The organism is Streptomyces sp. NPDC056061 (genome assembly GCF_042266885.1).
Lineage (GTDB): Bacteria > Actinomycetota > Actinomycetes > Streptomycetales > Streptomycetaceae > Streptomyces.
This window is the reverse complement of sequence record NZ_JBHJWQ010000025.1, coordinates 1-115343: the sequence shown is the minus strand read 5'-3', so window position 1 is coordinate 115343 and position 115343 is coordinate 1. Positions and strand designations below refer to the sequence as shown.

Below are 115343 nucleotides of genomic sequence, written 5' to 3'. Positions count from 1 at the left end.
GCGGGTACGTGGCCGCGTACATGCACCGCACCATGCCCGACCTCCCGCCGCAGGTCGGCGTCCTGGTCGAGCTGGACAAGGAGAACGCCGAGGTCGCCAAGGACGTCGCGCAGCACATCGCCGCCTTCGCCCCGAAGTACCTCAGCCGCGAGGACGTCCCGGCCGAGACGGTCGAGAACGAGCGTCGCGTCGCCGAGGCCACCTCGCGCGAGGAGGGCAAGCCCGAGGCCGCTCTCCCGAAGATCGTCGAGGGGCGGGTCAACGGCTTCTTCAAGGAGGTCGTCGCCCTGGAGCAGGCGTTCGCCAAGGACAACAAGAAGTCGGTCCAGAAGGTTCTGGACGAGGCCGGTGTCACCCTGAAGCGCTTCGCGCGCATCAAGGTCGGCATCTGAGTCCGTCCGCGAACAACGGTGGCCCCCGAACGGGGTCCGGTGCAGTCGTCGGCCGCACCCATGCCGTACGACCGCAGAACTGACGAGGAGGCCATTGCCGCGGAGGGACACCAGACCCACCGGCAATGGCCTTCTTCGTATGTGCACGAGGAGAATCCCCATGAACAAGGGCGCGGATGCCGCCAAAGGTGACCACAAGCACGACGACGGCAAGGTGCCCGGACGCTTCATGCTGAAGCTGTCCGGAGAGGCGTTCGCCGGCGGCGGGGGACTCGGTGTCGACCCCGACGTCGTCCACGCCATCGCCCGGGAGATCGCGGCGGTCGTCCGCGACGGCGCGGAGATCGCGGTCGTCATCGGCGGCGGCAACTTCTTCCGCGGTGCCGAGCTCCAGCAGCGCGGCATGGACCGGGCCCGGTCCGACTACATGGGCATGCTCGGCACGGTCATGAACTGCCTGGCGCTCCAGGACTTCCTGGAGAAGGAGGGCATCGACTCCCGCGTCCAGACCGCCATCACCATGGGGCAGGTCGCCGAGCCGTACATCCCGCTGCGCGCCGTGCGCCACCTGGAGAAGGGGCGCGTCGTCATCTTCGGTGCCGGCATGGGGATGCCGTACTTCTCCACCGACACCACGGCCGCCCAGCGCGCCCTGGAGATCGACGCCCAGGCGCTGCTGATGGGCAAGAACGGGGTGGACGGGGTCTACGACTCCGACCCGAAGGCCAACCCGGACGCGGTGAAGTTCGACGCGCTCGAATACGGCGAGGTGCTCGCCCGCGATCTCAAGGTCGCCGATGCCACCGCCATCACGCTCTGCCGCGACAACGACCTGCCGATCCTCGTCTTCGAACTGACCGCCACCGGCAATATCGCCCGCGCGGTCAAGGGTGAGAAGATCGGCACGCTCGTGAGCGACCGGAGCACCCGGGCCTGAAGAAACCGGGGAGCCTTTCCCGGGAAGCCGCGGGGAAGGTTCGGGGCCTGCGGGGAACACCCACTACGCCCCCCGAAGGATGGACAACGGCCTGCCGGTCGGACACCGTGCAGGTGAGGACGCGACGCAGACCCGCGGGCCCGAGCACGCCGGGCCCACTCAAGACACGCAGGAGCACGTGGTGATCGAAGAAACCCTCCTCGAGGCCGAGGAGAAGATGGAGAAGGCCGTCGTCGTCGCGAAAGAGGACTTCGCCGCGATCCGCACCGGCCGCGCGCACCCGGCGATGTTCAACAAGATCGTCGCCGACTACTACGGCGCGCTGACCCCGATCAACCAGCTGGCCTCGTTCTCGGTGCCCGAGCCCCGCATGGCGGTCGTGACGCCGTTCGACAAGAGTGCGCTGCGCAACATCGAGCAGGCCATCCGCGACTCGGACCTCGGCGTCAACCCGAGCAACGACGGCAATATCATCCGGGTGACCTTCCCGGAGCTCACCGAGGAGCGCCGCCGCGACTACATCAAGGTCGCCAAGGGGAAGGCGGAGGACTCCAAGATCTCCATCCGGGCCGTGCGCCGCAAGGCCAAGGAGGCCCTCGACAAGCTGGTCAAGGACAAGGAGACCGGTGAGGACGAGGTGCGTCGCGCGGAGAAGGAGCTCGACGACACCACCGCGAAGTACGTCGCACAGGTCGACGAGCTGCTCAAGCACAAGGAAGCCGAGCTGCTCGAAGTCTGATGAACGACTCTTCCTGGGGCGCCCCGCAGGGAGCCGGCCACTGGGGTGCGCCCGAGACGCGGGTCGCCCCGGCGGGTCCTGCCCACGATGTGCAGGGCGCCCAGCAGACTCGGCCCATGCCCATCGTGCCGGACATGCCCGACGCAGGCAGAGACGACGCAGGCAGAGACGCAGACGACCGTGAAGACCGGGACCGGGGGGCCGCGCGCCTGAGCGGCGGCCCCCTGTTCCGCGACGAGAAGCCGCAGGAGCCCATGTCCACCGCGCCCCCGTCCCCGCAGAAGAAACGTGCGGGTCGTGATCTGCGAGCCGCCATAGGGGTCGGCGTGGGGCTCGGTGCCGTCATCGTCGCCTCCCTCTTCGTCGTGAAGGCCGTCTTCGTCGGCGTGATCGTCGTCGCCGTCGTGGTCGGCCTGTGGGAGCTCACCTCCCGGCTGTCGGAACGCAAGGACATCAACGCGCCGCTCGTGCCGCTGGCGGTCGGCGGCGCGGCGATGGTGGTGGCCGGATACCTGAAGGGTGCCGAGGGTGCCTGGGCGACCATGGCGCTGACCGCGCTCGCGGTCCTCGTCTGGCGGATGGCGCAGCCCCCGGAGGGCTACCTCAAGGACGTCACGGCCGGTGTGTTCGCCGCCTTCTACGTGCCGTTCCTCGCCACCTTCGTCGCCATGCTCCTGACCGCGGACGACGGACCGCAGCGGGTTCTCACCTTCCTGTTGCTGACGGTGGTCAGCGACACGGGGGCCTACGCCGTCGGCTGGCGCTTCGGGAAGCACAAGCTCGCGCCGCGCATCAGCCCGGGGAAGACCCGCGAGGGACTGTTCGGGGCCATCGCCTTCGCGATGGTCGCGGGAGCGCTGTGCATGGAGTTCCTGATCGACGGCGGCGCCTGGTGGCAGGGGCTGCTGCTCGGACTCGCGGTGGCCGCCAGCGCCACCCTCGGCGACCTGGGCGAGTCGATGATCAAGCGGGACCTCGGCATCAAGGACATGGGCACGCTGCTGCCGGGGCACGGCGGGATCATGGACCGGCTGGACTCGCTGCTGCCGACCGCCCCGGTGGTCTGGCTGCTGCTGGTGCTGTTCGTGGGTTCCGGCTGAGCCGTACGGGACGGTTCGCCGTCCCGGCCCGGGCATTCACGCGTGGGGCCCGCCGCTCCGAGGACGTTGTCCACAGGGCGGCGGGCCCCTGTCGTTCGGTCTGCGACACTGGATGGACCATGCCTAAGCCCGGAGAACTGGCAGTGATCCGACAGCAACCGGCCCTCTACCTGCGCGTTTGGCGCTGGTAGAGGGCCGGTTCCGTACTACTGGGCCGTCTCTGGGCCGTCGGACCCGCCGGGCGTGGGCAGGAAGACCCGGTCAACGGCCTTCCGCGTGCGCTCCTGACTCGATGGCATCAGGTGTGCGTACACCCGCAGCGTCAGAGCCGGGTCCGTATGCCCCAGGTACTGGCTCACGGCCTTGATGCTCTCCCCGGCGTCCAGCAGCACCGAAGCGTAGAAGTGCCTCAAAGCATGCATGCCGTGCTCCCGAGCCGACTCGAACTTGCCGTCGTCGTCGGCACCCGGGATCAGGCCAGCGACCGCCAGCGCGGGCTTCCACTCCTGGATGTTGAAGTTGCTGCGCCACACGACCCCGCTCGCGGTGTTCGTGAACAGGAGTCGCGCCGACACCTTAGGACCGTCCGGCTTCCGCCACGGCAGCGTGATCCCCACCGGCTTGAAGGCGTCGACGTGGGCGCGGAGGGCTTCCGCTACCGAGGGCGGCAGAGGTACGTCTCGCTCCTTGCCGCACTTGGGCGGGGCGAACACTGCCTTCCCTCGGATGAGCTTCACCTGCCGGACCACTCGCAGGATTCCGCCCTCGAAGTCGACCGCGTCCTCGGCGAGCCCCACGATTTCACCCTGTCGGAGTCCGCACCCTGCCCCGGTGTCGACCATGGTCTGGTACCGCTCAGGTAGCGCCGCGCGAACAGCGCGCACCTGGGTGGGTAGCCATGGCACAACGCGGCGTCGCTCGACTGCTGGCGGGCGGACGGACTTCACGGAGCACGGGTTGCGTGACAACAGCCCGTCGTCCACGGCCGCGCTGAGCACCGCTCGTACGTCGCCGTAGATGTTGCGCGCGTACGCGCCGCTTACAGCAGGGTTCGCTTCCAGGATGCTGACGAGTCCGCGGACGTGCTCGGGGCGGAATGAGTCGAGCGGACGAGTGCCGAGGACGGGGAACGCGTGCAACCGCAACCGCTGTTCCGTCACGATCTGGCTGGACAGGTCGGCGGTATGAGCCGTGAGCCATTTCTGAGCGTAGGTCTGGAAGGTGATTCGGGCCGCACGGGGGTCGATGTACTGACCGCGTGACATGTCGGACGCGATGTTGGTGAGCCACTTCTCAGCGAGGCGCTTTTGCCTGTCGGGGAAGCTCTTGGACTGCTCACTGCCATCCGGCCCGATGTACCGGGCGCGGTAGCGGAGGCCGGTGCCGTAGCGGTCGGTTCTGACCCGGCGTTCCTTGCCGTCGGCGTCGGTCTCGGTCTTGTACCAGCGGTCCTGGACGTGGCCGGCCAAGGATGTGCTCCTTCAGATGCAGAGCAGGGGCGCGACCGGTGATGGTCGCGCCCCTGGGGGTGGTGGGCGGTCAGGCAGCGTGGTGTTCGGTCAGCGCGTCGATCCATGCGTGTACGGCGCTGGGGGCGTAACGGAGGTGCTTGCCAACGCGGAATCCGGGCGGGCCAGTGCGCTTCTTCCGCCAGGCGTAGACCGTCTCCAGCGGAACGGACAGAAGTGCTGCGAGGTCGTCGGGGGTGAGGTAGCGGGTGGGGAGTTCGGCGGCGGGCTGGGGCGGTTTGGCGGTTGCCATCGGGCTCCTTCAGCTCGGCCCGGGGTTCGGAAACCCCGGAATGTACTGACAGAACTGACAGAACCTCGCCGTATGCCCTCTGACCTGCGGAGTTGGCCGCTTTCGGCTGCGTGACAAAACCTCAAAAAACTCTGACAGAACCTTGAAAACCTAGGTTCTGTCCGCGTTGGCGGTCCGTGACGGGCTGAGGTTTTTTGAGTTCTGTCAGAGTTTCCGGAGGTTTTGTCACAGCTCCGAAAAAGCTTGTTTGCGCAGGTCACGTGGCTGGTCGGGAGGTTCTGTCAGTTCTGTCAGAGGTTTCGGGGGTTTTCAGGCGGCGCAGGTGATGCGGGGGTGGGTCTCGTAGCGGGGGGAGGGCGGCCGGCCGCCACGGGTGGTGCGGGGCGGCGGGGGCTGCTGGCGGACCCAGCCGTGGTCTTCCAGGAGGTTGAGGGCGGGGTCGAGGTCGCCCATGGCGGGGAACTCGCTGCGGGGCACCGCGCGGAAGAGGTCGCGTTTGGTGAAGGTGGCGGTGCGGGTCTCGGTCAGGTGGGTCAGGAGGGTGTGGGCGGGGCCCTGGGCGGGGTCGGCCTTCATGGCGTTGAAGACGTCGAGGGCGTGGGCGGTGAAGTAGTCCCCGATCTCGGTCGCGGCGGCCATCGTGGCGGCCTCGATCGGCCGGGTCCAGGCGTCCTCGGGATGGGCGGCGAGGTGGAGGAGCCCGGCGATGCGGGCGACGGCCCCGTCGCGCTTGCTGGCCCAGTTCACGATCGGGCGGAGTGGCCCGTCCTCTCGCAGGCGGGATTCGGAAACGCGCTGGTAGGCCAACAGGACCGCGTCAGCCTCGGGGGTGAGGGTCAGTGCGGCGGTCTCGGTCCAGCTCGCGAGGGTCAACGCGAGGCCGCCGAGCTTCTTCGCGTAGATGTCGGCGGTGTCGGGGTTCAGCAGCTCCGGAGTGAGGTTGCGGTAGCCGACGAGGGACTTGGGCTTGGAGTAGAGGAACCGGGCGAGCAGCCCGCGGCCGTCGGCGCCCTTGATCTGCCCGATGGCGTCAAGGACTTCGGGCTGTACGGCGAGGCCCATGGTGATGGCGGGGTTCTCGATGTACTGGGCGTCTCTGGCCTGGCGATTGACGCGGGCCATGTCGCCCGCGTGGCCCTTGAGGAAGATTCCCATGTTCGGGACGCCGGAGTAGCGTCCGGCGATGATCTCGAAGATCTCCCCTTCGGGGGACAGGATGGCGATCCGCCCGTCCTGCTGGGCGAGCAGGGTGGTCAAGCTCTCGGCGGTGACGTCGTCGGCGACGAGCTGGGGCTCGGCCGGGACAGCGGCCCGCTCGGCGGCCTCGGACAGGGAGATGGCCTGGGCGGTCAGGTCGGCCAGCTTGTCGGCCTCGGCGTTGGCGGCCATCTTCTCAGCCTTCTCCGCCGCCGCCTTCGCGATCCGAGCGGAGGCGGCGGCCTCGGCCCGCTGCGGCGCCGTGAGCTCGATCAGGGCCTTCTCGGCGGCGAGGAGCGGCTTGGTCATGAGCCCGAACACGGCTGACTTGCGGTTGCCGGGCGGGAGCGCGACGGCGGTGTAGAGGGTGGCGGGCTCGCTCCACTGCCCGCGCACGGTCACGGTCAGGCGCCCGCCGGCGGCGGTGCCGATGGCGGCCAGCGCGAGGCACCCGGCGAGGTCGACGGGCGTCTGTGTCTCCTCGGCGACACCGGCCGTCATGGCCGCGAGCCAGTCGGGCAGCGCATCGACGGGGAAGACCGGGAGCTGGCCACGCGGGTTGAGCGGCACGGGCTCGTCCCACACGGGTCCGGCGACATCCTCAGGGGTCATCTCCTCGAACCCGGCCCACAGCTCGGGGTCGTGCGGCGGGGTCATGCGGCGTTCCTTTCCTCGGTGGCGTGGAGCGGGCAGAGGTCGCGGTGGCGGGCGTGGTCGTCGATCAGGGCCAAGACCTTGCGGTGCCCTGCGGCGAAGAAGTTCCGGCCGCAGTCACAGGTGCTGGTTGCGGTGGGGGTGGCGCCGCGGGGCGCGGTGATGGTGAGCCAGGCGATCGGGCGGCGCCCGTCCCCGACCTGCGGGGCAGAGCCAGAAGGGACGCCTTCGGCGACGGCCTTTCGGGCGCCCACGGCCCTGGTGGGCCGGGGCGACCGGGCGGCGGTCACGCGGCCGTTCCCAGAGCTGCGGCCAGGCCGTTGGTAACGCAGCGCTCGGCGTACGGGGCGGGCACCCCGACCGCGACGGCGGCGGCGACCAGCTCGGCGGCGAGGCCGTCGAGCCCGCACGGGCCGGGGCACGCGGTGTGCCGCGAGGCGAGGAACCGGGCGGCCCCGTAGGCGGCGGTACCGGCGCCCTGCTCCGGGTGGCCCTTGATACGGCCGATCCCGGTCTCCAGACCGGTCCGGACGAAGGCGGGGGTGTGGCGGCAGCCGGTGGCGACGGTGCGGTCCCATCGGGTGGAAGAGTCCACGGCCGCGCGGGCGGGGGTGGACTCTTCTCTCTCGACGAGCGCGAGGACGGCCGCCGGGAGCGGGACGAGTGTGCCGGTGCCGGGGCCGAGCCACCGGGCGTAGGCCAGCCGGGACTTGATGTCGACCCCGGCCCGGACACCGTTGGCCGACTGCATGGCGCCCCGGTAGATCCAGTGCTCCCCCCGGGTGGTGGGCACGATCCGGGCCGGAGGCAGCGCCCGGCGGGCCCAGGCGACCGCATCGGCGTTGTCGAGGTCGACGACGGTGACCCCTGCCCCGCCGGGGTGGTACCCGACGACGCCTGCGGCACGCCAGGCAGGGGCCCATGTGGGCGAGGTGAGGACGTGGGGGTCGGTGGTGGCGGCTGCCCAGGCGTGGCACGGCCACGGGCAGGCACAGGGGCCGGGGACTTTCATGTTCGGCCGGCCACCGCACCGGGGCGGCCGACCGACGCAGGCCGGACAGTTGCCGACCGGGCCCTTACCGGCCCGCAGGGGCAGCACGGGCACGCCCGCCGTCGCCAGGTCGAGGGCGGTGTCCAGGAGACGCTGCCGACTGGCGCGGTCTCGCCGGATGGGGGTGGGTTGGGTCATGCTGGGTGTCTCCAGTTCTGTAGATGGTGCTGGTGGACAAGGGCGGCCCCGGACTTTGGCGAGACGGGGGCCGCCCTTGGCGCATCTAGAAGGGCGGTTCGGTGTCGGCCCACGGGTCGACGGCCGGGCGGTTGCGGCGTAGCCACCGGGGTCGGTGCGGGAGGCGGACCAGGGTCCAGGCGCAGGTCTCGTCCCAGCAGGTGCAGGGCTCCCATTCGGTGCCCGCGTACTCGCCGGTCTCGTAGTCGCCGTAGTCGTGGTGGTGTCCGCCCTCGCCGCCGCAGGCGGGGCAGTCGGGGCGGGGGGTGTCGGTGAGGACCAGCGTGGGCCGGGGCCAGGTGGAGCGCTGGACGCGGAGCCGTACGGCCCGCCCTTTCGGTTCGGGGCCGTGAAGCATGTGGTTGGTGGCGAGGTGGATTAGGTCGTGTGCGTCGCCGGGGGTGAGGGCCCGGTAGCGGATGCGGACGGTGCATTCCGGGGCGGGGCAGCGCGCGGTGCGCATGCCAGTGAGGCTGGCGACGGCGTCGTTGAAGCGGTGGGCGAGAGGGCGGCTGTCCGGCATCCCGGATGTCCTTTCGGGCTTGGCGGTCAGCAGTCGCAGTTGGCGGTCTTCTGGAGGCAGTCCCAGCAGCGGGGGCAGTCACAGCCGCACGCGCACTGCTCGTGTTCGGGGCCGAAGCCGTCGCAGTAGCAGCCGGACTCGCCGCAGGGCATCGGCTCGGGCTCAGGGCTGTAGGGCATGGGCTTCCTTCTGGGATGTTGGTGCTGAATTCCGGCCTATGGAGGGCAGGTGGTGGCCCGCGTCAGGACGCGGTGGGGCGCGGTCGGCGGGGGACGCGGACGGGCTGGGTGGAGGGACGACTGCCGCTCTCGTCGTTCCAGCGGCCGGGGCCGCTGCCGGAGGGGTTCACGGGCGCCGGGTAGGAGGGCCTGCGCGGGGAGTTCGCCATGGGGTTCCTCTTCACTGGTTGGTGGTTTTGGCCCAGAGGCCGCAGGTGGTGGTGTGGGTGGTGTGGTGGTCCTGGGTGACGGGACCCTGGTAGTGGTGGTGGTGCTCGGTGTGGGCGTCGGCTCGGGCGCGGCCGAGGGAGCGCAGGAGCGATCCGGCGGCGAGGACGAGGACGACGGGTCCGGCCGCGCCCACGGCGAGGGTGACCGGGTCGACCTGGCCGAGCGTGTAGAGCACGAGCGAGGTGGCGCCGCCGACGGAGAGGGCGGCGACGCTGCCGGTCAGCATCAGGGCGCTGGCGTCCGTGGCCTTCTGGGACATGGGCGGGCGGCCGGGCTGGGGGACGGGGGGTGTCGGCCCGTAGGCGGGGAGCGGGGTGGTGTCGCGGTGGGCGGTGGGCCCGTAGGTGTTGGTGATGATCCGTTCGGCTTCGGCGGCGGCTTCGGCGTCGGTCATCGGAAGGGGGACGGGGTGGTTGTCGGGGGGGATGTGTCGGGGGCGGGGAGGGGTGTCCATGGGTGCCTCGCGGGTGTGTGAGGGCCGCCCCTGGGGGTGCGGAGCGGCCCTGTGCGGCGGGGTGTGAATCGGGTGTGCGGGGCGGTGTGCGGGCCGATTCACACGCCGTGTGACGTGGGGATTCGCGCTGTGCGGGTGTGCGGGGTGTGCGGGGCCCTGTCAGGCAGCGGCGAGGGCCGGGAGGAGGCGGTAGACGCCTGCCTCGCCGGTCGCGGCCAGGCGCCCCTCCTCCGCCATCCGCTTCATCTCCTTGGAGACCCAGGAGCGGTCGCGGCCGATCTGCTCCAGGTAGGGGGTCAGGTTCTTCACCGCGACGGTGCCGGGGCCGACGGAGGCGAGCATCCGCACCATTTCGTCGAGGAGTTCGCGGGCTTCCTCGGGCGACGGTTTCGCGGCGGGGAGCGCGGCCGATCCGGCAGCGGCCGGGATTTCGGCGGTCGCGTCGTGCTCGGCGTCCTCGGTGTCGACGAGCGCGGCGACCTCTTGGGCGGACGCCTCCTCCTCGGACCCCGCCAGGGCAGGGGCAGCGGGGAGCGGGGCGCCGGCCGCGCGCTCGCGGCGGCTGGTGAACATCTGGCCCGCGACCTTCTCGGCGGCGGTAGCCGTCACGGTGTCCAGCTCGGGGCGCACGGCCGCGAACTCGCTGACGATCCAGGCGGCGGCCTTCTCGTACTCGCCCGACGGGCCGGTCCAGAACGTGCGGGCGGGGTTGGCGTACAGGTCCTCGTCGACCCCGGCGGAGACCAGGTACACGTACCCCTTGCGCTTGTTGCCCCAGGCGGCGGGGTTGGCGCCCGCGTCCAGGACTTCCTCGGGGAGGGCGAATCCGGCGTCGTCGCCCCGGACTCCGAAGCACATGGCGGCGGGAAGGCTTGCCCGGGTGTCGGTGGAGAGCTGGTAGCCGGACGCGCGCTGCATGGAGATGACCAGGGTGACGCCCGCCGACCGGGCCTCCTGTGCGATGCCGGTGAAGGTGTCCTCGCCCATCTCCCGCAGGAGTTTGGCCGCTTCCTCGAACCAGGCGACCAGGTACTGCAGGCCGTAACAGCCGCACGCCGTGCCGTCCTTGCGGCAGGAGTGGGCGGGGTCGGTCTGCTTTTCCGCGGCTGCGGGCTCCCACGCCCGGTACGCGTGGTCGCGCAGCCAGGCGGCCCGGATCGGGATGATGGCCTGGACGGTGGCGGCCATCGCGGCGGCGGACGCGCTGTCGAGAGCGGCCCAGTCCATCGCCGGGACCAGCGGCATGAAGTCCTGTCCGCCCTTGGCCGCGTCGGCGAGCCAGACCGCAACGTCCTTGCGGGTCAGCAGCTCGAACATGACGTCGAGGGCGCCTTCGGTCTTGCCGGAGCCGGTCATCCCCATGACGAGCATGTGGATCGCGTCGAGCAACGGCAGCACCAGGTCCGAGCCGTCGTCGTACACGCCGACCCGCAGCGGCACGGCGACGGACTGTCCCGGAGCGAACGGGCCGGGCCACCGGGTGGCGTCCTTGAGCATGTCCTCGGGCACGATGACGAACTGGCCCTTCCTGGCGCTGTCGGGGTCGTGCTGGACGCGGATCGCGGTGGTCGGCACGTCGAGCGCGGACGCGATCCGGGGGATGGCCTTGGCCACGTCGTCGTTGGTGAGTTCGCCGGCGGGCAGTTCGTACGGCACGGTCACCCGGTTCGGCTCCACCTTCACGTCCCGGAGCTTGGTGCGGGCGAGCCCGACCTTCTCCAGCAGGCCCTTGTCCGCCTCCGCCCCCGACCCCTCGGGAGCCGAAGTCCGCATGACCTGGCGGATGTTCCACGACAGGGCCAGGGCGGCGCCGCCCATCAGATACAGGTCGGGCAGCGGACCCGTCAGCGGCCCGGACAGGGCGGCGGCGGTCACCCACCCCGTCCCGGCCGCCACCGTGATCGCCGAGTGCAGACGGCGCTGCGGCCCCGACGAACGCCCCGCCCACCACGTCGCGGCCGTCAGTCCCACTGACGCGAGGGTGAGTCCGACGCCCGCCCACGGAGCCCCCTCCCACTGGAGGTTGGCCCCGGTGCCGGCGGCGAACACACCACCGGTCACGATCCATGGCGGGGTGTAGGGCTTGGTCCGGTGCCACAGCCACGACGACATCTTCGACGTGCCGGAACCCGAGTTCAGACGCTCCTCATGCTGCTGAGCCACGTCCTTCTGCTTGCTGCTCATGGCTGGACCCCTCTCAGAACTTGAACGGGTTGCTGGTCGACGGGCGCTGGGGGCGCGGACGCATCAGGTCGGCGTACTCCCGGGTGAACGCGGCGTGCGCGCCGACCGCGCTCTTCGCGGCGGCGGTCGCCCCGTCGGCGGCCTTCTTGAGCTTCCGGCCGACCTTCAACGCCCTCATCCGGGTCTGCACCGGGTTGTCACCCGGCAGCGCCTGTGCCTGGGCGAGGCGGGCCTCCAGGATCTTCGCGGCGATCGCCAGCTCGATCGACGCCTGCAGCATCAGGGCACGGACGTGGTTGCAGTAGGACCGCACGTCGTCGGTGTTGTCGAAGGTCGGCTCACCCAGCAGGAAGTGCGACCCGCCCTGGCCCGGCACCCCCTGCCCCCCAGGCGCCGCCGTGGGGGCGGCGGCCGGGGCGGGGCCCTGCTGCACGTTGAAGTTCAGCCCGAAGGACGGAGCGAAGCCCGTCCAGTTCTTCGTGTTGGTGTTCTTGGTCTGCGGTCCGGCCGCCCCGGCCTGCGGGGGAACGTTGGTCTGGGCAGATGCCATGGTGAGTGCTCCTTTTCAGGCGGAGAGGCAGAGGGCCGCGACGACGAGCGCGGCGATGTGGGCGGTCTGGTCGACGTGGACGGCACCACCGGAGGTGGCCCAGGACTCCTGACGGGCCAGGCGCATCCAGGCCGCTACCGGCCAGCGCCGGTCGATGAACGCGTGCGTGGCACCGATCCACAGGAGCGCGGCCAGGGCGGGCAGCAGCGGAAGCCGCCAGCCCAGGACCGCCGCACCGAGCGCGAGTAGGAGACCGTAGACCGCGACATGGGTGGCGGCGTGGCCGAGGTTCGCCCGCCACCCGGCCGCGCTCGGAAGAGTCTTGTGCTCGGCCTGGTGGTCGGTCTGCAGCGGGTAGTCGGCGATCAGGTGGCCGAGGTAGAGCAGGAACGCGATGTCAGCGAACACGGCTTCTCCTTCAAGGGTCATCAGGCGGCCCCTGCCCGCCATGAGTCGGATTCCTGGCGGGCGACCAACTGCCGTAGCGCGGCGGTGGCCTGCTGCGGGACGACGCCGTTGCCCAGGGCCTTGAGCTGGGCGGTGCGGGAGAGCCCGGGCACGGCGGTGACGTGCCCGGCGGGCAGGCCCATCAGCCACTCGACGAGCGGCGGGTTCAGCCGTCCCAGATCGTCAACTGGCCAGGGGGCGGGGCGGCCGATGACCGCTTCCCACCTTTCGATCGCGGGACCGTAAGCGCCCCATGCAACGTCGGGTTTCCCCGCCCGTAAGTCGCGCTCTGCCGCTCGCCGTCCGCCGACGTCGGGGTCGGCAGCAGTGACCGCGTCGCATCGAGGAGCGTCGGCCCGTACCCCTGGCCGTAGGGAGTTCCGTCCGGCCTGAAGTTCGCCGTGTCCCGCGCGTCCGCCACGACCGGTGTGGGCAGCAGCGAGACGACGTGCCGCAGGTTCATCCCACCCTGTGCCGCGTGCCCGGCCCCGGTCGCCTCCGATGTCGAGGGTGTCGGCAGCAGGGAGGAGACGGCGGTGGGGAGTTGTCCGTTCTGCCCACCGCCGCGCCAGTCCCTGGCTGCCGGTGTCGGCAGGCCAGGCGAGGAGGAAGAGGCGGTTGCGCTGGTGGGCGGCGCCGATGTCCGACGCGCGAAGAGTGCACCAGTCCGCATCGAACCCGAGGGCGGCAAGGTCGGCGAGGACGGTGTCGAATCCGAGTGAAAGGTGCCCTGCGACGTTCTCAAAGACCGCGAGTCGGGGTCGTAGAACGCGAAGGGAACGGGCGATGTGGGGCCAGATGTGACGGGCATCCATGGTTCCCTTCCGTCGGCCGGCGGTGCTGAACGGCTGGCACGGGTAGCCGCCGCAGTAGATGTCGACCGGCTCCACGCCGGTCCAGTCGACCTTGGTGATGTCGCCCAGGTTCGGGACCCGGGGAAGGTGGTGGGCCAGGATGCGGGAGGCGCCCGGGTCGTTGTCCGCGACCCATGCCGGACTGCCGCCGAAGACGGCTTCCACGGCCATGTCCAGGCCCCGGTAGCCGCTGCAGACCGAGCCGATCCGCAGCCCGCTCATGACGCGGCCCCTTCGAGGACGAGCCCGGTGCCGCCGCGGTGTTCCTGGTAGCGGGCGGAGACCCAGCCGACCGACCAGCCGGTCAGCTCGGCAGCGGTACGTACGGGCTGACCGGTCTCGAAAGCGGCCCGTATGACCTTGCGGGCCCGGTCCTCGGAGAGCTTGTCCGCCGGGACGCCGGCCGCGAGGAGCTCGGCACGTTCACGCTCCCACTCGCGCTGTTCACGCTCGGCGCGCTGCTGTTCACGAGCGGCCTGCTCGGCGGCCTGGCGCTGACGCTGTTCGGCCGCCTGACGATCGCGCTGTTCACGCTCGCGTTCACGGCGTTCACGCTCGGCCCGCTGATGTTCACGGGCGGTCTGTTCCTGGGCCAGACGGGCCTCCTCGCGTTCGGCGGCCTCGCGCGCCAGATGGGCCTCGTGCTCGCGCTCGCGTTCGCGTTCGCGTTCCAGGCGTGCCTGCTCTGCCTGTTCACGCTCCCACTCACGCTGTTCACGCCCCGCCAGGTCGGCCGCCTCGCGCTCGCGTTCCCTGGCCCGCTCGGCCTCCTGCCGGGCCTGTTCACGCGCGGCCTGTTCCTGGGCGGCGGCGTCGGCCAGGGCGCCGCCCATGGCCCGCCGCCACGCGGGTCCGGCCTCGGCGACCAGCAGCAGGAGCAGCGGGGGGATGAGGTGGACGACAACGCCGACCAGGTCCAGGCTCAGGGCCGCGTGGCCGATGTTGAGCCAGACCGTGGACAGGCCCGTCACCCACCGGAACGCTGTTGCCCAGGCGCCCGCCGCCACCCCGAACCGGGCCAGCGTCGAGTCGGACTGGAGCCCGAGGATGAAGCAGCCATCGACCGCCACGGCGAGCAGCGGGCCGGTGGCGTAGCCCTCGGAATGAGCATCGATGAACGGTGCGGCTGTCGACATGCTGACCGCGACGACCGCCGCCGTCAGCAGCCACGTGACCACCGTGATGACCCGTCCGGTCCGGACGACCTCACGGGCGTTCGGGGCACCGGTGAACACCCGTGAACGCCCCGTGAACACTTCCCTGCCTGCGCTCACGACCGGCCCCCGTCCACGTCGCGACGCACCCAGCGCCACGGGTCCTCAGTGGCCGTCTGGTCGCTGCTGCGGGGTCCCCAGTGCCCCGGTGCGGCGCCGTTGTCCTCGGCGGTCTGCTCGGCGGCGCGGGCGGTGAGGTGGATGCTGTGGATCTCGCCGTAGTGCAGGAGCACGTACAGCGACCGGGCCGACAGCTCGGCCACCCGCTCACTGAGCGCGGTCACCTCGATGGCGTGGTCGGCGGCGAGGGCGGCCATAGCCCTGTGGGCGTCGTCCAGCTCGGCGCGCAGGATGACGTCGACCGTCTCGGCGGCTTCGGCACGGGCGGTGAGCGCCAGCGCCGACCGGGTGTGACCGGCGAACGCGGCGTCGGCCCGCTCCTGGACCTGAACCGCCCTGCGCCGGGCGTCGTCGCGCGCCGTCTCCAGCGCGCGCAGGCGGCTCGTCGTGATGAAGCGGATCACGCGGCACCTTCGCCTTCCTGCGCCGGGGCGAGGCGCATGTACGAGGTGAGGTCGAGGCGGACGCCGTCGATCTCGTGCCGGACGATCAGCCAGCACAGAGAGCTGTCGGCGCTGACGTGGGACTCGGCGCCCTTGGCGGTGATGCCGAGGGCGTCCAGCCACAGGTAGAGAGAGCCAGGCGCGTCGTGGAACCCGAGGTGGATCGCGCTCGGCTCGGTGCCGGAGATCTGCATGGTGGGGGCGGGCAGGTCCGGGTGGGCCGCGGCGAGGCCGGTCAGCACCCGCAGCGCGGCCGTGGTGTCAATGAGGGCGCTCACGCGGCCACCGCCGAACCGGCCGTGCGGCCCTTCACCAGGCGGACCGCACGGCGCGGGCGCCGACCGTCCGACCGTCGCGTCTGCAGCGGCAGCGGCAGCGTCCGCAACAGCGACTCGGCGTAGGCCGCGGTCTCCGGGTCACTCACCCGAAGCTCGGCCAGCACCGCGCGCGCCACGTCCAGCCGCGCCGCCCGCTCCACGGCGGACTCGACAGCCGGACCGGTGAACAGCTCCAGGTCGATACCGAGAGCCAACTCAACGAACTCGGTCGGGGTAACAGGCTCGCGACCAGCAACGATGTACCTCATGGGTCGTTTTCTCCTTGCGGTAGGACGGCCCGAAACAGCGGCCCCGGTGGTAGGACACCGGGGCCGCGCGCCGTCTAGGGGTGAAGCGGGAAGGAAGTTCTCCAGCTCCCCTCGGCCCCGCCCGTACAGCCGCAGAAACGGCCGGACAGGCGGAGGAGGCAACCGGCCCGCGATAGCCGCGGGAAGTTCGGTCGAACTGGCGGCCCGTACTGCTCGGCCACCGACGCGGAGGGCGTCGTCACTCGCGCAGGTCCAGTGCGGGTGACGCCTTGGTATGTCGTCGGCTCATGCCGACCTCCCAGCGAGGCGGGGACAGGGTTCGGTTCTCTTCGCACGGCGCTGCTCGATCCGGGGAGTACCGAGGTCCCGGACGTCTGAGGTGGCAGCGTCAATGTGTGCCGTGCGGTTCTTTCGAGTCGGTGGCGTAGCTCCCATTTGGGTTGTCGGGCCCCGGTGTGACGGGAGCCCTTTCTCTGCCGACTGGTCTCCACTCGCCTCGGCCGGTGCTTTCACGGCCGTCGTGCTGCGGTGGATCACGCTATGGAGTTGCTGAGCAAGGTCCGCCCACGACGAAGAAGCCCTCGTGGGCTTAGGTTCGCGTGAACCTCCCTAGGGATATTTAAAACAGATCTCCCTAGGGAGGTCAAGCGGGCATGGAAAAAGGACCCGCGACAACGGGTCCTTCGGGGGTTGTGTGCAAGTTGCGTCAGCCGGTGATGTGGTACTCCATGACGTATGCCCCGGCGTCCAGCAGCATCCGGTTCACCTCGACCGGTCTGTCCTGGGCTGTGAGTGCTGTCCGGTAGATCTCGACTACGGGAGTTCCGTCAGCCAGCCGCAGCCGCTCAGATTCTTCCCGGCTGGGCATGCGCGACCGCAGCTCCTCGATGAACCGAACCGGCTTGGCTCCGAGCTCGGCCAAGCGCGCGTACGTCCCGCCTGGTCCGGTGTCCTCTCGGGCGATGGGTGACTCGCGAACGAGGTCGGCCGGCAGGTAGGAGACGGCCGCCTGTACCGGCTCGCCCTCCACCGTGAACAAGCGGTCTCGCACGATGACGGGAGTTTCGTCGGCCAAGCCCAGGACGCGCGCCACGTCAGCCGGGGCCGGGGCCTCGTATACACGAAGGTCCGTGACCTGCATGGGGCGCTCGCCCACGTCGGAACTCCAGATCGATCGTCCCGATCCCCAACCTTCCTGCGCGAGTCGACGGTTCGCGACCCGACGGATCGGCTGAAACTCCCGGACGTACGTGCCGCTTCCCTTGCGGCGCACTGCGAGCCCTTCGCTGACCAGCAGCATCAGGGCCCGACGTGCTGTCTCCTTGGCTACTCCGTACGACTTCACTAGGGCGGGCTCGCCGGGCAGTCGCACGCCGGGAGCCAGATCGCCGGAGCGAATGCGTTTACGCAGTACGTCGGCGATGTCCCTGGCGTTTTCCGCCATTACTCCTCACTTCCCTAGGGTGGTCATTACAGCTTGGCACACCAACCCCCGCCTGCCTGTCGGAGGGGCGGCGCGGGTGATCCCGAGCGTGCTTCCGTGCCCCGCGGATACGCCTCCTCCGGCGCAGCACTCAGTGGAAGCCTGCCCCTGGTCCAGAACTCGTAGATTCATGGAGGGCAGGCAATGGCATCACAGTCCAAGTGCGGCGCTCGAACCAATGCCGGTACGGCGTGCCGAAATCTTGCAGTAGTAGGCACCTCTCGTTGCGCGAAGCATCAGGGGCCCTGGTCCGCCTATGGGGTCGCGCAGCGCAAGGAGAAAGAAGCCAAGGCGAAGAAGCGCAGCATCCGCAAGAAGCGGTAAGAGCTGCTGGGAAGCGCACCGATGGTGGCACGCCTTGCGGGCGCGCGGTTCCCCACCTGGGGCTTTTACCTGCGGTAGAGCCATGACGCCGGGCCGTCTGTGGGCCGTCGAAGGGTCGCCAGTGACAACCGGTGACGACCAATGACGACCGGCTCCGCGTAGCCGTCGCCTGGCCTGAGCTGGGCGACGGCCCGGAGGACCACGGCGTGTCTGCGACACTGGATGGACCATGCCTAAGCCCGGAGAACTCACTTTCGTCGCGCCCCGCGGAGCCAAGAAGCCGCCGCGGCACCTCGCCGACCTCACGCCCGCCGAGCGCAAGGAGGCCGTTGCCGCGATCGGCGAGAAGCCGTTCCGCGCCCAGCAGCTCTCGCAGCACTACTTCGCGCGCTATGCGCACGACCCGGCGGAATGGACCAACATCCCCGCCGGCTCGCGGGACAAGCTCGCCGAGGCGATGTTCCCGGAGCTGATGTCGGTGGTGCGGCACATCAGCTGCGACGACGACACCACGCGCAAGACGCTGTGGAAGCTGCACGACGGGACGCTCGTCGAATCGGTCCTGATGCGCTACCCGGAGCGGGTGACGATGTGCATCTCGTCACAGGCGGGGTGCGGGATGAACTGCCCGTTCTGCGCCACGGGGCAGGCCGGTCTCGACCGCAATCTGTCGACGGCGGAGATCGTCCACCAGATCGTGGACGGCATGCGGGCGCTGCGCGACGGGGAGGTTCCCGGCGGCCCGGCGCGGCTCTCCAACATCGTCTTCATGGGCATGGGCGAGCCGCTGGCCAACTACAACCGGGTGGTCGGCGCGATCCGCCGGCTGACCGACCCGGAGCCGGACGGGCTGGGGCTCTCGCAGCGCGGCATCACCGTATCCACGGTGGGACTGGTGCCCGCGATGCTCCGTTTCGCCGACGAGGGCTTCAAGTGCCGTCTCGCCGTTTCGCTGCACGCCCCGGACGACGAGCTGCGCGACACGCTCGTCCCGGTGAACACGCGGTGGAAGGTGCGCGAGGTGCTGGACGCCGCCTGGGAGTACGCGGAGAAGTCGGGCCGCCGCGTCTCCATCGAGTACGCGCTGATCCGGGACATCAACGACCAGGCATGGCGCGGTGACCTGCTCGGCCGGCTGCTCAAGGGCAAGCGGGTGCACGTCAACCTGATCCCGCTGAACCCGACGCCCGGCTCCAAGTGGACCGCCTCCCGGCCCGAGGACGAGAAGGCGTTCGTCGAGGCGATCGCCGCGCACGGGGTGCCCGTGACCGTGCGGGACACCCGGGGCCAGGAGATCGACGGGGCCTGCGGGCAGTTGGCGGCGGCCGAGCGCTGAGACCGGGGCCGGGCCGGTGCCGCCGGACCGGATTCGGCCGGTGCCACCGGGACCGGAGCCGGGGCGGAACCGGGCCGCTCGGGGCGACGGAGGCCGCGGCGGCCCGGCTGGACCGCCCGTGTAGCCTGGGCCGGCAATCAACTTCATATTCCGACAGGGGAGCGCCACAGCGCTGAGAGTGCGGTACCGGGGACAGGCCGGCCGCAGACCCTCTGAACCTCGCCCGGGTCATTCCGGGTAGGAAGTTCGGTCATCAACTCATGCTGTTGCGCCCTGCCCGCGTCCCGCGGGTGGGGCCGCGTCTCTTCCTGGCCAAAATCCAGGAGGAATTCACGATGAACACCACGCGCAGGACCACGCAGCTCGCGGTCACGGCCGTCGCCGCCGCGCTCGGCGTCACGGCACTCGCCGGATGCGGCTCCGACACGTCGTCCTCCGGTTCCGGCGGTGCGAAGGACACGGGCACGAAGAAGTCGGGCGCGAAGACGGTGACTCTCGTCAGCCACGACTCCTTCAACGTCTCCGAGACGGTGCTGAAGGAATTCACCGCACGGACCGGCTACACCGTCAAGGTGCTGAAGAGCGGCGACGCGGGTGTCGCGCTCAACCAGGAGATCCTGACCAAGGGCTCGCCGCGCGGCGACGTCTTCTTCGGCGTCGACAACACCCTGCTCTCCCGCGCCCTCGACAGCGGGCTGTTCACACCGTACGAGGCGAAGGGGCTCGACGCCGTCGCAGCCGGCACCCGGCTGGACGCCGAGCACCGGGTCACCCCCATCGACACCGGCGACATCTGCGTCAACTACGACAAGAAGTACTTCGCCGACAAGAAGCTCGCCCCGCCGCGGACCTTCGACGACCTGGCGAAGCCCGCGTACAAGAACCTGCTGGTCACCGAGAACGCGGCGACCTCCTCGCCCGGTCTCGGCTTCCTCCTCGGTACCGTCGCCGCCTACGGCGAGAAGGGCTACCAGGACTACTGGAAGAAGCTGAGCGACAACGGCGTCAAGGTCGTGGACGGCTGGGAGCAGGCGTACAACGAGGAGTTCTCCGGCTCGGCCGGCGGCAGGAAGGCCAAGGCCGACCGGCCCCTCGTCGTCTCGTACGCCTCCAGCCCGCCCGTCGAGGTGCTGTACGCGAAGCCGCAGCCGGCCGAGGCACCGACCGGGGTCGCCACCGGGACGTGCTTCCGGCAGATCGAGTTCGCGGGCCTGCTGAACGGGGCGAAGAACGAGGAGGGCGGCAAGGCCCTGCTGGATTTCCTGATCGGCAGGACGTTTCAGGAGGACCTGCCGCTGAACATGTTCGTCAACCCGGTCGTCGAGGGCGCGAAGCTGCCCGAGCTCTTCACGAAGTTCGGCGCGACGGTCGACGAGCCGAAGACGGTCGCCCCGGACCTGATCGCCAAGAACCGTGAGCAGTGGGTCCAGTCGTGGTCCTCGCTCGCGGTGAAGTAGCGAAGTCCCCCGCGCGGGCAACGAGCGCCGGGGGAACGAACGCCGGGGGAGCGCGGGCCGCCGGGAGCGGTGCCGACGGGCGGGGCCCGGACGGTGCCGGGCCGAGTGCGCGGCCCGGCACCGTCCGACGGGTGCGCGGGCCGGGTGTGTGGCGGGGGAGTGCGGTGCGGCTCGGCCTGATGGCCGTGCCCGTCGCGTTCTTCTCGCTGTTCTTCGCCTATCCCGTCGTCGCGATCGTCGGGCGGGGGCTGAAGACGGACGGCGTCTGGCAGTTCGACAGGATCGGCGAGGTGCTGGGCCGACCGGAGATCCGCGACGTCCTGTGGTTCACCACCTGGCAGGCTCTCACCTCCACCGCGCTGACCCTGCTGATCGCGCTGCCCGGCGCCTATGTCTTCGCGCGCTTCGGCTTCCCCGGCAAACAACTGCTGCGGGCGGTCGTCACGGTGCCGTTCGTCCTGCCGACCGTGGTCGTCGGGACGGCGTTCCTCGCGCTGTTGGGGCGCGGCGGCTTCCTCGACGAGCTGTGGGGCGTGCGCCTCGACACCACCGTCTGGGCGATTCTGCTCGCGCATGTCTTCTTCAACTACGCGGTGGTGGTGCGGACCGTCGGCGGACTGTGGGCGCAGCTCGACCCCCGGCAGGAGGAGGCGGCGCGGGTGCTGGGTGCCGGACGGTTCGCCGCCTGGCGGCGCGTCACCCTGCCGGCCCTGGCCCCCGCCGTCGCCGCCGCCGCGCTGATGGTCTTCCTCTTCACCTTCACCTCCTTCGGCGTCGTGCAGATCCTCGGTGGTCCGGGCTACGCCACGCTGGAGGTGGAGATCTACCGGCAGACCGCCCAGCTGCTCGCCCTCCCCACGGCCGCCGTGCTGACCCTTGTGCAGTTCGCCGCGGTCGGCGCGATCCTCGCCGTGCACGCCTGGACCGTGCGGCGCAGGGAGACCGCGCTGAAACTGGTCGACCCGGCGCAGACCTCCCGCAGGCCGCGCGGTGCCGGGCAGTGGGCGCTGCTCGGCTCGGTGTTGCTGATCGTGCTGGTGCTGATCCTGCTGCCGCTCGGGGTGCTGGTCGAACGCTCGCTGGACACGGCGGGCGGTCACGGCCTCGACTTCTACCGCGCGTTGGGGTCCGTGGACGCGGGGGGCGGCACCTTCCTGGTCGCGCCGCTCGAAGCGATCGGGAACTCCGTGCGGTACGCCCTGGTGGCGACCGTGATCGCGCTGGTCGTCGGCGGGCTGGCCGCCGCGGCGCTGGCCCGGCGCGCGGGTCGGTTCGTCCGCGGCTTCGACGCGCTGCTGATGTTGCCGCTCGGGGTGTCCGCGGTCACCGTCGGCTTCGGCTTCCTGATCACCCTGGACAAGCCGCCGCTGGACCTGCGGACCTCCTGGATCCTGGTGCCGCTGGCCCAGGCGCTCGTCGGTGTGCCGTTCGTCGTGCGGACCATGCTGCCGGTGCTGCGTGCGGTGGACGGCAGGCTCAGGGAGGCGGCGGCGGTGCTGGGGGCGTCGCCGCTGCGGGTGTGGCGGGAGGTCGATCTGCCACTGGTACGACGGGCCCTGCTGGTCGCGGCCGGATTCGCGTTCGCGGTGTCGCTGGGCGAGTTCGGCGCGACGGTGTTCATCGCGCGGCCCGACCGGCCGACGCTGCCGGTGGCCGTCGCCCGGCTGCTGGGCCGGGCCGGGGAGCTCAACTACGGCCAGGCGATGGCCCTCAGCACCATTCTGATGGTGGTCTGCGCCGTCTCGTTGCTGCTGCTCGAACGCATCCGCACGGACCGGTCCGGGGAGTTCTAGAGATGTCCGGGGAGTTCTGGAGATGCTGACACTGGAATCGGCGACCGTCCGCTTCGGCGAGCGCAACGCGCTCGACGCGGTGGACCTGGAGGTCGCCGAGCACGAGATCGTGTGCGTGCTGGGGCCGAGCGGCAGCGGCAAGTCGACTCTGCTGAGGGTCGTCGCCGGGTTGCAGGTGCCGGACGGCGGCCGGGTGCTGCTGGACGGGGCGGACCAGGCCGGAGTGCCGGTGCACCGGCGCGGGCTGGGGCTGATGTTCCAGGACCACCAGCTGTTCCCGACCCGGGACGTCGGCGCCAATGTCGCCTTCGGCCTGCGGATGCGCGGGGTGCCGCGCCGCGACCGGGAGCGCAGGGTCGGCGAGCTCCTGGACCTGGTGGGCCTGCCCGGCGCCGAACGGCGGGCCGTCGCCGCGCTGTCCGGCGGGGAGCAGCAGCGGGTCGCGCTCGCGCGGGCCCTGGCCCCGAGTCCCAAGCTGCTGATGCTCGACGAGCCGCTGGGGCAGCTCGACCGCGGTCTGCGCGAACGGCTGGTGGTCGAACTGCGCACGCTCTTCGGCAGGCTGGGCACGACGGTGCTGGCCGTCACGCACGACCAGGGCGAGGCGTTCGCGCTCGCCGACCGGGTGGTGGTGATGCGGGACGGGCGGATCGCCCAGATCGGCACGCCGTTGGAGGTCTGGCGGCGGCCCGCCTCCGCCTTCGTCGCCCGGTTCCTCGGCTTCGACAACGTGGTGGCGGCGACGGTGACCGGCACGGTCGCCGACACGGCGTGGGGCAGCGTGCCGGTGCCCCAGGGCTCGCCCCAGGGGACGTGCGACCTGCTGGTGCGCCCGGCCGGGGTGCGGATCGGTGCGCCGGACGAGGGGCTGCGCTGCACGGTCGGGGCGCGCACCTTCCGGGGCAACCACGTCTCCGTACGGCTGTCGCCGGAGCGCGGTCCGGAGCTGGAGGCGGAGTGCGCCCTGCGGGACGCCCCCGAGGAGGGGGCGGCGGTCGGGATCGGCTTCGACGCGGCGGAGAGTGTGGTGCTGCCCGCCGCGCGGTGACGGGCCCGGGCCGCCCCGTCGGCGGGACGGTTCGTGGCACGGCGCCCCACGGCGAGGACGGGGCGCCGTTCACCGGACCGGGCGAACCGTGTCCGGCCGTTTCCCCGCCGCTCCTCTCCGGTGTCCGGAACCGCTCACGACCTGGGGAGCAAGCGGGAGCGGGCTCCCGACATCCTGCGATTCTCTCTCCCACATCGTTGTGGGTCGCGATGACTCCGTCATGCTCCCTCCTCCGCCTTGGATTCGAAGCCGCACGACGCCGCTCGCCGATCCACTCCCCGATGCTCCCCGGTTCATGGGTCCGCCCGGACCGGTCGCAGGCGACGGGTCCGGGCGGACCCGTCCCCGCAAGCTGGGGACGACGGAGCGACGGGCTCCGGGACGGCCGGGGCCGGATGCGCCCCGCGAAACGAGAGGGGACGGCAACCATGACTCGGTCGGCACATGAGGGCATCGACATCACCCGCGTCCTCGACGCCCCGCGCGAACGGGTCTTCGAAGCGTGGACGACCCCCGAGGACTTCGCCGCCTGGTACGGCGGTGACGCCGAGGTGCCGCTCGACCGGGTGTCGATGGACGTCCGGCCGGGTGGTACCTGGAGCCTGGTCATGATCGTGCCGGGCATCGAGATGCCGTTCTACGGGGTCTACCGCGAGGTGATCGCCCCCGAGCGGCTGGTGTTCACGCTCAAGGACGCCACCGCGCCCGCCGACACCGAGGGCGAGACGGTCGCCGTCACCTTCGGCGAGCGCGGCCGGGGCAGCACCGAGATGGTCTTCCGGCAGCGCGGGGGCAACCTCACGGCCGAGCAGTACGCGGCGGCCGAGGACGGGTGGGAGGCGTTCTTCGACGCCCTCGCGGCCCGGCTCGCCGCCCGCTGATTCCCGTACGTCCCCGGATCGCGCGGCCCGGCCCGCCTGTTCCGGACCCGGTGTGCTTGCTCCCGGACGGGGCCGCTCCCTCCCGCCCCGGCCCAACTGCTCCCGGACCGGCCCCGGTCCGGGAGCGCGCGCCGTCAGACAGTCAGCGGCAGGGCCGCCAGCTCGGCGATCAGCCAGGTCAGCGGGGCGAACACGATCAGTAGCACGGCCGTCCGCAGCGCCGTCGCGGAGCGCAGCGCGGACACCGGGGCGCCGAGCCGCAGCAGCGTCCGCGCCGTGTCGGCCCGGTCCTGCTTCGCCTCCAGGGCCGAGGTCAGCAGCGTGGCCGTCGTGCAACCGAGGACGAGCGCCGCGCCCAGCGTGGTGAGCGGGCCGAACGGACGCGGGCCCGACCCGTACAGCGCGTACGCGGCCACCACTGCGGAGAGGACCGCGCACACGATGCCGAGCGGCCCCCCGATCCGGCGCGCCTCGTCCATCAGCACCCGGCCGGCCAGCAGCCGTACGGCTCCGGGGCGTGCCGCCTGCAACAGTCGGCCGCAGTGGTACGCCAGGCCGGGCCCGGCCATGGCCAGGCCGATCGCGGTGAGCGCCCACCCCGCGAGCACTCCGGCGGGAGTGGCGTCGAGTCTTCCGGGGAGCGGGAGCAGGCTGTGGCCGTCGCCGCGGCTCAGATATGCCTCCACGGCGAGACCGAGCGAGGTCAGGGCCACGCCCCACGGCAGGCCGCCCGGAGGGCCCGCCGGAACGGGGTGCTCCTGCGGCGGATTGTCCGCGGCGGAGTCGTCCGGAGCCGGGGCGGTGGTGAGGGGCCGGACGCGCAGTGCCAGTGCGCTCGCCGTCGCCGCGGACACCGGGACCAGGGCCAGCAGCACCAGCGCCGCGGCGAGCGGCAGCGGTGCCCCCGCGTCGAGCAGCCCGGCCGCCGCACCGTCGAACGGCAGCCCGGACAGGTCTCCGCGCAGGTGCAGGAAGAGGAGCAGTGCGACTGCCGATCCGAGCGTGCAGGAGACGGCGGTGGAGACGGCTGCCAGGACGGTGAGCCGCACCGGGCCGAGGCCCACGGCGGACAGACCCGGGCGGGGCCGGGTGGCGGGGTCCGTGCGGGCCACCGCGACCGCGAACTGCACGGTGGCGGCCAGCGGCACGAAGCACCACAGCAGCCGCAGCACGGCCCCGGTGGACTGTGCCGGATGTCCCGACGCGTTGGCCAGGGCGCACAGCAGCAGGAAGCCGACCCCGGCGGACGCGGCCGCGACCAGCAGCCTGCGCACCAGGACCAGCGGACGGGAGCCCCGGGCTAGACGGAGAGCGAGCACGCCGCGCGGCCCTCCGCATCGGATACGGAGGGCAGGGCGGCGGTGGCGACACGGCGGCCGTCCAGCAGCGGGACGGTGCGGTCGGCGAGGGCGGCGACCTCCGCGTCATGGGTGGCCAGCACCACCGTGATGCGGTGCGACCGGGCCGCGGTGGTCAGGGTGCGCAGCACGTGCGCCCGGTCGGTGCGGTGCAGGGTGGCGGTCGGCTCGTCGGCGAAGATCACCGTCGGCGAGGCGGCCAGTGCGCGCGCCACGGCGATCCGCTGGCGCTCGCCCTGGAGCAGGGTGTGCGGTCGCTGCTTGGCACAGGTGCCGATGTCGAGCCGCTCCAGCCACTCCAGGCCGGTCCGCCGGGCCTCCCGGTGCGAGGCGCCGCGCAGCAGCAGCGGAAGGGCCACGTTCTCCCAGGCGTTCAGCTCCGGGACGAGCTGCGGATCGGGGGCGATCCAGCCGAACCTGTCGCGGCGCAGCCGCTCGCGCAGCCGGGGGCCCATGGTGTGGACGGGGACGCTGTTGAACCACACCTCGCCCTCTTCGGGCACCAGTTGACCGGACAGGCAGTGCAGCAGGGTCGTCTTGCCGCTGCCCCGGGGGCCGGTCACGGCGAGGATCTCGCCGTCGCGGACACCCATGGAGACTCCGCCGAGCGCGGGTGAGCCGTTGTGGGAGTGCTGTAGGGAACGCGCCCAGATCACGTCGTTGTCCGGCGGGGCCACCATGGCGTACACCTCGGTTCAGATCGTCATTCCCTTCCCCCGTACGGGGGAACGAAGAGCGGGCCGATCGGTCACTCGGCACCGTAGGGATCCGAACCTCGGTGTGGGCACAGCACACGGCCCGGGTGCGTTCCATCCCACTCGAATGGGCGCACCCGGGCCGTTGCGGGCCGTACGGGACGATCAACGGACGCCGGTCCGAAGGCGGTCGGGCGACGGCCGGACGCCGGAGCCCGGCGGGCGCGCCGGGCCGGGGTGGCCGCGGTACGCCGACCGGACGGCCGGACGCCGATCGGGGCCGGACCGTGGCCGGACCCCGATCGGACCGTGGATCAGAGCCTGATCAGAGCTTGGTCCACGCCTGCGTCAGGACGTTGCGCAGGATGCCCTCGATCTCGTCGAACGTCGACTGGTCGGAGATCAGCGGCGGCGCGAGCTGGACGACCGGGTCGCCGCGGTCGTCGGCCCGGCAGTACAGGCCGTTGTCGTACAGCGCCTTGGAGAGGAAGCCGTACAGGACGCGCTCGGTCTCCTCGTCGGTGAAGGTCTCCTTGGTGGCCTTGTCCTTCACCAGCTCGATGCCGTAGAAGTAGCCGTTGCCGCGGACGTCGCCGACGATCGGCAGGTCCAGCAGCTTCTGCAGCGTGGTGAAGAAGGCGTTCTCGTTGTCCAGGACGTGCTGGTTGAGGCCCTCGCGCTCGAAGATGTCGAGGTTGGCGAGGCCGACGGCCGCGGACACCGGGTGACCGCCGAAGGTGTAGCCGTGCAGGAAGGTGTTGTCACCCTCGTAGAACGGCGCGGCGACCCGGTCCGAGACGATGCACGCCCCGATCGGGGAGTAGCCCGAGGTCATGCCCTTGGCGCAGGTGATCATGTCCGGCACGTAGCCGAACTTGTCGCAGGCGAACATCGTGCCGAGGCGACCGAAGGCGCAGATGACCTCGTCGGAGACGAGCAGCACGTCGTACTTGTCGCAGATCTCGCGCACGCGCTGGAAGTATCCGGGCGGCGGCGGGAAGCAGCCACCGGCGTTCTGCACCGGCTCCAGGAAGACCGCGGCGACGGTGTCCGGGCCCTCGAAGAGGATCTGCTGCTCGATCTGGTCGGCGGCCCAGCGGCCGAAGGCCACCGGGTCGTCGCCGTGGATCGGGGCGCGGTAGATGTTGGTGTTCGCGACCTTGTGCGCACCGGGGACCAGCGGCTCGAAGGGGGCCTTCAGGGCCGGCAGGCCGGTGATCGACAGGGCGCCCTGCGGGGTGCCGTGGTAGGCGACCGCGCGGGAGATGACCTTGTACTTGGTCGGCTTGCCCTGGAGCTTGAAGTACTGCTTGGCGAGCTTCCAGGCGGTCTCCACCGCCTCGCCGCCGCCGGTGGTGAAGAAGACCTTGTTGAGGTCGCCCGGCGCGTAGTCCGCGAGGCGGTCGGCAAGCTCGACGGCCTTGGGGTGGGCGTAGGACCAGACCGGGAAGAAGCCCAGTTCCTGGCCCTGCTTGTAGGCCGCCTCGGCGAGCTCGTGACGGCCGTGGCCGGCGTTGACCACGAACAGGCCGGACAGGCCGTCGAGGTAGCGCTTGCCCTGGTCGTCGAAGATGTAGGTGCCCTCGCCACGCACGATGGTGGGAACGGGCGCGTTCTCGTAGTCCGACATGCGGGTGAAGTGCATCCACAGGTGGTCGTACGCGGTTCGGCTGAGGTCCTTGCTCACGGCTATCGGGTTCCCCACATATAGGTCTGCTTCTTGAGCTTCAGATAGACAAAGCTCTCGGTGGAGCGCACTCCGGGGATGGCCCGGATGCTTTTGTTGATCGTTTCCAGCAGGTGGTCGTCGTCCTCGCAGACGATCTCCACCATCAGGTCGAACGAGCCCGCGGTCATCACCACGTACTCGCACTCGTCCATGGCCGACAGCGCCTCGGCGACGGGGTCGAGGTCACCGTCGACATTGATGCCCACCATCGCCTGCCGGCGGAATCCCACGGTGAGCGGGTCCGTGACGGCGACGATCTGCATCACGCCCTGGTCGAGCAGCTTCTGAACGCGTTGCCGCACGGCCGCCTCGGACAGGCCGACGGCCTTGCCTATCGCGGCGTACGGGCGGCGCCCGTCCTCCTGGAGCTGCTCGATGATCGCGAGGGAGACGGCATCGACCGCGGGGGACGATCCGTTCCCGTTCCTGGAGTCTGCGCTGCGACTGGCCACGCATCCACTCTGCACCGGGACTCGTCGGTCTGGCAACCCCGGAGCGATGAAATTCGTTGTTTGAGGGTTCGGATGTCACTGAATCCGAAGTTCACGGCGGGTGGGCATGTCGAAAGCAACATCGGAACGACTAGGCTGGGCATCTCACTCATTGGACGTGTCGACAGGAGGGGTGGCTGTGACCACCGAGGTGCGCCGTCTGCGCAACTACATCAACGGAGAATTCCGGGACGCCGCCGACGGGCGGACCATCGACGTGGTGAACCCGGTGACGGAGGAGGTCTACGCGACCTCGCCGCTCTCGGGGCAGGCCGATGTCGATGCCGCGATGGACGCTGCCGCGGCCGCCTTCCCCGCCTGGCGCGACACCACCCCTGCCGAGCGTCAGAAGGCCCTGCTGAAGATCGCGGACGCCTTCGAGGAGCGCGCCGAGGACCTCATCGCCGCCGAGTCGGAGAACACCGGCAAGCCGCTCGAACTCACCCGCACCGAAGAAGTCCCGCCGATGGTGGACCAGATCCGCTTCTTCGCGGGCGCGGCCCGGCTGCTGGAGGGCCGCTCGGCCGGCGAGTACATGGAGGGCCTCACCTCCATCGTCCGGCGCGAGCCGGTCGGCGTCTGCGCGCAGGTCGCGCCGTGGAACTACCCCATGATGATGGCCGTCTGGAAGTTCGCCCCGGCGCTCGCCGCGGGCAACACCGTGGTCATCAAGCCGTCCGACACCACCCCGGCGTCGACCGTGCTGATCGCCGAGATCATCGGACAGATCCTGCCCAAGGGCGTCTTCAACGTGATCTGCGGCGACCGCGACACCGGCCGCGCGATGGTCGAGCACCCGACCCCGGCGATGGCCTCCATCACCGGTTCGGTACGGGCCGGCATGCAGGTCGCCGAGTCCGCCGCCAAGGACGTCAAGCGGGTCCACCTGGAGCTCGGCGGCAAGGCCCCGGTCGTCGTGTTCGAGGACACCGACATCGCCAAGGCCGTCGAGGGCATCTCCACGGCGGGCTACTTCAACGCCGGACAGGACTGCACGGCCGCGACCCGGGTCCTGGTCCACGAGTCCATCCACGACGAGTTCGTCACCGCGCTCGCCGAGGCCGCCGCCGCCACCAAGACCGGCCTGCCGGACGACGAGGACGTGCTGTACGGCCCGCTCAACAACGCCAACCAGCTCAAGCAGGTCAGCGGCTTCATCGAGCGGCTCCCCGCCCACGCCAGGGTCGAGGCGGGCGGCCACCGGGTCGGCGAGAAGGGCTACTTCTACGCCCCGACCGTCGTCTCCGGCCTCAAGCAGGACGACGAGATCATCCAGCACGAGGTCTTCGGCCCGGTCATCACCGTCCAGAAGTTCACGGACGAGGCCCAGGCCGTGGAGTACGCCAACGGCGTGGAGTACGCCCTCGCCTCCTCGGTGTGGACCAAGGACCACGCCCGCGCGATGCGCATGTCCAAGAGTCTCGACTTCGGCTGCGTGTGGATCAACACCCACATCCCGCTCGTCGCCGAGATGCCGCACGGCGGATTCAAGAAGTCCGGCTACGGCAAGGACCTCTCCGCCTACGGCTTCGAGGACTACACCCGCATCAAGCACGTCATGACCTCGCTCGACGGCTGACGCGCACCCCGCTTCCCGCCACGGCCCCGGGCACACGCCCGGGGCCGTGCCCGTGGTCGCCCCGCCCCTCCCGGTCTCGACAGGGTGTGCGGGCCGGGCGCACGCGGCTGGACGCTTGGTCCATTGCCGGTGCCGTCGCCGACCGGCATCCTGCGCAGGTGCGAGCAACCCCGAAGAACCCCATGTCCCGCCGGTCCCTGCTGCGCGCCTTCGGGGCCACGGCGACCGGAATCTCCCTGGTCGGCTGCGGAGTGCCGGCCGCCTACGTGCAGCCCGGCGACCGCGCGGGCCGTGACCTCTCGGCGCGCGACCACGCCCTGCACTTCGCGAACTGGCCGCTCTACATCGACACCGACGACGAGAACGCGTCGAGGCGGCCCACGCTCGACGCCTTCGGCAGGCGCACCGGGATCGCCGTCACGTACACCGAGGAGATCAACGACAACGACGAGTTCTTCGGCAAGATCAGCCCCGCACTGATGAACCATCAGGAGACCGGCCGGGACCTGATCGTCATCAGCGACTGGATGGCCGCACGGTTCGTACGGCTCGGCTGGGTGCAGGAGATGGACCGGGCGAAGCAGCCCAACGTCGCCAAGTACCTCGACCCGCAACTGCGTTCGCCCGCCTTCGACAACGGCCGGATGCACAGCGTTCCCTGGCAGTCGGGGATCACCGGCATCGCTTACAACCGCAAGCGGCTCGGCCGCGAGATCAAGCACCTGAGCGATCTGTGGGCGGACGACCTGCGCGGCAAGGTGACGCTGCTGTCCGGGCTCGACGAGGCATTCGCCCTCCTGATGCAGGGCAACGGCGTCGACATCACCCGCTGGCGGCCCGACGACTTCCACCGGATCTGCGACCAGGTCGAGAAGCTGGTCCGCAAGAAGCACATCCGCCGCTTCACCGGCAACGACTACATCAAGGACCTCTCGACCGGCGACGTGCTCGCCTGCCAGGCGTACTCGGGAGACGTCATCCAACTCCAGGCCGACAACCCGGAGATCGAGTTCGTGGTCCCCGAGGAAGGCGCCGAACTGTGGGCGGAGTCGCTGATGATCCCCAACCTCGCCCGCCACAAGCGCAACGCCGAGAAGCTCGTCGACCACTACTACGAGCCGGAGGTAGCCGCCGAACTGGCGGCCTGGGTCAACTACGTCTGCCCCGTCCCGGCCGCCCGCGACGTACTGGCCTCCGCCAAGGACGAGGAGACCGCCGCACTCGCCGAGGACCCGCTGATCTTCCCCGACGACGCGATGCGCAAGCGGCTGGCCATCGCCCGCGACATCACGTCCGAGGAACGCACCGAGTTCGCGAAGCGGTGGAACGCCGTCGTGGGCCTGTGAGCCGTACCGGGGGTGGCGCAAGGGGCTGGTGAACGCGGGCGTACGTTGCGGACGTGAGCGAGCGAAGAGCTCCGCCGAGGCCGAGAGGGCCGGGTACCCGGGGCGAGGCCGGGCACTCCCGCCGTGATGCGCCGTGAGCGCATCGGACCGGTGGCGTCAGGGCTTGCGTGCCACCGCGCCGAACTGGGCGACCTCCACCGCACCGGGTTCCGCGCGCCAGCGCCCGCAGGAGACGATGCCGGGTTCCACCAGGTCGAGGCCGGTCAGGAACGAGGCGAACTCGGCGCGGCTGCGGGCGGTGATCGGCGGGGTGGCGTTCTCGTTCCAGAACCGCATCGCCGCCTCGTTGCCCTCGCCGCCCAGTTCCGTCGTCGGGTGGGTGAGGGCCAGATGGCTGCCGGACGGCAACGCGTCCATCAGCGTCCGCACGATGCGCCGGGCCTCGTCCGTGTCCATGACGAAGTTGAGGATGCCGAGCAGCATGACCGCGACCGGCTTCGTCAGGTCCAGGGTCGGAGCGACGGCCCGCAGGATCTTCTCCGGGTCGTGGGCGTCCGCGTCGATGTACTCGGTCGCGCCCTCCGGGCAGCCGACGAGCAGCGCCCGGGCGTGCGCGAGCACGATCGGGTCGTTGTCGACGTACACCACCCGGGCACCGGGCGCGGTGCGCTGGGCGACCTCGTGCGTGTTGTCGGCGGTCGGCAGTCCGGTGCCGATGTCCAGGAACTGCGTGATCCCCGCCTCGCCGGCCAGATACCGCACGGCCCGCCCCAGGAACGCCCGGTCCGCGCGGGCCACTTCGCCGATGCTCGGGTACATGCCGGTGACCTGGTCGCCGACCTCCCGGTCGACGGGATAGTTGTCCTTTCCGCCGAGCCAGTGGTTCCACACCCGTGCGTTGTGGGCGATGTCGGAACGGATGCGGTCGGAAAGGGGTTTGCTCGCTTCGGACACGGCACTGCTCCTCTGGATCCGGGGCCGGCATCGCGGCGGATGCGGGTCCGTCCATGATGCCGGACCGGTCATGAAGGGCGGTCAGGAGGGCCGGGCGGGCAGGTGGCGGGCCAGCACGCCGCGCAGGACGTCGATGCGGTTCGTGGTGATGGAGTCCACCCCGGCGCGCACGAGGCGGCGCATGGTGAACCCGGTGTCGGCGGTCCAGGCGGAGACCAGCAGCCCGTCCCGGTGCAGGCGGTCCGTCAGGTCGCGGTTCACCAGGCCGAACCGGAAGTTCAGCCAGCGCGGCCGCACCGCGTCGAGCAGGGCGGCGCTCGGCGGGGCGAGCGTCGTGCGGGTCAGCGCGATCTCGGCGGACGGGTCGGCGGCGCGCACGCGCAGCATGGCATCGGCGCCCGCGCAGTAGTACGCCCGCCCGTCGGCGCCGCACTCGCGGATCACATCGACGATCCGGCGTACCGAGTCGTCGGTGGAACCGGGCAGGTCGACCATGACGCGGTGTCCCTCGGTGACGCGAAGCGCCTCGCGAAGGGTGGGCAGGCCGCCCCCGGTCAGTTCGGTGAGCCGGTCGTGGGTGAGCCGGTCGAGCCGCAGGCCGTGACCCCAGAGCCGGTCCAGCGTGGCGTCGTGCAGCAGGACCGGCACCCCGTCGCGGGTGACCCGCACGTCGATCTCCACCGCGTCCGCCCCGCGTTCGAGTGCGGAGCGGATCGAGGCGAGGGTGTTCTCGCGGACGCGGTACGGATCGCCGCGATGGGCCACGGCGGTGACGGAGGAGGCCATGGGGCCATTGTGGCGACCGGGGATCACCGGCCGGCGCGCTCCAGCCAGTCGTTCGTGTACGTGTCGATCTCGGCGGCCAGGGCCCGCTTGCCCGCCGGGTCGAGGTACGAGGCATCGACCGCGTTCTTCGCCAGCGCCGCCAGGCCCCGCTCGTCCAGGCCGAGGAGGCGGGCGGCCACCCCGTACTCGTTGTTGAGATCGGTGCCGAACATCGGCGGGTCGTCGCTGTTGATGGTGACCAGGACCCCCGCCGCCACCATCTCCCGCACCGGGTGCCGCTCGATGTCGGCGACCGCGCGGGTGGCTGTGTTCGAGGTCGGGCACACCTCCAGCGGGATGCGGTGCTCGGCGAGGTGGGCCAGCAGTTCCGGGTCGCGGACGGAGCTGGTGCCGTGCCCGATGCGCTCGGCGCGCAGGTGGGTCAGCGCGTCCCACACGGTCTGCGGTCCGGTGGTCTCCCCGGCGTGCGGCACGGAGTGCAGCCCCTCCGCGATCGCCCGGTCGAAGAAGGGCTTGAACTGCGGGCGCTCCACCCCGATCTCCGGACCGCCGAGCCCGAACGAGACGAGTCCCTCGGGCCGCAGGCCGACGGCGAGCCGGGTGGTCTCCTCGGCCGCCTCCAGCCCGGCCTCGCCCGGGATGTCGAAGCACCAGCGCAGGACCACGCCGAGCTCCGCCTCGGCGGCCCTGCGGGCGTCCTCTATCGCCTCCATGAAGCCCTGCTCCGGGATGCCGCGCCGGGTCGAGCTGAACGGGGTGACGGTCAGTTCCGCGTAACGGATGTTCTGCCGGGCCATGTCCCGGGCGACCTCGAAGGTCAGCAGTCGGACGTCCTCCGGGGTGCGGATCAGATCCACGACGGAGAGGTAGACCTCGATGAAGTGGCGGAAATCGGTGAAGGTGAAGTAGTCGGCAAGCGCCTCGGGGTCGGTGGGGACCTTGGAGTCGGGGTGGTGCGCCGCCAGCTCGGCGACGATGCGGGGCGAGGCGGAACCGACGTGGTGGACGTGCAGTTCGGCCTTGGGCAGCCCCGAGACGAAGGGGGTCAGGTCGGTCATCGGACTCTCCGGTGGAGGGGTCTGGGGGACTGCCGGGCGTGCGAGGCCGGGCGGCGGACGGGCATCATCGTAGGCCGGGGCCTCCGCCACCGGACCGGGCCGTAGCATGACAGGACCACGATGGGGGAGGCCCATGTCTGACAACACACAGCAGCCCGAGGACGGGGCCGCGGCGCACGACCCGTGGGCCCCGCCGGACAGCAGGGTGCCCCTGGACAAGCCGGCCGGCGGCCCGCCGCCGCCCGCCGTGCACAACCAGCCGACGGTCACGGCCATGCCGGGGGTCGGGGGCGGCCCCGCCGACGCCGTCCCGGCGCCCGGTCCCGTGACGCCGCCAGCACCCGCCCCGGCCCCCGGAGCCGGGTTCGGGCAGGTACCGCCGCCGCCGATCGCGCCGAACGGCCCGGGACAGCAGGTCCCGCCGGCCGCGGGGCAGTACGGCTACCCGGCCGCGCCCGCCCCGCAGTACGGATATCCGGGATACCCCGGCTACCCCCAGGCGCCCTGGGGCGGCCCTCAGCCGGCCAACGGCATGGGAACGGCGGCCATGGTGCTCGGCATCCTGGCCCTCTGCACGTTCTGCATGTACGGGATACCGAGCATCGTCCTGGGCGTGCTCGCCCTGATCTTCGGCATCCTGGGGCGCAAGCGGGTGCAGCGGGGCGAGGCCAACAACAGCGGTCAGGCCCTGTCCGGCGTCATCATGGGGTCCATCGGCATCGCCATCGGGGTGGCGTTCATCGCCTTCTTCGTCTGGCTGCTCGTCGCCCACACCGAAGAGTTCGAGGACAGCGGCTACGACGACGGGTACTCCACGTCCCTGGTCGTCGACGTCACCCGCTGAGGGCGGTCCCGGCACCGGGGCCCGCTCCCGCGGCATCGCCGCATCCCGCCCGGCCGTCGGTGGACGAGACCTCGGTCCACCGGCCGCCGGGCGTTTGGCCGGGTTCATCCGGCGCGCAGCGCCGTCCGGGCGTCCATGAGGGCGAACCCGAGCAGATTCAGCCCGCGCCATGTCGCCGGGTTCTCGGCGCGCGGATCGTCCGCGGCCAGTCCGATGCCCCATATCCGGTCCATCGGGCTGGCCTCGACGAGGACTCGCTCCCCGGTGTTCAGCAGGAAATCGCGCAGATCCGCGTGGTGGGCGAACTTGTGCACGCTGCCGGCCACCACCAGCGCGAAGCGCTCGCGCCGCCACACCTCCTCGTCGAAGCCGCGGACCAGTCGGCCCGCCTTCTTCGCCTGGGCCGGGCTCTTCGCCGCCAGCGCCTGGGCCTCCGCCTCCGCGTCACCGAACAGCCGGGCCTTGGCGGCCATCATCCAGTGCTCGGCCGTCGCGTACCGCACGCCGTCGACCTCGAACGGTGACGGCCACCACTGGCTGAGGCAGCTCGCGCCGACGCGGCCGTCGGGGCGCGGACGGTGCCCCCAGAAGTGCAGGTACTTCACCCGCTCGCCCCGTCGGGTCCGTGCCAGGAGGTCGTCCATGTGTTCCATGACATGCGAGTCTGGCATCCGCCACTGACACTCCGTACCGGTAATTCCGCGCCGACGCGACACATGGTCGAAGGATTCCGTCGCGTAACCAAAAGGCAACAACGGAATCACTTGTTGGGGTTGTTCGCCTCTGTCAGGATCGGCACTCAAATCGAGCAGAAGCTACGCCGCCGACCTGTGGGCACGCGGCGGAGGAGAGCGTCATGGGCAACAGCATCCAGGTGCGGGACCGCTTCGCGGACGGTGCACAGTACATCGGCGGAAAGCTGCGGTCCGGCACATCGGGACGCCACCACGACGTGGTGAACCCGGCGACGGGCGAGACGGTCCACACCTACGAACTGGCGAGCACCGCCGATGTCGACGCGGCCGTAGCCGCCGCCCGCGAGGCGTTCCCCGGCTGGTCGGGCGCGACGCCCGCCGAGCGGTCCGAGGCGATGCACCGCTTCGCCGCCGTCCTCGCCGAGCAGGCCGACGACTTCGCGTACGTCGAGTCCCTCCAGTGCGGCAAGCCGATCAAGCTCTCCACCGAGTTCGACGTGCCCGGCACCGTCGACAACACCTCCTTCTTCGCGGGCGCCGCCCGCCATCTGGAGGGCAGGTCGGCCGCCGAGTACGACGGCGACCACACCTCGTACGTACGCCGCGAGGCGATCGGCGTCATCGGCTCGATCGCGCCCTGGAACTACCCGCTCCAGATGGCCGCCTGGAAGATCCTCCCGGCCGTCGCCGCAGGCAACACCATCGTGCTGAAGCCCGCCGAGATCACCCCGCTGACCTCGCTGATGTTCGCCCAAGCGGCCACCGTGGCGGGCATCCCGGACGGCGTGATCAACATCGTCAGCGGCACCGGCAAGGAGGCCGGCGAACACCTCGTCGGACACCCGGACGTCGTGATGACCTCCTTCACCGGCTCCACCGCCGTCGGCAAGCGGGTCGCGGAGATCGCCACCTCCACCGTCAAGCGCCTCCACCTCGAACTCGGCGGCAAGGCCCCCTTCGTCGTCTTCGACGACGCCGATCTGGAGGCCGCGGTCCACGGCGCGGTCGCCGGGGCGCTCATCAACACCGGCCAGGACTGCACCGCCGCCACCCGCGCCTACGTCCAGCGCCCCCTGTACGACGCGTTCGTGCAGGGCGTCGCGGAGCTGATGGAGACCGTCCGGCTCGGTGATCCCTTCGACCCCTCGACCGACCTCGGCCCGCTGATCAGCCATGTCCAGCGGGACCGGGTCGCCGGATTCGTCGAGCGCGCCCGCGCGTACGCCACCGTCGTCACCGGCGGCGAGGCACCCGGCGGCGACCTCGCGGCCGGCGCCTACTACCGGCCGACCCTGATCGCCGGGGCCGCCCAGGACAGCGAGATCGTCCAGTCCGAGATCTTCGGCCCGGTGCTGGTCGTGCTGCCCTTCGACTCCGACGACGAGGGCATCCGCCTCGCCAACGACACCCCGTACGGACTCGCCGCCTCCGCCTGGACCCGCGACCTGTACCGGGCGAACCGCGCCACCCGCGAGATCAAGGCGGGCTGCGTCTGGGTCAACGACCACATTCCGATCATCAGCGAGATGCCGCACGGCGGATACAAGGCCAGCGGCTTCGGCAAGGACATGTCGTCGTATTCCTTCGAGGAGTACACGCAGATCAAGCACGTGATGTACGACAACACCGCGGTCGCCCGCAAGGACTGGCACCGCACGATCTTCGGGGACCGATAGTCCGGCCGACCCCGGCCACACCCACCCGAAAGGGCAACGCGTATGGAGCAGTACGAGCCCGAGCGCCTCTCCGCGGCCCAATTGGCCGCGATGCGGCGCAGTCTGACCAGCGGCCGGGGCGCCCTGACCCGCCGATCGCTGCTGCGCGCCTCCGCACCGGGGGCGCTCGCGCTCGGCGGTCTGGGCACGCTGAGCGCGTGCGGCATCCCGCCGGCGAAGCGGGAGACGGGCGCGGCGGCGGCCTCCGACGACCACTCGGCCGAGGAGAAGCAGGTCAACTTCTCCAACTGGACCGAGTACATGGACGTCACCGACGACGGCAAGCACCGGCCCACCCTGGAGACGTTCACGCAACGCACCGGGATCAAGGTCAAGTACACCGAGGACATCAACGACAACGTCGAGTTCTTCGGGAAGATCAAGCCGCAGCTCGCGGCGGGCCAGGACACCGGGCGCGACCTCATCTGCGTCACCGACTGGCTGGCCGCCCGCGTCGTCCGTCTCGGCTGGGCACAGCCGCTCGACGCGTCGAACCTCCCGAATGCCTACGCGAACCTGTCGGCCCAGTTCCGCTCGCCGGACTGGGACCCCGGCCGCGTCCACTCGTATCCGTGGGCGGGCATCCCCGCCGTCATCGCCTACAACTCCAGGGCGACCGGGGGCCGCAAGGTCGACTCCATCGGTCAGCTGCTCGACGACCCGAAGCTCAAGGGCCGGGTCAGCTTCCTGTCGGAGATGCGCGACTCCGTCGGCCTGACCCTGCTCGACATGGGCAAGGACCCCGGAAAGTTCACCGACGCCGACTACGACGCCGCGATCGGCCGCATCCAGAAGGGCGTCGACAGGAAGCAGATCCGGCGCTTCACCGGCAACGACTACACGGCCGACCTGGACAAGGGCGACATCGCCGCCTGCGTCGCCTGGGCCGGGGACATCATCCAGCTGCAGGCCGGGAACCCGGACATCAAGTACGCCATACCGGCCGCCGGTTACGTCATATCCAGCGACAACCTGCTCGTCCCGGTGAAGGCCCGGCACAAGACCAACGCCGAGAAGCTCATCGACCACTACTACGAACCGACGACCGCGGCCCGGCTCGCCGCGTACATCAACTTCGTCTGCCCGGTCGACGGGGTCCGCGACGAGCTCGCGAAGATCGACAAGGCCATGGCCGACAACGTACTGATCCTCCCGGACGAGGAGATGGCGGCCAGGTCGCACGCCTTCCGCTCGCTGTCCGCGGAGGAGGAGACGGCGTACGAGGAGAAGTTCGCCAAGCTCATCGGCGCCTGAGGCGCCCGTCCGGAGCCCCGGCCGTCCCGGGGCTCCCACAGCCGGCCGCGGCACGATTCCGCCCCGCCCGGCGCCCCGCCCTTCCTTCCCGACCCCCCGACACCACTGGGACCGCGACCCATGACACAGCAGCAGTCCGGCGGCGACGTCCGCCTCACCGGGATCAGCAAGACGTACGGCTCCTTCACCGCCGTCAAGCCGCTCGACCTGACCGTCCCGCAGGGTTCCTTCTTCGCGCTCCTCGGCGCGTCCGGCTGCGGCAAGACCACCACCCTGCGGATGATCGCCGGGCTGGAGGAGGCCACCACCGGCACCGTCCTGCTCGGCGACCGGGACATCACCGGTCTTCCCCCGTACAAACGGCCCGTCAACACCGTCTTCCAGAGCTACGCGCTCTTCCCGCACCTCGACATCACCGAGAACATCGCCTTCGGGCTGCGCCGCAGGGGCATCAAATCGGTGAAGAAGCAGGTCGACGAGATGCTGGACCTCGTCCAGCTCGGCGACTTCGCCAGGCGCAAGCCGCACCAGCTCTCCGGCGGCCAGCAGCAGCGCGTCGCCGTGGCCCGCGCACTGATCAACCACCCGCAGGTGCTGCTCCTCGACGAACCGCTCGGCGCCCTCGACCTGAAACTGCGCCGCCAGATGCAGTTGGAGCTCAAGCGCATCCAGACCGAGGTCGGCATCACCTTCATCCACGTCACCCACGACCAGGAGGAGGCCATGACCATGGCCGACACGGTCGCGGTGATGAACGGCGGCCGGGTCGAGCAACTCGGCGCCCCCGCCGACCTGTACGAGAACCCGAGGACGACCTTCGTCGCCAACTTCCTCGGCACCTCCAACCTCATCGAGGGCGAGATCGTCTCCGCGGACGGCGATGTCGTCGTGGCGGCCGGGGGCGGGAAGCTGCGGATGCCCCGCGAGCGGTGCGCCGCCCCGGCCACGAGCGGCGGCAGGCTGCTGCTCGGGGTGCGACCGGAGAAGATGTCGCTGGTCCCCGCCGACGAGGCGGACGCGATAGCCGACGGCCGCAACCGGGTCACCGGCCGGATCGTCGACTCCAGCTTCATCGGCGTCTCCACCCAGTACGTGGTGGAGAGCCCGGCGGGCAAGGCGCTCCAGGTGTACGAGCAGAACGTCGAGCGGCGCGCGGGCCTCACGGCCGGCGCCGAGGTCGTCCTGCACTGGAACCCGGCGCACACCTTCGGACTCGACGCCGACCAGGACATCGCGGCGGGCGTGGAGACGGTGGAGGACGCGGCGTGACCGCCACCCAGGCGCCACCCGTCGCGCCCGTCACCCAGCCGGCGATCCGCAAGCCGTCCACCCGCAAGCGCCTCGTCCCCTACTGGCTGCTGCTCCCCGGCATCCTGTGGCTCGTCGTCTTCTTCGCGCTGCCGCTCGTCTACCAGGCATCGACCTCCGTGCAGACCGGCTCCCTGGAGAAGGGCTTCGAGGTCACCTGGCACTTCCAGACGTACTGGGACGCGCTGAAGGACTACTACCCGCAGTTCGTCCGGTCCCTGCTCTACGCGGGCACCGCCACGATCCTGTGCCTGCTGCTCGGCTACCCGCTGGCGTACCTCATCGCCTTCAAGGCGGGCCGGTGGCGCAACATCGTGCTCGTGCTGGTCATCGCGCCGTTCTTCACCAGCTTCCTGATCCGCACCCTCGCCTGGAAGACGATCCTCGCGGACGGCGGCGCGGTCGTCGACATGCTGAACACGCTGCACGTCCTGGACATCACCGACTGGCTCGGATGGACCGAGTCGAACCGGGTGCTGGCCACCCCGATGGCCGTGGTCTGCGGCCTCACGTACAACTTCCTGCCGTTCATGATCCTGCCGCTCTACACCTCGTTGGAGCGGATCGACGGCAGGCTGCACGAGGCTGCCGGGGACCTCTACGCCACCCCCGCCACCACCTTCCGCAAGGTGACCTTCCCGCTGTCCATGCCGGGGGTCGTCTCCGGAACGCTGCTGACCTTCATCCCGGCCAGCGGCGACTACGTCAACGCGGAACTGCTGGGCTCCACCGACACCAAGATGGTCGGCAGCGTGATCCAGACCCAGTTCCTGCGCGTCCTCGACTACCCGACGGCGGCCGCGCTCTCCTTCATCCTCATGGCGGTCGTCCTGGTCATGGTCACCGTCTACATCCGCCGCTCCGGGACGGAGGACCTGGTCTGATGCCCGTACTGCGCTGGATACGGCGGAACCTCGTCGTCATCGCGGGTCTGCTGACCCTCGCCTACCTGATCCTCCCGAACATCGTCGTGATGGTGTTCTCGTTCAACAAGCCGAAGGGCCGCTTCAACTACGCCTGGCAGCACTTCTCCACGGACGCCTGGAAGGACCCGTGCGGAGTCGCCGACATGTGCGGCTCGCTCTCGCTCTCCCTCCAGATCGCCGGCTGGGCCACGCTCGGCGCGACGGTCCTGGGCACGATGATCTCGTTCGCGCTGGTCCGCTACCGGTTCCGGGCGCGCGGCGCGATCAACTCGCTGATCTTCCTGCCGATGGCGATGCCGGAGGTCGTCATGGCCGCCTCATTGCTCACCCTGTTCCTGAACATGGGCGCGCAGCTCGGCTTCTGGACGATCCTCATCGCGCACATCATGTTCTGCCTGAGCTTCGTCGTGACGGCGGTCAAGGCGCGGGTGATGTCGATGGACCCGCGCCTGGAGGAGGCGGCCCGCGACCTGTATGCGGGTCCCGTGCAGACCTTCCTGCGGGTGACCCTGCCGATCGCCGCCCCCGGGATCGCGGCGGGAGCACTGCTCGCCTTCGCGCTCTCGTTCGACGATTTCATCATCACCAATTTCAACGCGGGCTCCACCGTGACCTTCCCCATGTTCGTCTGGGGATCGGCGCAGCGTGGCACGCCCGTGCAGATCAACGTCATCGGTACGGCCATGTTCATCATCGCCGTGCTGGTGGTCGTCGCCGGCCAGCTGATCGCGAACCGGCGGAAGAACAGCGCGCGCTAGCGTGCGACCGCGTGCGCAGCGCAGCGCGCGGAAAGCCCTGAAGGAGTTGGAAGTCATGGCCCCAGAAGCCATGCGTTCGGCCGCACCCTCACTCATGGACGCCAGTCCCGTACCGTTCTGGCTGGACGACCCCGGCAGGCCGGCGGCACTGCCCCCGCTCACCGGCGACGAACACTGCGACCTCCTCGTCGTGGGCGGCGGCTACAGCGGACTGTGGACCGCTCTGATCGCCAAGGAGCGCGACCCGCAGCGGGACGTCGTCCTGATCGAGGGACGCGAGGTGGGCTGGGCGGCCTCGGGCCGCAACGGCGGCTTCTGCGCCGCCTCCCTCACCCACGGCCTGCCCAACGGCCTGGACCGGTGGCCGGACGAGATCGGGAAGCTGGAGGAGCTGGGCGCGCGGAACCTCGACGCCATCGAGGCCGCCGTCGCCCGCTATTCCATCGACTGCGAGTTCGAGCGCACCGGTGAGATCGACGTCGCCACCGAGCCGCACCAGCTGGAGGAACTCCGCGAGTGGCACCGGGACGCCGAGCGGCTCGGTTTCACCGGGCTGGAGTTCCTGGACCGGGACGCGCTGCGCGCCGAGGTGGACTCGCCCACCTTCCTGGGCGGGCTCTGGGACCGGGACGGCGTCGCGATGCTGCACCCCGCCAAGCTGGCCTGGGGACTGAAGCGGGCCTGTCTCGATCTCGGCGTACGGATGTACGAGAACACCCGGGGTGTCGACCTGGCCGGGACCGCCACCGGTATGACGGTCCGCACGCCGCACGGCAGGGTCCTCGCCCGCCGGGTGGCGCTCGGGACGAACGTCTTCCCGTCGCTGGTCAGGCGGGTGCGTCCGTACACCGTGCCGGTCTACGACTACGCGCTGATGACCGAGCCGCTCACCGACGAGCAGCTCGGCTCGATCGGCTGGCGGAACCGTCAGGGCCTGGGCGACAGCGCCAACCAGTTCCACTACTTCCGGCTGTCCGCCGACAACCGGATCCTGTGGGGCGGTTACGACGCCGTCTACCCGTACGGGGGGCGGCTGAGCAACGCGCTCGACCAGCGCCCCGAGACCTTCCACAAGCTCGCGGGCCAGTTCTTCGTCTGCTTCCCGCAGCTGGAGGGGGTCCGGTTCAGCCACGCCTGGGGCGGGGCGATCGACACCTGCTCCCGTTTCTCCGCGTTCTTCGGGACCGCCCACCGGGGCCGGGTCGCCTATGCCGCCGGGTACACCGGGCTCGGCGTGGGGGCCACCCGGTTCGGCGCCGAGGTGATGCTCGACCTGCTGGCGGGCGAGCGGAACGAGCGGACCGGACTGGAGATGGTCCGCCGCAAGCCGTTGCCGTTCCCGCCGGAGCCGTTCGCCTGGACCGGGATCGAACTCACCAAGAGGTCCCTGGCCAGGGCGGACGCCAACGGCGGGCACCGCAACCTGTGGCTGCGGACCCTGGACCGGGTGGGGCTCGGCTTCGACAGCTGAGCCGCCCCTGCGGCCGACGTGACGTAGATCACTACCAGTGGGTAACAAACTCGCGTAAGAGTGCGGCGTCAACCCTCTCTCCCCATGTGGACGTACCGGCGAAACGGAGCCGGTGGACACGGAACGGAGACTGGTCATGGCCGGTGGCGCGGGGGCGGAAACAGCGGTCGAGTGGCTCGCATCGGCGGCACCCGACCCGGATGTCTGCCGGTGGGAGTGGGAGCGCGATCCCAGGGGGATCGCGCTCCTTCCTGCCGGCAGGCGCTGGGACGTACTGATTCTTCCGGGGGAGCTCGGGCATCCCACGCTCGATGTGCTCACCCGCCTCGTCGACCGGCCCGGACCGGTCCTCTCCGACTTCGGCGACGCCCGGATGGGCTTCTTCGTGCCGCCGGGCACTGCCGACCGCTGGGTCGGCACCGGTGTGCGGGGGGCCGGTCGGGGGACATGGATCGTCGTGCCGCACCCGGGGCGGCGGGCCGTCGTCGGCCCGGTGCGCTGGCTGATCCCGCCGGACGGTGCGGGAACGCTCAACGATGCGACGCTCCTCGAACTCGCCATGCACGAGGCGGCGGCCATGCGGGCCGGGAGGGGCGGCGACTGACGGGGCGAAACGAGTGGAACGGTCCGGTTCGATGCGGCGGGAGGTGCGTACGGGGGCGGGGGTGCCACGGGGATGAAATGAACGGACGGCAGCGCTCCGGTGTGGTCGGAGTGCTGCCAGAGGTCTTGACAACCCGATTGGTCTGGACCATGTTGTGGCCGCCGCACTCAATTCCCCCCTGTACGGAGGCCGTTGTGGAACGCACGGGACCCCCTGCCCGATTTACCGGACTTCTTGCCGCCTTCTCGGCCGCCCTGCTCGCCGCGGGCGGCCTCGCCGCCACCGCCCCCTCGGCCGCCGCCGCCGACGCGGACCTCGCCCGGAACGGAGGCTTCGAGGCGGGCCTGGACGGCTGGAGCTGTACCGGTGGTAGCGGTGCGGTCGTCAACACGCCCGCCCACGGCGGCACTTCGGCGCTCAAGGCCACCCCGTCCGGCGGCGACAACGCCACGTGCTCCCAGACCGTCACGGTCCGGCCGGACTCCACGTACACACTGAGCGCCTGGGTGCAGGGGAGCTACGTCTACCTCGGCGCGACCGGCACCGGCACCACCGACGTGTCCGCCTGGGCGCAGTCGGCGCCCGACTGGAAGCAGCTCAGCACCACCTTCAGGACCGGGCCGAACACCACCTCGGTGACCGTCTACACCCACGGCTGGTACGGCACCCCGGCCTACTACGCCGACGACCTCACCCTGGTCGGCCCCGGCGGCGCCCCCGCCGAGCTGCCCGCCGTTCCCACCGGGCTGAAGGCGGGCACGGCCACCGCCTCCTCGGTCGACCTGTCCTGGACCGGCTCCACCGGTGCCACCGGCTACAACGTCTACCGGGGCGGCACCGAGGTCCTCTCCGTCACCGGCACCTCCGCCACCGTGAGCGGGCTGACCGCGTCGACCGCGTACAGCTTCCAGGTGACCGCGACCAACTCCGCGGGCGAGTCCGCCAAGTCCGCCGCCGTCCAGGCCACCACCACGGCGGGCGGCGGGGGAGGGAACGGCGGCAAGCTGCCCGCCCACGCGCTCGTCGGCTATCTGCACGCCAGCTTCGCCAACGGCTCCGGCTACACCCGGATGGCGGACGTGCCCGACTCCTGGGACGTCATCGACCTGGCCTTCGGCGAGCCGACCTCGGTCACCTCCGGCGACATCCGCTTCTCGCTCTGCCCGGTCACCGAGTGCCCGAACGTCGAGTCCGTCGACGAGTTCAGGGCCGCCATCAAGGCCAAGCAGGCCGCCGGAAAGAAGGTCCTGATCTCCATCGGCGGCCAGAACGGCCATGTGCAGCTCACCACCGCCGCCGCCCGCGACACCTTCGTCTCCTCCGTCAGCAAGATCATCGACGAGTACGGTCTGGACGGCCTCGACATCGACTTCGAGGGCCACTCGCTCTCGCTGAACACCGGGGACACCGACTTCCGGAACCCGACCACCCCGGTCGTGGTCAACCTGATCTCCGCGGTGAAGACCCTCAAGGCCAAGTACGGCGAGAAGTTCGTCCTCACCATGGCCCCCGAGACCTTCTTCGTCCAGCTCGGCTACCAGTACTACGGCTCCGGCCCCTGGGGCGGCCAGGACCCCCGCGCCGGCGCCTACCTCCCGGTCATCCACGCGCTGCGGGACGACCTGACCCTGCTGCACGTCCAGGACTACAACTCCGGCTCGATCATGGGCCTGGACGACCAGTACCACTCGATGGGCGGCGCGGACTTCCACATCGCCATGATCGACATGCTGCTCACCGGGTTCCCGGTGGCCGGTGACCAGACCAAGGTCTTCCCCGCGCTCCGCCCCGACCAGGTGGCGATCGGCCTGCCCGCGTCCACCCAGGCCGGCAACGGCCACACCTCGCCCGCCGAGGTCACCAAGGCGCTCAACTGCCTCACCAAGAAGACCGACTGCGGCTCCTACACCACCCACGGCACCTGGCCGGACCTGCGCGGCCTGATGACGTGGTCGATCAACTGGGACCGCTTCAACAACGGGGAGTTCTCGAAGAACTTCGACGCCTACTTCGGCCGCTGACGCGACCGCGGGCGTCCGGCGCGACCACCGGCCCGCGCCGATCCCCAGGTCGTGAGCCCCAGGGGCAGGAGCAGCAGTCCGCACAGGAACCAGCTGCCCAGCACGTCCAGCGGCCAGTGGTAGCCGCGCAGCACCAGACCGATGCCCGTCCCCGCCGTCACCGAGACAGCGGCGACGGGCATCATCCATGCGCGCCGCACGTACCGCGCGACGAGCAGCGCCGCCGCGCCGTACGCCACGGCCGCCGTCGCGGCATGGCCCGAGGGGTAGTAGCCGGTGGCGTCGGTCAGCGGACCGGAACGGCCGATCCCGTTCTTCAACGGGACGACCAGCAGGGGCACCGCCGCCATGGCGAGGGCCGCGCACAACGGTGCCCGCCGCTGCCCGCGCACCAGCGCCCACACGATCGCGCAGCCCAGCACCGGCAGCGCCACCTGCATGTTGCCGAGATCGGCGAGGAATTCGGTGAGCCGCGCCGGGCCGTGCCCGACAACGGCGCGGGCGACCCGCTCGTCCGCCCGGCGCAGCGGCCCGTCGGCCACGACCTGCCAGGTGGTGAGCGAGAGGAGCACCAGGAGGGCGCAGAGCCCGGAAACGAGAAGGGCCGGCCGCCCGGGAACAGGGGGGGAGGTTCCGGGGCGGCCGGTCGGATCGGGTTGCCGCGCGCCCCGGGGGGTCTGGGGCGAGCGGCCATCCGATCGGTGAGGAGGTCCGGAGCCGAGGGCCCCGGTGGTGTGCGCGAAGGCACGACCGGGACGGTGCTGGGGAAGCACCGGACCGGCACCGCCGGCAGTCCCCTGCGGGCGGGGTGTCTCTCTCATCTGCGAAAACCGTACGACAGTCGAGGGGGGACCGACAGGCGGAAACGTATCCCGCCATCGGCCCCCCACACCTTCTTCACAGGGCGTCACGCGGCCCCCGGTATCCCGGCGAGGGCATCACACGGCCCCCACCGGGAACGGCCGCGCACCGCGATCCGGAGGGGCGTGGCCCGGCCGGGATCAGAGCGCGGCGAAGCCCTGCTCGATGACGTCGAGCGCCTCGTTGAGCAGGTCCTCGCCGATGACCAGCGGCGGCAGGAAGCGCAGGACGTTGCCGTACGTGCCACAGGTGAGGACGAGCACGCCCTCCGCGTGGCAGACCTTGGCCAGCGTCGCGGCGGCCTCCGGGTTCGGGTCCTTCGAACCGGACTTCACCAGCTCGATCGCGATCATCGCGCCGCGGCCCCGGATGTCACCGATCACGTCGCCGTTCGGCAGCTTCGCCTGCATCTCGGCGAGCCGCCCCTTCATGATCTCCTCGATGCGCTTCGCCTTCCCGTTCAGGTCCAGCTCGCGCATCGTCTCGATGGCGCCGAGCGCACCCGCGCAGGCCACCGGGTTCCCGCCGTAGGTGCCGCCGAGGCCGCCGGGGTGGGCGGCGTCCATGATCTCGGCGCGGCCGGTCACGGCGGACAGCGGCAGCCCGCCCGCGATGCCCTTGGCGGTGGTGATCAGGTCCGGGACGATGCCCTCGTCCTCGCAGGCGAACCACTGTCCGGTGCGGCAGAAGCCGGACTGGATCTCGTCGGCGACGAAGACGATGCCGTTGTCCTTGGCGAACTGGGCGATCGCCGGGAGGAAGCCCTTGGCCGGCTCGATGAAGCCGCCCTCGCCGAGCACCGGCTCGATGATGATCGCGGCGACGTTCTGGGCGCCGATCTGCTTGGTGATCTGCTCGATCGCCTGGGCGGACGCCTCGGCACCGGCGTTCTCGGCACCGGTGGGCCAGCGGTAGCCGTAGGCCACCGGCACCCGGTGGACGTCGGGGGCGAACGGGCCGAAGCCCTGCTTGTACGGCATGTTCTTGGCGGTCAGCGCCATCGTGAGGTTGGTGCGGCCGTGGTAGCCGTGGTCGAAGACGACGACGGCGGTGCGCTTGGTGTAGGCGCGGGCGATCTTCACCGCGTTCTCGACGGCCTCGGCGCCCGAGTTGAACAGCGCGGACTTCTTGGCGTGGTCGCCCGGGGTCAGCTCGGCGAGCCGCTCACAGACCTCGACGTACCCCTCGTAGGGCGTGACCATGAAGCAGGTGTGGGTGAAGTCGGCGAGCTGCGCGGAAGCGCGGCGCACTACGGCCTCGGCGGAGGCGCCGACCGAGGTGACGGCGATGCCGGAACCGAGGTCGATCAGACGGTTGCCGTCCACGTCCTCGATGATCCCGCCGTCGGCACGGGCGGTGAAGACCGGCAGGGTGGAGCCCACGCCCGCCGCCACCGTCGCGGTGCGGCGGGCCTGAAGCTCCACCGACTTCGGGCCGGGAATGGCGGTGACGAGGCGACGCTCCTGCGGGAGAGAGGTCATGCGGGGCTCCTGTGGGGTGTTTCGGACGCTTCTCCTTGCAGGCTAGGTCCGGGTCCGGGGGTCCGGCATGTTCCGTTCGGGAGTGGTGGCCGGTCGGGGTTGTCCGCCACGGACATAGCGAGGGGGCCGCGCGGCGAGCGGCGCGGTGCCGCGGGGAGTCCCGGTCCCCGGGGCCGCACGGCGTCGGGCACGGCTCACGGGGGAGTCCCGCTCCCGGCCCCGATCCGGGGAGCCTTGCTGAACTCGCCCTGTACGCGCACTAGATTGACCGGGGCAGCGGACGGACCCGGCCGGTCAGGGGGCAACGGTTCATGACGAGCGACGACACGCACGGTGTGCGTGGTGTGCGTGGCACGAGCGGTACGGAGCAGGAGGGCGGCCGCCCCGAGCCGCCCCGCCGCCCGGTGCCGCGCCCGGCGGGGCCGCCGCCCGCCGCCCCGCCGCCGCCCGCCGGAGCTCCCCGGACCGTCCCGCCACCGGCGGCCCCGCCGATGCCCGCCGGTCCCGCCGGGACCGGGCCGTCGGTCGTGGAGTGGCTGAACACCGTGCGGCCCGCCGCCGCACCGGGCGTCTGGCGGTACGGGCACGTGCCGCGCGCCGCCGAGAAACCGCCGCGCCCCTCCCTCCTCGGGCCGTTGATCGCCCTGGGGCTCTGGCTGCTGTTCTGGGTGCTGCTGTCGGACTTCCGCATCCCGTACGTGAAGGTGCCCCTGGTGGCCCTCACGCCGGGGGACTGGTGGGTGTTCGAGACGCTGCGGGCGGGCTACGTCCCGGCCGCCGCATACAGCATCGAGACGCTCTACTACCAGGCGTTGGCGCTGATCGCCGGGCTGTGGGCCGCCCGCGTCGGGAACTGGGCCGGGCTCTTCCGGTACTGGGCGGGCCCCCGCCCGGAGCGCGCCCGGCTGATGCTCTCGGGCCTCGGAGCCCTGCTCGCCCTGTGGCTGGTGTGGAGCTACAAGGTGCCGCTGGTGGACGTCCTGCTGTATTTCATGCAGGACTGGCTGCTGAGCGGGGACAAGGCCCTGGCGACCCTGGCCGGCTACATCTCCTACGCGCTTCCCAGCGTCCTGGTCGTGTGGCCGATCGCCCGGGCCGGACGATGGGCCACCGCTCTGCGGGGTCTGCGGGCACGCCGCGCCGCGCCGCGCCCGCAGACCGCGAAGGGCTCGCCGTCCGCGACCGGAACGGACGCGGCGCACTGGCCGCAACTGCGGGCCGCCGGCCTCACCGACGCGGCGGAGGTGCTCAGCTCGGCCGTGCGCGCCGGACGGATGAACGACGTCGACTGCGCCCGCGTGACCCACGCCTGGGCGCGGACCCGGAACAGTCACGACGGCACCGCGCCCTTCGACCGGGCGGTGATGCGCCAGGGGGCCGATGCCTTCCTGCACCCCTCGGGGCACCGGGACCTCCCCCGCCGGACCGCGCGCCACGACCTGCTGGCCGGCCAGGTCCGCATCGGCGACTGCCCGGACGACGAACGCAACCCGTACCCGCGCCGGGGGTCCGGCGTGGCCCTGGACCCCGCCGTCCTGGGCGCGTCCCTGCTGGCGGTCGGTCCGCCCGGCGCGGGCAAGACCGCCAGGCTGGTGCGTCCGGTCGTCGAGAGCCTGGCCCTCCAGGCTCTCGCGGGCCGGACCGCGGTGCTCGTCGTGGGCGCCGCCGGAGCGCCCCTCGGCCCCGACGACGCCTACGACGTCGTCGTGAGGATCGGCGATCCCGCGTCCGTCCACGACTTCGACCTGTACGGGGGATCGACCGACCCCGACGAGGCCGCGGCCGTGCTCGCGGAAGGTCTGGCCGGAGACGTTCCCGGCCTGGACGGCCGACGCGCGGCCCTGGTCCTGGCACAGCTGCTCGGCCCCTACCGCGCCGTCCACGGATGCTTCCCGACGGTCCCGGAGCTGCGGGAACTGCTGGCGGGGGACGCGTCCGCGCTCGACCGGCTGCGGCGTTCGCTGGAGGCGGGCGGCCACCCGGCCATGCTCCGTGAGCTGGACGCGCGGACCCGGCAGACGGGCGGCGCGGGGGACCCCGCGCCGGTGCTGGCCGACCGGGTCGCCCTCCTCGACCGGCCCGCGTTCGCCGGGTTCTTCGCCACCGGCGAGGACGCCCGCCCGTTCTCCCCGCGATCCCTCGTGCAGCACCCGCTCCGGGTCAGGATCGACCTGCCGGAGCGCGCCCACGCCGGCGCGTCCCGGGTGCTGGCCCGTCTCGTCCTCGCGCAGTTCAACGCCGTCGCCGCGGCCCGTACCGACCGGTCGATCTTCGCCTGTCTGGTGCTGGACGACGCGACGCACACGGTCACCGCCGAGACCGTCCAGGGGCTCAGGCGGCTCAGGTCGGTGAACGCCGGTGCGGTCCTGGCCCTGCGCACCATCGAAGACGTCCCCGAGGGGCTGCACGCGGCCCTGCTGGGTGCGGTCGGCTGCGGCATGATCTTCTCCGGCGTCACCACCTGGGACGGGAAGCGGTTCTCCGAGACCTGGGGCAAGGAATGGGTGTCCGTCCGCGAGGTGGCCCAGCACGGGGTCTTCGCCGAGCAGCCGTTCACCCGCGCCATGCACGCCCTGCGCAAGCTCGCCACCGGCAAGGCGGTCACCGTCGACGCCGTCACCGTGCGCCAGGTGGAACGCGAACGCTGGTCCGCCTCCGCGCTGGCCCACGAACTGCCCGCCGGGCACGCGGTCCTCTCCCTGACCACGGTCGACGGCGAACACACGCCCCCGCTGCTGGTGCGGCTGGCGGACTGACGACCCGGGGAGCAGGGGGAACGGATCAGCGAGTGGTCGCGACGGACTCTGCCGTCCTGGCAGAATCGAGGGGAGCCGTTCATACGGGACGGCGAAAACGACTTCCCGAGGTTCCTCGCTCCCCATGCCCCCCACTCTCGCCTCGCTCGTCCAGCATTCGGCGCTCAGGCTCACCGTGCGCGCGGGGGCGGACCGGCTCGACGCACCCGTCCGCTGGGCCCATGCCAGTGAGCTGACCGACCCGGTTCCGTACATGGAGGGCGGCGAGTTCCTGCTCGTCACCGCCACCAACCTGGACGCCGAGGACCCCGAGGCGATGCGGCGCTACGCGCGACGGCTGGCCGGGGCCGGAGTCGTCGGCCTCGGCTTCGCCGTCGGCGTCAACTACGACGAGGTGCCCCGCGCACTGATCGACGCCGCCGAGGAGGTGGGGCTGCCGCTCCTGGAGGTGCCGCGCCGCACCCCGTTCATCGCCATCGCCAAGGCCGTGTCGTCGGCGATCGCCGCCGAGCAGTACCAGGCGGTGACGGCGGGGTTCGCGGCCCAGCGGGAGCTGACGAAGGCCGCGCTGGCGGGCGACGGACCCGGCGAACTCCTCGGCCGGCTCGCCGCGCACGTCGACGGCTGGGCGGCCCTCTACGACACCTCCGGCGCGGTCGTCGCCGCCGCACCCGAGTGGGCCGCCCGCCGGGCCGCCCGGCTCACCCCCGACGTGGAACGGCTGCGGGAGCGCCCCGCCCCGGCCAGCGTCGTCGTCGGCGGCACCGACGACCGGGTCGAACTCCAGTCCCTGGGCACCGGCCGCCGGGTCCGCGGCGCCCTGGCCGTCGGCACCGGCGCGGCACTGGGCACCGCCGAGCGGTACGCGGTGCACTCGGCGGTCGCCCTGCTGACCCTCACCACCGCCCGCTCACGCTCTCTCCAGGGCGCCGAACAACGACTGGGCGCGGCCGTGCTGCGCATGCTGCTCGCCGGGCAGCCGGATCACGCCAGGGCCGTTGCCGGGGACCTGTACGGAGACCTGCTCGACGCCCCGTTCCGGCTGGTCATGGCCGAGGCCGAGGCCCCCGCGACCACGACGGGGCTGGGCGAGGCGATGGAGGCCGCGTCCTTCCGGACCGGCGAGGCGCTGCTGGCCGTCCCCGAGGGCGGACGGCTCGTCGTCCTCGCCGCGGACGGGGGAGCGGTGGTCGCCGCCTGCACGGCGTACACGGAGGCGCAGGAGGCCCGGGAGACGCGGCCGCCGTGCGAACCGTCGGCGGCCCAGGAGGACCAGGTGGTCGTGGGCCTCTCCGCCCCGTCCGGTCCGATCGCCGCGGTCGCCGCGTACAAACAGGCCGAACAGGCGCTGTCGGTGGCCCGCCGCCGGGGCAGGGCCCTGGTGGAGCACGAGGAGCTCGTCGCGGGCTCGGTGCTGCCGCTGCTCGCGGACGACGCGGTGCGCGCCTTCGCGGACGGCATGCTCCGGGCACTGCGCGAGCACGATGCCAAGGGGCGGGGCGACCTGGTCGCCTCGCTGCGCGCCTGGCTCTCCCACCACGGCCAGTGGGACGCCGCCGCCGCCGACCTGGGCGTGCACCGGCACACCCTGCGCTACCGGATGCGCCGGGTGGAGGAGATCCTGGGCCGCTCGCTGGACGATCCGGACGCCAGGATGGAGCTGTGGCTGGCGCTGAAGGCCACGAGCACGCCGCCGGAGCCGGAGGCGTAGCACCGGCCGGGGACCCGGGCCCGTTCCCACCGTCGCGTGTCGCTCGCGGGCGGTCGTGGCCGCGTGTGTGCCGTGTGCGCGCCCGGAGGCGCAGCACCGGCCGGGGACGAGGTCGTGCGCCGGGGCGCGTTCCCGCCGACGGCTCGTCGCCCCCGGGCCGCAGGGGCCGCGGGAGCGACGTTGCGCGCGCCCGGAGACGCACCGGCCGGATCCGACAATCCGGCGTATCCCCGCGCTCCACTGCTCCACGCAGGACAAACGCCAGGACGGCCGCACGGCCCTACGGTGGGGGCAGCACACCCCACGACTCCGAAGGGCCGGAACCTCCATGACTGCCACCCACGCCTTCTGGCTCGCCGGCCGCCCGGCCACCGGTGAGGACAGCTTCGACGTCACCAACCCCTGGGACGGCCGTCTCGTCGGCACCGTCGCGGTGCCCACCGACGCGCAGATCGAGGAGGCCGTCGCGGCCGCGCACGCCGTGCGCGAGGAGTTCGCCGCGACCCCGGCCCACGTCCGTGCCGCCGCGCTCGACCACGTCGTACGACGGCTCGTGGAGCGCACCGAGGAGATCGCCCAGCTGATCTCCGCCGAGAACGGCAAGCCGATCAAGTGGGCGCGCGGTGAGGTCGGCCGCGCCGTCTCCGTGTTCCGCTTCGCCTCCGAGGAGGCCCGTCGCTTCAACGGCGGCGACGCCCAGCGCCTCGACACCGACGCCGGCGGCACCGGCCGCCTCGGCCTGACCCGGCGCTTCCCGCGCGGCACGGTCCTCGGCATCGCGCCGTTCAACTTCCCGCTGAACCTCAGCGCCCACAAGGTCGCCCCGGCCATCGCCGTCGGTGCCCCGATCATCCTGAAGCCCGCCCCGGCCACCCCGATCTCCTCGCTGATCCTGGGCGAGATCCTGGCCGAGACCGACCTGCCGGCCGGTTCCTGGTCCGTGCTGACGGTCCCCAACGACCGGATGCCCGCCCTGGTCCAGGACGAGCGCCTGCCCGTCATCTCCTTCACCGGCTCCGGCCCGGTCGGCTACTCGATCCTGGAGTCGGTGCCGCGCAAGCACTGCACCCTGGAGCTGGGCGGCAACGCCGCCGCGGTCGTCCTCGGCGACTACGCCTCCGAGGAGGACCTGGACTGGGCCGCGAACCGCATCGCGACCTTCTCCAACTACCAGGGTGGCCAGTCCTGCATCTCGGTGCAGCGGGTCATCGTGGACGCCGCGGTCCACGACCGGCTGCTCCCGAAGATCGTCGCCGCCGTCGAGGCGCAGGTCACCGGCGACCCGTCGGACCCCGCCACCGAGGTAGGCCCGCTGGTCAGCGAGGACGCGGCCAAGCGCGTCGAGTCCTGGGTCGACGAGGCGGTACGCGCCGGCGCCCAGCTGCTCACCGGCGGCAAGCGGGACGGCGCCACCTACGCCCCGACCGTGCTCACCGAGCTCCCGGACGGTGTCACCCTCTCCTGCGAGGAGGTCTTCGGCCCGGTGCTCTCCGTGCAGAAGGTCGACGGCGAGGCCGAGGCGTTCGCCGCCGTCAACTCCTCCAAGTACGGCCTCCAGGCCGGTGTGTTCACGCACGACCTGCAGACCGCCTTCCGCGCCCACCGCGCCCTGGAGGTCGGCGGCGTGATCATCGGCGACGTCCCCTCCTACCGGGCCGACCAGATGCCGTACGGCGGTGCCAAGCAGTCCGGCGTCGGCCGCGAGGGCGTCCGCTACGCCATGGACGACTACACCTACGAGCGCGTGCTGGTCCTCACCGGCCTCGCCCTGTAGTTCCGAGAACGGGATCGGGGGATCCGCGGACGGGGCCGGGAGGTTCCGGGGAGCGGATCGGAACGATCCACCGGCGCCGCCTGCGATCCGCCTGGACAGCATGAGCAGGCGGAGGCGAGGACGGTCCGTGCCCACTGTGCGGGGGCGCGGGCCGTCCTCGTGCGTTCGCGCGCACCGCGACCCGCACAGCCGGAGCGCCCTGTCACCACGGGGCCGCCCGGTGGAGTGGCGGCGCGGCGGCCCCGACCCGATCGCCGTCCGGGAATGGTGACAGGTGCGTGAATCGGGTACATCAGGACATATGACACCGGCCGTCACGGCGTGGAGGGCGTCCATCGGCGCCGCCCGCCCCGGCCGCGTCCGTCCACCCGGCACCGCGGCGAAATGAGTTCCTCATGTCCGCCCCATCCGCACCGCAGAACATCTCCGTGGTCACCGAGCGCGAGGCGCGCCGCGTGGCCGAGGCCGCCCGAGAACAGGACTGGCACAAGCCCAGCTTCGCCAAGGAGCTCTTCCTCGGGCGCTTCCGGCTCGACCTGATCCACCCGCACCCGCTGCCCTCCGCCGACGACACGCGGCGCGGCGAGGCGTTCCTCGCCCGGCTGCGCGACTTCTGCGAGACCCGGGTCGACGGCGCCCTGATCGAGCGCGAGGCGAGGATCCCCGACGAGGTGATCAAGGGGCTCAAGGAGCTCGGCGCCCTCGGGATGAAGATCGACCCCGCGTACGGCGGGCTCGGCCTCACCCAGGTCCACTACAACAGGGCCCTCGCCCTGGTCGGTTCCGTCAGCCCCGCGATCGGCGCGCTGCTCTCCGCCCACCAGTCCATCGGCGTGCCGCAGCCGCTGAAGCTCTTCGGCAGCCAGGAGCAGAAGGACGCCTTCCTGCCCCGGCTGGCGAGCACCGACATCTCGGCGTTCCTGCTCACCGAACCGGACGTCGGCTCCGACCCGGCCCGGCTCGCCACCTCGGCGGTCCCGGACGGCGAGGACTACGTCCTGGACGGCGTGAAGCTGTGGACGACCAACGGCGTCGTCGCCGACCTGCTCGTGGTGATGGCGCGTGTCCCGGAGTCCGACGGCCACCGGGGCGGCATCACCGCCTTCGTCGTCGAGGCGGACTCCCCGGGCATCACCGTCGAGCACCGCAACGCCTTCATGGGCCTGCGCGGCATCGAGAACGGCGTCACCCGCTTCCACCGCGTCCGGGTCCCGGCCGCGAACCGCATCGGCCCCGAGGGCGCCGGGCTCAGGATCGCCCTCACCACGCTCAACACCGGACGGCTCTCGCTGCCCGCCATGTGCGTCGGCGCCGGGAAATGGTGCCTGAAGATCGCCCGCGAGTGGTCGGGGGTCCGCGAGCAGTGGGGCCGGCCGGTCGGCCGCCACGAGGCCGTCGGCGCCAAGATCTCCTTCATCGCCGCGACCACCTTCGCCCTGGAGGCGATGGTCGAACTCGCCTCCCAGATGGCGGACGAGCAGCGCAACGACATCCGGATCGAGGCGGCCCTCGCCAAGCTCTACGGCTCCGAGATGGGCTGCCTGATGGCCGACGAGCTCGTCCAGATCCGCGGTGGCCGGGGCTTCGAGACCGCCGCGTCCCTCGCCGCCCGCGGCGAGCGGGCCGTCCCCGCCGAGCAGCTCCTGCGCGATCTGCGGATCAACCGGATCTTCGAGGGCTCCACCGAGATCATGCACCTGCTGATCGCCCGGGAGGCCGTCGACGCCCACCTGAAGGTCGCCGGGGACATCATCGACCCCGACAAACCCCTGTCCGCCAAGGCGCGGGCGGGCGCGAACGCGGCAGGCTTCTACGCCCGCTGGCTGCCCCGCCTCGTCGCCGGACCCGGCCAGCTCCCCGGCACCTACGGGGAGTTCGACCACCCCGGACACCCCGACCTGTCCCCGCACCTGCGCCACGTCGAACGCTGCTCCCGCAAGCTCGCCCGCTCCACCTTCTACGCCATGTCGCGCTGGCAGGGGCGGATGGAGACCAAGCAGAACTTCCTCGGCCGGATCGTCGACATCGGCGCGGAACTCTTCGCGATGAGCGCCGCCTGCGTCCGCGCCGAACTGCTGCGCTCCTCCGGGGACCACGGCCGCGAGGCGTACCGGCTCGCCGACACCTTCTGCCGCCAGTCCCGCATCCGGGTCGAGGAACTCTTCGGCCGACTCTGGTCCAACACCGACGCGCAGGACCGGCGGATGACCGACGGCGTCCTGTCCGGCGCGTACACCTGGCTGGAGGAGGGCGTCATCGACCCGAGCGGCGACGGCCCGTGGATCGCCGACACCACCCCGGGGCCGTCCGCCCGGGACGACGTCCGCCGCCCCGTCCGCTGACCGGTCCGCCCACTGGACCCGACGGTTCCGGTTGCCCCGCCCGGCCGGGCGGGGGGACGCACTGTCCACACCCGCGTCCGGAGCGGCAACAATGGGGGGCATGAGCGACAGCCCTGCCCCCCTCGCCGACCCGCATCTCATCCACGACGCCGCGGAAGGCCGCCGGGATCTCGTCATCCTCGGCTCCACCGGTTCCGTCGGCACCCAGGCCATCGACCTGGTGCTGCGCAACCCCGACCGCTTCCGCGTCACCGGGCTCGCTGCCGCGGGCGGCCGCGTCGGCCTCCTCGCCGAGCAGGCCCGGCAACTGCGGGTGCGCACCGTCGCCGTCTTTGCCGAGGATGCCGTACCGGCCCTCCGGGAGGCGCTGCGCGAGCGGTACGGGGCGGGCGAGCCGCTTCCCGAGATCCTCGCCGGACCCGAGGCCGCCGCCGAACTCGCCGCCTCCGACTGCCACACGGTGCTCAACGGCATCACCGGCTCCATCGGGCTCGCGCCCACGCTCGCCGCGCTCCGGGCGGGCCGCACCCTCGCCCTCGCCAACAAGGAGTCGTTGATCGTCGGCGGCCCGCTGGTGAAGGAGCTGGCCGAGCCCGGCCAGATCATCCCGGTCGACTCCGAGCACGCTGCCCTCTTCCAGGCACTCGGCGCGGGCACCCGCGCCGACGTGCGCAAGCTCGTCGTCACCGCCTCCGGCGGTCCCTTCCGCGGACGCACCCGGGACGAGCTCGCGAACGTCACCCGCGAGGAAGCGCTCGCCCACCCGACCTGGGCCATGGGACCGGTCATCACGATCAACTCCGCCACCCTGGTCAACAAGGGACTGGAGGTCATCGAGGCGCACCTCCTCTACGACATCCCCTTCGACCGGATCGAGGTCGTGGTCCACCCCCAGTCCTACGTCCACTCCATGGTGGAGTTCACCGACGGCTCCACACTGGCCCAGGCCACGCCCCCGGACATGCGGGGCCCGATCGCCGTCGGCATCGGCTGGCCCCGGCGCGTCCCGGACGCCGCACCCGCCTTCGACTGGTCGAAGGCGTCCAGCTGGGAGTTCTTCCCGCTCGACGACGAGGCGTTCCCGTCCGTGGGACTGGCCCGGCACGTGGGCACGCTCGGTGCCACCGCCCCCGCCGTCTTCAACGCCGCGAACGAGGAATGCGTCGACGCGTTTCTGGCGGGACGGCTGCCGTTCACCGGAATCATGGATACGGTCACGGCGGTGGTGGCCGAACACGGAACCCCCGCCACGGGAACTTCGCTCACGGTCGCAGACGTCCTGGAAGCGGAGACCTGGGCACGCGCCCGGGCCCGTGAACTCTCGGCGAAAGCGACAGCGGAGGCGCGCGCATGAGCATTTCGACGGTCCTGCTGACGATTCTCGGCATCGCCGTCTTCGTCATCGGCCTGCTGTTCTCGATCGCCTGGCACGAACTCGGCCACCTGTCGACGGCGAAACTCTTCGGGATCCGCGTCCCCCAGTACATGGTCGGCTTCGGCCCGACGATCTGGTCGCGGAAGAAGGGCGACACCGAGTACGGCATCAAGGCCATTCCGGCCGGCGGCTACATCCGCATGATCGGCATGTTCCCGCCCGGACCGGACGGACGCCTGGAGGCACGGTCCACGTCCCCGTGGCGCGGAATGATCGAGGACGCCAGGTCCGCGGCCTTCGAGGAGCTCGAACCCGGTGACGAGAAGCGCCTCTTCTACACGCGCAAGCCGTGGAAGCGCGTCATCGTGATGTTCGCCGGACCGTTCATGAACCTGGTCCTCGCCGTCGCGATCTTCCTCGGCGTGGCGATGACCTTCGGATTCCAGACCCAGACCACCGAGGTCGCGGGCGTCCAGCAGTGCGTGATCCCGCAGAGCGAGAACCGTGACACCTGCAAGAAGTCCGACGACGTCTCGCCCGCACAGGCCGCCGGGCTCAAGAAGGGCGACAAGATTGTCGCCTTCGACGGCCAGAAGGTCGACGACTGGGCCACGCTCTCGGAGAAGATCCGCGACACCATCGGCCCGGCCACCCTCACCGTCCAGCGCGACGGCCGGGAGCAGACCCTGCACGCCGTGCTCAAGAAGAACACGGTGGCCGCCAAGGACTCCAAGGGCGAGGTCATCCCCGACAAGTTCGTCCCGGCCGGCTACCTCGGCTTCGCCGCGCAGACCGAGATCGTCCCGCTCTCCTTCGGCGACTCGGTCGTCCGCATGGGAGACATGATCGAGAACGGCGTCGACTCGATCATCGCCCTGCCGTCGAAGATCCCCGACCTGTGGAACGCCGCCTTCGGCGACGGCGAACGCGCGGCGGACTCGCCGGTGGGCGTCGTCGGGGCCGCCCGGATCGGCGGCGAGGTGATGACGCTGGACGTACCGGCGCAGAACCAGATCGCGATGATGCTGTTCCTGCTGGCCGGGTTCAACCTCTCGCTGTTCCTGTTCAACATGCTGCCGCTGCTGCCGCTCGACGGCGGGCACATCGCCGGGGCGCTCTGGGAGGCCCTGCGCCGCAACGTGGCACGGGTCTTCAGGCGTCCCGACCCGGGCCCCTTCGACGTGGCCAAGCTGATGCCGGTCGCCTATGTCGTCGCGGGCGTCTTCATCTGCTTCACGCTGCTGGTGCTGGTCGCCGACATCGTGAATCCGGTCAAGATCACCTGACCCGGCGGCCGGACGGGGAGCGGATCATCCACCGTCGGTGACGGCTTGGACGCACGGTGTGCGTCCGGGCCGTCGTCGTACGCGGCACTCCGCGCCGGGGTGTGCCCCGGCGCGCTGCGGGTGCCGTAATCTCGGAGGCCGGAGCCCGCCGATCTCGGGACCTCGATCCACACCTTGGGGATGCTCAGCGCATGACTGCGATTTCTCTCGGAATGCCGTCCGTTCCGACCAAGCTCGCCGACCGCAGGGTCAGCCGCCAGATCCAGGTCGGATCCGTCGCGGTCGGCGGCGACGCGCCGGTGTCGGTGCAGTCGATGACCACGACGCGCACCTCGGACGTGGGTGCGACCCTCCAGCAGATCGCGGAGCTGACGGCGTCGGGCTGCCAGATCGTGCGCGTGGCGTGCCCGACCCAGGACGACGCGGACGCCCTGGAGACGATCGCCCGCAAGTCGCAGATCCCGGTGATCGCGGACATTCACTTCCAGCCGAAGTACGTGTTCGCCGCGATCGACGCGGGCTGCGCAGCGGTGCGCGTGAACCCCGGGAACATCAAGAAGTTCGACGACCAGGTCAAGGAGATCGCACGCGCCGCGAAGGACGCGGGGACGCCGATCCGGATCGGCGTGAACGCGGGCTCGCTGGACGCGCGACTGCTCAAGAAGTACGGCAAGGCGACCCCCGAGGCGCTGGTGGAGTCGGCGCTCTGGGAGGCGTCGCTCTTCGAGGAGCACGGCTTCCGGGACATCAAGATCTCGGTGAAGCACAACGACCCGGTGGTGATGGTCAACGCCTACCGCCAGCTCGCCGCGCAGTGCGACTACCCGCTGCACCTCGGGGTCACCGAGGCGGGACCGGCGTTCCAGGGCACCATCAAGTCGGCGGTGGCCTTCGGCGCCCTGCTGAGCGAGGGCATCGGGGACACGATCCGGGTGTCGCTGTCCGCCCCGCCCGCCGAGGAGGTCAAGGTCGGACTCCAGATCCTGGAGTCGCTGAACCTGAAGCAGCGCCGGCTGGAGATCGTGTCGTGCCCCTCGTGCGGCCGCGCGCAGGTCGACGTGTACAAGCTGGCGGACCAGGTGAGCGCGGGCCTCGACGGCATGACCGTGCCCCTGCGCGTCGCGGTGATGGGCTGCGTCGTCAACGGACCCGGCGAGGCGCGCGAGGCGGACCTGGGCGTCGCCTCCGGCAACGGCAAGGGGCAGATCTTCGTGAAGGGCGAGGTCATCAAGACCGTGCCCGAGTCGAAGATCGTCGAGACCCTGATCGAAGAGGCCCTGAAGATCGCCGAGCAGATGGAGAAGGACGGCGTCGCCTCCGGCGAACCCGAGGTCTCCATCAGCTGACGCCCCCCGCTCAGCACTCCGCCCCGCCGGACGGCCAGCCGCCCGGCGGGGCGCCGTCGTAGGGGGACCGGCCGCGTCCCGCGGCCTCCGTTCCCCGCACCGGCGGCGCCGCACAGCCTCTTTGGGTACAGTGCGGAAATCAGCAGACCGTATGGTGAGGCCCCCTCGTGTTGACGCAGACGACCACCCGGGTCCTCGAACCCAGCGACCTCGGCGCAGCTCTCGCCGTCCTGGAGAGCGACCCGGTCGCGAATGCCTTCGTGACGTCCCGGGTCCGCATCGCAGGTCTCGATCCCTGGCGCCTCGGCGGCGAGATGTGGGGCTGGTACGCCGACGGGCGGCTGCGCTCGCTGTGCTACTCCGGCGCCAACCTCGTACCGATCTGCGCGCCCCCGGAGGCCGTCCGGGCCTTCGCCGACCGCGCCCGCCGGGCCGGTCGCCGCTGCTCCTCGATCGTCGGCCCCGCCGAGCCCACCGCACTGCTGTGGCAGCTCCTCGAACCCGGCTGGGGCCCCGCCCGCGAGGTACGCGCGCACCAGCCGCTCATGGTCACCGAGAGCCCGTCCGCGGACGTGGTCCCCGACCCCCTGGTCCGGCGCATCCGCAAGGACGAGATGGACGTCCTGATGCCCGCCTGCGTGGCGATGTTCACCGAGGAGGTCGGCATCTCCCCGCTCGCGGGCGACGGCGGACTCCTCTACCAGGCGCGCGTCGCCGAACTCATCGGCGCCGGACGCTCCTTCGCGCGCATCGACGACGGCAAGGTCGTCTTCAAGGCGGAGATCGGCGCCGCCACCCCGCAGGCATGCCAGATCCAGGGGGTCTGGGTCGCCCCGGAACACCGCGGACGCGGACTCTCCGAGACCGGCATGGCCGCGGTCCTGCGCTACGCGCTCGCCGACGTCGCCCCCGTCGTCAGCCTCTACGTGAACGACTTCAACACCCCGGCACGCAGGGCGTACGCCCGGGTCGGCTTCCGCGAGACCGGCGCGTTCATGAGCGTGCTGTTCTGACCGGCCGGCCCACGACGCGCACGGACCGGTGCGCCCCGGCCGGAGGGACACCCCGCACCGGACCGGCGCCCCGTGCCGATAGGACTTCCGGCACCCGGCCGTACCGCCCGCCCCACCCGGGCCAGTAGGGTCGGCCCATGGCAGCAGTTTCCCCCAGCGTCCGGACCGGGCCGATCGATCTCGCCGCGCGCGTGGACGAGGCGCTCGCCGTGCAGGCCGTCGCCTTCGGTCTCGGCCCGGAGGAGATCGAGGTACGCCGCCACATCGTCCTCAGACACCTCGACCACCCGCACGCCCGCGCCCTCGGCGCCACCACCCCCGACGGCCGGCTCGTCGGCTTCGTCTACGGCCTGCCGAACGAGCGCGGTCAGTGGTGGTCCACCGTCGTCGAGCCCTATCTGCGCGCCACCGGCTCCGTGCACTGGCTGGACGACTCCTTCGTCGTCACCGAACTGCACGTCCTGCCGGAGTTCCAGAACCGCGGCATCGGCCGCGCCCTGATCACCGCCCTCACGGACGCCGCGGGCCAGCCCCGTTCCATCCTCTCCGCGATCGACACGGACAGTCCGGCACGCGGCCTGTACCGCAGTCTCGGCTACCGCGACCTGGCCCGACAGGTGCTCTTTCCCAGTGCCCCCAAGCCGTACGCGGTGATGGGCGCACCGCTCCCGCTGCGCCGTGGGAGGCCAATCGATTTCCGCCCACCGGCGCCGCCCGGCTAACCTCCTGCTCATCACCCTTTCCGAGCAGGAGTTCATCATGGCCCAGGTCCAGCGCATGTCCCGATTGATGATCAAGACACTGCGCGACGACCCGGCGGACGCCGAGACGCTCAACCACAAGCTCCTCGTCCGGGCCGGATACGTTCGTCGCACGGCCGCCGGGATCTGGACCTGGCTGCCGCTCGGCAAGAAGGTCCTGGAGAACATCACCCGCGTCGTGCGCGAGGAGATGGACGCCATCGGCGGCCAGGAGGTCCTGCTGCCCGCGCTGCTCCCCAAGGAGTCGTACGAGGCCAGCGGCCGCTACGACGAGTACGGTGCCCTGCTCTTCCGGCTGAAGGACCGCAAGGGCGCCGACTACCTCCTCGGCCCCACCCACGAGGAGATCTTCACCCAGGTCGTCAAGGACCAGATCACGTCCTACAAGGACCTGCCCGTGATCCTGTACCAGATCCAGACCAAGTACCGGGACGAGGCCCGTCCCCGCGCCGGTGTGCTGCGCGGCCGCGAGTTCCAGATGAAGGACTCGTACTCCTTCGACACCACGGACGAGGGACTCGCCGAGGCATACGGTCTGCACCGCGCCGCCTACATCCGGATCTTCGAGCGGCTCGGCCTCGACTACCGCATCGTCTCCGCCGTCTCCGGCGCGATGGGCGGCTCGGCCTCCGAGGAGTTCCTGGCCCCCGCGCCGGCCGGTGAGGACACCTTCGTCGACTGCCCCGCCTGCGACTACGCCGCCAACACCGAGGCCGTGACCTTCGAGGCAGCCGCGGCCGACGGGTCCGCCCACGGTCCCGTCGAGGAGCTGGACACACCCGATACCCCGACCATCGAGACGCTCGCCGCGCACCTGGGCGTGCCCGCCTCCGCGACCCTGAAGAACCTGCTGGTCAAGATCGACGGAGAGATCGTCGCGGTGGGCGTGCCCGGCGACCGGGAGGTCGACCTCGGCAAGCTCGGCGAGCACCTGGCGCCCGCCGTCGTCGAACTGGTCACCGCCGAGGACTTCGAGGGCCGCCCCGACCTCGTGCGCGGTTACGTCGGCCCGCAGGGCCTGGACAAGGTCCGCTACATCGCCGACCCGCGCGTCGCCGCCGGCACCGCCTGGATCACCGGCGCGAACAAGCCCGGCACCCACGCGAAGAACGTCGTCGCCGGCCGCGACTTCGAGGTGGACGACTACCTCGACGTCGTCGTCGTCGAGGCGGGCGACCCCTGCCCCAAGTGCGGCACCGGCCTCAAGCTGGACCGTGCCATCGAGATCGGCCACATCTTCCAGCTGGGCCGCAAGTACGCGGACACCTTCCAGCTCGACGTCCTCGGCCAGAACGGCAAGCCGGTCCGGGTCACCATGGGCTCCTACGGCATCGGCGTCTCCCGCGCCGTCGCCGCGCTCGCCGAGCAGACCGCCGACGAGCAGGGGCTGTGCTGGCCCCGCGAGATCGCCCCGGCCGACGTGCACGTCGTCGCGGCGGGCAAGGCGCTCCAGACGGAGCTGGCCCTCGACGTCGCCGGACGGCTCGGCGACGCGGGCGTGCGGGTCATGGTCGACGACCGCGCGGGCGTCTCGCCCGGCGTGAAGTTCACCGACGCCGAGCTGATCGGCGTCCCGAAGATCCTGGTCGCCGGCCGCCGCTCGGCCGAAGGGGTCCTGGAGCTCAAGGACCGCCGCACCGGCGAGCGCGAGGAGCTCACCGTCGACGAGGCGATCGCCCGCCTCACCGCCCGGGACTGACGGCCGCCCACGACGGACGGAGGGCCCCCGCGCATCGTGCGCGGGGGCCCTCCGTCCGTCGTGCGCGCCGTCGCCGCCCGTCGCACGGGTCCGGGGACGCCCGGAACCGTCCCTACAGCCAGCCGGCGAACTCCAGCGTCAGCTCGCCCTCCTGGCGGCGGCCGACCGCCAGCGCCCGGGTGCCCGACTCCACCGCCCGGAACAGCGTCCAGCCGTGCAGCCGCTCCCGGTCCACGTCCAGCGCGTCGGCGAGTTTCCTGATCCGCCGACGCGCCGTCGCCGCGCCCCCGGGAGAGGCGATCAGGTCCTCGACGCGGTCGCGCACCAGGCGCGCGAGATCGTACGCGCGCTCACCGACCAGCGGCTCGGGGCCGACCGTCAGCCAGGGCGCCCGCTCGCCCGCGAGCACCTTGCTCTGCCGGAAGTTGCCGTGCAGCAGCAGGAGTTCGGGGGAGTGGGCGACAAGTTCCTCGCGCGTCGCGAGCGCCGCGGCCACCAGCGGCTCCAGGCTCGGGTCGGCCGCGGCGCAGGCCCGCATCGGCCCGGTACGCCGCGCGGTCCGGTCCGCGACCGTCTCGAATCCGTGCCCGGCGGGCGGCTCGACCCAGAGCCGCCGCACCGTGCCCGCCGCCTCCAGCAGCGCCTTCGCCTCCGGCAGCGAGCGCAGCGACACCTCGGGGTGCAGCCGCTCCAGCAGCAGGGCGCCGGGACCGTCGGCGAGCAGCCGCACCGCGCCCCAGCCGTTCCAGTGCGCCAGCGCCGCCCGCTCCAGGTCGGGTGCGGCAGCGGGCGGGGCGATCTTCAGCGCAGCCGGGGTGCCGTCCGGGCGCGTCACCAGTACGACCAGGCTGCTGCGGCCGCCGGGCGCGACGACCCGCTCCGCGGCCAGTTCCTGCCCGGTCGAGGACAGCGCTTCCCCGGTCAGTGCGGGAAGCCGTGCGAGCCAGTCGTCGGCGGCGTCCCCGTACGACTCGCCGAGCGCTCGCACCAGACGCTGCGGCGGTTCGAAACCCATACGTGCTGTGTTCCCTCTCAGAGCCTCTTCAGTGCGCCGACGCGGTGCGCCGGGCCCGTGCGCCGGTCCGGTGCGCCGATTCCGCGCGCCGGTCGGATCCCGTTCCCCCTGCCGCGCCTACCGCTTCGCCCTCGCCGTGCCGGAGCCGCTCCCCGCCTTGGTGACGGTCGTGTCGGCGGCCCGCTCGGCGAGACCGGGAAAGGGTACGCCGCTGCCGCGCCAGCGCACCGCGCGCACCGCGGCCTCGCGCAGCGCGCCCGCGGCCTCCCGCCTCAGCGCACCCTCCGCCGCCCGGACGAGGTCGGAGTACACGTCCGCCACCCGGTCCTCCAGCAGGGCGGCCAGCCGCACCGCCGCGGCCGGGTCCGGCACGGCGAACGGCAGGGCGTACGCGGCCTGCGCCGCCACCGGTTCGCCGCCCAGGCCGCGCACGGTCCGCGCCAGCGCGTCCCGACGGGCCCGGTGGGCGTGGTACGCGGCAGCGGCCTCGGCCCGGCGGTCCGCCGCGACGTGTCCGCCGACCACCCCGTAGCCGTACACCGCCGCATGCTCGGCGGCCAGGGCCGCCTGTGCGGCCTTCCGTGTCCCGGCGCTCATGACGTGGTCTCCTTGGCCAGCTCGGTCAGCAGATAGGCGTGCGTCGCCCCGGCCGCCGCTACCGACGCGAGCAGCCGGGCCAGTTCCGGCGGGGCCTCGGCGAGTGCCGCCGTACGGTCGTCCGCGGTGCGGAGCTCCGCCGTCGCCAGCGCCCTGACGGCGGCGGCGGAGCTCCCGGCCGCTCCGGTGCGCGGCGGGGCGGACGGGGGCGTGCCGCCGCCTTCCGGCGCCAGCGCCAGGACGTGGGCGCGCACCGCGTCCCGCAGCGGCGCGAGCCCGGCGGCGGTCGCCGGATGGTCCCCGATCACCTGCTCGTACCGGGCCAGCAACTCCGTGCCGGCCCGTGCGGCGCTCGTCCGGATCTTCTTCTCCGTCCGTGCGGCCAGGGCGAGTTGGGCGGCGGTGGGTGCCTTTCCCCGGGCGGAGCCGCCCCCGTCCCCGGAGCCGCCGCAGCCGGCCAGCACCGCGCCCGTGACGATCGCTCCTGCCGCGGCGAACGCGCCCCTGCGCGTCGTCCCCGTGCGCCGCACCTGTTCTCCTTCGAGGTTGGGCCTGTTGTGACTGGATCTGTCCTGAAGTGATCAATGCAGGCGAGCGTACCCGTGGCGGCGGCCCGGACGGACGGCAACACCCTTCGGGACCGGATACCCTTTGACCTGACACGCGAGATCCCACAACAGCACACGCGGCCGAGGAGTCACCCGGATGAGCACCACCCAGAGCGAAAGGCTGCGCGGGCTGCTCGAACCGCTCGTCAGCGCCGAGCAGCTGGATCTCGAGGAGATCGAGGTGACCCGGGCGGGCCGCCGCCGGGTGCTGCGGATCATCGTGGATTCCGAGGAGGGCGTGGAGCTGGACGCCTGCGCCGAGCTGAGCCGCGCGATCTCCCAGAAGCTCGACGAGACCGACGCGATGGGCGAGGACGAGTACGTCCTCGAAGTGAGTTCCCCCGGTGCCGACCGTCCGCTGACGGAGCACCGCCACTACGTACGTGCCACCGGCCGCCTCGCCCGTTTCCGGCTGCACGAGGGCGGCGAGCTGGTGGCGCGCATCCTCGTCGTGGACGACGAGGGGATCGACCTGGAGGTGCCGGGGGTCAAGGGACGCAAGCCCACCTCCCGCCGGATCGCCTTCGACGAGATCGCCCGGGCGCGTGTGGAGATCGAATTCAGCCGCAAGGACAAGAAGGAAGAGGAGGCGTAGCCGTGGACATCGATGTGAAGCTCTTGAAGGGCTTGGCGCAGGACAAGGAGATCCCCTTCGACGTGCTCGTCGAGGCGATCGAGTCGGCCCTCCTCATCGCCTACCACCGAACCGAGGGAAGCCACCGACGCGCGCGCGTCGAGATCGACGAGCGCGGCCATGTGACGGTGTGGGCGAAGGAGGACCCGGCCGACCTGGAGCCGGGCCAGGAGCCCAAGGAGTTCGACGACACCCCGTCCGGCTTCGGCCGGATCGCCGCGACCACCGCCAAGCAGGTCATCCTGCAGCGTCTGCGCGACGCCGAGGACGACAAGACGTTCGGGGAGTACGCGGGCCACGAGGGCGATGTCGTGACCGGCGTCGTCCAGCAGGGCAAGGACCCGAAGAACGTCCTCGTCGACATCGGCAAGCTGGAGGCCATCCTGCCGGTGCAGGAGCAGGTGCCGGGCGAGGAGTACCCGCACGGCCTGCGCCTGCGCACCTATGTCGTCCGGGTCGCCAAGGGGGTCCGCGGGCCGTCGGTGACGCTGTCGCGCACGCACCCCAACCTGGTGAAGAAGCTGTTCGCGCTGGAGGTCCCGGAGATCGCCGACGGCTCCGTCGAGATCTGCGCGATCGCCCGCGAGGCCGGACATCGCACCAAGATCGCGGTCCGCTCCACCCGCTCCGGGCTCAATGCCAAGGGCGCCTGCATCGGCCCGATGGGCGGCCGGGTGCGCAACGTCATGGCCGAGCTGCACGGCGAGAAGATCGACATCGTGGACTGGTCGGACGACCCGGCCGAGATGGTCGCCAACGCCCTGTCGCCCGCACGGGTGAGCAAGGTCGAGGTCGTGGATCTCGGCGCGCGCTCGGCCCGGGTCACCGTCCCGGACTACCAGCTGTCGCTCGCGATCGGCAAGGAGGGGCAGAACGCCCGGCTGGCCGCCCGCCTCACCGGCTGGCGCATCGACATCCGCCCGGACACCGAGACCGAGGCCGAGCGCGATGCCGCCGACCGGCAGCGGGCCGAGCGGGCCCGCGAGCGGTCGGAGCGCGGCTGATCCCGCCATCGGGGGCAGGCGTTCGCGCCACCGGAGCGGGCAGTTCCGGTGGCGCGTCCCCGGGCGCGGCCCCGGCTCCGCCCCGGGAATCCGGGGCGGGGACGAGCCGGGCGCCCGCCGGTCCCGTGCGGGCGGAGGGAATACATCCCGGCGACAGGCCGCTGAGATCACGACAACATGCGTTCGATTTTTGCCCCAAAGGGGTGAGGTCGGTGCGGGGAGGTAGACTTGGACGTGTCTGGCCGGACGCAGGCCCGCGCGTGCCCTGAGCGAACCTGTGTGGGATGCCGGGAGCGGGCGGCCAAGCACGAGTTGCTGCGCATCGTCGCGGACGGGGACGTCTGTGTCCCCGATCCTCGCGGTACGCTGCCCGGCCGGGGTGCGTACGTGCACCCGGTCTCCGTCTGTCTGGACCTGGCGGTTCGCCGCCGGGCCTTCCCCCGGGCCTTCAAGGCCAAGGGGCCGTTCGACACCACCGCGGTGCGGGGGCTCGTCGAGCGGGCGACACCGTAAGAAGTGAACGGCACGGAACCCCGTGCGGTCAGGTACCTCGCGAGTTGGAAGTAGGTCGAGATTGCGATGAGCACTCGATGAGTACGCGATGAGTACGCCCATGAAGTAGCGACGGTCCGGCGGTAACCCGGACCTAAAAGGAGCGAAGTGGCTAAGGTCCGGGTATACGAACTCGCCAAGGAGTTCGGTGTGGAGAGCAAGGTCGTCATGGCCAAGCTCCAAGAACTCGGTGAATTCGTCCGTTCGGCGTCCTCGACGATCGAGGCGCCGGTTGTACGCAAGTTGACTGACGCACTGCAGGGGCCCGGCGGCAGCGCCGGCAAGCCCGCTGCCAAGCCTGGCGCGCCCCGCAAGGCGACGCCCGCGAAGCCCTCGGCGCCCTCCCCGGCCGCCGCGGCACGTCCCGCTGCCCCGAAGCCCGGCGCCCCGGCCCCCAAGCCGGCCCCCGCCGCTCCGGCGAGCAGCACTCCCTCGGCGGCACCTTCTCCCGGGCCGCGTCCCGGCCCGAGGCCCGCGCCGAAGCCCGCGCCGGCCAAGCCGGTGCCCGCCGCGGAGTTCTCGGCCCCGGCCCAGCCGGCCGCGCCGCAGCAGCAGGCACCGCGTCCCACGGGCGCCACTCCCGGTCCCCGTCCCGCCCGTCCGGCCCCGGCCGGCGGTCAGCGCGACGGCGGCCGTGACGGCGGTCGCGGCGAGCGTCCGGCCCGTCCGGGCGGCCAGGGTGCCCCGCGCCCCGGCGCACGTCCGGCCGGTCCCCGTCCGGGCAACAACCCCTTCACGTCCGGCGGCTCGACGGGCATGGCCCGTCCGCAGGCGCCCCGTCCCGGTGGCGCCCCGCGTCCCGGCGGCGGCCAGGACCGTCCGGCCCCGCGTCCGCAGGGCGGACCCGGTGGCGCGCCGCGTCCCCAGGGCCAGGGCGGTCCCCGTCCGACCCCGAGCGGCATGCCGCGTCCGCAGGCGCCCCGTCCCGGTGGCGGTCCCGGTGGCAACCGTCCGAACCCGGGCATGATGCCGCAGCGTCCCGCCGCGGGCCCGCGTCCCGGTGGTGGCCCCGGCGGTGGCCGCGGTCCCGGCGGCGGCGGTCGCCCGGGTGGCGGCGGCGGCGGTCGTCCCGGCTTCGCCGGTCGTCCGGCCGGTCCCGGTGGCGGTGGCGGCGGCTTCGCCGGTCGTCCCGGTGGCGGTGGCGGTGGCGCCGGTCGTCCCGGTGGTGGCGGTGGCTTCGGCGGTCGTCCCGGCTTCGGTGGTCGTCCCGGCGGCCCCGGTGGCCGTGGTGGCACGCAGGGTGCGTTCGGCCGTCCCGGCGGTCCGGCGCGTCGTGGTCGCAAGTCGAAGCGGCAGAGGCGCCAGGAGTACGAGGCCATGCAGGCCCCGTCGGTGGGCGGCGTCATGCTGCCCCGCGGCAACGGGCAGTCCGTCCGTCTGTCGCGCGGTGCCTCCCTCACCGACTTCGCGGAGAAGATCAACGCCAACCCGGCGTCGCTCGTCGCCGTGATGATGAACCTCGGCGAGATGGTCACGGCGACGCAGTCCGTCTCCGACGACACCCTCAAGCTGCTCGCGGACGAGATGAACTACGTCCTCGAGATCGTCAGCCCGGAGGAGGAGGACCGCGAGCTGCTCGAGTCCTTCGACATCGAGTTCGGCGAGGACGAGGGCGGCGACGAGGCGCTCACTCCGCGTCCGCCGGTCGTGACCGTCATGGGTCACGTCGACCACGGAAAGACCCGACTGCTGGACGCGATCCGCAAGACGAACGTCGTCGCGGGCGAGGCCGGCGGCATCACCCAGCACATCGGTGCCTACCAGGTCTCCGCCGAGGTCAACGGCGAGGACCGTCGGATCACCTTCATCGACACCCCGGGTCACGAGGCGTTCACCGCCATGCGTGCCCGCGGTGCGAAGTCCACCGACATCGCGATCCTCGTGGTGGCGGCGAACGACGGTGTGATGCCCCAGACGATCGAGGCGCTGAACCACGCCAAGGCGGCCGACGTGCCGATCGTGGTCGCGGTCAACAAGATCGACGTCGAGGGCGCCGACCCGACCAAGGTGCGCGGCCAGCTCACCGAGTTCGGTCTGGTGGCCGAGGAGTACGGCGGCGACACCATGTTCGTCGACATCTCCGCCAAGCAGGGGCTGCACATCGACGAGCTGCTGGAGGCCGTGGTCCTGACCGCGGACGCCTCGCTCGACCTGCGGGCCAACCCGGAGCAGGACGCGCAGGGCATCGCGATCGAGGCCCACCTCGACCGCGGTCGCGGCGCCGTCGCCACCGTCCTCGTCCAGCGCGGTACCCTCCGCGTCGGCGACACGATGGTCGCCGGTGACGCCTACGGCCGCGTGCGCGCCATGCTCGACGACAAGGGCGAGAACGTCGAGGAAGCGGGTCCGTCGACCCCCGTCCTCGTGCTCGGTCTCACCAACGTCCCGGGTGCCGGCGACAACTTCCTGGTGGTCGACGAGGACCGTACGGCCCGCCAGATCGCCGAGAAGCGCGCCGCCCGCGAGCGCAACGCCAACTTCGCCCGCAAGGGCGTCCGGTTCTCCCTGGAGAACCTCGACGAGGCGCTCAAGGCCGGTCTGGTCCAGGAACTCAACCTCATCATCAAGGGCGACGCGTCCGGTTCGGTGGAGGCCCTGGAGTCCTCGCTGCTCCAGCTCGACGTCGGCGACGAGGTCGACATCCGGGTCCTGCACCGCGGTGTGGGTGCGGTCACCGAGTCGGACATCGACCTGGCGACCGGCTCCGACGCGATCGTGATCGGCTTCAACGTGCGCGCCGCCGGGCGTGCGCAGCAGATGGCCGAGCGCGAGGGCGTGGACGTCCGTTACTACTCGGTCATCTACCAGGCGATCGAGGAGATCGAGGCGGCCCTCAAGGGCATGCTCAAGCCGGAGTACGAAGAGGTCGAGCTCGGCACGGCGGAGATCCGCGAGATCTTCCGCTCGTCCAAGCTGGGCAACATCGCCGGTGTGCTCGTCCGGTCCGGCGAGGTCAAGCGCAACACCAAGGCGCGCCTGCTGCGCGATGGCAAGGTCATCGCGGAGAACCTCACCATCTCCGGTCTGCGTCGCTTCAAGGACGACGTCACCGAGATCCGCGAAGGCTTCGAGGGCGGTATCAACCTCGGAAACTTCAACGACATCAAGGTCGACGACGTCATCGCGACGTACGAGATGCGCGAGAAGCCGCGAGGCTGATCCACGGGGGATTCCGGGAAGGCACTTCCCGGAACTCCTCGCAACAGTCGGGGCCGATCGACGGGTCGTATTTCCGTCGATCGGCCCCGGCCGTTCCGTGTACGGTTCTGGTGTCCCCGCCAAGTTCTGGTGGGGCGCGAACCCGAACCGGCGGGACATCCGGGCATTCATGTATGTGGGGACACTGTCCTTCGATCTGCTTCTCGGCGACGTACGGTCGTTGAAGGAGAAGCGTTCCGTCATCCGTCCGATCGTCGCCGAACTCCAGCGCAAGTACGCGGTGAGTGCGGCGGAGGTGGGCGGCCAGGATCTCCATCGCAGGGCCGAGATCGGCCTTGCCATGGTGTCCGGGGACACCGGACACCTCGCGGATGTCCTGGACCGGTGCGAGCGGTTGGTGGCCGCCCGGCCGGAAGTGGAGCTGCTGTCCGTACGGCGGCGGCTGCACAGCGACGAAGACGACTGAGTAGGAAGAAGGGACGGGCGAGGGGTGGTGGACGCCACCCCTCGGCCGCCTGTCCTGAAGGCGAGAAGGAGACGGACCAGTGGCCGACAACGCGCGGGCGAAGAAGCTGGCGGACCTCATCCAGGAGGTGGTCGCCCAGAAACTGCAGCGCGGTATCAAGGACCCCCGTCTGGGCACGCACGTGACGATCACGGACACCCGGGTCACCGGTGACCTGAGGGAGGCCACGGTCTTCTACACGGTCTACGGCGACGACGAGGAGCGGGCCAGCGCGGCGGCCGGACTGGAGAGCGCCAAGGGCGTGCTGCGGTCGGCGGTCGGGGCGGCGGCGGGGACCAAGTTCACCCCCACGCTGACGTTCGTGGCCGACGCCCTTCCGGAGAACGCCAGGACCATCGAGGACCTCCTCGACAAGGCCCGGGCCTCGGACGCGCGGGTGCGCCAGGCGTCCTCGGGCGCCACCTACGCCGGCGGCGCCGACCCGTACCGCAAGGCCGACGGCGAGAACGACGAGGACACCGCCTCCGAATGACATCGCAGAACAAGACGCCCGACCGGGGGAGCGCGCGGACGGCTGCCCCGGGCAGGGACGGCGTCCGGCCCGAGGACGGCCTGGTCGTCGTCGACAAGCCGGCCGGCTTCACCTCGCACGACGTCGTCGCCAAGATGCGCGGCATCGCCCGCACCCGGCGGGTCGGCCACGCCGGCACGCTGGACCCGATGGCGACGGGCGTGCTCGTGCTCGGGGTGGAACGCGCCACCAAGCTGCTGGGCCACCTCGCACTGACCGAGAAGGAGTACCTCGGCACGATCCGGCTCGGCCAGAACACCGTCACGGACGACGCGGAGGGCGAGATCACCTCGTCCACCGACGCCTCCGGGGTGACCCGTGACGCCATCGACGCCGGTGTCGCGGCCCTGACCGGCCCGATCATGCAGGTGCCGTCCAAGGTCAGTGCCATCAAGATCGACGGCAAGCGGTCCTACGCCCGGGTGCGCGGCGGCGAGGAGTTCGAGATCCCGGCCCGACCGGTGACGATCTCGTCCTTCCGCGTCTACGACGTGCGCGAGGAGACCGCCGAGGACGGCACACCGGTCGTCGATCTCGTCGTCTCCGTGGTCTGCTCCTCCGGCACGTACATCCGGGCGATCGCCCGCGACCTCGGCGCCGGGCTCGGCGTCGGCGGACACCTGACCGCGCTGCGGCGCACCCGGGTGGGCCCGTACGGTCTCGACGTGGCCCGGACCCTCGACCAGCACCAGGAGGAGCTGACCGTGATGCCGGTGGCCGAGGCCGCCGCCTCCGCGTTCCCCCGCTGGGACGTGGACGAGAAGCGCGCCAGGCTGCTGCTGAACGGTGTACGGCTGGACATGCCGGCCTTCCCGCCGGGACCGGTCGCGGTCTTCGGACCCGACGGACGGTTCCTGGTCCTCGTCGAGGAGCAGAAGGGCAAGGCCAAGAGCCTCGCCGTCTTCGCCTGACCGGGGCCCGGACCCGGGGAATCCGGTGCGGGGCGGGCGGCGGTCACTCCGCCCGCCCCGCGATCCCCCAGGGGTTGCTGTCCACCGGACACCTCGGATTCACCCCAACGAGCAGGCGCACGGAGTGAAACGGGGGTGTGCCGGGGGCGCTTTTACTCCGATCGGTGCGTGCGCCGATCTTCGTCGTCCTACCGTCGGACCATGGGGAGTGAGGACCGGCCGGCGCTGGTACGCATCTGTGATCCGGCCGGTCGGCCGCGGGGCACCGGATTCGTCGCCGACGACCGCGGCACGGTGGTGACCAGCCACGAGGCCGTCGACGGCCTCGGTCGGTTCGTCCTGCGCGGAGCGGACGGCCATGACTGCCGCGTCGGGGCCGCGGACGTCGTCGCACTGCCCGAACTCGACCTCGCCCTGCTGCGCACCGGCGGGCCGTCCGTTCTCGGCGTGGAGCCCGCTCCGATCGCCCTGCGGGACCGGATCGCCGCCGGGACGTACGTGACGATCGCCGCGCACGGCTGGCGCGAGGCGCGGGTGCTCGGTACGACCCCGGTGACGTACACCGCGAACGGCCTTCGCCATCGGATCGACGGTGCCCTGGAACTGGCGCTCGGCACGGACGGCGCGGACGCGCTGCGGCTGCGCGGTGCTGCCGTGGGCGGGCCCGTCGTCGACCCGGACACCGGCGCGGTGCTCGCCGTGCTGGGCACCGCGCTGCGGGCCGGTCACCCCGGCGCGGGTTTCGCCGTGCCGCTCGGCCGCGCGGGCGCGGACGGCCCGCTGGGGGCGCTGCTGCGGCGCAATGCGACGGGCGTGCCCGGGTACGGCCGCGACCTCAATCTCGCGGGGGCCCTGCAGTTGACGGCCACGTCGCTCGGCGCGGCGGGCGGACCGGCCGGCGGCCCCGACCCGGTGGAACGCCCGGACATCGGGGCGGAACTCACCGCCTTCACGTTCCCCGCCTGCCCGCCGCCCGCGACGCCGCACGGGCCCGCCGTCGTCCTCGGCCTGGTCGGGGCACCGGGCACCGGCCGGTCCACCGAACTCGCCGCGCTCGCCGCCCGCCGGGCCCGCGGCCGGGTTCCCGCCCCCACGGTCTGGCTGCGCGGCGCCGACCTGCTGACCGGCGACGCCTCGGTCGCCGACGCGATCGCCCGGACGCTCCGACGGGCCGGGCGGATCGTCGCGGCCGGGGGCGGCACGTGCCGCCCCCGGCCCGAGAACGACGCCGACACGACCCCCGAACGCGTGGCCCGGCTGGCGGCGGAGAGCGGGAGCCCGCTGCTCGTCCTCCTGGACGGGCCCGAGGAGATGCCGCCCGCACTGGCCCACGACCCGGCACGGTGGACCGCGGGAACGGTCGACTGGCTGCGGGCGAACGGCGCGCGGCTCGTGATCGCCTGCACGCCGGAGCACTGGGAGACGGCCGGGGCGCTCTGCCCGTCCCACGCGCTGCACCGGCCCGCCGGGCGGGCGGCGCGCACGCCGTACGCGCTCCGGCTCGGCGACCTCACCGCGGCCCAGGCCGAACGGGCCCGGGAACGGTACGCCATCCCGCCGGACACGCTCGCCCCCGGGCACGACCGGCACCCGCTCACCCTGCGCCTGTTCGCCGAGGTGCGCGAGGCACTACCCCCGGACGTCGCCGGGCGGCCGGACACGGAGGACGTCTTCGGCGCCCACCTGGACCTGATGTGCCTGCGCGTCGCGGTCCGCATCGCGGCCCTCTCCGGCCCGCCGCCCGGCGGCACGGCGATCCGCCGCCTGGCCGCCCGGGTGGCCGGGCAGGTGCACGAGGCGGCCCGGCGCTGTCTCGGCCCGGGGCAGGGCGAACTCGACCGGACGGCGTTCGAGGAGGTCTTCCCCTGGCGCACCGGCTGGGCGTCGGCGGTTCTCACCGAGGGCCTGATCGTCCCGGCGGGCGCGGGCTACCGCTTCGCCCATGAGGAGCTGGGCGACTGGGTGCAGGGGGCCCACCTGGACCTGGACGCGGCACTGCACGCCCTGGTCCACCGTCGGCACGCGGAGGGCGCGGGGCACGAGGCGGCGGGGCACGGGGAAGCCGGGCACGCGGAGAAGCGGACCGGGTCGGCGGAGGGAGCGCCCGGGGCCGTGGAACGGGGGCCGCGGCGGGGCGTCCCGGCGACCGGTCCCCGGGTACCGCGGCCGAGGCGGCCCCGGAGCCACCACGACCGCCCGCCCGCCTCCGAGGCGCCGACCGCGGTGATGCGGACGGGGGCGCCGGCCGCGGCGGACCCGCCGACGACGCCCGGACGGGCGGCGGGGCCGCGGGCCCTGCCCGTGCCGCGGCACCGGACCGGGCCGGTGATCCACGCCCTGCTGCTCCTGGGCCGCCGACAGGGGCCCGAGGCGCTGGCGCACCGACTGGCCGACCTCATCGAGGCCCTGGACCGGCTGGCGCGCGGCCCGGCAGCGGCGGCGGGGGAGCGCGCCCGGCAGGACGCCCGCTGGTGGGCGGCACACCTGCTCTCGCGCACCCTGCTCCGGGTGCCCGATGCCCGGCCCCATCTCGGCGTGCTGCGACTGCTCACCGGCCTCGTCGTCCGGCACGCCACCGCGGGCGGGCCGGGAACCCCTCGGGTGTACGCCGAGTTCGGCCCATGGTTCTGGCGACGGCTCGGGCTGCCGGAGGCGGACCGGATCGACCTGCTGCGCCGTCTCGTCCCCGCCGACCCGCCGCGCCGGGGAGGACCGCGGGACGACGACCCCGGCGGCGAGGCCGACGAACGGTATCTCGACGCCGTCGCCCGCCGCCTGGCCGACCGGCCCCGGACCGTACAGCCCCTGCTCTGCGCCTGGTTCTCCGACGAGCGCCCGCTGCCCGCCGGGGACGGCGCCGTGCCGCGCCCGACCGTGGCCGCCGCGGCCCAGGCCCTGCTCCATGCCCGACGGGACCTGGCCGTCGACGACCTCGCCGACACTCTCGTCGCCACCGCCCACCCCAGGGCCGCGGAACTGCTCGCCGCCCTCGTCGAGGACGAGCCGTCCGCCCTGTGCCGGGCCGTCGAGCGCTGGGCCCGCGACGAGGAGTACCCAGACCGCCGGGCCGCCGCCGCCTCCTACGCCCTGCTCACCGCCGCGCACGCCCCCCGGGACGGCGACCGCGCCCTGCTGCACGCCGCCGCCGATGCCCTGCTGGACCGCCCCGGCGACACCGCCCTGCACGGTCCCGCGCTCACCCTCCTCGTCCAGGACCCGCGAACCCGGGACCGCAGCATCCGGCGGGCGCTGCGGGCCTTCGTCGCGGCCGAGCCGCCGCTGCCCGTCGAAGCCCTCGCCGCCGCACTGCCCACCCACCGGGAGCTGGTGCTCGCCGCACTGCGGGAGCGGCTCACCCGGCCCGACCGGGGCGCGGGGGAGGTGCTGCGCGCTCTCGCCGGGATCGACGATCCCACCCCGGCCCTGCACGCCGCCGACCTGGTCCGGGCGTATGCCGGGGTCCATCCCGACGGCGCCGCCCAGGTGGCCGCGTACGTCGACCGGCGGCTGGAACACGGCCCCGCCGCCCGCGCCCTGCTGCTTCCCCTGCTGACCGCGCTGCTGCGGGAAGACCCGGTGGCGCCGCCGGTGCGCGCGGCGCTCGCCGGGGTGTTCGCCGCGCCGGGCGGCCCGGCGTCCGGGCAGTTGCGGGGCGAGCTGCTGGAGGTGCTGCTCGACTTCGAGCAGGGCGCCCACCGCGATCCCGCGGTGCTCGAAGCCCTGCTGCGGGCCGCCGCGGACGGCGCGGCCGAGCGCGCCCCGGCCCGCACCCGCGCCCTGGTCCACCGCACCGGAACGCTGCTGGTCCGTACCCCCGAGGGGGCGGCCCGGTTCGACGGCCTGCTGGCCGCCCGGGCCCGTGACGTGCCGGGATTCGCCGCCCTGATCGCCGACTGGCTGGCCGAGGCCCCGCAGGAATGGGCGGCCCTCGTCGGCCCCGGGGCGAGGGCCGCGGTGGCGGCCCCCGAGGGGCCGAAGCCGATGCCGATGCGGGCCGCGGGGCGTGAGCATGGCAGTCTTAGACCTGCGTAACAGGCAATCTCACGTACACGGGTTCGGGCGAGGAGCGGTCACAGTGCAGCGCTGGCGTGGCTTGGAGGACATCCCCGAGGACTGGGGACGCAGCGTCGTCACCATCGGCTCCTACGACGGGGTGCACCGCGGGCACCAGCTGATCATCGGGCGAGCCGTCGAGCGGGCGCGGGAACTGGGTGTGCCGTCGGTCGTGGTGACCTTCGACCCGCACCCCAGCGAGGTCGTCCGCCCCGGCAGCCATCCCCCCCTGCTCGCCCCGCACCACCGGCGCGCCGAGCTGATGGCCGAACTCGGCGTCGACGCGATGCTCGTCCTCCCCTTCACCATCGAGTTCTCCAAGCTCGCACCCGCCGACTTCATCGTGAAGGTGCTCGCCGACAAGCTGCACGCGCGTCTGGTCATCGAGGGGCCGAACTTCCGCTTCGGCCACCGGGCGGCCGGGAACGTGCAGCTGCTCGCCGAGTTCGGAGCCACCTACGACTACGACGTCGAGGTCATCGACCTCTCCGTGAGCGGCGAGGCGGGCGGCGGCGAGCCGTTCTCCTCCACCCTCACCCGGCGCCTGGTCGCCGAGGGCGACGTCGCGGGCGCCGCGGAGATCCTGGGCCGGCCGCACCGCGTCGAGGGCATCGTGGTCCGCGGCGCCCAGCGCGGCCGCGAGATGGGCTTCCCCACGGCCAACGTGGAGACCCTGCCGCACACCGCGATCCCCGCCGACGGCGTCTACGCGGGCTGGCTCAATGTGAACGGCGAGGCCATGCCCGCCGCGATCTCGGTCGGCACCAACCCGCAGTTCGACGCCACGGAGCGGACGGTGGAGGCGTACGCGATCGACCGCGTCGGCCTCGACCTGTACGGGCTCCACGTCTCGGTGGACTTCCTCGCCTATGTGCGGGGGATGCTGAAGTTCGACTCGATCGACGAGCTGCTGGTAGCGATGGCCGCCGACGTGAAGCGGTGCAGCGAACTGGTCGCCGCGTACGAGCGCGGCTGAGAGGCCGTCGGGACCCCTTCCGCTCGTCGGGACACGACCGGGGCCGGGACCGTCGCAACGGTCCCGGCCCCGGTCGCCCCGTCTCAGGTCCGCGGCTTCGTGACCGTGTTCGCCCAGTGGCAGGCGACCTGCGTCCGCCCGCCGCCCGCGAGCACCGGCAGGTCCTGCGTGCGGCACGCCTCGGCGACGCCCGCCCGCTCCGCCTCGCCCGACGCCAGGACCTGGCAGCGGGCGTGGAACCGGCAGCCGGACGGCACCGCCGACGGGTCCGGCGGCTCGCCCGTCAGCACCACCGGATCGGCCCCGGCCTCCGGCAGCACCGAGAGCAGCGCCCGGGTGTACGGATGGCGGGGAGCCGTGAGAATCTGCTCCACCTCGCCCGTCTCCACGATGCGGCCGAGGTACATCACCGCGACCCGGTCCGCGATGTTCCAGGCGAGTCCCAGATCGTGCGTGACCACCAGGGCGGACAGGCCCAATTCGTCCCGCAGCCGCAGCAGCAGGGCCAGGATCTCGCCGCGCACCGAGGCGTCCAGCGAGGCCACCGGCTCGTCCGCGACGATGAGTTCCGGTTCCAGCACCAGGGCACCCGCGATCACCACCCGCTGGCGCTGACCGCCGGACAGCTCGTGCGGATAGCGCAGGAAGAACCGCTCCGGGGGCCGCAGCCCGGCACGCGACAGCGCGTCGGCCACCGCCGCCCGCTCGTCCCCCGCGTACCCGTGGATGCGCAGCCCCTCGGCGACGGCGTCGTACACCGTGTGCCGGGGGTTGAGCGAACCGCTCGGATCCTGGAGCACCAGCTGCACCCGCTTGCGGTACGCCTTCAGCGCCCGGCTCCCGTAGTCGAGCGGCCTGCCGTCGAAGGTCACCCGTCCGGACGTCGGCTCCACCAGACCCAGCAGCGAACGCGCCAGCGTCGACTTGCCGCAACCGGACTCGCCGACCAGCGCGACGATCTCGCCGGGCCGGATGTCCAGATCGACGCCGTCCACGGCGCGCGCCGGGGCGGCCCCGCGTCGGCCGGGGAAGACGACCTTCAGGTCCTGGGCGCTGAGCAGCGCCGAGGTGGGGGTCATGGTGTGCTCCTCGCTTCCTCGGCGTCCGGCCGGTCCGCGGCCGTCGCCGGTGGTTCCACCAGCACGCAGGCGGCCCGTCGTGCGGGCCCCGCCTCCCGCAGCTCCTGGTCCCGCGTCGCGCAGGAGTCCAGCGCCGAGGGACAGCGCGGGTGGAAGGTGCAGCCGTCCGGCAGCGCCGACGGGTCCGGCGGGTCGCCGGGCAGTCCGCGGGGCGCGAACCGGGAGGCGGGGTCGCCGATGCGCGGGAACGCGCCGGACAGCGCCCTGGCGTACGGGTGGCGGGCGTCGCGGTGGACCTCGGACGCCGGGCCCTCCTCCACGACCCGGCCCGCGTACATCACCGCGAGCCGGTCGCAGGTGTCCGAGAGCACCGCGAGGTCATGGCTGATCATCATCAGGCCGAGATCCTGCTCGGACACCAGTTCCTCGATCAGCCGCAGGATCTGGGCCTGGACCATCACGTCGAGCGCCGTGGTCGGCTCGTCCGCGACGATCAGGCCCGGGTCGCAGGCGAGCGCCATCGCGATCATCACGCGCTGCCGCTGGCCGCCGGACAGCTCGTGCGGATAGGAGTCCGCGCGGGCCGCCGGCAGGCCCACCTGCTCCAGGAGCTCGCCGGCCCTGCGGGCAGCCCCGGCCCGGGTCGCCTTCCCGTGCAGCAGGATCGGTTCGGCGATCTGGTCCCCGATGCGGTGCACCGCGTTGAGGGAGTGCATGGCGCCCTGGAAGACGATCGAGGCCCCCGCCCAGCGCACCGCCCTGACCCGCCCCCACTTCATGGCGAGGACGTCCTCGCCGTTCAGCAGGATCTCGCCGGTGACCTTCGTCCCGGCGGGCAGCAGCCGCAGCAGCGCGAGCGCCAGGGTCGACTTCCCGCAGCCCGACTCACCGGCGATGCCGAGCTTCTGCCCCGCCTCGACGGTGAGGTTCACCCCGCGGACGGCCTGTGCCCCGCCGGGGTACGTCACCGTGAGGTCGCGGATGTCGAGGAGCGGTGCCTCGTGATTGCTCGTGGTACTCAACGGGCCACCCCCAGCTTGGGATTGAGGACGGACTCGATGGCGCGTCCGCACAGGGTGAACGCCAGGGCGACCGCGGCGATGGCGATGCCCGGCGGGGCCAGGTACCACCAGTTGCCCGAACTCACCGCGCCCGCCTCGCGGGCGTCCTGGAGCATGCCGCCCCAGGAGGTGACGGTCGGGTCGCTCAGGCCGAGGAAGGCCAGCGTGGCCTCGGTCAGGATCGCGCTGGAGATCACCAGCGTGGTCTGCGCCAGCACCAGCGGCATCACGTTCGGCAGGACATGCCGCACCATGATGTGCCCGTGTCCGCCGCCCAGGGCCCGCGCCCGCTCGATGTACGGGCGGGACTCCACGGCCAGGGTCTGGGCGCGGACGAGGCGGGCCGTGGTCGGCCAGGTGGTGACGCCGATCGCGATGACGACCGTCCACATCGAGCGGTCCATCACGGTGGCGAGCGCGATGGCCAGGACCAGGGTCGGCATCACCAGGAACCAGTCGGTGACCCGCATCAGGACCGTCGAGTACCAGCCGTGGAAGTGTCCCGCGACGATGCCGACGACCGTACCGATGGCGACGCAGAGGAAGGCCGCGAGCAGACCGACCGTCAACGAGATCCTGGCCCCCCACACCAGCAGGGCCAGCACGCTGCGCCCGAACTGGTCGGTACCGAGCGGGAACGCGCCGCTGGGCGACTCCAGCGGACCGCCCGGGGCGCCGGTCACGCTCTGCGAATCGGCGCCGACGAGCTGCGGCGCGAAGACGGCGACCAGCGCGATCAGGACCAGTGCTCCCAGTCCCCACAGGCCGCCCCGGTGTCTGCGGTATTCGCGCCAGAACCGGGCGGCGGACTGCCGTTTGCGGGCCCGGGCCAGCGCGCGCGGGTTCCCGGCCGCCCCGGTCTGCGTGGGCGTGGGCATGGATTCGGTCGTCATCGGCCCACCCGGGGATCGAGCAGCGGATACAGCACGTCGGCAAGGGTGTTCGCTAGGATCACCGCGGTGGCGAACACGAAGAACAGCGCCTGTACGAGGGGGAGATCGGGCACGCTGAGCGCCTGGTAGAAGAGGCCGCCGAGGCCCGGCCAGGAGAACACCGTCTCGACGAGGATCTGCCCGGCGACCACATGCCCCAGGTTCACGAACATCAGCGTGAACGTCGGCAGCATCGCGTTGGGCACCGCGTGCCTGCGGCGCACGGCGTCGTCGCGCAGCCCCTTCGCACGGGCCGTGGTCAGGTAGTCGCTGCCCATTTCGTCGAGCAGCGAGGAGCGCATCACCAGGAGCGTCTGCGCGTATCCGACCGCGACCAGGGTGATCACCGGAAGCACCAGGTGGTGCGCCACGTCGACGACATACCCGAGGCCGCTCTCGCCGCCCGACTCCATGCCGCCGGTCGGGAACAGTCCGGGGACCGGCCCGACGCCCACCGAGAAGACGATGATCAGGAGCAGCCCCAGCCAGAACGACGGGACCGAGTAGAGCGTCAGCGCGAACGCGGTGTTGAAGCGGTCGCTCATGGAGCCGTTGCGCCAGGCGGTGCGGGTGCCCAGCCAGATGCCGAGCGCGGTGTAGAGGACGTACGCGGTGCCGGTGAGCAGCAGCGTCGCCGGGAGCGCCTCGACGATCTTGTCGATGACGGGGGTGTGGAACTGGTAGGAGATGCCGAAGTCCCCGGTCAGCGCGTCGCCCACATAACTGGTGAACTGCTTCCAGAGCGGCTGGTCCAGCCCGAACTGGTGCCGGAGCGACTGGAGTTGCTCGGCGGACATGCGGCGACCGCCGGTCATCTGCTTGACCGGGTCGTTGGGCAGGAGCCGGAAGAGGAAGAAGCTGGTGACCAGTACGGCGAAGAGGGAGACGAGCGCGCCACCGATCTTGGCCGCGACGTACCGGAGATATGCCTTGGTGTTGCGCGCCCGTGGACCGCGGGCGCCCGACGGGCCGGCCGGGGCCGGCCCGTCGGTGTCCACGTCCGCGTTCTGCACGAGCGCCGGAGTGCTGTCAGCTGTCATGGGGAACTCTCGTTACTCGTGCTGCAACGGGGACCGGCGGGCGGCCGCCGGGCCGGCCCGCCGGTCTTTCGTGACCGGTCCCTACTCGCGGTCGTCCGCGGTGGTGCGGCGGCGCTTCGCGAGGAGCAGACCGCCCCCGGCGAGTACGACGACCACCACGACGATGCCGATGACGACGCCGGTGGAGCCGGAATCCGAGCCGGAGCCGCCCGCCCCGCCCGCACCGTCGTCGCCCGCCGGAACTGCCGACCACCAACTCCAGTAGCCGTCCTGCCCGTAGATGTTGCCGGCGGCCTCGGGCATGGTGGTGATGGACTTGATCTGGTCGGTGCGGTACGCCTCGACCGCGTTGGGGTACGCGATGACGCTCATGTACCCGGAGTCGTACAGCCACGACTGCATCTGCTTGACGAGGTCCGCGCGCTTGGCCGGGTCGTACTCGGCGAGCTGCTTGCGGTAGAGCTCGTCGAAGGTCTTGTCGCAGATGAAGTTGTCGGTGGCGGCACTCTCCTTGGCCTTGACCGGCAGCGCCGCGCAGGTGTGGATGCCGAGGACGGCGTCGGGGTCCGGACTGACGGACCAGCCGTCGAAGGCGAGGTCGTATTCACCGGCGTACCAGGGCACGGAGACGTCGTCGCGGCAGTCGACCTTGAGACCGATACCGAGCTTGCCCCACCACTCCTTGAGGTACTTCCCGATCGCCTTGTCGTTCGGGTCCGTGGCGTGGCACAGGATGCGCAGGTCGAGCGGCTTGCCGTCCTCGCCGACCCGCTTGCCGCCCTTGAGCGGGTAGCCCGCCTCGTCGAGGAGCTTCGCCGCCCTGGCCGGGTCGTGGGCGAGGCTCTGCTCGGCGGAGGGCTGCCAGAAGTACTCGGAGAAGCGCGGAGGGATGTAGCCCTGGCCCTCGACGGCGTGGCCCTGGAAGACCTTGTCGACGATGGTCTTGCGGTCGACGGACAGGAAGAGGGCCTGGCGGACCTTCTGGTCGAGCAGGGCCGGGTTGCCGTCGCCGAATTTCTTGCGGTCCTTGGTCTGCGCCCCGGGGTTGACGGCAAGCGAGAAGAAGCGGCGGCCGGGTCCCTCATTGACCTTGATGTTCTTCTCGCCCTTGAGCGAGGCGGCCTGGGCGGGCGTCAGCGCTGGGGAACCGGAGACGAAGGACACCTCGCCCTTGCGCAGCGCGGCGACCGCGGCGTCCTGGTCCTTGTAGGTCTTGAAGACCAGCTCGTCGAACTTCGGCTTCCCGCGCCAGTAGTCCTTGTTGGCCTTGAGCTTCACGTACTGGTCGACCTTGTAGTCGGTAAGGACGAACGGGCCGTTGCCGACGATCGGGAACGTCGTGTCGTTGTTGAACTTGGAGAGGTCGCCGACCTTCTCCCAGACGTGCTTGGGGACGATCGGCACGTCGAGCGAGGCCATGGTGGCCTGCGGCTCCTTCAGCTCGACGACCAGCTCGGTCGGGCTGGGAGCGGTCACCTTCTTGAAGTTGGTGACGAACGCGCCGTTGGCCTGCGCGGCGCCGTTGTCGGTCATTATCTTGTTGAACGTCCACGCCGCGTCCTCGGCGGTGACCGGCTGTCCGTCCGTCCACTTGGAGTCGGAGCGGATGGTGTACGTCCAGGTCAGCTTGTCCGCGGAGGTCTCCCACTTGGTGGCGAGCGCGGGGATCGGGTGGTTGTCCTTGACGTCATAGTTCGTCAGGAAGTCGTACATGAGCCGGGAGACGCTGGTGCTGAGCAGCTTCTGCGCCAGGAACGGGCTCAGCGAGTCGACGCTCTGCGCGACGGCGACGGTAAGTGTGGACGAGCCGCTGTCCGCGGCCTGCGCCTGCTGCGGTGCGGAACCGAGGGGGACGCCCGGGACGACGGAAGCCGCGGTCAGCGCCAGTGCGGCGGCGCCGGAGGCCAGAAGGGCACGCCACCGCGGGCGGGGCTGGGCGGGGCGGGGTGGAACTCTTTCGACCATGGTCAGGGACCTCGCGTCATGACTCGCACGGAGAAGGCGGGTTGAGCTCTGGTTCGCCAGCTGGTGAAGCGAAGGTTTATCAGCGGTGGTCGAGCCGCGTCAACGGTCATGAAACGGCGTGTGGTCTGCGGGAATGCAGGAAGGACCCGCACCGCGGAGGCGGTGCGGGTCCTCATTGGTTCAGACCTCTGATGCCCTACTGCTGAGGCGCTGACGGCGGTTGCTGCGGCCAGCCCGAGGGCGGTACGGGGCCCTGCGGTTCGGCCGGGCCGGGCGGGTTCGGCCGACCAGGGGGAATCGGCGCGCCGGGCTGCTGGTGGGGCGGCGGCCCGGCCGGGTTCGCCGGGGGCTGGGCCCGGGGCGGCAGCGGCTGCTGCCAGCCGCCCTGTTGGGCACCGGGTCCGGCATGCGGCGGATACGGCTGCTGCGGCTGACCGCCGTACGGCTGCTGGGGCTGCTGCGGGTACGGCGACTGCTGCCCCGGCTGCCCCGGCTGCTGCGGTGCGTACTGCTGCTGCCCGGGCATCGGCGGGGCGTACTGCGGCGGCGGGGTGGCGCCGTTCGCGGTCCAGAGCCCTTGCTGCTGCTGGGCGCGGGCGAAGTCCTCGGCGACCATCGCGGAGAGGTTGAAGTACGCGTCGCGGGTCTTGGGGCGCATCATGTCGAGGTCGACCTCCGCACCGGCCGCCAGGTGCTCGTCGAACGGGACGACGACGACGCCTCGGCAGCGCGTCTCGAAGTGTTGCACGATGTCGTCGACCTTGATCATCTTGCCGGTCTCGCGGACACCGGAGATGACCGTGATGGAACGCTGGACCAGTTCCGCGTACCCGTGCGCCGACAGCCAGTCCAGCGTGGTGGACGCGCTGGAGGCACCGTCGACCGACGGCGTCGAGATGATGATCAGCTGATCGGCGAGGTCCAGTACTCCGCGCATCGCGCTGTAGAGCAGACCGGTGCCCGAGTCGGTGAGGATGATCGGGTACTGCTTGCCCAGTACGTCGATCGCCCGCCGGTAGTCCTCGTCGTTGAACGTCGTGGAGACCGCCGGGTCCACATCGTTGGCGATGATCTCCAGACCGGAGGGCGCCTGCGAGGTGAAGCGGCGGATGTCCATGTACGAGTTCAGGTACGGGATCGCCTGGACCAGGTCGCGGATCGTGGCCCCGGTCTCCCGGCGCACCCGGCGGCCGAGGGTGCCCGCGTCCGGGTTGGCGTCGATGGCGAGGATCTTGTCCTGCCGTTCGGTGGCGAGGGTCGCGCCGAGGGCCGTGGTCGTCGTGGTCTTGCCGACGCCGCCCTTGAGGCTGATCACCGCGATGCGGTAGCAGGACAGCACCGGCGTCCGGATCAGCCCGAGCTTGCGCTGCCGCTCGGCCTCCTCCTTCTTGCCGCCCAGCTTGAAGCGGGACGCGGCGGACGGGTTGCGGCTGCTCTTCGCCTTCTGCTTGCCCCTCACCAGCCGGTCGGAGGAGAGTTCCACCGCCGCCGTGTACCCGAGCGGGGCCCCGGGCACCGAACGCTCGCGCTGGTCGTGGGTGACCGGGGACGGCCAGGCGGCTCCGGTGCGCGGGTCGACGGGCTGCCCCTGCGGCTGTCCCTGCGACTGTCCGGGGTCCTGCTGCGGCAGTTGCTGCTGTGCGGGCGGCTGCGGGGCGACCTGCGCGGGCAGGGGCGCGCCCGGAACCGACTGCTGCGGGACGTGCGGGGGCTGCGGGGCCTGAGCCGTCTGCGGTGCCTGCGGGGTTTGCGGTGCCTGCGGGGGCAGCGGGGCACTTCCCTGCTGCGCGGGCCACTGCGATGCCTCGGGTGCCTGGGGGACCTGGGGCGGCAGCGCCGCCCCGGGAACCTGGGCGGCCTGAGCGGGCTGCGGCTGCTGCGGGAACCCGTAGCCGCCCTGCGGCGGTTGGGGGGCCGGTGCCTGCTGCTGGGCCGGGGGAGCGGGCTGCTGGGGGAATCCGTAGCCGCCCTGCTGCGGCTGCGGGGCGTGGGCCGCCCCGGCCTGCGGGAATCCGTAGCCGCCGGGGGCCTGCACGGCCTGCGCCGAACCGGGCCACTGGGGGGCGGGCTGCGGCGCGTTGGGCTGGGGCGCCGCCGGCTGGAAGGTGGGCGGCAGCGGCGGCAGGCCGCCCTGCGGCGGGGCGGGGGCCCAGGGTGTGGGCGCGGCGGGCGCCCCCTGCGCCGAGTCCGCGGGCGGCGCGTCCTGGGGCTCCGCCTGCGCGACGGCGTCCGGCGGTGCGGCGCTTCCGGTTTCCCCGGAGACATCGCCCGCGTCGTCGCTCCCGGCGCCCTCCGATGCGACGTCGGCCGTCGAGTCCGCCACGCCGGACCCGGACGGATCGGAGCCGGACACACCGGAACCCGTCGTACCCGGCTCGGACGGAGCGGATTCGGACGGTCCGGCGGCGGTCGGCTCGTCGGGAGTCGGGTGCGCCGACAGGGCGGAGTCGGGGCGGGAAGGGGACTTTCCGCCCTCGTTCCCGGTGTCGGAGCCCGCTGCGGCATCGGGAACGACACCCGTGCCGGAGTCGGTGACCGCGGACGGCGCCACGAGGTCCGGGGCGTCCCCGTCCCCGTGCCGCGACGCCTCCTCGCGTTCGGCGATCTCCCGCTTCAACGCGGCGGGCGAGAACCGCATGGTCGCACCGCTCTCCACGTCGCCGCCCCCGAACGGGTCCGCCGCCCCTGCCGTGGTGTGCTGCGCGGGCGTCGTGTGCTGCGCGGGCGTCGTGTCCTGCGCGGCGGAGGACACCGCGCCGTCCGCGGTGGGACGAGCCGTGTCGGCGGCCGGGGCAGGAGCCGGGTCCGGTGCCGATGCCGGTGCGGACGGCGGTGCCGGAGCCCAGGCGCCGTCGAAACCACTGCCCGCCGGCGGCGCGGGCAGGGAGAGCGGTGCCCCACTGGGCGGGGGAGGCGGCGCCAGGTGCGTTCCGGCGCCGCCCGACGAGTCCCCCGGCGCGTTCTGCGTGTACCAGGCGGGCGGGGTGTAGTCGATGGTGAACTCACCCGTCATCTCGGCGGGCTCCGCGTCGGACGACTCGTCGACGGGCTTGTTCCAGCCCCCGCGGATCTCGTCCCGATCGCCGTTCACTTTGCCTCCTGGTGTGGTCGAGCACCCTTGTGCCTTGATGGGTGGGGGCGACCGTTTCCGTCCTGCCGAGCGCCCGGCTCTTCCCCCGGGGCGCGCATCGCCTGCCCGCAGGTTCTACTGCCGCGCCCGGACCCACCCTAATCGTCATGGGGCCCGCTCCGGCAGGCCGTACGGCACCGCAAGAGTTGTCCCGTGCGTCACGCCGCGCCGCACGGACGCACCGAATGCGCACAGGACGAAGGGCGAAGCAGTCAAAAGGTGGATATCTGCTGACGGAATGCCGAACATCGCGTACAGAACGGGGAGGGGAGCCGCTCCTCAGTCCATCCGGCGCGCGCCACCCAGCAATCCGGTCTCGCCATCGGTCGCCTGAGTCATCACGAACTGCCGGTCGCGGGCCGAGCACCAGAGGGTGACTCCGTCCGCCAGGGTCGACAGGGCCTGCGTCTCGGCATCCGGAAGGTGCAGTATCCGGCCGATCTGTGCGGCTTCGTCGGGAGACACCCGTTGCACACCGACCAGGGACGACTTCTCCATCAACCTCGGTGCCACCGGGCTCAGATACGGCAGCAGTGTCAGCACCGACTGCCAGGGGGCGGACACCACCCGCCCACGCGGCGGGCGCATGCCGCAGTCACGCACCACGACCACCGGTGAACCCGCCGACGGTCCCTGCGGCGGCACCCGTCCCACGTCGTGCAGCGTGACGCACGGCTGACCGCCTCCCGCGGCGTGCGCGAGTGCCGTCCACGCCTGGCCCCGGCCCGTTTCCACAACGATCCGGGCCCCGGTCGCCGCCGCGCGCAGCGCGAGCACCTGCGCCGTCCACAACCCGCCGATCAGCGTCACGTCGTACGGGTCCGGCCGGTTGATACCGAGCACGGCGGGACGGCCCTGGGCGTCCACACCGATCACCACGCCGTCGTCCCCGACCGGCAGTGCCAGTGGGGCCAACTGGTCGAGCGGGATCGTCTGCCGCCCGCGGCGCGGGCCGACCAGACCGAAACCGAGTCGGGCGCGAGCACCCGTGAATGCGGACATCAGCGCGTACCCCCGAGCGGCAGTGTGGCGAGGACCCCGGGCAGCTGCTCGCGGTCGAGCCGGACCAACGATGCCTTCACGCCCCGTGCGGCGCGTTCCAACTCGTGGCGGGCGCCCAGCAGTTCCTCGTCGCTGCGCCCGGTGATCCGGATGTGTCCGCTGATCGCGACCCCCTGCCGCTCGCCGTGTCCCAGGGTGAGGCTGAACGTCGTGGCGAGGGCGGGCATGGAGGTGAGCAGGGCGACGAACCGAGGCATCGCCGCACCGCCCTCGCCTCCGAACTGCGGCCAGCGGGCCACCCAGTAGGTGGTGTGCCGACGGTCGTCGCAACGCCAGGTCCGGGACGTCTCCTCGGTGCGCCGCGCCGGTGCCCCGTTCCGGCCCGCCTGTGCCATGGCCGAGGCACTGGCGCAGACCGAGGTCGCGATCGCGGACGTCAGCTCCTGCTCGGTCAGCACCGTCGCGCGGAAACCCGCCCCGGCCAGCCTGCTGGACAACTGGTCGGCGGCCCGCACCACGCACTTCTGCGCCCCGGCGAGGCCCCCGCCCCGCGCCCGCACCGCCTCCGGGCAGAGTTCCGGATCGAGTTTCAGCGCGATCCAGGTGATGCGCACGGCAGGCGAACCCGTCTGGGCCTGCAACGGCGCGTAGTTGCGCGCGGCGACGGACTGCTGGGGCAGATGCGGCGCGGGTGCCGGCTGGGTGTGCTGCACGACCTGCGCCGACTCCAGCCGGATCCCGTCGACTTCGAGCACGTCCCGGACGAGCGCCAGGGGCAGCGGGCGGGCCGACCGGTCGTGCCGGAGCGCCGCGTCGTCGGGCTCCACCCGGAGGACGGCCGTGACGAAGGTGCCGTCGCCGATCATGCCCACCGGTCGCCGGTCGCGGTCGCTGAACGCATACGTGCGCAGGGCCGGATCGCACTCCACGACGGGGGCGATGCCGGGCTCCGTACCCGGGGGGAGTTCGAAGGAGTTGGCCCGGCGCGCACGCGTGCGCAGGGCGAGAACGGTCCCCAGCCACTCCGGCAGCGAACGGCGGTGCCGACGCACCACGGCCAGCAGCACCAGGAGCGCGGCGATCACACCGGCCGGAGCGAGCAGCAGCGGCTCGATCACCCACGCGGCGAGCAGCAGCGCGACCGCGATCTCCAGCAGGACGAACTGTTGCAATCGGAATGGGCCGAACTGCCCGGTGGGACCGCTCCGTCGGGCGGCGGACGCCTCGCCGGACCGCCGTGAGGAGCCGCGGGAGGACGGCCGGCCGTCGGCCGGGGGAGCCGCGGCGGTGCGCGTGTTCCCGGCCGGACGCGTCGATGTAGCGGAAGCCGTCATTCCGGCGTTCCCCCCGTTCATCAGTCCCCAACTCCACCCGTATTCCGCCCGTCCCGAGCGGGCTCCGGCGGCTGGATCACCCTACCCGCCCCATCGCCGCCGACGGCCAGCAGGCATAGTAGGGGGCCGGTCCGGCACCGAGGTCCGGCGTCGCGGGCCCGGTACGGGTCCGGGGCGCGATCGCACCCGGTGCCGCGCGGGGAGACACGGGAGAAACAGCGACTCATGGCATCACGGCGGGATGAGCTCAACGCATACACCTTTGCGAAGAAACGCACGGTGGCGGCATTCCTCCAACCCTCGGCCACCGGCTCCGACGAGGGAGCTCCGCGACCGCTGCGCGCGGTCCTGCCGAGCGTGGTCGTCGGTGCGCTGGTCGTCGCGGGCTTCGGCGCCTTCGGCATGTTCAAACCCACCGCGCCGAAGGACTGGGACAAGCCCGGCACCAAGGTGATCGTCGGCAAGAAGTCGACCACCCGCTACGTGGTGCTCACCACCGGCAAGGGCAAACAGAAGAAGACCCTGCTGCACCCGGTGCTGAACCTCGCCTCCGCCCGACTGCTCCTCAACCCGCAGGACTACGACGTCATCCAGGTCGCCGACGACGTCCTGGACGCAGGCAAGCCCCCGCGCGGGCCGATCCTCGGCATCCCGTACGCCCCGGAACGGCTGCCCGACGCGAAGGACGCCGGGACGGCCAAGCGCTGGGCCGTCTGCGTGCAGCCCGGCGGCAAGGGCAACTCCGTGCAGAAGGCCACCTTCGTCCTCGGCGAACGCGACAACAAGCGGACCGAGGGACGCAGCAGGCTCTCCGGCGGCCAGGTGCTCTACGTCCAGGGGCAGGACCACACCCGCTACCTGGTCGACGCACGGGGCACCAAGTACCGCATCGACGAGACGGCGGCCGACAACGGCCATCTGACCAACGCCCTGGTCGGCAGCAGGCAGCCGCAGCCCGTCACCGACGACTGGCTGGCCACCCTGCACGACGGCAGCCCGATCGTCTTCCCGAAGATCCCGGGGAACGTCGGCGACCCGGCGCACGTCACGGGACAGCTGTCCGACGACGAGAACAGGATCGGCATGGTCCTCAGGACCAAGACCGGCGAGGGCACCCGTCACTACGTCGTGCTCGATAAAAAGGTGCAGCCCGTCTCCGAGTTCACCGCCTGGCTGCTCATCAACTCCCCGCAGACCGCCGCCCTCGACCTGGAGAGCGAGGCGCGCGCGGTCGGCCTGCAGAACTTCGTGCCCGACCCCGACACCTTCGCCGGCCAGGCCGCGCACTGGCCGGCCCGCAAGGCCGCCCAGGTGAACTCCACCGACGGCGGCGGCGCCCGCGACACCGTCTGCAACGTGCTGCGCTCCGTCGACGGCTCCGGCCGCACCACGCTGAGCACCTGGGCGGGCACCTCGTACCCGGCCACCATCAGCGCCGGCGGCACCAGCACCTACGTCACGCCCGGCAGCGGCCTGCTCTACACCCAGGTCCAGGGCCGGCAGACCAGCCCCGACGGTTCGCTCTTCCTCGTCACCGACACCGGACTGCGCTACGCGGTCCAGGCGAACGGCGACAGCGACGCGCAGCGCTCCGACATCGGCACCGGCGACGAGCAGAAGCAGTCGGACGGCCGCCCCGAGCCCAGCCAGGCGCAGAGCAGGCTCGGCTACGAGAAGGTGACGCCCGCCCTGGTGCCGATCGTCTGGTCGGAGTTCCTGTCCAAGGGGCCCCGGCTCGACACCAACAGCGCCCGCCAGCCCCAGGGTTCATGACGTTCCGGGGCATCGCGGGTATCGAGGGGACCGGGGGAGAGGGAGAGATGTCGTACCGCAGGAAGGGCCTGTCGGCCGCGATCGTCGCCGCTGCGACCGCACTGACCGCGCTGACGGTGCCCGTCGCGCACGCCGAGGGCATCGAGGGTCCGGGCGGCGTGGAGATAGACGGCAGCGGCGAATGCACCTTCCCGATGAAGCGGCAGTACGAGGGGCGACCCTGGTCGCTGCAACGCGTCCTGCTGGACGAACTGTGGCAGGACACCAAGGGCAAGGGCGTGCGCGTCGCCGTCATCGACACCGGTGTGGACAAGGCCAACCCGCAGCTCAGGACGGCGGTCGACACCTCGGCCGGAGCCGACCTCCTCAAGGGCGGCAAGGGCGACGGGACGGTCGACGAGGTGGGACACGGCACCAAGGTCGCCGGCATCATCGCCGCCCGTCCCCGCAAGGGCACCGGATTCGTCGGGCTGGCCCCGGAGGCCACCATCATCCCGATCCGCCAGAACGACGAGAAGAACAGCGGCAAGGACACCACCATGGCCACCGCGATCGACCACGCGATCGCGAAGAAGGCCAATGTCATCAACATCTCCCAGGACACCACCAAGCCGCTGGCTGCGACATCCGCACTGGGCAGGGCCGTGGCCCGGGCACTTGCCGCGGGCATCGTGGTGGTCGCCTCCGCGGGCAACGACGGCATGGACGGCAAGGCGAAGCGTACCTACCCCGCCGCCTTCGACGGGGTCCTCGCCGTCGCCTCCTCCGACCGCAACAACGAACGCGCCGCCTTCTCGCAGGCCGGCGACTTCGTCGGGGTCGCCGCACCGGGCGTCGACATCGTCTCCACCGTCCCCGGCAACGGCCAGTGCACCGACAACGGAACCAGCTTCTCCGCCCCGTACGTGGCCGGGGTCGCCGCCCTGCTGCGGGCCAAGTACCCGAAGTGGACGGCGGCCCAGATCGTGGCCCGGATCGAGCAGACCGCGGAGCGCTCGGTCGCCGGTCACGACCCGTTCGTCGGCTGGGGCGTCGTCGACCCGGTGCGCGCCGTGACCAGCGACGACGCCCCGCAGGCGGCCCCGCACGCCGACCCGGCGCCGCCACCGGCCGCGGCACCCGAGCCCGCCCACTTCTCCCTGTCGGAGACCGGGCAGGAACGCAGCGAGCGGTACGCCACCTACGCGTTGGCCGTGGCGGCCGTACTGGTCAGTGTGATCGCCGGAACCGCGACGGTTCTGCGGGACGCCCGCCGCAGGCGCGCCCGGGGATGACACATCCGCCCATCGACGCCGTTTCCGCCCCGGAACCGCAGTTGGGGTGAGCGGTCGAATTGACTAGGGTGGCAGTGGACTTCACGTGTGTGACGGGGGAACGAGAAGTGGCCGAGTCCGATTTCGGAGCGCGGAAATGCCGACAGTGCGCTTCCCGGCCCCGCGCTCTCCCCACTCCTTTGCCGGAGCACACGGGGGACAGGAAGGGTCCGGCCGCGCCGTGCGGACGGGCCACGGAACTGAGAGATAGGACCTCCGGATGACCAACCCCGCAGGCGGCTTCGGACTTGCCGATGATCCCATCGTCCAGGCGAAGAACAAGATCGTCGAGACCGGCCAAGCCGTCTCCCGCCAGTCCCGGGAACTCGCCGACATCCTCGCCACGGTCGGCGCCGGGTGGACCGGTGTCGGTGCCTCGGGATTCACCTCCGCGCAGCTGATGATCAATGAGGACCACGACACGATCCGTCGGCTCCTCAACGTCCTGCACAACGCGGTGGACAACACCAAGAACCTCAGCAACGCCAACGACGAGGAGGTCCGTGCGGCCTTCAACCGGGTCAAGGAGGGCGCGCCGGGCGCCGGCGCCGGCAACACCTCCGGCCTGAACAACGTCTGAACCGCCGCACGCACCCCGCTTCCGCACACGCTGAGCACCGAGGAGAAGAACCATGGGCCACGACCCGAACACCAAGGTCAGGTATGAGAGCGTCCAGGAGATCGCGAACCGTGTCCGCGCGGTTTCGCAGAAGATCGTCACGGACCTGACGGAGATGGACGCCGCGCTCAAGGTCGTCACCGACACCTGGGACGGTGAGGCGCACGGCGAGTACGTAGCCCTGCAGAAGAAGTACAAGGGCCGCGCGGAGCACATGAGGGACCGCCTGGCGGAGGTGGCGAAGATCATCGAGTCCGGCAAGGACAGCTACCGCGCCACCGACCTCAGGGCCTCGCGCGGATTCACCGAGGCGTTCTGACCCGCCCGGTACGCGTGCGACAGGAGGGGAGCATCCGAACCGGATGCTCCCCTCCTCATGTCCTGCCGCGACGGCCGCCCGTCGCGTCTACTCCAGGTCGAACTCGCCGTCCCGCGCGCCCAGGACGAAGGCCCGCCACTCCGCCTCCGTGTACCGCAGCACGGTGTCGGGGTCGAGCGAGGACCGCATCGCCACCGCGCCGCCCGGCAGGTGCGCGATCTCGACGCGCTCCTCGGCCTCCTCGGTGCCGGGCGCGCCCAGCCATTCGGCGCCCGAGATGTCGAGTGCGTAGAGCTCGTCCTTTTCCTGCTGAGTGCCCATCAGGTGCCTTTCCTCTCCTGCGGCGGAACGTGTTCTTCGCCCCGTGCAGACTATCTCCCGCCGGGCCGGGCCGGGGGACGCGATGGACAGGTGCGGTACGGCGGTGCTAGCGCGGTGACCGGAAGGGGGCACCGTCCCGGCCGTTGTGGATGTCGCTCCCTGGGCCTGAGGTCGTCACGACATTCTCAGGTTCTGAGCGATTGCGGCGTACTGCTCCTGACCGGTCCGACGGCACTGCGCCTCCACCGGCTCCGCCCGGTCACGGCCCACCTCCGCCGCCTCGGCCCAGGCGGCGAACATGGCCGTGCCCTGCTCGCGCAGGTGGTCCGCCCGCTTCGCTGCCGGCACGGATGCCAGCGACGCCCGCCACTTCCCGGTGATCCGGTCGGACAACGCGGACCGGGGGGCCGCCGACGAGGTCGCCCCGGGGCTGCGCAGGGCCGCGTACACCGCGTCCATCCACTGGGCCGCGGCCGACGACTCCTTGTCCCGCACCACATCGGCCGCGATCGCGTCGTAGCCGCCGAGGGCCGCGGAGTTGGTGACCGCTGCCCCCTCCAGAGCGTCGCCCGTCGCCTTTTCGGTCAGCGAACCGAGCTGTGCCGCGCCCCACCGCGTCTGGGCGTCGCGCAGGATCGCGTACGCCGCCGGTTCCTCCGAGGCACCCCGCAGTACGCGGACGAGTTCGCCCCGGAGCACCGAGAAGTGGTACCCCGTCTCGTCCTGCCACGCGACGCTCTCCGGGGAGGCCCACCGGGTGTACTCGGAGTTGGTGCCGTCCAGGATCTCCTGGGTGTCCTGCGCGTAGTCGGCAAGGGATTCGGCGAGCGGCAGCCGGAGGTCCGCGGCGAGGGTCCGGTCGCCGTGGACGAGACTGTCGTTCACGGCGAGCAGGATCTTCTTCATGCTGTCGGCCTGGGTCCGGGTGTGCGGCGCGGCCTTGCCACCGATGGTGGCGGCCTTCACCGCCGCACCCAGATCCGCGCAGCTCATGTCCGCCGAGTGGTGCGACCCGAGCGCGGACTCGACACGATCGTCCTTGACGAGGGCGTCGCAGTCGGCCGGTCGCTCCCGCCCGAGCAGGAACCACGCCCCCACGGCCAGGGCCATGGCGAGCAGGGCGGCGGTGACCGCGTACAGAGGACGGCGGCTGCGTGGCCTGTGGGCGGGCGGTTCGGACATGTGGTGTTCCTCCGCGGCGGGTGGGGAGCGACCGGTCGGGCCGGGGACGTGTTGCTCCGGGCGGTCAGTTGGTGGTGTCGGTCAGGTACTTGTGGGCCTGGGTGCTGCCGGTCGTCCGTCCGTTGAGCATGAGCCGGTTCAGCGTCCTGAGTTTCGCCTTGCCGTCATCGGTGTTGGTGTCGATGTCGTCACGCCCCGCGGCCCAGCCGTTGAGGGTCTCGTTGACCTGCATGGACGCATCGAGATACTCGTCCGCGATCGCGGCGTTGGCCTTGACGTCGGCCTCGCCCTTCATCTGGTTGCCCCATTGCCAGGCCCAGGTGTCCACACCGCGTTGAATCGCGTCACCGACGGGCAGGGCCGTTCCGCCGATCGGCAGCGTGAGAGGTGTGACGGCCCCGCCGATCACGTGATAGGCCATCTTCGACTTCCAGTCGGCCTTGTTGTACTCGCTCATCCGCTCGTCGTTGACCACGTCCTCGCGGATCGCCGTGTACGCGCCGAGGACCGCACCCGCGTCTCCCAGGCTGCCGCTGTGATCGAAGTCTGTCTTCCCGTTCGGGATGTCATCCAGCAGGGCGTTGAGATGACGTGCCTCCGCCTTGTGGAGCGAGGCATAGGCGTTCGGGTCGTCGGAGAGCCCGCGCATCACCTGGATGAGGTCCTTCGAGGTGGTCGAGAGATGGCCCCGGCCGTCCTCGTCGACGAAGTACCCTTCGGCCCGGTTGTGGATGTGGTCGCCCGACGTCTCGCTGATGATCTCGTGGGTGTCGGAGGCGTATTCGCCCAGAGCGTTGGCGACGGGCAATTGCAGGTTCTTCGGTACGGACGCCTCGGTGCCCTGGCCCTCGCCCGGCGCGAACTGTTCCAGGATGCCGTTCATGACCCGCGCCTGCGCCTCGTTGTGCTTGGCCTCCGGCCACGGGTCCTGCCCGGGGCCGAGCGGCACGTGGCCGGTGGCGGCGGCTTCGAGCGCGGCACCGAGACCCATGCGGCTCGTCGGATCGTCCATCGTGGTCACGGTCATGCCGGTGATGGTGTGCCGGGGCCAGGTGCGGGAGTCGTCGCCACTGCCCGCGAGGTACTTCAGGTGGTCGTTCTTGACGTGGTTCGGCTCGGTCCCGTTGCCGTCCGGGTCGAAGAAGGCGGTGGCGGCGTCGGGGTTCCTGCTCATCACGCCCAGCAGACCGTCGACGGCGTCCGTCTGGATCCCGTCGTGACCGGGGCCCCATTTCTGGAAGATGCCGCTGTGGTCCTTCTCGGCCTGGATGAGCTTGTCGCCCATCTCGTAGAGGAACTGGTCGTCGAACTTGGTGTCGCCCTGCTGCATCATGCTGACGAAGGTCTGGTAGCCGTACAGCGGGTTGGTGTTCTTCGCGTAGTTGTGCGTCCCCGACTCGTGCAGGTTCTTGGTGAACTCGCGGTAGAACGTGCCGTCCTTGCTGTCGACCCACTTCTTGAACGCGTCCGATCCGGGCGGGGCGTCCTTGACGCTGCCGGGCACCCGGGTCGCGGTGGCGACCGTGTTCGCGAGGTTCTTCTCGATCTCCAGGTACTGGCCCTTGTGCTTCTTGTCGGAGTCGTAGGCGCGATCGTTGAGCTGGTTGGTTACCTTGATCAGGCCGTCCGGCCCCAGGCTGTTCAGCAGCGTCTGCGAGAACGCCTTGTCGCCGTGGTTGTCCCGCACCGAGCGCTGGAACTCGGCGATGTCGGCGGCGGAGACCTTCTCGCCGTTGTTGAGCCGGGTGGCGATGTCCGCCGTGTTCTCCGCCTCGTACTTCTCGATGTCGCCGTACGCGTGATTGTTGAAGCCGACGCCCAGGGTCTCGTCGTTCTTGTCGCCGTAGCCGTCCTTGGTGACCGCGTCGAGGGCGAGTTTCGCCCCCCGGTCGGCGTCGTCCACCGCCTTGACGCACGCGTCGATCGCCTCGGTCCACGACGCCACCGCCTTGCTGACGCTCTGCGCGAAGTCCGGGTCGTGCTGAATGGCGGAACGCTCTCCGGGCGTGAGCTTCTCGTAGTCGTAACTGACCACTCCGCTCTCGGAGACACGCATCCCGGCCTTGACGGCATCCGCGCGCTTGGACTCCAGGTTCTTCTTCAGCCGCACGAAGTCCTCGTGCGCGTCGCGCAGCAGCGAGGCTATGGCCTTCGCCTCGGTCTGGGCGGCCGTGTACTCGTACTGGGTGGCGGCGAAGTTGGTATGAGCGGTCTGGGCGCTCACACCCGACCAGGAGGACCCGAGCGTGATCTTCTGGACGCTGTCCTTGTAGCGGTCCGCCACCTTCTTGATCTCCGCGGCCATCTCGTCCCACTTGCCCGCGGCCGTGGTCAGCCGACTGAGATCGGTGGTCATCACGTCGTGATAGGTGAGCATGCGTGTCCCCCGTGACTTGTTCGGTTCGTCGTACCGTCAGGCGGTCTGTGCGTGGAGCGCTCGGGCCGGCGCGCGGTGACCTGTCGCGCGGCGGCGCGAGCCCCGCCGGGTCCCGGCCGCGGGCGCGGACGCCCGCGGCCGTCCTACAGCCCGTCGAGCCCGGAGGCGTACGGACCGGGCTGAGGCTTCAGCAACGGCGTGAACTGCGACTTGATCAGGTCGTCGTTACCGGCGAAGAGTCCGGAGGCGCCGCGCAGGGCGCCCTTCTCCACGGACAGCCGCCCCATCAGGACCTTGACCTGCTTGTCCCACGTCTCCATGACCTTCTTGACACCGGCCCCGGTGTCCCAGCCGTCGAACTCCTTGACCGCCGCCTTGGACGTCTCGTCCGCCCAGTCGGTGGCCTTCTTGGTGTTGGGCTCCAGCTCGGTCTCGATCGTGTTCGCCGCCGCCTTCTTCTCCGCCGGCGTCGACGCGAAGTCCTGGTTGCCGCCGAGGCCGCCGGACGACGGACCGTCACCGGTGCCGTTCAGCTGCATCCGGGTGCCCTGCCGCGTCGCCGCCTGCCCGCGCAGCTGCTCCCATTCCTCGTCAAACCCCATGAAGTCCCCCGAAAAGACGTCCGATGTCGCTGCTCTGCTCTTCGGCCAATGGCCGAATGTAGATCACACCATCCGACGCTAATGCATCGCCACCCGGGTGGGGTCCGGGTGCCACCCGGACCCCACCCCGTCAGCGCTGTTCCGGCAGCCGTCCGATCTGCACCAGCGGGTTCCCCCGGCGCCGCGAGGCGAAGTAGCCGCGTCCCGGCGGCATCGCGTGGCCGCGCACCGAACCGATCAGATCGCCCTCGCCCGGGTCGCCGGACAGCACCACGCCCTGCGCCCCCAGCTCCTTGATGCGCTGCATGAACCCCTCGTACATCGCCCGGGACGCCCCGGCGGAGTTGCGCGCGATGATGAAGCGGACCCCGGTGTCCCGGGCGAACGGCAGGTACTCCGCCAGCGGGGCCAGCGGGTTGCCCGAGTTCGTCGCCACCAGGTCGTAGTCGTCGACGACGATGAAGATCTGCGGACCGCTCCACCAACTGCGGTCGCGCAACTGCTGCGGTGTGACGTCCGTCGGCGGCTGCCGACGTGCGAACACCCCGGCCAGCGCCTCCATGTGCATCTGCATCGAGCTCGCCATCGGCGCGTACTCCAGCAGATGACTCTCCGGCAGCGCGCCCAGCAGCCCCCGCCGGTAGTCGCCGACGACGAGCTTCGCCTCGTCGGGCGAGTAACGCTCCGAGATCTGCTGCGCGATCAGCCGCAGCAGGTTGGTCTTCCCCGACTCGCTCTCCCCGAAGACCAGGAAGAACGGATCGGTCTCGAAGTCGACGAAGACCGGCTCCAGAGCCGCCTCGTCGATACCGATGGCGATGCCGTGCTGCGGGAACTCGAAGCCCTTCGGCAGATGGTCGGCCGGCAGCTTGCGCGGCAGCAGCCGCACGGCAGGCGCGGCGGGACCTGCCCAGTTCGCCTTCACCGTCGAGACGAACGCGGCGGTGCCCTCGGAGAGGTCCGAACCGTCACTGGAGGAGTCGATGCGCGGCAGCGCGCCCATGAAGTGCAGCTTCTGCGGTACCTGCCCGCGGCCCGGGACCCCCGCGGGCACGTTGGCCGCCACCTTCCGGTCGAACTCGGAGTCCATGACGTCGCCGAGCCGCAGCTCCAGCCGCCCGAGGATCTGGTCCTTCAGCGCCGCCCGCACCTCCATGTAGCGGGCGGCCGTGATCACGACGTGGATGCCGTAGCCGAGGCCGCGCGAGGCGATGTCGGTGACCACCTGCTCCAGCATCTCGTACTCGGCCCGGAAGCCGCCCCAGCCGTCGACGACCAGGAAGACGTCGCCCCATGCCTCGCCGGGCAGTTCGCCCAGCGCGCGCTTGCGCCGGTAGGTGGCGATCGAGTCGATGGAGTGGGCGCGGAAGAACTCCTCGCGCCGGTTCAGCACCCCGGCGACCTCGGAGACCGTACGCCGCACCCGCTCCGGGTCCAGCCGGGACGCCATGCCACCGACGTGCGGCAGCTCCGCCAGCGAGACCAGACCGCCACCGCCGAAGTCCAGACCGTAGAACTGCACCTCGTGCGGGGTGTGGGTGAGGGCGAACGACGAGATGAGCGTGCGCACCAGCGTCGACTTCCCGGACTGCGGACCGCCGACCACCAGCATGTGGCCCGCCGCGCCCGAGAAGTCCGTGTACAGCACCTCACGCCGCTGCTCGAAGGGCTTGTCGATCAGGCCGAGCGGCACGGTCAACCCGCCCGGACGCGTGTACTCCGTCGCCGTGAACCCGCGCTCGGCGGTCGGCGCGAGCCCCGGCAGCAACTGGTCCAGTGCCGGCGCCCGGTCCAGCGGCGGCAGCCACACCTGGTGCGCGGGCACCCCTTGCCCCTCCAGCCGACGCACGATCACATCGAGCACCGTGTCCGCGAGCGCCTCGTCCTCCGCGCTCGTCCGGGCGGCCACCACATGCGCCGGGTCCGGCGCCGCGTACACCACCGGCACCGGAAGCGCGCTGAACACCGCGGCCCGCCGCTCGATCGCCAGCGACCCCACCGACAGATCGGGACCGCCCGTGCGGTACGTCCCCGACACGTACGCCGCCTTGAACCGGGTCATCTCGTCCGTGCCGAACTTCAGATAGCCGGAACCCGGCACCGACGGCAGGTGGTACGCGTCCGGCACCCCCAGCGCCGTCCGCGACTCCGCCGCCGAGAACGTCCGCAGACCGATCCGGTACGACAGATACGTGTCCAGACCGCGCAGCCGGCCCTCCTCCAGGCGCTGCGAGGCGAGCAGGAGATGCACACCCAGCGAACGCCCGATGCGTCCGATCTGGATGAACATGTCGATGAAGTCGGGCTTGGCGGTGAGGAGTTCGGAGAACTCGTCGATGACCAGGACCAACGAGGCGAGCGGCTCCAGCGCCGCCCCCGCCGCCCGCGCCTTCTCGTAGTCGTGGATGTTGGCGTAGTTGCCCGCCGACCGCAGCAGCTCCTGACGGCGCTGCAACTCGCCGCGGATCGCGTCCCCCATGCGGTCGACGAGCGTCAGGTCGTCCGCCAGGTTGGTGATGACGGCCGCCACGTGCGGCATCTGCGACATCCCGGCGAACGTCGCACCGCCCTTGAAGTCCGCGAGCACGAAGTTCAGCGTCTCCGACGAATGCGTGACCGCGAGCCCCAGCACCAGCGTGCGCAGCAGCTCCGACTTGCCGGAACCCGTCGCGCCGACACACAGCCCGTGCGGGCCCATGCCCTCCTGCGCGGCCTCCTTCAGGTCCAGCATCACCGGTTGGCCGTCCTCGCCGACCCCGATCGGTACCCGCAACCGCTCGGCGACGGACCGGGGGCGCCAGGTGCGTGCCACGTCGACCGAACCCGCGTCACCCAGATTGAGCAGATCGGTGAAGTCCAGGTTGGCCAGCAGAGGTTCGTCGCCGTCGCCGCCGCCCATCCGCAGCGGTGCCAGCTGCCGGGCCAGGGCCTCGGCCGCGGGCAGCGAGATCCCGTCCGGCACCCCCTCGTACACCATCCCCGCGCCCGACTCCAGCCGCAGCAGCCCCGGCCGGGCCACCACGGACAGCCCGCCGCGCGGCTCGTCGAGCTCGCCCGGCACCACCTCGACGATCGTCACGCCCTGCAGGCCCTCGGCCGCCGCGAACAACGAGTCCGGCGGCACCATCCCGCCGTCCAGCACCACCACGATGTGCGGCTGGTCCAACAGCGGCTGGTTGTCCCGGCCGAACCGCGGCCGCCCCTCCAGCCGACTCGCCAGCAACTGCTCCAGCTCGCCCAGATCGTCCCCGAACAGCCGCTTCGTCCCGGCCCCGTCGACCTGCCCGGGCACCTGGAGGTGCGGCAGCCACTTCGTCCACTCCCAGCGCTCCACCGCGCCGGGCGCCGCCACCACGGCGACCACCAGATCCTCGGGGGAGTGCAGCGTCACCAACTGCGCGACAAGTGACCGCGCCGCGGCCTGCGCCGAATCCGGCCGCCCGGAGACCGTCACGTGGTAGAACGCCCGGATCGACACGGCCATCGGTAGCCCGTCCAACGACCCGTGCACGGCGAGGAACTGCTGCATCGCCCCCGCGCACATCGGCTCCAGCTCGTCCACCGGAGCGGTGTCCGGTGCGACCAGCGGGGTGGCCAGCTGCTGCACGCCCAGGCCGACCCGCACCTGTCCGAAGTCGTTGTCGCCGATGCGCCGCTCCCACACCCGGCTGCCCTCGGCGACCACCGACCACAACTGTTCCGGGGCGGGCTGCAGATACAACTGCGCGTCCCGCTGCGCGCGCGCCGTCCGGCGTACCGTACGCCGCGTCTGCGCCAGGTATTTGAGGTAGTCGCGCCGGACATCTGCCATTTGCCCCTGCGTACCCCGGCGATGGCGGACCAGCTGGGCGACCACCATGCCCACCGTCGAGACGAGCATCAGCACACCCATGATCCGCATGAACGGAGGGGCCTGCGGCGAGAAGAAGAAGACCACCGACGAGCCCATGCCGAGCACCGGCAGGATCTGCATCAGCATGCCTTCCTGCTGCCCGCGCGGCAGTTCGGGAGGCGACTCCAACGTCAACTCGTCCATGGGGACTTCCGGCGGCAGGGCACGCGGAGGTCGTTTCACGACGATCTGGCTCACCGAAACATCAATCCTTCGGTACGGACGGGCGGAAGGCCGGCCGGATGTGCACCGAAGCCCCCGTGGCTTCCTCGGTCTGCGGACGTCCCTCCGCGAGACGGCGATCCTACTTGCAGCCCACCCGCACCCCTCCCGGTAGGGTGGCGCGCGCACCGTGCGCAACCGCGAATCAGGGGGACCAGACACGTGAGTTCGACCGCAGCGACGGGCTTCTGCCGCGTGACTGTCGTGGCACCCGACAGCCGGATCGATGTGGCTCTGCCGGAAGACATCGCCGTCGCCGACGTCTACCCGGAGATCCTCCGCCTCACCGGCCAGAGCCAGGAGACCGGCACACCCACCGGGTACCACCTCGTACGCCGCGACGGCACGGTCCTCGACGGCGCGCGCACCCTCGCCGCCCAGCAGGTCCTGGACGGCGAACTCCTCAGCCTGCGCCCCTTCGCGCAGTCCCTGCCGCCCGCCGTCTTCGACGACGTCTCCGACGCCGTCGCCTCCGCCGTCACCCGCGACCGCCACCTGTGGAGCGACGACCTGCTGCGCGGCGCCGGCCTGGTCGGCGGAGTCCTCCTGCTCGTCCTGATGGGCTTCGTGCTCTGGTTCGCCGACCCGGTCCGGCACGACATGCACAGCCTGCCCGGCATCGTCGCCGGATCGGCCGGACTGCTGCTGACCGCGTACGCGGGGGTGCGCGCCCGGGTCTACGGCGACCGGTCCACCGCCGTCGCCCTCGGCCTCGGCGCCCTGCCGCTGGTGCTCATCGCGGGCTCCGGCATCATCGGCCCCGACGCCGGCCAGGGACCCGGCAGGCTGCAGTTCCTGCTCGGCTGCGTGGCCGTCCTGGTCGCCTCCGTCGCGCTGGTCGCCCTCACCCCGAGCGGCGACGCCCCGTTCGTCGCGGCGACGTTCCTCGCCACCGTCGGCACCCTCGCCACCTTCGTCGCGATCCTCACCGAGGCGTCCGCCACCGAGGCCGCCGCCGTCTGCGCCCCGGTCGCCCTCGGCCTCGTCGCCTTCCTGCCCGGCCTCTCCGCCCGTTTCGCCAGGCTGCCCATCGGCTACGCCTCGCCGCGCACCGCCCCCGGCGGCTACGACGACAGCCTCACCGGCCCGGACACCGACCCGGACGAGGCCCCCGGCGCCCCGGGGACCCCCGTCGACGCGGACCGCATCGCCGCCCAGGCCCGCCGCGGCCACGAGATGCTGCTCGGCCTCGTCGGCGGCTGCGCCGCGGTCGTCGTCGGCTGCGCCGCGGTCCTCGGCTTCTCGGACAACGTGTGGGGGCAGTTCCTGGCCCTGGCCGCCGGACTCGCGATGCTGCTGCGCGCCCGTCTCTTCCGCTACACCTCGCAGGTCGCCTGCGTCCTGGTGGCGGGCATCGGCGCGGTCGCCCTGCTGGTCCTCGGCCTCTCCCTGAACCCGCCTGCCGATCTGCTCTTCGACCTCGTCCGCTACGGCGACCGCAGCTCCCTCGACATCCGCACGATCTGGCTCTCCGCGACCGTCGCCGCCGGGGCCGCCCTGCTCACCGCGATCGGCCTGATCATCCCCCGCAAGGGACTCTCCCCGTTCTGGGGCCGTCTGCTCGACCTGGCGGAGAGCGTCGTCCTGCTCTCCCTGGTCCCGCTCTGCCTTGCGGTGCTGGACGTCTTCACGCGGGCCCGCTCCCTCGCCGGCTGACCGGCCGGTGCCCGTCGGGGGCCGCCCCGGGCGCAGCCCGGACCCGCCCGCACCCGGCCCGGTCCGCGCGGACTGGTACGCTGTGTGACGGCCGTTTGTGTACGCCCTCCCGGAGCATCCTGGGAGCTGCGCCCATCGGACCCTCGCCCCCGAGTAACGGAAGCCCTCCTGGGACATGACCAGGGGCACTCGCGGGCGCATCGAACACCGAAGAGGAGTACCGCGTGTCGCTCGACGCCGCTACGAAGAAGCAGATCATGGCCGAGTTCGCCACCAAGGAGGGTGACACCGGTTCCCCCGAGGTCCAGGTCGCGATGCTCTCCCGTCGCATCTCGGACCTGACCGAGCACCTCAAGACGCACAAGCACGACCACCACTCCCGCCGTGGTCTGCTGATCCTGGTCGGCCAGCGTCGCCGCCTGCTGCAGTACCTGGCCAAGAAGGACATCCAGCGCTTCCGTGTGCTGGTCGAGCGCCTCGGCATCCGTCGCGGTGCGGCCGGCGCCAAGTAAGTCGCCGTGAAGGGAGCGGTTCCCGCCACTGAGGGAGCCGCTCCCTTTGCTGTACGTACAGTTGTGCGTGCATGCACAGGTACGGGTCGTGACGGGTCGACCCGCGCGACCGGAATGCCAAGCTGGGACGAATCTCAGTAACCTGGTCGCAGAACGACCCACGGACGAGCGAGAAGCGGACTCCCCGCCGCCGGTCCTCGGTAGTGGCCCCCGGACCCATCCACCGGGTGCTTCGATCGAAGACCGGCCCGTCGAAGGAGCGCTTCTCCGCAGCGCCCCCCGCCACACGGGCGTGAGGGCGAGAAGACGATATGTATCGGAGAAAACGCTAGTGGAGAACGAGACCCACTACGCCGAGGCCGTCATCGACAACGGCACCTTCGGCACCCGCACCATCCGCTTCGAGACGGGCCGCCTGGCCAAGCAGGCCGCCGGCTCCGCCGTCGCGTACCTGGACGACGACACCATGGTGCTGTCGGCCACCACCGCTTCCAAGAAGCCCAAGGACCAGCTCGACTTCTTCCCCCTGACGGTGGACGTCGAGGAGCGGCAGTACGCCGCCGGCAAGATCCCCGGCTCCTTCTTCCGCCGCGAGGGCCGGCCCTCCGAGGACGCGATCCTCACCTGCCGCCTGATCGACCGCCCGCTGCGCCCCTCCTTCAAGAAGGGCCTGCGCAACGAGATCCAGATCGTCGAGACGATCATGGCGCTCAACCCCGACCACCTCTACGACGTGGTCGCGATCAACGCCGCCTCCTGCTCCACGCAGCTGGCCGGCCTGCCCTTCTCCGGCCCGGTCGGCGGCACCCGTGTCGCGCTGATCAAGGGCCAGTGGGTCGCCTTCCCGACGCACACCGAGCTCGAGGACGCCGTCTTCGACATGGTCGTCGCCGGTCGCGTCCTGGAGGACGGCGACGTCGCGATCATGATGGTCGAGGCCGAGGCCACCGAGAAGACCATCCAGCTCGTCAAGGACGGCGCCGAGGCCCCGACCGAGGAGGTCGTCGCCGCCGGTCTGGAAGCCGCGAAGCCGTTCATCAAGGTCCTCTGCAAGGCCCAGTCGGACCTCGCCGCCAAGGCCGCCAAGCCCACCGGCGAGTTCCCGGTCTTCCTGGACTACCAGGACGACGTCTACGAGGCGCTCGCCGCCGCCGTGACGTCCGAGCTGGCCCAGGCGCTCACCATCGCGGGCAAGCAGGACCGCGAGGCCGAGCTGGACCGCGTCAAGGAGATCGCCGCCGAGAAGCTCCTCCCGGCCTTCGAGGGCCGCGAGAAGGAGATCTCCGCCGCGTACCGCGCGCTGACCAAGAAGCTGGTCCGCGAGCGCGTCATCAAGGACAAGGTCCGCATCGACGGCCGCGGCGTCACGGACATCCGTACGCTCGCCGCCGAGGTCGAGGCCATTCCGCGGGTGCACGGCTCGGCGCTGTTCGAGCGCGGTGAGACCCAGATCCTGGGCGTCACCACCCTCAACATGCTCCGCATGGAGCAGCAGCTGGACACCCTCTCCCCGGTGACCCGCAAGCGCTACATGCACAACTACAACTTCCCGCCGTACTCCGTCGGCGAGACCGGCCGAGTGGGCTCGCCCAAGCGCCGTGAGATCGGCCACGGCGCGCTCGCCGAGCGCGCCATCGTGCCGGTGCTGCCGTCGCGCGAGGAGTTCCCCTACGCGATCCGCCAGGTCTCCGAGGCGCTGGGCTCCAACGGCTCGACGTCCATGGGCTCGGTCTGCGCCTCCACCATGTCGCTGCTGAACGCCGGTGTGCCGCTCAAGGCCGCCGTCGCCGGTATCGCCATGGGCCTGATCTCCCAGGAGATCGACGGCAAGACCCACTACGTCGCCCTCACCGACATCCTCGGTGCGGAGGACGCCTTCGGCGACATGGACTTCAAGGTCGCCGGCACCAAGCAGTTCGTGACCGCGCTCCAGCTCGACACCAAGCTCGACGGCATCCCCGCCTCGGTCCTGGCCGCCGCGCTGAAGCAGGCCCGCGACGCGCGCCTGCACATCCTCGACGTGATGAACGAGGCCATCGACGTCCCGGACGAGATGTCCCCGAACGCCCCGCGGATCATCACCGTCAAGATTCCGGTGGACAAGATCGGCGAGGTCATCGGCCCCAAGGGCAAGATGATCAACCAGATCCAGGAGGACACCGGCGCCGACATCACGATCGAGGACGACGGCACCATCTACATCGGTGCCGCCGACGGGCCGGCCGCCGAGGCCGCCCGCGCCACGATCAACTCGATCGCCAACCCGACCATGCCGGAGGTCGGCGAGCGCTACCTGGGAACGGTCGTCAAGACCACCACCTTCGGTGCGTTCGTCTCCCTCATGCCCGGCAAGGACGGCCTGCTGCACATCTCGCAGATCCGCAAGCTCGCCGGTGGCAAGCGCGTGGAGAACGTCGAGGACGTGCTCGGCGTCGGTACCAAGGTCCAGGTCGAGATCGCGGAGATCGACTCCCGCGGCAAGCTCTCGCTGGTCCCGGTCATCGAGGGTGAAGAGGACGAGAAGAAGGACGACGCCGCCAAGTGACGTCCCGTAGTTCCACGACGACGGCCCGCGCCTCCTCGAAGGCGCGGGCCGTCGCCCGTACCCAAACGCTTCTCAAGGGCACCAACGGCATCGGGACGGTCCGCCGCACCGTCCTGCCCGGCGGCCTGCGGGTCGTCACCGAGACCCTGCCCTCCGTCCGCTCCGCCACCTTCGGGATCTGGGCCAACGTCGGGTCACGCGACGAGACCCCCGCCCTGAACGGCGCGACGCACTACCTCGAACACCTCCTCTTCAAGGGCACCGCCCGGCGCAGCGCCCTCGACATCTCCGCCGCGATCGACGCGGTCGGCGGCGAGATGAACGCCTTCACGGCGAAGGAATACACCTGCTACTACGCGCGGGTCCTGGACACCGACCTGCCGCTGGCCATCGACGTCGTCTGCGACATGCTGACCGGTTCGCTGATCACCCCCGAGGACGTCGACGCCGAGCGCGGCGTCATCCTTGAGGAGATCGCCATGACCGAGGACGATCCGGGCGACTGCGTGCACGACCTGTTCGCGCACACCCTGCTCGGCGACACCCCCCTCGGCCGCCCGGTCCTGGGCACCGTCGACACCATCAACGCGCTCGACCGGGGCAGGATCGCCCGCTTCTACAAGAAGCACTACGACCCCACCCATCTGGTCGTCGCCGCGGCGGGCAACATCGACCACGCCACGGTCGTGCGCCAGGTCCGCAAGGCGTTCGAGCGGGCGGGCGCCCTGTCCCGCACCGACGCCGTCCCGGTCGCCCCGCGCGCGGGCTCCCGATCCCTGCGCACCGCGGGCCGGGTGGAGCTGCTGAACCGGCGGACCGAACAGGCCCACGTCGTCCTCGGCATGCCCGGTCTGGCCCGCACCGACGAGCGCCGCTGGGCCCTCGGAGTGCTCAGCACCGCCCTCGGCGGAGGCATGAGCTCACGCCTCTTCCAGGAGGTGCGGGAGAAGCGCGGCCTCGCCTACAGCGTGTACTCGTACACCTCCGGCTTCGCCGACTGCGGACTGTTCGGCGTGTACGCGGGCTGCCGCCCCGGTCAGGTCCACGACGTCCTCAGGATCTGCCGCGACGAGCTGGACCGGGTAGCGTCCGAGGGACTGAGCGACGAGGAGATCGGCCGGGCCGTCGGGCAGCTCTCCGGTTCCACCGTCCTCGGCCTGGAGGACACCGGCGCGCTGATGAACCGCATCGGCAAGAGCGAACTGTGCTGGGGCGAGCAGATGTCGGTCGACGACATGCTGGACCGGATGGCCCAGGTCACTCCCGACGACGTCCGTGCGGTCGCGGGCGAGGTCCTCGGACACCGCCCCTCGCTCTCCGTCATCGGCCCGCTCAAGGACAAGCAGGCCGACCGCCTCGAAGAAGCGGTCTCCTAACCCCACCCGTAAGGAAGCAGAGCACATGAGCAAGCTGCGCGTGGCCGTTCTCGGCGCCAAGGGCCGTATCGGATCCGAGGCGGTCCGGGCCGTCGAGGCCGCGGACGACATGGAGCTGGTGGCCGCCCTGGGGCGCGGCGACAAGCTGGAGACCCTCGCGGAATCCGACGCCCAGGTCGTCGTCGAACTCACCACCCCCGCGTCGGTGATGGGCAACCTCGACTTCTGCGTCCGCCACGGCATCCACGCCGTGGTCGGTACGACGGGCTGGACCGACGAACGGCTCGCGCAGCTGCGCACCTGGCTGGAGGGCTCTCCGGGGACCGGGGTGCTCATCGCGCCGAACTTCTCCATCGGTGCCGTCCTCACGATGACGTTCGCCCAGCAGGCGGCCCGCTACTTCGAGTCCGTCGAGGTCGTCGAGCTCCACCACCCCAACAAGGCCGACGCCCCCTCCGGCACCGCCACCCGCACCGCCCAGTTGATCGCCGAGGCCCGCCGGAAGGCGGGCAGCCCCCCGCAGCCGGACGCCACCACCACCGCCCTGGACGGCGCCCGCGGCGCGGATGTCGACGGGGTCCCGGTGCACGCGATCCGGCTCCGCGGCCTCCTCGCCCACCAGGAGGTGCTGCTCGGGGGCGAGGGCGAGACCCTCACCATCCGGCACGACTCCCTGCACCACAGCAGCTTCATGCCGGGCATCCTGCTCGGCGCACGCCGCGTGGTGACCACTCCGGGCCTCACGTTCGGCCTGGAACACTTCCTCGATCTGAACTGACTGAGTCCCGCCATGCGCGCAAAGATCACGTACTTTGTCACCGCCGCCGTCCTGGTCTTCTACTTCGTCCTGGTCGGCAGCCGCGGTTTCCTGCTCATCGAGCACGGCACCCCGCTCACCGTCTCCTTCGGGGTCGCCGTGCTGATCCTGCCGGTGATCGGGGTCTGGTTCCTCTGGAAGAACACCCAGTTCGTGGCGCGGGCCAACGCGCTGGCGGCGGAACTCGACGCGGAGGGCGGCCTGCCGGTCGACGAACTGGTCCGTACCCCGTCCGGCCGAATCGACCGCGACTCGGCCGACGCGGTGTTCGCCCGGCGACGTGAGGAGACCGAGGACACCCCCGACGACTGGCGCTGCTGGTTCCGGCTGGCCGTCGCCTACCAGGACGCCAGGGACACCCCCAGGGCCCGCAAGGCCATGCAACGCGCCATCGCCCTGCACGCGGGGGCGAAGCGCGCTCCCGCCGACGACGGCGCGGAGGCCGCCGGATCGAGTCCCTCCGGCGCCTGAGACGGGCTCGCGAAACGGCCCGGGCCCGGTGACTGCCGCAGTCACCGGGCCCGGGCCGTTTCCGTGCGCTCAGTCCCGCCGGTACTCGTCGCCCCACGCCTCGATGGTGTCGGCGGCGCGGTCGAACGCCTCGGCCCGGCTCAGGAAGTCCGCGTTGCTGTCGGTGAGCAGCGGCGGAAGCGCCGCCCCGTCCCTGCGCCCGACGACCAGCGCCTGGCCCTGGACGGTGCGGGGGAGGCCCAGCCACTTCACCGGCTGCTGAACGGTACGGACCGCCACGACCTGGTTCCACGGCAGCGTCGACGTCGTGAGGAACCCGACCCGGCGCAGGCCGTGCCGGCTCACCCAGGCGCCCATCCGCAACAGCCGCAGGGCACAGACGATGATCACGGCGGCGAGGCCCAGACACACGGCCGCCCCGGCAGGCGCCCCGGCGAACGCGACGATCATCCCCGCGAGGAGGACGAACGAGGCGAGCAGCAGCAGACCGGCGGCCGCTGCCACCCGCCAGGGCCCGGGGCGGTACGGGCGCCGCCAGCTGTCGTGGTCGTCGAACGGCAGCGCTACGTCCTCAGCGCTCGCGTCAAACGCGCGGTCGGCCGTCAGGAAGGGCAGGGGCACGACTGATCCTCACTCACAAGCACGCTCGATTGCTGTGCCCGGTGAGGCTACCGAGGAGATCACCCGCCGGACCACCCGAGGGGGTCTGTACGGGGCGGCCCCGCGGCTCAGTGCCCGTTCGCCGCCTCGGCCTGCTGGGGGCGCGCCTCGCCTTGCGGACTCAGCGCCGGCAGGCCGAGGACGAGCGACCCGACAAGGCCCGCGACGATGGTGAGCCCGACGAGCGAGCGCGCGGCCAGCTGGGAGACGCTGGCCTGCTCCCGCGGGGGCGGGGTGATGTTGCTGCGGAACCGTTCGGACTCGGCGACGAACGAGAACGGGACGGATTCACGCCGGCGGAACATGAGGAAGCTCTCCTTGAACTCGTGGACCGGTGCTGCTATGAGGACAGACGCACAAATGGCCCGTTTGGTGCCCCGAATCGCCGAATTCATCGAAGAAATCCCTCCACGGCCCTTCCTGCCCCGTTGTCGGCGGCGGCCCGTAGAGTGGGCGCCGCCCGAGCGACGCAATTGGAAGGACCCCGCCGGTGACCGAGACCCCCGAGCCCGCAAAGCCCAGCTTCCGCAGCGATGTCACCGTCGACCTGGTGAAACACTCGGCGGGCGACGCCGACGTCCTGTTCGCGGCCCGTGTCTCCACGGCCGGGGAGCAGTCCCTGGAGGAGGTCACGAAGGACCCCGAGCGTTCCAAGGGGCTCATCAACTACCTGATGCGCGACCGCCACGGCAGCCCGTTCGAGCACAACTCGATGACCTTCTTCATCAGCGCCCCGATCTTCGTGTTCCGCGAGTTCATGCGCCACCGGGTCGGCTGGTCGTACAACGAGGAATCGGGCCGCTACCGTCAGCTCGAACCGGTCTTCTACGTCCCGGACGAGTCCCGCAAGCTCGTTCAGCAGGGCCGCCCCGGCAAGTACGAGTTCGTCGAGGGCACCCGGGCCCAGCAGGAGCTCACCGGCCGTGTGATGGAGGACTCGTACCGCCAGGCGTACGAGGCGTACCAGGAGATGCTCGCCGCGGGAGTGGCCCGCGAGGTCGCCCGCGCGGTGCTCCCGGTCGGGCTGTTCTCCTCGATGTACGCCACCTGCAACGCCCGCTCGCTGATGCACTTCCTCGGCCTGCGCACCCAGCACGAGCTGGCCAAGGTGCCGTCCTTCCCGCAGCGGGAGATCGAGATGGTGGGCCAGCGGATGGAGGAGCACTGGGCCCGGCTGATGCCCCTCACCCATGCAGCCTTCAACAAAAACGGACGCGTAGCCCCGTAAGCGGTGTCCGTATTGCAGCGTTTCGTGAAGTTCATCTAGGCTGATCAAACGGACCCGGCACTGCTTGAACCCCCGAGCAGGCAGTGCCGGGCTCCTATCGCGTGTCCCCCCGAGGGGTCCTCGGGCATCGAGCAACGAGTAGCGTGTTACCCATGGCTCCGATCTCCACTCCGCAGACCCCCTTCGGGCGGGTCCTCACCGCTATGGTCACGCCCTTCACGGCGGACGGCGCACTCGACCTCGACGGTGCCCAGCGGCTCGCCACCCACCTGGTGGACGCAGGCAACGACGGCCTGATCATCAACGGCACCACCGGTGAGTCGCCGACCACCAGCGACGCGGAGAAGGACCAGCTCGTCCGGGCGGTACTGGAGGCGGTGGGGGACCGGGCCCACGTCGTCGCCGGCATCGGCACCAACGACACGCGGCACAGCATCGAGCTCGCCCGGACGGCCGAGCGTTCCGGCGCCCACGGCCTCCTCGCGGTGACGCCGTACTACAACAAGCCGCCGCAGGAGGGTCTCTTCCGCCACTTCACGGCCGTCGCCGACGCCACCGGACTCCCGGTGATGCTCTACGACATCCCCGGCCGCAGCGGTGTGCCCATCGACACGGAGACCCTGGTACGTCTCGCCGAGCACCCGCGCATCGTCGCCAACAAGGACGCCAAGGGCGACCTCGGGCGTGCGAGCTGGGCCATCACCCGCTCCGACCTCGCCTGGTACTCCGGCGACGACATGCTGAACCTGCCGCTCCTGTCGGTCGGCGCCGTCGGCTTCGTCTCCGTCGTCGGCCACGTCGTCTCCCCCGAGCTGCGCGCCCTCATCGAGGCGTACCTCGGCGGCGACGTGCAGAAGGCCACGGAGATCCACCAGAAGCTGCTGCCGGTCTTCACCGGCATGTTCCGCACCCAGGGTGTGATCACCACCAAGGCCGCCCTGGCGCTCCAGGGCCTGCCCGCCGGTCCGCTGCGGCTCCCGCTGGTGGAGCTCACCGCACAGGAAACGGCGCAGCTCAAGATCGATCTCGCCGCCGGTGGGGTACAGCTGTAACCACAGACTTCATAACTGAATACGAAAAGAACAATCGCAAGAGCGACATCACAGACAACAGCAAGTGCACGATTGACATGCGCGCCACGTGCCCAAGCGGTACGTGGCGCGTGTGGTGGAGGAGAGTCTTTTGAGTCATCCGCATCCTGAACTCGGCGCTCCGCCGAAGCTCCCCAAGGGCGGCCTCCGCGTCACCCCGCTCGGTGGCCTCGGCGAGATCGGCCGCAACATGACGGTCTTCGAATTCGACGGCCGCCTGCTCATCGTCGACTGCGGAGTGCTCTTCCCGGAGGAGGAGCAGCCCGGCATCGATCTGATCCTGCCGGACTTCACCACGATCCGGGACCGTCTCGACGACGTCGAGGGCATCGTCCTCACGCACGGCCACGAGGACCACATCGGTGGTGTCCCGTACCTGCTGCGCCTGAAGCCCGACATCCCGCTCATCGGCTCCAAGCTGACCCTCGCGCTGATCGAGGCGAAGCTCCAGGAACACCGCATCCGGCCGTACACCCTTGAGGTCGAGGAGGGCCGACGCGAGCGCATCGGCGTCTTCGACTGCGAGTTCATCGCGGTCAACCACTCCATCCCGGACGCCCTCGCGGTCGCCATCCGCACCCCTGCGGGCATGGCCGTCGCGACCGGCGACTTCAAGATGGACCAGCTTCCGCTGGACGGCCGGCTCACCGACCTGCACGCGTTCGCCCGCCTGAGCGAGGAGGGCATCGACCTCCTGCTCTCGGACTCGACGAACGCCGAGGTCCCCGGCTTCGTGCCGCCCGAGCGGGACATCTCCAACGTCCTGCGCACGGTCTTCGCCAACGCCCACAAGCGCATCATCGTGGCGAGCTTCGCGAGTCACGTGCACCGCATCCAGCAGATCCTCGACGCGGCCCACGAGTACGGGCGACGGGTCGCCTTCGTCGGCCGTTCCATGGTCCGGAACATGGGCATCGCCCGTGACCTGGGCTATCTGAGGGTTCCCGCCGGCCTGGTGGTCGACGTCAAGACCCTCGACGACCTGCCGGACGACGAGGTCGTGCTGGTCTGCACGGGATCGCAGGGCGAGCCGATGGCAGCGCTGTCCCGCATGGCCAACCGCGATCACCAGATCCGGATCGTGCAGGGCGACACCGTGATTCTGGCGTCGTCCCTGATCCCGGGCAACGAGAACGCGGTCTACCGCGTGATCAACGGTCTCACCCGCTGGGGCGCCAACGTCGTCCACAAGGGCAACGCCAAGGTCCACGTTTCCGGACACGCCTCGGCCGGCGAGCTGCTGTACTTCTACAACATCTGCAAGCCGAAGAACCTGATGCCGGTCCACGGCGAATGGCGCCACCTGAGGGCCAACGCCGAACTCGGTGCCCTCACCGGCGTGCCCAAGGACCACATCGTCATCGCCGAGGACGGCGTGGTCGTCGACCTCGTCGACGGCAGGGCCAGGATCGTCGGGAAGGTCCAGGCGGGGTACGTGTACGTGGACGGCCTCTCCGTCGGCGACGTCACCGAGACGTCCCTGAAGGACCGTCGCATCCTGGGCGACGAGGGCATCATCTCGGTCTTCGTCGTGGTCGACAGCACGACCGGCAAGATCACGGGCGGTCCCTACATCCAGGCCCGGGGATCCGGTATCGACGATGCCGCCTTCGACGCCGTGCTGCCGAAGATCGAGGACGCGATCAACAAGTCGGCGCAGGACGGGGTCATGGAGCCGCATCAGCTCCAGCAGCTCGTCCGACGCTCGGTGGGCAAGTGGGTCTCCGACACCTACCGCCGCCGGCCGATGATCCTTCCCGTCGTGGTCGAGGTCTGACCCGCGGGCAGAACTCCGGAGCGGGGCTCCCGATTTGCATCGGGAGCCCCGCTCCAGTACGTTTACGGCTCCGCCTGACCGGGAAGCACCGCGCGCACTCGTGCGCCGCGGGCATGCTCGAACGGGGCGGAAAATTCCGACTCAGAATCTCTGATAAAGTCGGGCCCGCCGAAAGGCAAAGACCACTCCAGCGGTCGACCGGAATTGAATTCTGAACCGGAAACGGGATGGAAAAAGAATCTGGTAGGGTTGGAATCGCCGGAAAGGGAAACGCGAAAGCGTGGAACTGGAAAGCAACCCCGCTTCGGCCGGGGATCGGACACTGAAAAGGGTCTGATAGAGTCGGAAAC

General features: G+C 71.4%; 98 protein-coding genes and 1 riboswitch (1 of these 99 running past the window's edge). Of the genes, 52 read left to right on the top strand and 46 right to left on the bottom strand.

Annotated elements, in window-relative coordinates:
* From tsf to ACFC79_RS28935, 4 genes are all read left to right on the top strand, one after another.
* Window positions 1–392 carry the 3' portion of a translation elongation factor Ts gene (gene tsf / locus ACFC79_RS28950; RefSeq protein ID WP_376245942.1) on the top strand. 445 nt of this gene lie to the left of the window's left edge, so only the last 392 of its 837 coding nucleotides appear in the window; its start codon lies beyond the left edge, outside the window; it ends in the stop codon at window positions 390–392.
* A gap of 160 nt (window positions 393–552) precedes the next feature.
* Window positions 553–1329: a UMP kinase gene (gene pyrH, locus ACFC79_RS28945; protein WP_376245940.1), complete on the top strand. Its 777-nt coding sequence runs from the start codon at window positions 553–555 to the stop codon at window positions 1327–1329.
* A gap of 181 nt (window positions 1330–1510) precedes the next feature.
* Window positions 1511–2068 carry a ribosome recycling factor gene (frr, locus tag ACFC79_RS28940; protein ID WP_376245937.1) on the top strand — a complete coding sequence of 186 codons (558 nt, stop codon included), beginning with the start codon at window positions 1511–1513 and terminating at the stop codon, window positions 2066–2068.
* Window positions 2068–3168 carry a phosphatidate cytidylyltransferase gene (locus ACFC79_RS28935; protein WP_376245934.1) on the top strand — a complete coding sequence of 367 codons (1101 nt, stop codon included), beginning with the start codon at window positions 2068–2070 and terminating at the stop codon, window positions 3166–3168. The genes frr and ACFC79_RS28935 overlap by 1 nt, the downstream gene beginning before the upstream one ends.
* 206 nt (window positions 3169–3374) lie before the next feature.
* On the opposite strand, the gene ACFC79_RS28930 is transcribed toward ACFC79_RS28935, so the two are convergent.
* The 18 genes from ACFC79_RS28930 to ACFC79_RS28845 form a co-directional block, all read right to left on the bottom strand.
* Window positions 3375–4637, bottom strand: a complete 1263-nt coding sequence (locus ACFC79_RS28930) for a tyrosine-type recombinase/integrase (protein WP_376245931.1) — start codon at window positions 4635–4637, stop codon at window positions 3375–3377.
* 70 nt (window positions 4638–4707) lie between these two features.
* Window positions 4708–4929: a helix-turn-helix domain-containing protein gene (locus tag ACFC79_RS28925; RefSeq protein ID WP_376245928.1), complete on the bottom strand. Its 222-nt coding sequence runs from the start codon at window positions 4927–4929 to the stop codon at window positions 4708–4710.
* Window positions 4930–5238: 309 nt separating this feature from the next.
* On the bottom strand, window positions 5239–6783 hold the full coding sequence (locus ACFC79_RS28920; RefSeq protein WP_376245926.1) for a YfjI family protein: 1545 nt from the start codon (window positions 6781–6783) through the stop codon (window positions 5239–5241).
* Window positions 6780–7070, bottom strand: coding sequence for a hypothetical protein (locus ACFC79_RS28915; protein ID WP_376245923.1), 291 nt, complete (start codon window positions 7068–7070; stop codon window positions 6780–6782). Before ACFC79_RS28915 ends, ACFC79_RS28920 begins: the two co-directional genes overlap by 4 nt.
* Window positions 7067–7969, bottom strand: a complete 903-nt coding sequence (locus tag ACFC79_RS28910) for a DNA primase (protein WP_376245920.1) — start codon at window positions 7967–7969, stop codon at window positions 7067–7069. Before ACFC79_RS28910 ends, ACFC79_RS28915 begins: the two co-directional genes overlap by 4 nt.
* Window positions 7970–8054: 85 nt before the next feature.
* Window positions 8055–8531 carry a hypothetical protein gene (locus tag ACFC79_RS28905; protein WP_376245917.1) on the bottom strand — a complete coding sequence of 159 codons (477 nt, stop codon included), beginning with the start codon at window positions 8529–8531 and terminating at the stop codon, window positions 8055–8057.
* 26 nt (window positions 8532–8557) lie between these two features.
* A complete protein-coding gene (locus ACFC79_RS28900) occupies window positions 8558–8710 on the bottom strand; it encodes a hypothetical protein (RefSeq protein ID WP_376245915.1) in 153 nt (50 codons plus the stop codon).
* 62 nt (window positions 8711–8772) lie between these two features.
* Window positions 8773–8919 carry a hypothetical protein gene (locus ACFC79_RS28895; RefSeq protein WP_376245912.1) on the bottom strand — a complete coding sequence of 49 codons (147 nt, stop codon included), beginning with the start codon at window positions 8917–8919 and terminating at the stop codon, window positions 8773–8775.
* An 11-nt stretch (window positions 8920–8930) separates the two neighbouring features.
* Entirely contained in the window at window positions 8931–9374 is a 444-nt protein-coding gene (locus tag ACFC79_RS28890) for a hypothetical protein (RefSeq protein ID WP_376245910.1), read from the bottom strand.
* Window positions 9375–9593: 219 nt separating this feature from the next.
* Window positions 9594–11618: a plasmid transfer protein TraB gene (traB, locus tag ACFC79_RS28885; protein ID WP_376245908.1), complete on the bottom strand. Its 2025-nt coding sequence runs from the start codon at window positions 11616–11618 to the stop codon at window positions 9594–9596.
* Between the two features lie 13 nt (window positions 11619–11631).
* Complete coding sequence (traA, locus tag ACFC79_RS28880; RefSeq protein WP_376245905.1) at window positions 11632–12168, bottom strand: plasmid transfer protein TraA; 537 nt, start codon at window positions 12166–12168, stop codon at window positions 11632–11634.
* 15 nt (window positions 12169–12183) lie between these two features.
* A complete protein-coding gene (locus tag ACFC79_RS28875) occupies window positions 12184–12576 on the bottom strand; it encodes a DUF3307 domain-containing protein (protein WP_376245902.1) in 393 nt (130 codons plus the stop codon).
* Between the two features lie 20 nt (window positions 12577–12596).
* The gene (locus tag ACFC79_RS28870) at window positions 12597–13691 is read right to left on the bottom strand and encodes a DNA cytosine methyltransferase (protein WP_376245900.1); all 1095 of its coding nucleotides are present in this window, start codon (window positions 13689–13691) and stop codon (window positions 12597–12599) included.
* Window positions 13688–14743, bottom strand: coding sequence for a hypothetical protein (locus tag ACFC79_RS28865; RefSeq protein WP_376245897.1), 1056 nt, complete (start codon window positions 14741–14743; stop codon window positions 13688–13690). Before ACFC79_RS28865 ends, ACFC79_RS28870 begins: the two co-directional genes overlap by 4 nt.
* The gene (locus tag ACFC79_RS28860; protein WP_376245894.1) at window positions 14740–15207 is read right to left on the bottom strand and encodes a hypothetical protein; all 468 of its coding nucleotides are present in this window, start codon (window positions 15205–15207) and stop codon (window positions 14740–14742) included. Before ACFC79_RS28860 ends, ACFC79_RS28865 begins: the two co-directional genes overlap by 4 nt.
* Window positions 15204–15524 carry a hypothetical protein gene (locus tag ACFC79_RS28855; protein WP_376245891.1) on the bottom strand — a complete coding sequence of 107 codons (321 nt, stop codon included), beginning with the start codon at window positions 15522–15524 and terminating at the stop codon, window positions 15204–15206. The genes ACFC79_RS28860 and ACFC79_RS28855 overlap by 4 nt, the downstream gene beginning before the upstream one ends.
* Window positions 15521–15832 carry a hypothetical protein gene (locus tag ACFC79_RS28850; protein WP_376245888.1) on the bottom strand — a complete coding sequence of 104 codons (312 nt, stop codon included), beginning with the start codon at window positions 15830–15832 and terminating at the stop codon, window positions 15521–15523. The genes ACFC79_RS28855 and ACFC79_RS28850 overlap by 4 nt, the downstream gene beginning before the upstream one ends.
* Window positions 15833–16538: 706 nt before the next feature.
* On the bottom strand, window positions 16539–17276 hold the full coding sequence (locus ACFC79_RS28845) for a GntR family transcriptional regulator (protein ID WP_376245885.1): 738 nt from the start codon (window positions 17274–17276) through the stop codon (window positions 16539–16541).
* A gap of 592 nt (window positions 17277–17868) precedes the next feature.
* Here ACFC79_RS28845 and rlmN point away from each other — a divergent pair.
* The 5 genes from rlmN (at window position 17869) to ACFC79_RS28820 (ending at window position 24154) form a co-directional block, all read left to right on the top strand.
* Entirely contained in the window at window positions 17869–18975 is a 1107-nt protein-coding gene (gene rlmN / locus ACFC79_RS28840; protein ID WP_376245882.1) for a 23S rRNA (adenine(2503)-C(2))-methyltransferase RlmN, read from the top strand.
* Between the two features lie 145 nt (window positions 18976–19120).
* Window positions 19121–19237, top strand: a riboswitch (TPP riboswitch).
* A 73-nt stretch (window positions 19238–19310) separates the two neighbouring features.
* Complete coding sequence (locus tag ACFC79_RS28835) at window positions 19311–20432, top strand: thiamine ABC transporter substrate binding subunit (RefSeq protein WP_376245880.1); 1122 nt, start codon at window positions 19311–19313, stop codon at window positions 20430–20432.
* A gap of 179 nt (window positions 20433–20611) precedes the next feature.
* The gene (locus tag ACFC79_RS28830; RefSeq protein WP_376246007.1) at window positions 20612–22225 is read left to right on the top strand and encodes an ABC transporter permease; all 1614 of its coding nucleotides are present in this window, start codon (window positions 20612–20614) and stop codon (window positions 22223–22225) included.
* Between the two features lie 22 nt (window positions 22226–22247).
* Window positions 22248–23273 (top strand): ABC transporter ATP-binding protein, encoded by a 1026-nt coding sequence (locus tag ACFC79_RS28825; protein ID WP_376245877.1) that lies wholly within the window; start codon window positions 22248–22250, stop codon window positions 23271–23273.
* Window positions 23274–23701: 428 nt separating this feature from the next.
* Entirely contained in the window at window positions 23702–24154 is a 453-nt protein-coding gene (locus tag ACFC79_RS28820; protein ID WP_376245874.1) for an SRPBCC domain-containing protein, read from the top strand.
* A 134-nt stretch (window positions 24155–24288) separates the two neighbouring features.
* On the opposite strand, the gene ACFC79_RS28815 is transcribed toward ACFC79_RS28820, so the two are convergent.
* The 4 genes from ACFC79_RS28815 to ACFC79_RS28800 form a co-directional block, all read right to left on the bottom strand.
* Window positions 24289–25473, bottom strand: a complete 1185-nt coding sequence (locus ACFC79_RS28815) for a hypothetical protein (protein ID WP_376245871.1) — start codon at window positions 25471–25473, stop codon at window positions 24289–24291.
* A complete protein-coding gene (locus ACFC79_RS28810) occupies window positions 25455–26192 on the bottom strand; it encodes an ABC transporter ATP-binding protein (RefSeq protein WP_376245868.1) in 738 nt (245 codons plus the stop codon). The genes ACFC79_RS28815 and ACFC79_RS28810 overlap by 19 nt, the downstream gene beginning before the upstream one ends.
* 340 nt (window positions 26193–26532) lie before the next feature.
* Window positions 26533–27912 carry an aspartate aminotransferase family protein gene (locus tag ACFC79_RS28805; RefSeq protein ID WP_376245865.1) on the bottom strand — a complete coding sequence of 460 codons (1380 nt, stop codon included), beginning with the start codon at window positions 27910–27912 and terminating at the stop codon, window positions 26533–26535.
* Window positions 27897–28388, bottom strand: coding sequence for an Lrp/AsnC family transcriptional regulator (locus tag ACFC79_RS28800; RefSeq protein ID WP_376245862.1), 492 nt, complete (start codon window positions 28386–28388; stop codon window positions 27897–27899). The genes ACFC79_RS28805 and ACFC79_RS28800 overlap by 16 nt, the downstream gene beginning before the upstream one ends.
* Window positions 28389–28566: 178 nt before the next feature.
* On the opposite strand from ACFC79_RS28800, the gene ACFC79_RS28795 reads away from it, so the two are divergent.
* Both ACFC79_RS28795 and ACFC79_RS28790 read left to right on the top strand, forming a co-directional pair.
* On the top strand, window positions 28567–30006 hold the full coding sequence (locus ACFC79_RS28795) for a gamma-aminobutyraldehyde dehydrogenase (protein ID WP_376245860.1): 1440 nt from the start codon (window positions 28567–28569) through the stop codon (window positions 30004–30006).
* A 182-nt stretch (window positions 30007–30188) separates the two neighbouring features.
* Entirely contained in the window at window positions 30189–31352 is a 1164-nt protein-coding gene (locus tag ACFC79_RS28790; protein ID WP_376246004.1) for a PotD/PotF family extracellular solute-binding protein, read from the top strand.
* A 156-nt stretch (window positions 31353–31508) separates the two neighbouring features.
* On the opposite strand, the gene ACFC79_RS28785 is transcribed toward ACFC79_RS28790, so the two are convergent.
* The 3 genes from ACFC79_RS28785 to ACFC79_RS28775 all read right to left on the bottom strand — a co-directional run bounded on the left by ACFC79_RS28785 (window position 31509) and on the right by ACFC79_RS28775 (window position 34150).
* Window positions 31509–32306, bottom strand: coding sequence for an SAM-dependent methyltransferase (locus ACFC79_RS28785; protein ID WP_376245857.1), 798 nt, complete (start codon window positions 32304–32306; stop codon window positions 31509–31511).
* An 81-nt stretch (window positions 32307–32387) separates the two neighbouring features.
* Window positions 32388–33092, bottom strand: a complete 705-nt coding sequence (locus ACFC79_RS28780) for a glycerophosphodiester phosphodiesterase (protein WP_376245855.1) — start codon at window positions 33090–33092, stop codon at window positions 32388–32390.
* Window positions 33093–33115: 23 nt separating this feature from the next.
* Window positions 33116–34150 (bottom strand): adenosine deaminase, encoded by a 1035-nt coding sequence (locus tag ACFC79_RS28775; RefSeq protein ID WP_376245853.1) that lies wholly within the window; start codon window positions 34148–34150, stop codon window positions 33116–33118.
* Window positions 34151–34283: 133 nt separating this feature from the next.
* Between ACFC79_RS28775 and ACFC79_RS28770 the strand changes: the two genes are divergently transcribed.
* Window positions 34284–34994, top strand: coding sequence for a DUF4190 domain-containing protein (locus ACFC79_RS28770; protein ID WP_376245850.1), 711 nt, complete (start codon window positions 34284–34286; stop codon window positions 34992–34994).
* A gap of 104 nt (window positions 34995–35098) precedes the next feature.
* Here the strand turns inward: ACFC79_RS28770 and ACFC79_RS28765 are convergent, their stop codons facing one another.
* The gene (locus ACFC79_RS28765; RefSeq protein ID WP_376246001.1) at window positions 35099–35638 is read right to left on the bottom strand and encodes an NADAR family protein; all 540 of its coding nucleotides are present in this window, start codon (window positions 35636–35638) and stop codon (window positions 35099–35101) included.
* 212 nt (window positions 35639–35850) lie between these two features.
* Here ACFC79_RS28765 and ACFC79_RS28760 point away from each other — a divergent pair, with 212 nt between their 5' ends.
* The 8 genes from ACFC79_RS28760 to ACFC79_RS28725 all read left to right on the top strand — a co-directional run bounded on the left by ACFC79_RS28760 (window position 35851) and on the right by ACFC79_RS28725 (window position 45746).
* Window positions 35851–37365, top strand: coding sequence for a gamma-aminobutyraldehyde dehydrogenase (locus tag ACFC79_RS28760; protein ID WP_376245848.1), 1515 nt, complete (start codon window positions 35851–35853; stop codon window positions 37363–37365).
* A 42-nt stretch (window positions 37366–37407) separates the two neighbouring features.
* Window positions 37408–38658: a PotD/PotF family extracellular solute-binding protein gene (locus tag ACFC79_RS28755; RefSeq protein WP_376245845.1), complete on the top strand. Its 1251-nt coding sequence runs from the start codon at window positions 37408–37410 to the stop codon at window positions 38656–38658.
* A gap of 120 nt (window positions 38659–38778) precedes the next feature.
* On the top strand, window positions 38779–39927 hold the full coding sequence (locus ACFC79_RS28750) for an ABC transporter ATP-binding protein (protein WP_376245843.1): 1149 nt from the start codon (window positions 38779–38781) through the stop codon (window positions 39925–39927).
* Entirely contained in the window at window positions 39924–40850 is a 927-nt protein-coding gene (locus ACFC79_RS28745; protein ID WP_376245840.1) for an ABC transporter permease, read from the top strand. The genes ACFC79_RS28750 and ACFC79_RS28745 overlap by 4 nt, the downstream gene beginning before the upstream one ends.
* Window positions 40850–41650, top strand: a complete 801-nt coding sequence (locus tag ACFC79_RS28740) for an ABC transporter permease (RefSeq protein WP_376245837.1) — start codon at window positions 40850–40852, stop codon at window positions 41648–41650. The genes ACFC79_RS28745 and ACFC79_RS28740 overlap by 1 nt, the downstream gene beginning before the upstream one ends.
* Window positions 41651–41705: 55 nt before the next feature.
* The gene (locus ACFC79_RS28735) at window positions 41706–43121 is read left to right on the top strand and encodes an NAD(P)/FAD-dependent oxidoreductase (protein ID WP_376245834.1); all 1416 of its coding nucleotides are present in this window, start codon (window positions 41706–41708) and stop codon (window positions 43119–43121) included.
* Between the two features lie 136 nt (window positions 43122–43257).
* Window positions 43258–43725: a hypothetical protein gene (locus tag ACFC79_RS28730; RefSeq protein WP_376245998.1), complete on the top strand. Its 468-nt coding sequence runs from the start codon at window positions 43258–43260 to the stop codon at window positions 43723–43725.
* Between the two features lie 194 nt (window positions 43726–43919).
* Entirely contained in the window at window positions 43920–45746 is a 1827-nt protein-coding gene (locus ACFC79_RS28725; RefSeq protein WP_376245832.1) for a chitinase, read from the top strand.
* Here the strand turns inward: ACFC79_RS28725 and ACFC79_RS28720 are convergent.
* Entirely contained in the window at window positions 45731–46318 is a 588-nt protein-coding gene (locus ACFC79_RS28720; RefSeq protein WP_376245829.1) for a phosphatase PAP2 family protein, read from the bottom strand. The genes ACFC79_RS28725 and ACFC79_RS28720 overlap by 16 nt on opposite strands.
* 429 nt (window positions 46319–46747) lie before the next feature.
* Window positions 46748–48088, bottom strand: a complete 1341-nt coding sequence (gabT, locus tag ACFC79_RS28715) for a 4-aminobutyrate--2-oxoglutarate transaminase (RefSeq protein ID WP_376245826.1) — start codon at window positions 48086–48088, stop codon at window positions 46748–46750.
* Window positions 48089–48399: 311 nt separating this feature from the next.
* Between gabT and ACFC79_RS28710 the strand changes: the two genes are divergently transcribed.
* The 10 genes from ACFC79_RS28710 (at window position 48400) to ACFC79_RS28665 (ending at window position 64151) form a co-directional block, all read left to right on the top strand.
* Window positions 48400–50844 (top strand): ATP/GTP-binding protein, encoded by a 2445-nt coding sequence (locus ACFC79_RS28710; RefSeq protein ID WP_376245824.1) that lies wholly within the window; start codon window positions 48400–48402, stop codon window positions 50842–50844.
* Window positions 50845–50968: 124 nt separating this feature from the next.
* A complete protein-coding gene (locus ACFC79_RS28705; RefSeq protein WP_376245822.1) occupies window positions 50969–52555 on the top strand; it encodes a PucR family transcriptional regulator in 1587 nt (528 codons plus the stop codon).
* Window positions 52556–52883: 328 nt separating this feature from the next.
* Complete coding sequence (locus tag ACFC79_RS28700) at window positions 52884–54329, top strand: aldehyde dehydrogenase family protein (RefSeq protein ID WP_376245819.1); 1446 nt, start codon at window positions 52884–52886, stop codon at window positions 54327–54329.
* Window positions 54330–54724: 395 nt separating this feature from the next.
* Entirely contained in the window at window positions 54725–56671 is a 1947-nt protein-coding gene (locus ACFC79_RS28695; protein WP_376245816.1) for an acyl-CoA dehydrogenase family protein, read from the top strand.
* A 100-nt stretch (window positions 56672–56771) separates the two neighbouring features.
* Complete coding sequence (gene dxr, locus ACFC79_RS28690; RefSeq protein WP_376245813.1) at window positions 56772–58025, top strand: 1-deoxy-D-xylulose-5-phosphate reductoisomerase; 1254 nt, start codon at window positions 56772–56774, stop codon at window positions 58023–58025.
* Entirely contained in the window at window positions 58022–59332 is a 1311-nt protein-coding gene (locus tag ACFC79_RS28685) for an RIP metalloprotease (RefSeq protein ID WP_376245810.1), read from the top strand. The genes dxr and ACFC79_RS28685 overlap by 4 nt, the downstream gene beginning before the upstream one ends.
* 191 nt (window positions 59333–59523) lie before the next feature.
* Window positions 59524–60678 carry a flavodoxin-dependent (E)-4-hydroxy-3-methylbut-2-enyl-diphosphate synthase gene (ispG, locus tag ACFC79_RS28680; RefSeq protein WP_376245808.1) on the top strand — a complete coding sequence of 385 codons (1155 nt, stop codon included), beginning with the start codon at window positions 59524–59526 and terminating at the stop codon, window positions 60676–60678.
* Window positions 60679–60845: 167 nt separating this feature from the next.
* Window positions 60846–61691, top strand: coding sequence for a GNAT family N-acetyltransferase (locus ACFC79_RS28675; RefSeq protein ID WP_376245805.1), 846 nt, complete (start codon window positions 60846–60848; stop codon window positions 61689–61691).
* Window positions 61692–61828: 137 nt separating this feature from the next.
* Complete coding sequence (locus ACFC79_RS28670) at window positions 61829–62413, top strand: GNAT family N-acetyltransferase (RefSeq protein ID WP_376245802.1); 585 nt, start codon at window positions 61829–61831, stop codon at window positions 62411–62413.
* Window positions 62414–62450: 37 nt separating this feature from the next.
* Window positions 62451–64151, top strand: a complete 1701-nt coding sequence (locus ACFC79_RS28665) for a proline--tRNA ligase (protein ID WP_376245799.1) — start codon at window positions 62451–62453, stop codon at window positions 64149–64151.
* Between the two features lie 112 nt (window positions 64152–64263).
* Here the strand turns inward: ACFC79_RS28665 and ACFC79_RS28660 are convergent, their stop codons facing one another.
* From ACFC79_RS28660 to ACFC79_RS28650, 3 genes are all read right to left on the bottom strand, one after another.
* Window positions 64264–65166, bottom strand: coding sequence for an aminoglycoside phosphotransferase family protein (locus tag ACFC79_RS28660; RefSeq protein ID WP_376245797.1), 903 nt, complete (start codon window positions 65164–65166; stop codon window positions 64264–64266).
* A 117-nt stretch (window positions 65167–65283) separates the two neighbouring features.
* On the bottom strand, window positions 65284–65763 hold the full coding sequence (locus ACFC79_RS28655; protein ID WP_376245794.1) for a ferritin-like domain-containing protein: 480 nt from the start codon (window positions 65761–65763) through the stop codon (window positions 65284–65286).
* Window positions 65760–66293, bottom strand: coding sequence for a hypothetical protein (locus ACFC79_RS28650; RefSeq protein ID WP_376245791.1), 534 nt, complete (start codon window positions 66291–66293; stop codon window positions 65760–65762). The genes ACFC79_RS28655 and ACFC79_RS28650 overlap by 4 nt, the downstream gene beginning before the upstream one ends.
* 175 nt (window positions 66294–66468) lie before the next feature.
* Between ACFC79_RS28650 and rimP the strand changes: the two genes are divergently transcribed.
* The 9 genes from rimP to ACFC79_RS28605 all read left to right on the top strand — a co-directional run bounded on the left by rimP (window position 66469) and on the right by ACFC79_RS28605 (window position 78697).
* Complete coding sequence (gene rimP / locus ACFC79_RS28645; RefSeq protein ID WP_376245788.1) at window positions 66469–66966, top strand: ribosome maturation factor RimP; 498 nt, start codon at window positions 66469–66471, stop codon at window positions 66964–66966.
* A gap of 2 nt (window positions 66967–66968) precedes the next feature.
* Window positions 66969–68009, top strand: a complete 1041-nt coding sequence (nusA, locus tag ACFC79_RS28640; RefSeq protein WP_376245785.1) for a transcription termination factor NusA — start codon at window positions 66969–66971, stop codon at window positions 68007–68009.
* A gap of 234 nt (window positions 68010–68243) precedes the next feature.
* On the top strand, window positions 68244–68522 hold the full coding sequence (locus ACFC79_RS28635) for a YlxR family protein (RefSeq protein ID WP_376245996.1): 279 nt from the start codon (window positions 68244–68246) through the stop codon (window positions 68520–68522).
* A gap of 147 nt (window positions 68523–68669) precedes the next feature.
* The gene (gene infB, locus ACFC79_RS28630; protein WP_376245782.1) at window positions 68670–71720 is read left to right on the top strand and encodes a translation initiation factor IF-2; all 3051 of its coding nucleotides are present in this window, start codon (window positions 68670–68672) and stop codon (window positions 71718–71720) included.
* A gap of 169 nt (window positions 71721–71889) precedes the next feature.
* Window positions 71890–72186: a DUF503 domain-containing protein gene (locus tag ACFC79_RS28625; RefSeq protein WP_376245779.1), complete on the top strand. Its 297-nt coding sequence runs from the start codon at window positions 71890–71892 to the stop codon at window positions 72184–72186.
* Between the two features lie 79 nt (window positions 72187–72265).
* Entirely contained in the window at window positions 72266–72718 is a 453-nt protein-coding gene (gene rbfA / locus ACFC79_RS28620; RefSeq protein ID WP_376245776.1) for a 30S ribosome-binding factor RbfA, read from the top strand.
* Window positions 72715–73668, top strand: a complete 954-nt coding sequence (truB, locus tag ACFC79_RS28615; protein WP_376245774.1) for a tRNA pseudouridine(55) synthase TruB — start codon at window positions 72715–72717, stop codon at window positions 73666–73668. Before rbfA ends, truB begins: the two co-directional genes overlap by 4 nt.
* Window positions 73669–73869: 201 nt before the next feature.
* Complete coding sequence (locus ACFC79_RS28610; RefSeq protein ID WP_376245771.1) at window positions 73870–77700, top strand: trypsin-like peptidase domain-containing protein; 3831 nt, start codon at window positions 73870–73872, stop codon at window positions 77698–77700.
* A gap of 43 nt (window positions 77701–77743) precedes the next feature.
* On the top strand, window positions 77744–78697 hold the full coding sequence (locus tag ACFC79_RS28605; protein ID WP_376245768.1) for a bifunctional riboflavin kinase/FAD synthetase: 954 nt from the start codon (window positions 77744–77746) through the stop codon (window positions 78695–78697).
* A gap of 83 nt (window positions 78698–78780) precedes the next feature.
* Here the strand turns inward: ACFC79_RS28605 and ACFC79_RS28600 are convergent, their stop codons facing one another.
* The 8 genes from ACFC79_RS28600 to eccE all read right to left on the bottom strand — a co-directional run bounded on the left by ACFC79_RS28600 (window position 78781) and on the right by eccE (window position 90240).
* Complete coding sequence (locus ACFC79_RS28600; protein ID WP_376245765.1) at window positions 78781–79776, bottom strand: oligopeptide/dipeptide ABC transporter ATP-binding protein; 996 nt, start codon at window positions 79774–79776, stop codon at window positions 78781–78783.
* Window positions 79773–80798 (bottom strand): ABC transporter ATP-binding protein, encoded by a 1026-nt coding sequence (locus ACFC79_RS28595; RefSeq protein ID WP_376245762.1) that lies wholly within the window; start codon window positions 80796–80798, stop codon window positions 79773–79775. Before ACFC79_RS28595 ends, ACFC79_RS28600 begins: the two co-directional genes overlap by 4 nt.
* The gene (locus tag ACFC79_RS28590; RefSeq protein WP_376245759.1) at window positions 80795–81730 is read right to left on the bottom strand and encodes an ABC transporter permease; all 936 of its coding nucleotides are present in this window, start codon (window positions 81728–81730) and stop codon (window positions 80795–80797) included. The genes ACFC79_RS28595 and ACFC79_RS28590 overlap by 4 nt, the downstream gene beginning before the upstream one ends.
* Window positions 81727–82809 (bottom strand): ABC transporter permease, encoded by a 1083-nt coding sequence (locus tag ACFC79_RS28585; protein WP_376245756.1) that lies wholly within the window; start codon window positions 82807–82809, stop codon window positions 81727–81729. The genes ACFC79_RS28590 and ACFC79_RS28585 overlap by 4 nt, the downstream gene beginning before the upstream one ends.
* Before the next feature lie 81 nt (window positions 82810–82890).
* The gene (locus tag ACFC79_RS28580) at window positions 82891–84774 is read right to left on the bottom strand and encodes an ABC transporter substrate-binding protein (protein WP_376245753.1); all 1884 of its coding nucleotides are present in this window, start codon (window positions 84772–84774) and stop codon (window positions 82891–82893) included.
* Window positions 84775–84970: 196 nt separating this feature from the next.
* Window positions 84971–87865, bottom strand: a complete 2895-nt coding sequence (locus tag ACFC79_RS28575; RefSeq protein WP_376245751.1) for an SCO5717 family growth-regulating ATPase — start codon at window positions 87863–87865, stop codon at window positions 84971–84973.
* Between the two features lie 318 nt (window positions 87866–88183).
* The gene (locus ACFC79_RS28570) at window positions 88184–88906 is read right to left on the bottom strand and encodes a hypothetical protein (protein ID WP_376245748.1); all 723 of its coding nucleotides are present in this window, start codon (window positions 88904–88906) and stop codon (window positions 88184–88186) included.
* Window positions 88906–90240, bottom strand: a complete 1335-nt coding sequence (gene eccE / locus ACFC79_RS28565; RefSeq protein ID WP_376245746.1) for a type VII secretion protein EccE — start codon at window positions 90238–90240, stop codon at window positions 88906–88908. The genes ACFC79_RS28570 and eccE overlap by 1 nt, the downstream gene beginning before the upstream one ends.
* 225 nt (window positions 90241–90465) lie before the next feature.
* On the opposite strand from eccE, the gene eccB reads away from it, so the two are divergent.
* The 4 genes from eccB to ACFC79_RS28545 all read left to right on the top strand — a co-directional run bounded on the left by eccB (window position 90466) and on the right by ACFC79_RS28545 (window position 94264).
* Window positions 90466–92013, top strand: coding sequence for a type VII secretion protein EccB (eccB, locus tag ACFC79_RS28560; protein WP_376245743.1), 1548 nt, complete (start codon window positions 90466–90468; stop codon window positions 92011–92013).
* 47 nt (window positions 92014–92060) lie between these two features.
* On the top strand, window positions 92061–93287 hold the full coding sequence (gene mycP, locus ACFC79_RS28555; RefSeq protein WP_376245740.1) for a type VII secretion-associated serine protease mycosin: 1227 nt from the start codon (window positions 92061–92063) through the stop codon (window positions 93285–93287).
* Window positions 93288–93546: 259 nt separating this feature from the next.
* Window positions 93547–93906 carry a hypothetical protein gene (locus ACFC79_RS28550; RefSeq protein WP_376245737.1) on the top strand — a complete coding sequence of 120 codons (360 nt, stop codon included), beginning with the start codon at window positions 93547–93549 and terminating at the stop codon, window positions 93904–93906.
* A 52-nt stretch (window positions 93907–93958) separates the two neighbouring features.
* Entirely contained in the window at window positions 93959–94264 is a 306-nt protein-coding gene (locus tag ACFC79_RS28545) for a WXG100 family type VII secretion target (RefSeq protein WP_376245734.1), read from the top strand.
* Between the two features lie 87 nt (window positions 94265–94351).
* On the opposite strand, the gene ACFC79_RS28540 is transcribed toward ACFC79_RS28545, so the two are convergent.
* From ACFC79_RS28540 to eccCa, 5 genes are all read right to left on the bottom strand, one after another.
* A complete protein-coding gene (locus tag ACFC79_RS28540) occupies window positions 94352–94585 on the bottom strand; it encodes a DUF397 domain-containing protein (RefSeq protein ID WP_376245732.1) in 234 nt (77 codons plus the stop codon).
* A 174-nt stretch (window positions 94586–94759) separates the two neighbouring features.
* A complete protein-coding gene (locus ACFC79_RS28535; RefSeq protein WP_376245729.1) occupies window positions 94760–95767 on the bottom strand; it encodes a hypothetical protein in 1008 nt (335 codons plus the stop codon).
* A gap of 64 nt (window positions 95768–95831) precedes the next feature.
* The gene (locus ACFC79_RS28530; protein ID WP_376245726.1) at window positions 95832–98144 is read right to left on the bottom strand and encodes a hypothetical protein; all 2313 of its coding nucleotides are present in this window, start codon (window positions 98142–98144) and stop codon (window positions 95832–95834) included.
* A gap of 143 nt (window positions 98145–98287) precedes the next feature.
* Window positions 98288–98746 carry a hypothetical protein gene (locus tag ACFC79_RS28525; RefSeq protein WP_376245723.1) on the bottom strand — a complete coding sequence of 153 codons (459 nt, stop codon included), beginning with the start codon at window positions 98744–98746 and terminating at the stop codon, window positions 98288–98290.
* Window positions 98747–98876: 130 nt separating this feature from the next.
* Window positions 98877–102836, bottom strand: a complete 3960-nt coding sequence (gene eccCa, locus ACFC79_RS28520; protein WP_376245720.1) for a type VII secretion protein EccCa — start codon at window positions 102834–102836, stop codon at window positions 98877–98879.
* A 186-nt stretch (window positions 102837–103022) separates the two neighbouring features.
* Here eccCa and eccD point away from each other — a divergent pair, with 186 nt between their 5' ends.
* The 6 genes from eccD (at window position 103023) to ACFC79_RS28490 (ending at window position 110237) form a co-directional block, all read left to right on the top strand.
* On the top strand, window positions 103023–104516 hold the full coding sequence (gene eccD / locus ACFC79_RS28515; RefSeq protein WP_376245717.1) for a type VII secretion integral membrane protein EccD: 1494 nt from the start codon (window positions 103023–103025) through the stop codon (window positions 104514–104516).
* Between the two features lie 224 nt (window positions 104517–104740).
* Window positions 104741–105028 (top strand): 30S ribosomal protein S15, encoded by a 288-nt coding sequence (gene rpsO, locus ACFC79_RS28510; RefSeq protein ID WP_376245714.1) that lies wholly within the window; start codon window positions 104741–104743, stop codon window positions 105026–105028.
* A 331-nt stretch (window positions 105029–105359) separates the two neighbouring features.
* The gene (locus ACFC79_RS28505; RefSeq protein WP_376245711.1) at window positions 105360–107573 is read left to right on the top strand and encodes a polyribonucleotide nucleotidyltransferase; all 2214 of its coding nucleotides are present in this window, start codon (window positions 105360–105362) and stop codon (window positions 107571–107573) included.
* Window positions 107570–108949, top strand: a complete 1380-nt coding sequence (locus tag ACFC79_RS28500) for a M16 family metallopeptidase (protein ID WP_376245708.1) — start codon at window positions 107570–107572, stop codon at window positions 108947–108949. Before ACFC79_RS28505 ends, ACFC79_RS28500 begins: the two co-directional genes overlap by 4 nt.
* A 25-nt stretch (window positions 108950–108974) precedes the next feature.
* Window positions 108975–109727: a 4-hydroxy-tetrahydrodipicolinate reductase gene (gene dapB / locus ACFC79_RS28495; RefSeq protein WP_376245705.1), complete on the top strand. Its 753-nt coding sequence runs from the start codon at window positions 108975–108977 to the stop codon at window positions 109725–109727.
* Between the two features lie 12 nt (window positions 109728–109739).
* Window positions 109740–110237 carry a hypothetical protein gene (locus ACFC79_RS28490; protein WP_376245702.1) on the top strand — a complete coding sequence of 166 codons (498 nt, stop codon included), beginning with the start codon at window positions 109740–109742 and terminating at the stop codon, window positions 110235–110237.
* Window positions 110238–110306: 69 nt separating this feature from the next.
* On the opposite strand, the gene ACFC79_RS28485 is transcribed toward ACFC79_RS28490, so the two are convergent.
* Together ACFC79_RS28485 and ACFC79_RS28480 are read right to left on the bottom strand one after the other, a co-directional pair.
* Window positions 110307–110858 carry a hypothetical protein gene (locus ACFC79_RS28485; RefSeq protein WP_376245701.1) on the bottom strand — a complete coding sequence of 184 codons (552 nt, stop codon included), beginning with the start codon at window positions 110856–110858 and terminating at the stop codon, window positions 110307–110309.
* Between the two features lie 107 nt (window positions 110859–110965).
* The gene (locus ACFC79_RS28480; protein ID WP_376245698.1) at window positions 110966–111202 is read right to left on the bottom strand and encodes a hypothetical protein; all 237 of its coding nucleotides are present in this window, start codon (window positions 111200–111202) and stop codon (window positions 110966–110968) included.
* A gap of 185 nt (window positions 111203–111387) precedes the next feature.
* On the opposite strand from ACFC79_RS28480, the gene thyX reads away from it, so the two are divergent.
* The 3 genes from thyX to ACFC79_RS28465 all read left to right on the top strand — a co-directional run bounded on the left by thyX (window position 111388) and on the right by ACFC79_RS28465 (window position 114993).
* A complete protein-coding gene (gene thyX, locus ACFC79_RS28475; protein WP_376245695.1) occupies window positions 111388–112125 on the top strand; it encodes an FAD-dependent thymidylate synthase in 738 nt (245 codons plus the stop codon).
* Between the two features lie 152 nt (window positions 112126–112277).
* The gene (dapA, locus tag ACFC79_RS28470; protein ID WP_376245692.1) at window positions 112278–113177 is read left to right on the top strand and encodes a 4-hydroxy-tetrahydrodipicolinate synthase; all 900 of its coding nucleotides are present in this window, start codon (window positions 112278–112280) and stop codon (window positions 113175–113177) included.
* Between the two features lie 130 nt (window positions 113178–113307).
* Window positions 113308–114993, top strand: coding sequence for a ribonuclease J (locus ACFC79_RS28465; RefSeq protein ID WP_376245689.1), 1686 nt, complete (start codon window positions 113308–113310; stop codon window positions 114991–114993).
* The last annotated feature ends 350 nt before the right edge of the window (window positions 114994–115343 follow it).

Coding starts and splice junctions, on each gene's coding strand:
- pyrH (WP_376245940.1), top strand. CDS start 553: ATGAACAAGGGCGCGGATGCCGCCAAAGGTGACCACAAGCACGACGAC.
- ACFC79_RS28935 (WP_376245934.1), top strand. CDS start 2,068: ATGAACGACTCTTCCTGGGGCGCCCCGCAGGGAGCCGGCCACTGGGGT.
- ACFC79_RS28925 (WP_376245928.1), bottom strand. CDS start 4,929: ATGGCAACCGCCAAACCGCCCCAGCCCGCCGCCGAACTCCCCACCCGC.
- ACFC79_RS28920 (WP_376245926.1), bottom strand. CDS start 6,783: ATGACCCCGCCGCACGACCCCGAGCTGTGGGCCGGGTTCGAGGAGATG.
- ACFC79_RS28910 (WP_376245920.1), bottom strand. CDS start 7,969: ATGACCCAACCCACCCCCATCCGGCGAGACCGCGCCAGTCGGCAGCGT.
- ACFC79_RS28905 (WP_376245917.1), bottom strand. CDS start 8,531: ATGCCGGACAGCCGCCCTCTCGCCCACCGCTTCAACGACGCCGTCGCC.
- ACFC79_RS28900 (WP_376245915.1), bottom strand. CDS start 8,710: ATGCCCTACAGCCCTGAGCCCGAGCCGATGCCCTGCGGCGAGTCCGGC.
- ACFC79_RS28895 (WP_376245912.1), bottom strand. CDS start 8,919: ATGGCGAACTCCCCGCGCAGGCCCTCCTACCCGGCGCCCGTGAACCCC.
- ACFC79_RS28890 (WP_376245910.1), bottom strand. CDS start 9,374: ATGACCGACGCCGAAGCCGCCGCCGAAGCCGAACGGATCATCACCAAC.
- traB (WP_376245908.1), bottom strand. CDS start 11,618: ATGAGCAGCAAGCAGAAGGACGTGGCTCAGCAGCATGAGGAGCGTCTG.
- traA (WP_376245905.1), bottom strand. CDS start 12,168: ATGGCATCTGCCCAGACCAACGTTCCCCCGCAGGCCGGGGCGGCCGGA.
- ACFC79_RS28870 (WP_376245900.1), bottom strand. CDS start 13,691: ATGAGCGGGCTGCGGATCGGCTCGGTCTGCAGCGGCTACCGGGGCCTG.
- ACFC79_RS28850 (WP_376245888.1), bottom strand. CDS start 15,832: ATGAGGTACATCGTTGCTGGTCGCGAGCCTGTTACCCCGACCGAGTTC.
- ACFC79_RS28845 (WP_376245885.1), bottom strand. CDS start 17,276: ATGGCGGAAAACGCCAGGGACATCGCCGACGTACTGCGTAAACGCATT.
- rlmN (WP_376245882.1), top strand. CDS start 17,869: ATGCCTAAGCCCGGAGAACTCACTTTCGTCGCGCCCCGCGGAGCCAAG.
- ACFC79_RS28835 (WP_376245880.1), top strand. CDS start 19,311: ATGAACACCACGCGCAGGACCACGCAGCTCGCGGTCACGGCCGTCGCC.
- ACFC79_RS28830 (WP_376246007.1), top strand. CDS start 20,612: ATGGCCGTGCCCGTCGCGTTCTTCTCGCTGTTCTTCGCCTATCCCGTC.
- ACFC79_RS28825 (WP_376245877.1), top strand. CDS start 22,248: ATGCTGACACTGGAATCGGCGACCGTCCGCTTCGGCGAGCGCAACGCG.
- ACFC79_RS28820 (WP_376245874.1), top strand. CDS start 23,702: ATGACTCGGTCGGCACATGAGGGCATCGACATCACCCGCGTCCTCGAC.
- ACFC79_RS28810 (WP_376245868.1), bottom strand. CDS start 26,192: ATGGTGGCCCCGCCGGACAACGACGTGATCTGGGCGCGTTCCCTACAG.
- ACFC79_RS28790 (WP_376246004.1), top strand. CDS start 30,189: ATGTCCCGCCGGTCCCTGCTGCGCGCCTTCGGGGCCACGGCGACCGGA.
- ACFC79_RS28780 (WP_376245855.1), bottom strand. CDS start 33,092: ATGGCCTCCTCCGTCACCGCCGTGGCCCATCGCGGCGATCCGTACCGC.
- ACFC79_RS28775 (WP_376245853.1), bottom strand. CDS start 34,150: ATGACCGACCTGACCCCCTTCGTCTCGGGGCTGCCCAAGGCCGAACTG.
- ACFC79_RS28770 (WP_376245850.1), top strand. CDS start 34,284: ATGTCTGACAACACACAGCAGCCCGAGGACGGGGCCGCGGCGCACGAC.
- ACFC79_RS28765 (WP_376246001.1), bottom strand. CDS start 35,638: ATGGACGACCTCCTGGCACGGACCCGACGGGGCGAGCGGGTGAAGTAC.
- ACFC79_RS28760 (WP_376245848.1), top strand. CDS start 35,851: ATGGGCAACAGCATCCAGGTGCGGGACCGCTTCGCGGACGGTGCACAG.
- ACFC79_RS28755 (WP_376245845.1), top strand. CDS start 37,408: ATGGAGCAGTACGAGCCCGAGCGCCTCTCCGCGGCCCAATTGGCCGCG.
- ACFC79_RS28750 (WP_376245843.1), top strand. CDS start 38,779: ATGACACAGCAGCAGTCCGGCGGCGACGTCCGCCTCACCGGGATCAGC.
- ACFC79_RS28740 (WP_376245837.1), top strand. CDS start 40,850: ATGCCCGTACTGCGCTGGATACGGCGGAACCTCGTCGTCATCGCGGGT.
- ACFC79_RS28735 (WP_376245834.1), top strand. CDS start 41,706: ATGGCCCCAGAAGCCATGCGTTCGGCCGCACCCTCACTCATGGACGCC.
- ACFC79_RS28730 (WP_376245998.1), top strand. CDS start 43,258: ATGGCCGGTGGCGCGGGGGCGGAAACAGCGGTCGAGTGGCTCGCATCG.
- gabT (WP_376245826.1), bottom strand. CDS start 48,088: ATGACCTCTCTCCCGCAGGAGCGTCGCCTCGTCACCGCCATTCCCGGC.
- ACFC79_RS28710 (WP_376245824.1), top strand. CDS start 48,400: ATGACGAGCGACGACACGCACGGTGTGCGTGGTGTGCGTGGCACGAGC.
- ACFC79_RS28705 (WP_376245822.1), top strand. CDS start 50,969: ATGCCCCCCACTCTCGCCTCGCTCGTCCAGCATTCGGCGCTCAGGCTC.
- ACFC79_RS28700 (WP_376245819.1), top strand. CDS start 52,884: ATGACTGCCACCCACGCCTTCTGGCTCGCCGGCCGCCCGGCCACCGGT.
- ACFC79_RS28695 (WP_376245816.1), top strand. CDS start 54,725: ATGTCCGCCCCATCCGCACCGCAGAACATCTCCGTGGTCACCGAGCGC.
- dxr (WP_376245813.1), top strand. CDS start 56,772: ATGAGCGACAGCCCTGCCCCCCTCGCCGACCCGCATCTCATCCACGAC.
- ACFC79_RS28685 (WP_376245810.1), top strand. CDS start 58,022: ATGAGCATTTCGACGGTCCTGCTGACGATTCTCGGCATCGCCGTCTTC.
- ispG (WP_376245808.1), top strand. CDS start 59,524: ATGACTGCGATTTCTCTCGGAATGCCGTCCGTTCCGACCAAGCTCGCC.
- ACFC79_RS28670 (WP_376245802.1), top strand. CDS start 61,829: ATGGCAGCAGTTTCCCCCAGCGTCCGGACCGGGCCGATCGATCTCGCC.
- ACFC79_RS28665 (WP_376245799.1), top strand. CDS start 62,451: ATGGCCCAGGTCCAGCGCATGTCCCGATTGATGATCAAGACACTGCGC.
- ACFC79_RS28660 (WP_376245797.1), bottom strand. CDS start 65,166: ATGGGTTTCGAACCGCCGCAGCGTCTGGTGCGAGCGCTCGGCGAGTCG.
- ACFC79_RS28655 (WP_376245794.1), bottom strand. CDS start 65,763: ATGAGCGCCGGGACACGGAAGGCCGCACAGGCGGCCCTGGCCGCCGAG.
- rimP (WP_376245788.1), top strand. CDS start 66,469: ATGAGCACCACCCAGAGCGAAAGGCTGCGCGGGCTGCTCGAACCGCTC.
- ACFC79_RS28625 (WP_376245779.1), top strand. CDS start 71,890: ATGTATGTGGGGACACTGTCCTTCGATCTGCTTCTCGGCGACGTACGG.
- truB (WP_376245774.1), top strand. CDS start 72,715: ATGACATCGCAGAACAAGACGCCCGACCGGGGGAGCGCGCGGACGGCT.
- ACFC79_RS28610 (WP_376245771.1), top strand. CDS start 73,870: ATGGGGAGTGAGGACCGGCCGGCGCTGGTACGCATCTGTGATCCGGCC.
- ACFC79_RS28600 (WP_376245765.1), bottom strand. CDS start 79,776: ATGACCCCCACCTCGGCGCTGCTCAGCGCCCAGGACCTGAAGGTCGTC.
- ACFC79_RS28590 (WP_376245759.1), bottom strand. CDS start 81,730: ATGACGACCGAATCCATGCCCACGCCCACGCAGACCGGGGCGGCCGGG.
- ACFC79_RS28585 (WP_376245756.1), bottom strand. CDS start 82,809: ATGACAGCTGACAGCACTCCGGCGCTCGTGCAGAACGCGGACGTGGAC.
- ACFC79_RS28580 (WP_376245753.1), bottom strand. CDS start 84,774: ATGGTCGAAAGAGTTCCACCCCGCCCCGCCCAGCCCCGCCCGCGGTGG.
- ACFC79_RS28570 (WP_376245748.1), bottom strand. CDS start 88,906: ATGTCCGCATTCACGGGTGCTCGCGCCCGACTCGGTTTCGGTCTGGTC.
- eccE (WP_376245746.1), bottom strand. CDS start 90,240: ATGACGGCTTCCGCTACATCGACGCGTCCGGCCGGGAACACGCGCACC.
- eccB (WP_376245743.1), top strand. CDS start 90,466: ATGGCATCACGGCGGGATGAGCTCAACGCATACACCTTTGCGAAGAAA.
- mycP (WP_376245740.1), top strand. CDS start 92,061: ATGTCGTACCGCAGGAAGGGCCTGTCGGCCGCGATCGTCGCCGCTGCG.
- ACFC79_RS28550 (WP_376245737.1), top strand. CDS start 93,547: ATGACCAACCCCGCAGGCGGCTTCGGACTTGCCGATGATCCCATCGTC.
- ACFC79_RS28545 (WP_376245734.1), top strand. CDS start 93,959: ATGGGCCACGACCCGAACACCAAGGTCAGGTATGAGAGCGTCCAGGAG.
- ACFC79_RS28540 (WP_376245732.1), bottom strand. CDS start 94,585: ATGGGCACTCAGCAGGAAAAGGACGAGCTCTACGCACTCGACATCTCG.
- ACFC79_RS28535 (WP_376245729.1), bottom strand. CDS start 95,767: ATGTCCGAACCGCCCGCCCACAGGCCACGCAGCCGCCGTCCTCTGTAC.
- ACFC79_RS28530 (WP_376245726.1), bottom strand. CDS start 98,144: ATGCTCACCTATCACGACGTGATGACCACCGATCTCAGTCGGCTGACC.
- ACFC79_RS28525 (WP_376245723.1), bottom strand. CDS start 98,746: ATGGGGTTTGACGAGGAATGGGAGCAGCTGCGCGGGCAGGCGGCGACG.
- dapB (WP_376245705.1), top strand. CDS start 108,975: ATGAGCAAGCTGCGCGTGGCCGTTCTCGGCGCCAAGGGCCGTATCGGA.
- ACFC79_RS28490 (WP_376245702.1), top strand. CDS start 109,740: ATGCGCGCAAAGATCACGTACTTTGTCACCGCCGCCGTCCTGGTCTTC.
- ACFC79_RS28480 (WP_376245698.1), bottom strand. CDS start 111,202: ATGTTCCGCCGGCGTGAATCCGTCCCGTTCTCGTTCGTCGCCGAGTCC.
- dapA (WP_376245692.1), top strand. CDS start 112,278: ATGGCTCCGATCTCCACTCCGCAGACCCCCTTCGGGCGGGTCCTCACC.